Here is a 112,461-nt window from a genome sequence, read left to right as displayed (position 1 = left end):
GGGCGCGAGAGCGGCCAGCCGGGCCGCGAGGTCATCGGCCCTGAGCCGGGTCTCCCGCACGGCGTCGAGGGCGTTGCTGGCCGCAAGCAGCGCCTGCCGGGCCCGCTCCACGGCCGGCGCGAGCCGCGCCAGCTGCGTCTCCGCCTTGCCGAGCAGCGGCCCGAGCGAATCCCCGAACCGGTCCAGCTCCCCCTTGACCCGGACCAGCTCGTCCTTGGCCCCGGAGATCTCCGCCCGCGCCCGCGACGCGACCGCGGCTTCGAGGTCGTCCCGGTCCAGGTCATAGGCGTCGATGGCCTGGATGTACCGGTTGCTGACCTCGTCGATCCGCCGCCCCAGGGCCTCGAAGTCGGAGACGGCACGACGGGCGGCCGGCGTGTCGTCGACGGCGGAGATGGTCTCTATGGAGATCCGCAGATCCCGCTGGGCGGTGTCCAGCTCGTAGAAGGCGTTGGCCGCGGCGTCCTTGGCCGCCTGCGCCTCGGCCCGCTGACTGTCCGCCCGCCCCCCGAACCACCGCCGGGTTCCACCCCCGGCGAACGCCCCGGGCACCACCAGCACGGCGAGCAACGGCAGACTCACAAGGGCGAGGACGTCCCGCAGAGGGGTACGCCGGTCCCGCTCGGAAGGCGAGTACGACTGCTCGGATGCCGCCGAAGTCGCCGATGTCGCCGTCACTTCTCCCTCTCCCGTGCCGCGGTGCGCCCCTGAGTGCTGGCGGTGCTGACATTCTCCCACCAGTGAAAGACGAACACACGGGGCGGTCAGTTCGCGGTTGGCGTGATCGGTCCGCGGCACTTCCCGGCGCGGTCGGTCCGGATACGGGTTCCGAATACGGGTTTGCGGGACAGTGCCTCGGGCAATGTAGGCTGTCGACTCGTTCCGGGTGCGTAGCTCAGGGGTAGAGCGCCTGCCTTACAAGCAGGATGTCGGCGGTTCGAAACCGTCCGCGCCCACGTCATGAGAGGACCCCGGCCGATCCGGCCGGGGTCCTCTCGCGTTGTCAGCCCTCCTCGCGCGCGTGCTTGAGGCGGCTTCGGGCGTCCACGCGGTCCGTAGCCGTCACCTCTGCCCAGAAGCGGTGGCCGCTGACGAACACCGCGAGTTCGTGTTCGCGGCGGCGCAGCTTCTCCACCTCGGCCTGTTCGTCCCCGGTCCAGCCCGGGGAGGCGGGGCGCTCCACCTTGCGCCAGCCGCCGTCATCGCTGAATCCGTCCAGCGGCTCGACCGACCAGGGGAGCCGCTTCAGCAGGGCCGACAGCTCGGCCCGGACCTGATGCAGCTCCTCCTGACCGGCGAGGAGGTCACTCGGAAAGTCATAGGTCGCAGCCACGCCGCAATGCTACGCCTGTTCGATTTTAGGTGGCGAGTTGGTTCGTGGGGTTCATGCGTTCGAGTGGGGCGGAGAGCTGACGTCCGGCCGCCCTGTGCCGGCCAGCTGGTCGGCGGTTTCGTCCGCGTTGAGCAGCGGCGTCGCTCCCCGGCCGTGGCTGTTGGTGTACGTAACACCGGAGGTGACGCCACTCCCGCGTCGGCGACGTCCTATCCCCGTGCGTGACGTCCGGTGGGGTCTCGGACTGCGGGCATGGACGCTTGGAGCCGTCGCCCCTGCGGAGCGGTCGAGTGGGTTACTGGGGCAGCCGCCCGACGCCCCGGCTGCTGATCGTCAACTGGGATGACTTCGGGATGTATCCGGGGATCAACACCGGGAGCGGGTCGGCGCCTTCCCTTGATGGGTCTCCATCCGTGGGTGGAGGCCTCTCCATCAGCCCGTGGGTGGTTGAGATCCGCTTCGCACTCGGAGGAGCCTTGAGGCATGGGTTCACTTCACTCGGCACTCGTTGCTCTCACCGGCGTCTGCGTCCTGATATTTGTCGTGGCCTGGATCGCGGGTGCTGTCTACTTCGGTGTGAGGAGCCAGGCCGGAATGCGCGGCTGGATGCGCGGACTGCGTCGCACGTTGCCCCGCCGGGTTGTGCTGATCACAGTCGCCTACCTGTTTTCCACGCTGGTCAGGCACTCCGAGGATTTCTGGCGCGGTCTCCGGTACTGGCAGCCTGAGCTCGCGCTCCTGGGCGGCTTGCTTGCCGTCGCCTCCACCGCTCTGCTGCTGTGGGCCCGCTGGGTCCTGGGCACGATGTGGGCCAGTGTCCCGATGGTCCAGGAGCACCACGAGCTGCGTACGGAGGGCCCCTACCGGCTGGTGCGCCACCCCATCTACACCGGCCTGCTCGGACTGGTTGTCGGCGCCATGCTGGCCTGCGGCTTCGGCGTCTGGATAGCCGTCCTGGCGATCGTCGTTCCGTGGCTGCTGCGCCGGGTCCGGACCGAGGACGGGCTCATGGCCGCTCAGTTCGGCGCTGCGTACGTCGCCTACCGCGACCGCGTCCCGGCACTGATCCCGTGGACGCGTCCCGCCCGGGTCGGTCCCCGCCGTGGCCATGTGAGCAGCAGTGGCCCAGGACCGTATGTGCCCTAGGTGGCGGGTGCTGCCGGCCGCCACTGACAGCGTCCCCGGCCCGGAATGAGACCCTGGGCGGCACGATCGCGTTCCCGCTGGGCGGGAGGACGGAGCACGGGGCAGGATGAGCGGGCAGCAGTCGACGTTCGTGAAGGTGTGCGGGCTCACCCAGGAGCAGCAGATCGACTGGGCGGTCGAGTTGGGGTACGACGCGGTCGGGATCGTCGTGACCCCGAAGAGCAGGCGGTACTGTCCGCCCGGGCGGGCCGTGGAACTCGCCGGGTACGCCCGCGGGCGGATCCCGGTCTTCGCCGTGGCCCTGACGTACGCCGAGACGGCCGAGGTCGCCGAGCACTTCGACACCGTCCAGATCTACGAGACCGCCGCCGTCCCGAACCTCGCCCTCGCCGCCGGCACCCCGCCCGAGCGGCCGGAGGCCCTGCAGTACTTCTTCTACGACGCCAGCGCGGGCAGCGGGGTGTTCGCCGACATCCCCGCCTGGGTCGCGGACGTACCCGGGAAGGTCGTCATCGCCGGCGGCCTCGACGAACACAACGTGGCCGGTGTCATCGAGGCCTTCGGCCCCTACGGGGTGGATGTCTCCAGCAGTGTCGAGACCGCGCCGGGGGTCAAGAGCCGCGAGAAGATGGCTTCTTTCATCGCCGCGGCCCGGACCCCCGGGCGGGACGGCCACTAGCGTCCGGCTTCGCGCAACTCCCGCACGATACGGGCCGTCACCGGCACGGGTACGCCGTGACGGTCCGCCGCCCGCAGCAACGCGCCCCCGATCGCGTCGAGTTCGAGGGGGCGGCCCGCCTCCGCGTCACGTTGCATCGAGGACTTGGCGGCGGGCGGGAAGGCGTCGTACCGGGCCAGGGCCTGCGCCTGGTCGACCGGGGCGCCGCAGGCGCGGCTGACCGCGGCCGTCTCCGCGACGAGCGAGGCCAGTTCCTCCCGGTGCCGGGTGCGGGCCTCGCCGAGGGGGAGGCCGTAGCGGGTGGTGAGCAGGGCGAAGGGCGCGAGGAACGACATCTTCGCCCACAGGGCCGCGGTCTCGTCGTCCAGGACGCGGGCGACCGGGCCGGCCGCGGTGAGGGCCCCGGCCAGGGCCTCCAGGCGGGGGCGGGGGACCTTGGCGCCGGCCAGGTCGATCTCCGCGAAGGGGCTGGTGTGTTCGATCAGGCCGGGGGCCGTGCGGGTCGACTCGACGCGGATCACCGAGGGGGCCACGCGGTCGGGGGCGTAGCGGGCGCGCAGCAGGGCGGGGTGCTCCACGCCGTTGAGGAACGGTACGAGGAGGGCGTCGCCGAGGGCCGTGGGCGGGATCCGGGTGAGGGCCGCGTCCAGGGCGGTGGCCTTGACGGTGATCAGGCAGGCGTCGACCGGTTCACGGAGGGTCGTGTCGGCGTCCACGGGGGCGGTGAAGTCGCCGAACACGGTGCTGCGGACGTGGATTCCGCTGGTACGGAGGGTGTGGGCCGTCTCCTCGCCGGCCAGGCACAGCACGCGGTGCCCGGAGCGGGAGAGCAGGGCCGCGAGCAGGCCGCCCACACCACCGGGACCGAGAACGGCGACGGTGAGCCGGGGGCCCGGTGCGTTCGGAGCATGCGGGCTGTCCGGAGTGCTCGGCGTGTTCGTCATGGGGGCTGTCCTCTCGTCGGTCGGCCCCGGGAGCGGTGGCCGCCTCGGGACGATCCTCGCAGGAGGGAGGGGGCTGCGGGAGACTGGGGACATGTGCCGGAGCATCAAGACCCTGCGTCCGCCTCAGCTGGCCGAGGAGGCCACGGAGGAGGAGATCCGTGCTGCCGCGTTGCAGTACGTACGGAAGGTGTCCGGGTTCCGGGCGCCGGCCGCACACAATCGGGAGGTGTTCGAGCGGGCGGTGGACGCGGTGGCGGAGGCCACCGCCGAGCTGCTCGGGGGGCTGGAGGTGCGTGGACAGGCCGTGCGCGAAGCCGCCGGGTGAGTCCGCGTCTCTGACTACGCCGGTCGGCGTCTTCGCATCAGATACCCCGCTCCCGCCCCCGCCCCGAACAGCGCCATGACCGACACCGCCGTCGCCACCCAGGTCGCGCCCAGCCACTGGGCGCCCAGGTAGCCCAGGGCGACGCTGTAGACCGCCCAGGTCAGGCCGGCCAGGGCGGACCAGGGGAGGAAGTCGCGGACGCGGCGGTGGGTCGCCCCGGCGCCGAGGGAGACGATCGAGCGGCCGGCCGGCGCGAAGCGGGCCAGTACGACCAGCGCGCCGCCGCCCCGGGACAGCGCCTCGCCGAGACGTTCCTGCGCGCTGCTCAGCCGTCGGGAGCGGGCGATCGCGCGGTCCAGGCGGGCCCCGCCGCGCGAGGCCAGCCGGTAGGCGACCAGGTCGCCGAGGACCGACGCGGCGGCGGCGCAGAAGGTCAGCGCGAGGATGTCCGGTATGACGTGCGGGACCTGCCCGGGAGCCGCCCCGGTGCCCGCCGCGGCTGCCGTGGCCGCGGTGATGACCAGCACGCCGCTGGGCAGGATCGGCAGGAACACATCAAGCAGCACGGAGAGGGCCACCATGGCGTATATCCATGGCCCGGCCTCCAGTGACCCCATGCTTTCCCACACGACGGTTCCCCCGTGATTGTCCAGTTGCGCCCCCCGACGACAGCCATAGAGCGTACGCGGGGGGTGTGACAGGAGTTTCGCGGGGGGTTCGCGAAACAAGCAAAGGATTAAGCGGCCACGGGCGTGTCCCGCTCGGCACCCCGCGCCGCCTCCGGCTGCTCCCCGGTCCCGGTCGTGGCCGTCCGGAGGACCGCCCGTGCGATCGCGTCCGCGTCCGACAGGGTCACCGAGTCCACGCCCGGTCGGGCCCCCGCCGCGGTCACCCAGTGCACGCCCTCCGTGGGCACTCCGAAGGCGAACCGCCTCGGGTGCGGTATGCCTTGGCGGTCGATCAGCCGGTACGGGCGCGGCGTCACGTCCAGGCCGCCGGTCTCATGGCCGTCCACCGTGTGCGGGCGGCACGCGCCCTCCTGCAGCAGCCCGGCCAGCAGTTCGTCGGCGGTGCGGCGCAGGTCGGGGTCCGGGAGGCGGGCCTCTATGAGCGTGGTCACCCTGACCGCCGAGCCGGGTACCTTCGGGGAGCGCGCCACCCATGCGCCGTCACCCCGGGCCACCTCCAGACCGGGGCCCAGCACCTCCACCACGCCCGCCTCCAGCAGCGCGGCCAGCTCCTCGACGCGTCGGCGGGGCGGGCCGATGGACAGGAACGCGTTGAGCGGGGTGTACCAGCCGTCCAGGTGGGCCCTCCGGGAGGCGCCGGTCAGGCCGCCGTGGTCGACGACCAGCCGTATCTCGTTGCGCAGGTCGCGCAGCACGTCCAGGGCCGCCTTGAGCGGGCCGCGCACATTGCCGAGGGCGGCCTGGGCCGCGTCCTCGCGGAGGTGGCGCAGGAGCCAGTCGCGCCAGTCCGTCGCACCGTCGAACTCCCGCTCTCCGTACGGGTGCTGGAGGCGCTCCCAGGACCAGCGGTCCGCCTCCGGGACGCCGGCCCCGTCGAGTACGGCGGTCTCCGCGCGCCGGCCGTCGGCCGCGAGGAAGCGCTCGGTGAGGTCCGGGTCTCCGGTCAGTGCCGTGTAGTAGACCGTCTCCACCTCCTTCGCCACCAGCGGCCAGACCTCCGCGAGGAAGTCGGGGGCCTCGCCGGAGTCCGCGCGTTTGCGCAGGCCCGCGATCACCTCGGGGGTGAGCAGCAGCGGGGTGTGACGGCCGTACGGGCCCTTGGCGTTGTCGCCGCGCGCCTGGTACGGGACGCCCCGCCGGGAGCCCGCGTAGAGGCGGGGCTCGCGGCCCGAGGGCGTGTAGCGCAGGCCGCCGGCCGGTGTGCGGGTGAAACGGCCGCCCCGGCCGGTGGTCAGCAGGGCCAGGTGGTCGAAGAAGTTGAGGCCGAGGCCGCGCAGCAGCACCGGTTCGCCGGGTGCGATCGGGGCGAGGTCGACGTCGGCCGGGTTGGCGGGCGGTATGTGGCGCAGGCCGTGCCGGGCGGCGTGTGCCAGGTGGCGGCGGTCCTCGGGGGTCGCCGTCGCCGGGAGGTGGCCCTGGGCCAGCACCACCGCCGCCAGGCCGGGCAGGGTACGGCCGTCGTCGAGGGTGAGGGTCTGGCGCCCGTCGAGGCCCTCGGGGTCGTCGGAGTCGTCGGCGAGCCGTACGGCACGGGCGTGATGCGTCTCGATCCGGACCGCCTCCGGTGCCCGGGCGACCGTTCTCGCGAACACCCACTCCAGGTAGCGGCCGTAGTGGGCGCGGGTCGGGTAGTCGTCGGGGTCCAGCTCGCCGGCCGCCCACTCGTGAAGGCTGGGGCCGTGCCGGACCGGGCCCGAGCACTCCACGCTGTCGTCGGTGAACAGGGTGACCTGGCTCGCCACGGTGTTCATCAGCAGCTCCGCGGACTGCGTCGTACGCCAGACCCGGCCCGGGCCCGGCGGCGCCGGGTCGATCACATGGACCGTGAGGCGCGATCCCGGGGGCAGCAGCTCGGGTGCGGAGGCGCAGAGGCGTTCCAGGACGCTGGTGCCGCGCGGTCCGGCGCCGACCAGGGCGACGGCGACCGGGGCGGATTCCTGGGGCGAGGCGGACAAAGACATGACTCCCGGGCGTGTGGGGCGCTTGGCAGGAACACCGCCCGCACAGCGTCAGGAAGCGGACGGTCCGCCTCATCATGCCGTCGCGATTAACAGAAGCCAACGTGCGCCCCACTAGCCTCAGATGTCCCTCATGAGGTGGTGAGGGTGGACTCCTCCACGGTCTTCAGGGTTCCGTTCCGCCGGGCCCGTTCCAGCCGCAGCCGGGCCGAACGGCCGTGCAGGGTCAGCGTCATGAGCTGGTTGCCGAACCAGGGGCCGCCCCTCTTCCGCCAGGTCACCGGTGGTTGTGCACAGCGTCCGTGCCGGGTGAGCCGCCGCCCGAGGAGCCGGGCCAGGGCGCTCCAGCCGAACCGGAAGCCGGCCCGGATCGTCGGTGGCACGGAGTTGTGGACGGGCGAGCAGGTGAGTTGCAGCACACGAGAGGCGGGTGCGGTGTCGGCCGGCCACGCGGGCTCGGCGACGTAGGCGTGATGGACGTCCCCGGAGAGCACACAGATCGACGCGGGTGCCTCGGGGCCCGAGCCGGTGCGGGCGATCAGGCCGGCCAGTTCGGCGAAGGAGGCGGGGAAGGCCGCCCAGTGCTCCAGGTCGGCCCCGCGGCGCAGCCGCTCCCCGAACTCCGCCCAGCGGGTGCCTCGTTCGCCCCGGCACAGCGCCGCGTCCCAGGTTTCCAGGTCGTGTACAAGGTGCGGCAGCAGCCAGGGCAGCGAGGTGCCGACCAGGAGATGGTCGTACGACTCCCGGTCGGCCAAAGCCTGTTCGCGCAGCCACTGGGCCTCGCCGGGTTCGAGCATGGACCGGTTCCGCTCGTCCAGCACCCGCGCCGCCCGGGTGTCCACCATCAGCAGCCGCACCCGCCCGAAGTCGCGCCGGTAACTCCAGCGCACCGAGGCGGGGTCGGCGTCGGCCTTGGCGGCGAAGGCGCGCAACTCGTCGGTGCCGTCGGGGGAGTCGCGTACGGCCGTATAGAGCGGGTCGGCGGCCAGCTCGGCCGGGGAGAGGTTCCCCAGGTGCTGGTGCACCCAGTACGACATCAGCCCGCTGAGCAGCCGCTCCTGCCACCAGGGCGTGGCCCGTACGTCGGCCAGCCAGGCGGCGGAGGTGTTCCAGTCGTCTATGACGTCGTGGTCGTCGAAGATCATGTAACTGGGCACGGTGGACAGCAGCCAGCGGACCTCGGGATCCAGCCAGGACTCGTAGTAGAGGCGGGTGTACTCCTCGTAGTCCGCGACCTCGGCGCCGGGCGGGTCCGACAGGTCGCGGCGGGCGGCCAGCCAGCGCCGGGTCTCCTCCGAGGTCTCGTCGGCGTACACCTGGTCGCCCAACAGGAGCAGTACGTCCGGCCGTTCACCGCCGGCGGCGACACGCGCGGCCAGGCTGTCCAGGGCGTCGGGGCCGACCGGGTCCTGACCGTCGGCCGGGGGAGCGGCCCAGCGGCAGGAGCCGAAGGTCACCCGCAGCTCGTCGTCCTCGGCGGGGAGGCGTATCACCGACGGCGGGAATCGGGACTCCGGCAACGGCCACACCCGCGTGCCGTCCAGGAGGACGTCGTACGACGTCGAGGTCCCCGGTGTCAGCCCGCTGACCGGGACCAGGGCGTAGTGGTGGCCCGCCACCTGGAAGGTGCGTGTGGTGCCGCCGGCGCCGTCCGGGCAGCGCACCTCGGCCGTACACGGACGGCTCGTCTCGACCCAGACGGTCGCCGACGAGCCGTCGGTGTACCTCAGCAGTGGTCCCAGGCGCAGTCCGGCCACGTTCGCCCGCCCTCTTTCCCGGTCGGTTCGCCTCCGTCGCCCCGTACGGTACGGAACGACGGAGGTCAGCGGGGAGGCTCCGGCGCGGGAAAGAGCGCGGAAAGAGAGCGGAGCGTGGCCGGAATGCGGGGGAAAGCGGGACCTTCTGGCTGCCGGCCTGTCTGCCGGGTGGGTCAGCAGCCGGAGAGGTAGCTGGTGAGCGCGCTCTTCTCGGCGGAGTCGACCGAGAGGCCGTAGTAGTACTTCACCTGGACCCAGGCGCGGACGTAGGTGCAGCGGTAGGACGTGAGTGACGGCATCCAGGTGGCCGGGTCCTGGTCGCCCTTGGACTGGTTGACGTTGTCCGTGACGGCGAGGAGTTGCGGGCGGGTGACGTCGTTGGCGAAGGCCTCGCGCTGGGCGGTGGTCCACTTGCCGGCGCCGGAGTCCCAGGCCTCGGCGAGCGGGACCAGGTGGTCGATGTCGACGTCGGAGGCGGCGGTCCAGGTGGCGCCGTCGTACGGGGAGTACCAGCTGCCGCTGGTGGCGGTGCAGGCGGAGTCGGTGACGACGTTCGAACCGTCGCGCTTGAGGATCCACTCACGGGTGTTGCAGGTGCCGCTGATGGTGTCCCAGGTCGGGAACAGGTCGCGCGCGTAGCCGGTGCGGTTCTCGGTGGCCACGGTGAGCGAGGCGAGGTAGCTGCGGGCGGTGGCGCCGCTGACCGGGGTGGGAAGGGCGGCGGAGGCCGTCGGGGAGTTGAACAGTGTGGCGGAGGCTATCAGTGCGGTGAGTGCCGCGAGTATGCTGGCACGTCGACGCGCGTAGAACGTTGAGCTGCGAGCCATGCGAACTCCCTGGTGAGGGTGGGGTGTTGGAGCGCGGGCGAGGGAATGCTCGCGGCCTCGTGTTGCCGATGGGTAAGCGTGCGGTAAGAAGTTAATGGCGTGCACATGACACAACAAAGTGTGCGACATGACTCACAGGCGGGACTTTCGGCCTTGGGTTTCGGCGCGGTGGTCACGTACCGTGGACGGCGTTGAAGGGGAGTAGCTCTTCGCCGGACCGTCGACATACTGCTCAGCCCGTCTGAGCCGGCGCCCGGAGGCGGACCTCGATCGGCTCGATCGTGGGACCGCCAGCGAGACCTTCGGCCAAGCAGTGCACACCTGTGCCGTCCCTGCGGCGCGGGTGGACCATGTGTGCTGCCGTGCCGAGGTGTCGTGTGTACCGCGCGAAGTGCAGCACTCTCGGTGGGGTGGCCCCGACCGATTGAGGACCCTTGATCAGCATCACCGTCACGGCGCTCGTCTTCGGCGTCATCTTCCTCGCCGAACTGCCCGACAAGACCGCGCTCGCCGGCCTCGTCCTGGGCACGCGCTACCGGGCGTCCTACGTCTTCGCCGGCGTCGCGGCAGCCTTCCTCCTGCATGTCGTGCTCGCCGTCGCGGCCGGCAGTGTGCTGACCCTGCTGCCGCAGCAGATCGTGCACGCCCTGACCGGCGTGCTCTTCCTCGGTGGCGCGGCCGTGCTCCTGCTGAAGAAGGACGAGGAGGAAGAGGAGATCCGCAAGCCCGCCGACCAGTCCTTCTGGAAGGTCGCCGGCACCGGGTTCATGCTCATCCTGGTCGCCGAGTTCGGTGACCTCACGCAGATCATGACGGCGAACCTCGCGGCGCGGTACGACGACCCGCTCTCCGTCGGCCTCGGCGCGGTGCTCGGCCTGTGGGCGGTGGCCGGACTCGGCATCGTCGGCGGCAAGGCGCTGATGAAGAGGGTGCCGCTGCGGCTGATCACGCAGATCGCGGCCGTGCTGATGCTGGTGCTGGGCGTGTGGAGCCTGTGGGAGGCGATCGCGGGCTGAGCCGGACGCGCCCCGGTGAGCGTCGTCCATGCCGGCTGAAGACTCGGTGAACGCTCGGCGAAGGCGGTGGCGGGATGGCGTCCCCGTTTTGTACCGTGGAGAAACAAAGTGGCTCCCGTCCGTTTTCCCTGACCGGCGGGCGGGGCCGCTCTGTTCTGCTTTGCCCGGCCTGCTTAGGAGCTGCCCGATGACGGCCACCGTCCTCACCGCCCGCGCCCTCCTGCTCGACATGGACGGCACCCTCGTCAACTCCGACGCCGTCGTCGAACGCATCTGGCGGCGCTGGTCCGAGCGGCACGGGCTGGACGGCGACGAGGTCATGAAGGTCGTCCACGGCCGCCAGGGGCACGCCTCCATGGCGGTGCTGCTGCCGGACCGGCCGATGCAGCAGAACCTCGCGGACAACGCGCGGATGCTGGCCGAGGAGACCGCCGACATGGACGGCGTGGTGGAGGTCCCGGGTGCCGCGGCCTTCCTCGCCGCGCTGAGCGGGCTGCCGCACGCCCTGGTGACCTCGGCGGACGTGCCGCTGTCGACGGCACGGATGGCTGCGGCCGGGCTGCCCTTGCCGGCGGTGCGGATCACGGCGGAGTCGGTCGGCGCGAGCAAGCCCGACCCCGAGGGCTTTCTGAAGGGGGCGGCCGAGCTGGGGGTCGCTCCGGCGGACTGTGTGGTGTTCGAGGACTCGGGCGCGGGTATCGCGGCGGGGCGCGCGGCCGGGATGCGGGTGGTGGGTGTCGGGGCCCGGGCGGCCGTGCACGGGCCGGATGCGGTGGTGCGGGACCTGACGGGGGTACGGGTGGAGGCGCTGGGGGACGGTTCGCTCCGGGTGCACCTCGGCTGAGGCTGGGGGCGTAGACGCTTACCGGCGCTTGCAGGGCCTCGCCCGCGCCCACCCGTGCCGCCCCAGCGGCACGACTGCCCGCGGCTGAGAAGGAGCGGCGGCCGAAGCGCCCCGTAAGGGGCGCGAGGAACTGCGCGACCAGCCCCCACCCGGCCCGCACTCGCCCACAACCGGGACCGGCTCCTACGGTTCGGTCGTCTCCGACTCCAGCGCCGCTCGCGTAGCCGTCCCGTACACCCCTGACTCGTCGGTCAGGATCCCCCGCGCCAGTTGGTACGTCCGCACCGCGTCCTCGGTCCTGCGGTCGTAGTCACCGTCCGCCCTGCCCGAGTAGAGCCTCAGCTGCGCCAGCCGCTGCTGGAGCTCCGTCACCTCGGCGCCGCTGTCGCCGGGGCGGAGGACCGGTGCCGAGGTGGGCCGGGCGGAGGCGGCCGCCGTGCCGGTCGTCGACGCCGACCGGTTCGGCGTGGCCGAGCGGGACGCGGTGACGGACGGACTCGCGCTCGCCGTCCGTGAGGGGGAGGGCGTGGGCGACGCGCTCGCGTCGGCGGACGCGGACGGCACGGCCGACCTCGGGGCTCCCGCCGAGGCCACCGGCGCCGCCGCCGAAGGCGACCCCGTGCTCGGTGTCACGTCGGGGACGCTCTCGCGGACGTCCGCCGGCGCCGCCCCGTCCCGCGTCGGCGTCACATGGGCGAACAGTCCGCCGGCGAAACCGGCCACCACGAGGATCCCGATCACCGCCCCGGCGGCCGAGAGGACCAGGATCCACCGAGGGCGGCGTCGGCGGGGTTCGCCCTGGTCAGGGGAGGTCTCGGACGCGCCGTCGGGCTCCGGGGCGGCGCCCGCCGACTCCGGTACCGCCCGCACCGGCACGGTCGCGGGGTCGACCGCCGGCAACGGCTCGGTCTTCGCGCCGTCGGCCCCCGTACCGGCCGCGGAGAGATCGACGTACGGCCGTATCCGCAGCGGGTCGAAGTCCTCCGCGGCCGCCTGTTCGACCGTACGCGCCTCGCGCAGCGCGTCGGACGCCCGCCGGGTGCAGTCGCAGGAGGGCGTGTTGTCCGCACCCCTCGGTGTCCCGCACTCCGGGCACCGGTGGCCCCCGGTCGTATCCCTCACGGCGTTCGTCCCTCCCTTCACGAACCCTCACGAACTCCACAGATTATGCGGGGCGCCCACACGTACGTTCGCCGGATCCCCTTGTCTCAGGGGGTACGAAGGGGGCTCGACGGGCCATACCGGGTGACAGCCTCCACGATGGAAGATGGCTGAAAGCACCCGGGAGGTCTCCATGGCCCTGGACATGACGCACACCCAGGCGAAGGACGCGGAGCACGTACCCGGCAATGTGCTCGTACCGATCGGTGCGCTGCTGCTCGGCCTGCTGCTGGCCGCGCTGGACCAGACCATCGTGTCGACCGCGCTGCCGACGATCGTCAGTGACCTGGGCGGGCTTGAGCATCTGTCGTGGGTGGTCACCGCCTATCTGCTGGCCTCCACGGCCGCCACCCCGCTGTGGGGCAAGCTCGGCGACCAGTACGGGCGCAAGCGGCTCTTCCAGACGGCGATCGTGATCTTTCTCGTCGGGTCGGCCCTGTGCGGGATGGCCCAGAACATGGGCGAGCTGATCGGCTTCCGCGCGTTGCAGGGGCTGGGCGGCGGCGGGCTGTTGGTGCTGTCGATGGCGATCGTCGGGGACATCGTGCCGCCGCGCGAACGGGGGCGCTACCAGGGGCTGTTCGGAGCCGTCTTCGGCGCGACCAGCGTGCTGGGGCCGCTGCTCGGCGGGGTGCTGACCGAGCATCTGAGCTGGCGCTGGGTGTTCTACGTCAACCTGCCCGTCGGCGTGGTCGCCCTCGTCGTGATCGCCGCCGCGCTGCGCATACCGCGCAGGACCGCCCGCCACCGCATCGACTATCCCGGCACGTTCCTGATCGCCGCCGTCGCCACCTGCCTGGTGCTGGTGGCCTCGCTGGGCGGGACGACATGGCGCTGGGGGTCGCCGCAGATCATCGGGCTCGCGGTGCTCGGGGTGCTGCTGGCCTTCGCCTTCGTGGCCGTCGAGCGGCGGGCCGCCGAACCCGTGCTCCCGCTGAAGCTCTTCGGTATCCGCACTTTCTCGCTCGCCGCCGTGATCAGCTTCATCGTCGGCTTCGCGATGTTCGGCGCCATGACCTATCTGCCGACCTTCCTCCAGGTCGTGCAGGGCATCTCGCCGACCCTGTCGGGTGTGCACATGCTGCCGATGGTGATCGGCCTGCTGCTGTCCTCCACCCTCTCCGGCCAGATCGTCAGCCGCACCGGTCGCTGGAAGGTCTTCCCGATCGCCGGCACCGCCGTCACCGCCTTCGGGCTGCTGCTGCTCCACCGGCTCGACGAACACAGTTCGACGCTCGAGATGAGCAGCTACTTCTTCGTCTTCGGCCTGGGCCTCGGACTGGTCATGCAGGTGCTGGTGCTGATCGTGCAGAACTCCGTCGCCTACGAGGATCTCGGCGTCGCCACCTCCGGCGCGACCTTCTTCCGCTCCATCGGTGCCTCCTTCGGCGTGGCCATCTTCGGCTCCGTCTTCGCGAGCCGCCTCGCCGACAAGCTGGCCGGCGCCTTCCACGGCGTCCGCCTCCCGCCCGGTGTCACTCCGGGCGCCCTCAAGGCGGACCCGCGCGGCATCGCCGACCTGCCGCCCGCGCTGCGGCCTGCGGCCCTGCACGCGTACGCGTCCTCGATCACCGACGTCTTCCTGTACGCCGCTCCGGTGGCCGCTCTCGGCTTCGTCCTCGCCTGGTTCCTCAAGGAGGACCGGCTGCGCGGCTCGGTCACCGCACCGGACGCGTCGGAGACCATCCCGCCCAACCCGGTGCAGCGGTCGTCGTACGACGAGTGCTGCCGGGCCCTGTCGCTGCTCGGCACCCGCGAGGGCCGCCGGGAGGTCTACCGGAAGATCAACGAGCGGGCGGGGGTGGACCTGCTGCCCGCGGCCGGCTGGCTGCTGCTGCGGATCCGCAGGTACGGCTCGGTGGAGCCGGGTCGGCTCGCCGAGCGCGGCCCCGTCCCGATGGCCGTCGTCCTGGAGGGCGCCCGCCAGCTGGAGGAGCGGCACCTCGCCGACCGCCTGGGCCTCGGCCTGACCCTGACCGAGCAGGGCCGCGTGATCGCCGACCGGCTCGCCAGGGCCCGCGAGGAGTCGCTGGCCGACCTGCTCGGCGACTGGTGGGGCCAGGACCGGCCCACCGACCTGGACCGCCTGGTGCGGGAGCTGACCGACGAGTTGTGCGGCGCCGAACGCGAGCAGCCGCAGAAACCGGCGCCCCGGCAGATCAGTTGACGAGTTCCTTGCGGAACCAGTGCTCGGCGTAGATGTCGTCGTTGTGCGGTTCGGTCTCGGTGTAGCCGAGCCGTGCGTACAGGGCACGGGCCTCCACGAGGTCGGTGCGGGTGTCCAGGACGATCCGCCCGGCCCCGAGCGTGCGAGCCGTGTCCTCGGCGGCGGCGACCAGCAGGGCCGCGCCGCCCCGGCCGCGCAGTCCCTCGTGCACGAAGACCCGGGTGAGCTCGGCGGTCGCCGCGTCCAGGAGCCGTACGCCCGCGCTGCCGGCCGGCGCACCGTCGTACCGCGCGACCAGCAACCGCCCGGTGGGTGGGGCGAGTTCGGATCCCGGCCGGGCGGCGATCTCCCGTTCCAGCTCGGCCGGGTCGGTGCGCCGGCCCTCGTGGCGCAGGTACCAGCGGTCGCTGACCTCGGTGTAGTACGCCCGCCACAGGGCGGCGGCCACGGGCGAGCCGGGGTGTTCCGGGGCGATGGTCCAGGCGGTCATGGGCCCCAATATCAGACGGACTCGGGCTGCCTGCGCAACCGGATATGCGTGACCTCGGGGGAGTCCACCACCTGCGTCTTCCGCCACTCGATGTGCTCGTCGCCGACGTTGTCGAACAGGCGCCGGCCGCCGCACGCCAGAACGGGGACGACGTGCAGGACGAGTTCGTCGAGCCAGTCGTCGCGGATGAACTGCTGGACCAGGTCGGCGCCCCCGGCGAGCGAGACGTCCTTGTCGCCGGCCGCCTCCCGGGCCAGCTCCAGGGCGCGCTCAGGGCCCTCGGTGACGAAGTGGAAGACCGTGCCGCCCTCCTTGACGACCGACCCGCGCGGGTGGTGCGTGACGACGTACACCGGCAGGTGGAAGGGCGGCTCGTCGCCCCACGGGATCTCGCCGGTGATGTACATGCCGTGCCCCATGACCACCGCGCCCGGCCGCTCCACATGCTCGGCGAGCAGCTCGTCGTCCGGGCCACCCGCCCCGCCCGCCATCCCCTGCATCCGACGGAACGTCCGCAGCCCGTACACCCACGAGTGCAGCCGCTCCCCGCCGACGCCCAGCGGATACTCCCGTCCGGAGCGCGGACCCGCGATGTACCCGTCCAGCGACATGGCCAGCCGTGCGATGACCTCACCCATGACAATCTCCTCGGTCTCGGTGCCTTCACCCCTGCGTCGAACGGGCCCGCGCCGGATCGACACACTGCACCGGTGAATTCCCGGCGGCTGTTTGCCGGGCGCCGTGCGGGTCACCCGGAGGACGAGCCGGCCCGTCGGGCCGAGACACCGGAAGGCAACCATGTCCACAGGCTTGATCATCGCGATTGTGATCGTGGCCGCCGTGGTCGTCGTCGCGGCCGTGTTGGCGGCCGCGCGCTCCAGGAGCAGCAGCCCGCACGGCCTGAAGCGGCGCTTCGGGCCCGAGTACGAGCGGGTCGTGGCCCAGCACGGCGGCGACACAAAGGCGGCCGAGCAGGAGCTCACCGAGCGGGTGCAGCGCCACGGCGACCTGCACGAGCGGCCGCTGGAGTCGGCGGAGCGCGAACGCTACGCGGCCCGCTGGACGACCGCACAGGAACATTTCGTCGACTCGCCCCAGCAGTCAGTGACCGAGATCGACCGGCTGCTCGCCGAAGTGGCGGCCGCCCGTGGCTTCCCGGCCGGTGCCGAGTACGAGGACCAGGTCGCCGCACTGTCGGTGCACCACGCGGACCACGTGGACGGTTACCGCCGCCTCCACCGCGTCGCCCAGGAGCCCATGGGCGGGGCCTCGCAGAGCCGGGCGGGTACCGAGGAGATGCGCACGGCCATGATCGAGGCCCGCTCCCTCTTCGACGACCTGATCACCCCGTCGGCCGGCGGCGCCGGCCGCCACCGCGCCGGTGTCGGTGCCGACACCGGCGGCCATCTGCCCTGGTCCGCCGACCGGAGCCGCCCGAAGGAGAGCTGACCGACATGACCGACGCGAGGACAGGAACCGGCCGCGAGCCGGGGCGCGGCGACATATATCCCGGCGGCGAACCGACGCCGGGACGCGAGGAGCGGACGGCCGACTGGGGCGACGCCTCCGTCGGCGGGGTCACCCCCGGGCGGGAGGACGTCGCAGCGGGGCAGGGCATCGCAGCGGAGCCGGGCATCGCACCTGAGCGTCCGGACGACCGGGAGGCGCCCGGGCAGTCGGTGCTGGTGGCCGGCGACGGGCCGGGCCACGAGAGGGACGCGGGACGCGACGGCCGGCTGACGCCGGACGGCGACCGGCTGATGCCCACCGAGGAGTGCGGCCAGCTGGAGCGGCGCCTGCAGCACGCGGTCACCGGTTTCGTCGACGAGCCGCGCGCGGCCGTGGAGGAGGCCGACCGGGCCGTCGAGGAGCTCAGTGCCCGCCTCACCGACGCCGTCGAGCGCCGCCGCCGTACCCTGCGCGGCAGCTGGCAGGCCACCGAAGGGGACCACCCCGGCGCGGCCGACACGGAACAGCTCCGGCTGGCCCTGCGCGACTACCGCGAACTGGCGGACCGGCTGCTACACATCTGAGTCCGGTCCCGCCCCGGCCGCCGCCCGGCGCTCCCGCCACTCGCGTACGACCTCCTCGACGTCGTACGGCTTCTTGCCCAGCGGGGGCCCGGGCGGTGGCTTGAACATCATGTCCCGGATCTTCACGTTGACCTCTGTGATGATCTTGCGGACGATCCGCTCCGAGGCGGCCGCGTAGGCGGCCGCCAGGGCGTCCTCGGCCTCCTTGCGCAGCGCGAGGGCCGGAGGCAGCACCGCCAGGCCCTCCCGGGCCAACTTCCGCTTGATCCACCACAGTTCGTCGTACGACGTGTCCAGGTCCGCCGGCAACGGCTCGCCCGCGCCCGCGAGTTGATCGAAGTCACCGCGCCGCTGCGCATCACGGATCTGCTTGTCGACCCAGGACTCGAACGGCACCCCGGGTGGCTTTCGCTCGGTCATGACTTCATTGTGCCGGACGCCGCCCCGCCGGGCGTTTTATCATGCGCCGGAGATCCAGGAACGATTCAGGAACCGCGCAGGGGGAACGCACGTGCTCGAACTCACCATGGCCTCCGTGTCCGGGGACGCGGGCGAGACGGCCGGAATGCTCATGGCCGACGCGCCCAGCGAACCGGGCGCCGTGCTGCGAGTGGGCCGCGATGCCGCCGTCTGCCGGCTCACCACGCCCGACGACTGGCTGTTCGTCTCCCGGGTGCACCTGGAGTTCCTGTGCGGACCCGAGGGCGGCTGGCAGGTCACCTGGCTGCGCGGCTCCCAGGCCGAACCGTCCGCCGAGGTACTGCTGACCGTCGGTGAGTACGCCCAGGCCATCGGGTACGGCGGCACGGTCGCGCTGCCCCGGGGCGGCTCCGGCGAGATCGTCGTCCGGGACCGCACCGCCCCGCGCAGCGTCAACGTGGGCTTCTACCACGAGGCTTGAGCAGCACCCCTCAGTCGAGCACCCGGGCCAGGGCGAAGCCGTCGTAGCCCTTGCTGCCGACCGTCTGGATCGCCGTGCCGCTCAGCCTCGGGTGGGTGGCGATCAGCTCGATCGCGGCGCGGGTGCCCACCACGTCCGGTTCGCTGTTCCCGGCCTCGACGACCCGGCCGCCGCGCACCACGTTGTCGACGACGATCAGGCTGCCGGTGCGGGTGAGCCGCACCGCCCACTCCACGTAGTGCGGGTTGTTCGCCTTGTCGGCGTCGATGAAGACCAGGTCGAAGGGGGCCGGGTTCTCGTCGGCGAGCTTGGGCAGCGACTCCAGGGCGGGGCCGACCCGCACCTCGACGAGCTTCTCCAGGCCGGCGCGGGCGATGTTGCGGACCGCGACCTCGGCGTGTCGGGCGCTGTACTCCAGCGAGATCAGCCTGCCGTCGGCGGGCAGGGCGCGGGCCAGCCAGATGGTGCTGTAGCCGCCGAGGGTGCCGATCTCCAGGATGTTCCGGGCTTCCTGGATCTGCGCGAGGAGCTGGAGCAGCTTGCCCTGGCTGGCGGTCACGCTGACGTGCGGGAGGCCGCTGGCCTCGCTCTCGCGCAGAGCCGCCTGGAGCGCCTCGTCGTTCGGTGAGAGGTGGCTTGTGAAGTAGAAGTCGACGTCGTCCCAGAGCTGAGAGCCGCTCATGCGTCCGCTGCCTTTCGGAAATCCGGTAACCGTCCACTGACAGTTACCTGCTTAGCACTACTGAGGCGGCGCAGGGGGCGCTGGCGGCACCGGCGGTGGGGGCTGCACCGGCGGTGGCGGTACGGCGGGGCGGCGGGAGCGTCGTACGGCCGCCAGGGAGGTGACCGTCACGACCAGCAGCAGCGCGGCGCCGACCGTCAGCAGCCACAGCGGGATCCCGGCTGCCTCGCGCAGCCGGTCCTGGTAGACGATCTGCTGGAAGGGGGTGTCCGAGGATGCCCGGTGCAGCACGTGGTCGTCGGAGATCCGGGACGGGTACGGGAGCTCCTGGCCGATCGCCGTCAGGTACGGGGTGCCGGCGGCGAGCTCGCGGAGATCGCCGGTCGGACGGCTGAGGCGGCCGGCGTAGACGATCCTCGGGCGCTCGCCGCCGATCGCCGCGCGTGGCTCCATGCGGTGTGCGGCGAGCACGTACAGGCCCAGCGACTGCGGGGTGGCCGCGAGCTTGGACAGCCGCATCGGGTAGACCGGCTGGTCGCTGGCGAAGGCGAGGTGCAGCGGGTCGAGGGCGCCGTTCAGCGCGGAGCCCGCGGTCTCGGGGGCGAGCCTGACCGCGACGTACTCCCAGCGCTGCTCGACGTACGGCCGTAGCGCGGTGTCCAGGCGGGGCGGGAGGGGGAAGCCGTTGCTGCGCAGCCAGCCGTCCAGGGCGCCGGGGTCGGTGGCGGTCAGCTGGGCCACGTCGAACGGGCCGAGCCGCCGGCGGCTGACCACGCCGACGCGGGGGGCTTTCGCGGCGCCGTCGGGCGGGCCCGTGGTGGTGCTGCCGCCGGTGGTGAGGGGCCAGTCGCCGTTCTGGGGCCAGAAGTGGTACCGGGTGCGCCGCACCGGGGCGGTGAGGGTGTGCAGCTGGTCGAAGAGGGCCGGGTCGGCGAGGGCGACGGTGGCGCGGTGCGGGACGGGCATGATCCAGGCGGCACGGTCGGCGTCGCCGTCGACCGTCAGGCGCATCACGATCTGTTCGCGGGTGCCGTCCCAGCGCAGGACCGACTCCTCCCGGCCGACGGTGACCTGTCGTTGGTCGCCGGGGACGAGGGCGCCGCAGGCGAAGGCGGGACCGGAGAGCCGGCCGAGCTGGATGCCGGCGAGGATGAGGAGGACCGTGAGTAAACGTGTGCGTCGGCGGGGTCGCCGCTGGCCGATCATGAACCGATGCCCTCCGCCGTACCGTCGATCAGGACTACAGACGGTATAGCGGAGGGCAGAGTTCCGTGAGCTCTTCCGGACAGGGCGGGGTGAGGGGCGCGTCTCAGTCGGCTCCTTCTATGGAAGGGGCCGAGCCCGGCAGCGGCTTGCCCGCTGTCTCTGTCATGCGCCAGGCCGCGAAGCCGCCGATGACCGCGGCCGCCATCATGTAGTACGCGGGCATCATCATGTTGCCGGTCGCTCCGATCAGGGCCGTCACCACCAGCGGGGTCGTGCCGCCGAACAGGGACACCGAGACGTTGAAGCCGATCGACAGGGAGCCGTAGCGGACCCGGGTCGGGAAGAGGGCCGGGAGGGCCGCCGGCATCGCCGCCGTGAAGCAGACCAGGAGGAGGCCCAGGGCGCCCATGCCGAGGCCGACGGCCAGCAGGCTGCCCTGGCGGATCAGCAGCACGGCCGGGACGGAGAGGAACAGGAAGCCCGCGCAGCCCGCGGCGATCACCGGGCGGCGGCCGACGCGGTCGGTCAGCGCGCCGGCGAACGGCTGGACGATCATCATCAGGGCCATGACGGCGAGGACCACCAGCAGGCCGTGCGTCTCGTCGTACTTCAGCTCGCTCGTCAGATAGCTCGGCATGTACGACAGCAACATGTAGTCCGTGACGTTGAAGACCAGGACCAGTGCCATGCACAGGAGCAGGGCCTTCCACTGGCCGGTGATCATCTCGCGCAGCGGGACCTTCGGGCGGGACCGCTCGGACTTCTCGACCTCCGCGGCGAACGCGGGGGTCTCCTCCAGGCGCATCCGCAGGTAGAGGCCGATGATGCCCATCGGGCCCGCGATCAGGAACGGGATGCGCCAGCCCCAGGAGGTGAGGTCGCCGTCGGAGAGCAGGGCCGTCATCAGGGTGACCAGGCCCGCGCCGCCGATGTAGCCGGCCAGCGTGCCGAACTCCAGCCAGCTGCCGAAGAAGCCGCGTTTCTTGTCCGGCGCGTACTCGGCGATGAACGTGGACGCGCCCGCGTACTCGCCGCCGGTCGAGAAGCCCTGCACCAGGCGGGCGGCGAGGAGCAGGATCGGGGCGCCGACGCCGATCGTCGCGTACGAGGGGATCAGGCCGATCGCGAAGGTGCCGGCCGCCATCATGATCATGGTGACGGCGAGGACCTTCTGGCGGCCCACCCGGTCGCCGAGCGGGCCGAAGACCATGCCGCCGAGCGGGCGGACCAGGAAGGCCGCGGCGAAGGCGCCGAACGTCGACAGCAGCTGGGCGGTCGGGTTGCCGGACGGGAAGAAGACCTTGCCCAGGGTCACCGCGATGTAGCTGTAGACGCCGAAGTCGAACCACTCCATGGCGTTGCCGAGCGCGGCCGCCTTCACGGCGCGCTTGACCAGTGCCGGGTCGGTGACGGTCGGCGGTCGGGTGGCAGTGCGGGGGCCGGGGATCTTGACGGACGGGTTGACGGCTGTGGCGGTCGCCAAAACGGGGCTCGCCTACCTTTCGACGGGGACAGGGGCGCGGCCCGTGCGGCGCCGGACGGGTCGGAAAGCGACGATAGGAGAATTTGGGCCCGTTACGTCGCGTACACGCATCCGTGCATTGTGCAGCTAAATGCGGTGTGTGCAGGGACGTATGCCCGATCCCACGGTCGTATGCGGGCCGCGCACTGTGATCCTTGTCGCGCCCGATCGAGGCAACCGCGCCCCCTGCGCACTGCCGTCTTCCGGACAAAACATGGGCGGACGTCAGGTGAAGAAGAGGTTGCCTGCGTCTCTGTCCGAAGGGGGTGGGAGCCTCATAGGGTTCTCAGGGTTCTCAGGGTTGTCAGAGCGGACGAGCGGGGCGGGAGGCCGACGGGGCGTGGCGAACGTGGAGCACAGTGGGAGACCGGGGGGCGCGTTCGGGGGAGCGGGAGCGGAGCCGGGAACACGGTTCAGGATGGCCCGGCTCGGCCTGTGGGCGGTGGCCGCGATCCTCGCCGTACGGCAGATGGCCGCCGTCCTCGGCACCCCGAGCGGGGAGCGGCTGACGGATCTGGAGACCTGGGTCGGCCCTGAGGGCGTGCTGCACGTCAAGGGCTCGCTCTACGACTCGACGCGGTTCACCGGTTCGCCGTTCGGCGGGCTGGTGCTCAAGCCGCTCACCAGGGCCGCCGAGCAGGCCCTCGGCTGGGGCTGGACCTTCGGCACGCTGCTGCTGGTGGTCGCCCTCGGCCTGGTCGCCGCCCGGGCGCTGCCCCAGCCGGTGAGCCGCCGTACCGCGCTGCTGGCCGCCCCGGTCGCCATCAGCCTGCTGATGCTCTCGCTGCCGGTCCGCAACACCCTCTGGCTCGGCCAGACCAGCATCATCCCGGTGCTCCTCGTCCTGCTCGGCTGCTTCGCCGTGCGCGGGGAGCGGGCCGGCGGGCTCTGCATAGGCCTGGCCGCCGCCCTCCAGCCGGCCGTGCTGCTGTTCGCCCCGCTGCTGTGGTTCACCGGCCGTCGCCGGGCCGCGATCGCCACCGGCGTCACCTTCGCCGCGTGCACGGCGCTGGCCTGGGCGGCGATGCCGCACGACTCGTACACCTACTGGGTCCACCACATGGCCGGCGTCGGCCTCGGCGGCAAGGCCGACGCGCTCGCCAACCAGTCGCTGCACGGCGCCCTGCTGCGGTTCGGGCTGAGCGGCCCGCTGGAGATAGTCCTGTTCCTGGCCCTCGCCGCGACCGTGGCCGTGCTCGCGCTGCGCCGCGCGGTGCGCTACGCCCGGGACGGGCAGCTGCTGCTCGCGGTCGCGATCACCGGCTGCGCGGTGGTGGCGGTGTCACCGGCCGCCTGGCAGCACCAGCTGCTGTGGGTGCTGCTCGCGGTGGTCGGGCGGGCCGGGCGGCGCGCCGCCGACCGGTCCGTGTGGCCGGTAGTGGTGGTCCTGGTGATGACGTTGCCCGCCAAAGCACTGCTGCCGAACCCGTCCCTCTTCGTCCCCGTGCGTGACAACGCCGTCCTGCTGGCCGCCCTGGCCGCGGCCACGGTCGTACCCTTCCTGTCCCGTACCGCAGCGGAGTTCGCCCGGCCCATCCCGACAAACTACGCGGAGCCGGTGCCGGCCCGCTTCCGCCGGGTGCCGCTGACCCCCTCGCTGCGCCGGGTGCTGACCCGGCCGAACCTCTTCCTCGAACTGCTCGCGATGAGGCTCGTCTACTTCGCCTACCAGCAGATCCGGCTGGCCGCCGCCGGGGACGGGAACGGCACCTCCGGGCGGGCCCGGGCCGAGCACCACGGGCACCAGATCCTCGACATCGAGCGGTTCCTGCACCTCGACATCGAGCACTGGGCCAACCACGCCGTGTACGGCATCGGCTGGCTGCGGGACTTCTTCGACTTCTACTACGAGTCCTTCCACTTCGTCGTCCCGCTGACCGTCCTCGCGGTGCTCTGCGTCCGCCGCCCGGTCGACTACCGCTGGGCGCGCACCGCCCTCGGCTTCGCCACCGCCTTCGCCCTGATCGGCTTCTGGCTCTACCCGCTGGCGCCGCCGCGGTTGCTGCCGGGCCTCGGTGTCATCGACACGGTCCACGGTCCGCAGGACTTCGCCAAGCCGGACTACGGCACCCTCACCCAGCTGACCAACCAGTACGCGGCGATGCCCTCGCTGCACTTCGGCTGGTCGCTGTGGTGCGGGATCGTGATCGCCGTCGTCGCCCCGAAGTGGTGGATGAAGGCCCTCGGCCTGCTCCACCCCCTCTTCACGGTCTCGGCGATCATCGCCACCGGCAACCACTGGGTCCTGGACGCGGTGGGCGGCGCGGCGGTGGTCGGCGCGGGCTTCGGGGTGGGGTATCTGCTGCAGGGCCCGCGGGCCCGGATGGTCAAGGCGGCGGCGGTCAACGACAAGGACCGGGAGGCGGTACCGGCGCCGGGCTGACGCCCGCACCGCCCCTGCGGGCAGGCCGAGGGCCTGTCTGACGAATCCCGTCGTCGCCCGGAGGGCGGCCTCGCGGCGTCAGGTGCGTGCTCTGGGGGTCCCCCGGCCGGAGGCTGGGGGAGTGCCGGGTGTAGGCGCTCGTTTTGGACGTACTCGGGTCTGCGCCCGGTGCGGCGAGAGTGCGTGCATGGCGTCGCGAGGCAGACGGGAACTGCCAGACAGGTCCTAGAGCCGTTGGATGATCGTGCCGGTGGCCAGGCCGCCGCCCGCGCACATGGTCACCAGGGCGAACTCCTTGTCCGTGCGCTCCAGTTCGTGCAGGGCCGTGGTGATGAGGCGGGCGCCCGTGGCTCCCACCGGATGGCCCAGGGCGATCGCGCCGCCGTTGACGTTGACCTTGTCCAGGTCCTGCTCGAAGACCTGGGCCCAGCTCAGCACCACCGACGCGAACGCCTCGTTGATCTCGACCAGGTCGATGTCCCTCAGGGTCATGCCCGCCTTGCCGAGCACGGCCCGGGTCGCGTCGATCGGGCCGTCGAGGTGGAAGTGCGGGTCGGCGCCGACCAGGGCCTGGGCGACGATCCGGGCCCGGGGGCGGAGCTTCAGGGCGCGGGCCATCCGCTTCGACGCCCACATGATGGCCGCCGCGCCGTCGGAGATCTGGGACGAGTTGCCCGCGGTGTGGACCGCCGTCGGCATCACCGGCTTCAGGCCGGACAGCGCCTCCATGGACGTGTCCCGCAGGCCCTCGTCCTTGTCGACAAGACGCCACATGCCCTGACCGGCGTGCTGCTCCTCCTCCGTCGTCGGCACCTGCACGGCGAAGGTCTCCCGCTTGAAGCGCTCCTCGGCCCAGGCGTGCGCCGCCCGCTCCTGCGAGAGCAGCCCGAGCGAGTCGACGTTCTCCCTGGTCAGGCCCCGGTGGCGAGCGATGCGCTCGGCGGCCTCGAACTGGTTGGGCAGATCGACGTTCCACTCGTCGGGGAAGGGCTTGCCCGGCCCGTGCTTGGAGCCGGAGCCCAGCGGCACTCGCGACATCGCCTCGACCCCGCAGCTGATCCCGACGTCGATGACCCCGGCGGCGATCATGTTCGCGGTCATGTGCGAGGCCTGCTGCGAGGAGCCGCACTGGCAGTCGACGGTCGTGGCCGCCGTCTCGTACGGCAGCCCCACGGTCAGCCAGGCCGTACGCGCGGGGTTCATGGACTGCTCGCCGGCGTGGGTCACCGTGCCGCCGACGATCTGCTCGACGCAGTCGGCGGGGATGCCGGTGCGGCCGAGGAGTTCACGGTAGGTCTCGCCCAGGAGATAGGCGGGGTGGAGATTGGCGAGCGCGCCACCGCGCCTGCCGATGGGGGTGCGTACGGCTTCGACGATCACGGGTTCCGCGGCCATGGGGGCTCGGTCCTCTCCTCGGTCACCCGCGCGGCGCAGGGGCGTCCCGGCCCGGCCCGCCACGCAGAACTAGAACGCGTACTAGTTCTGTCTGCAGTCTGCTGACACCCCGTCCACAACCGCAAGAGGGGTGCATGCAATTGGAGTGACCGTGCCCCTTGCGACTTGTAGAACCCGTTACTACCTTCACGGCAACCGGCCATTTCTGATGGCCCGTCAGAAGGCTGTCGTAAGGCAGTCGCAAGGCATACGTATCCAGGTTCGTACACGGTGGGAGTGAGTCGCCATGCCCTGTCCCGCGCTGCCCGACGGGTTCGACCTCACCGACCCCGATCTGCTCCATCACCGCGTGCCGCTCCCGGAGTTCGCCGAGCTGCGCCGGGCCGAACCGGTCCGCTGGATCGAACAGACCCACGGCATCGCCGGCTTCGCGGACGACGGCTACTGGGCCGTCACCCGGCACGCGGACGTCAGGTACGTCTCCACGCACCCCGAGATCTTCTCGTCCTGGCTCAACACCGCGATCATCCGCTTCACCGAGCACATACCGCGGGACGCGGTCGACGCCCAGCGGCTGATCCTGCTGAACATGGACCCGCCCGAGCACACCCGGGTCCGCCAGATCATCCAGCGCGGCTTCACCCCACGCTCCATCCGCGCCCTGGAGGAGCGGCTGCGCGACCGGGCCGGGGCGATCGTCGCATCCGCCCGCGCCCACTCCGGACCCTTCGACTTCGTCACCGAGGTCGCCTGCGAGCTCCCCCTCCAGGCGATCGCCGAACTGATCGGCATCCCCCAGGACGACCGGGCCAAGATCTTCGACTGGTCCAACAAGATGATCTCCTACGACGACCCCGAGTACGCGATCACCGAGGAGGTGGGCGCCGAGTCGGCCACCGAGCTGATCGCCTACGCGATGAACATGGCCGCCGACCGCAAGCAGTGCCCGGCGCAGGACATCGTCTCCACGCTGGTGGCGGCCGAGGACGAGGGCAACCTGAACTCCGACGAGTTCGGCTTCTTCGTGCTGATGCTCGCGGTGGCCGGCAACGAGACCACCCGCAACGCCATCACCCACGGCATGCACGCCTTCCTCACCCACCCCGGGGCCTGGGACCTCTACAAGCGCGAGCGCCCGTCGACCGCCGCCGAGGAGATCGTCCGCTGGGCGACCCCGGTCAACTCCTTCCAGCGCACGGCCACCCAGGACACCGAGCTGGGCGGCAAGCTGATCCGCAAGGGCGACCGGGTCGGCGTCTTCTACGCCTCGGCCAACCACGACCCCGAGGTCTTCACCGACCCCGACACCTTCGACATCACCCGCGACCCCAACCCCCACCTCGGCTTCGGAGGCGGCGGCCCCCACTACTGCCTGGGCAAGTCGCTGGCCGTCCTGGAGATCGACCTGATCTTCAACGCGATAGCCGATGCGATGCCGAGCCTGCGCCTGGTCAGCGACCCGGACCGGCTCCGCTCCGCGTGGATCAACGGCGTGAAGCACCTCCGGGTAACCACGTCGTAGGCCCCCGACCCGGGCCGACGGCTCCCGGCGCCGCCGGCCCGCCTCGAGGGAGGCAGGAGCACCCCCTTCCCACGCCCCGTTCCTGCCTCCCCCGAGACGCCGGTACCGCACACTGCCGTCACTGCAGTCACTCCCGCCCGGACGCCACCACCGCCAGTACCCCGGGGACCGCCGCCGCGATCAGCAGGGGGATGCCGAGGTCGATGTGGAGGACCAGCCAGGCGCCCAGGACCGCGCCGACGATCAGCGCGAGGACCGCGGCCGCGCGGCGCGGGGAGCGGGGGTTGGTGGCGTCGCCGAGGCGGGACTCGGAGACGAGGCCGGTCAGGGTCGTGGTCAGGACCGTGGTCGCGGTCAGGTCGGGGACACCCAGCTTGCGGACGTTGGCGTTGCGCAGGCCCATCGCGAAGGCGGTCAGCGCGATCAGGATGTACGTGGTCGCCGTCCCGTCGGGCCGGGCGAAGGCCACCACGGCCGACACGGCCAACAGGACCGCCTCCGCCGCCAGGGTCACCCGCACCCACCGCCTGCGGGAGCCGCCGCCGAACCGGGCCGCGACCCGGCCGCCCACTGCCGCGCCCAGCAGGAAGGCGGCCAGGGAGGTCGCCGAGTGGGGGACGGAGAAGCCGGGCGCCCCGGCGGCCGCGAAGCCCAGGATCACCACGTTGCCGGTCATGTTCGCGGTGAAGACATGGCCCAGGCCGAGATAGCTGACGGCGTCGATCAGGCCGCCCATCACGGTCAGGGCCAGCAGGACGAAGACCATCCGCACACCGCGGGTCTCGGGATCGCGGGCGGGTGTCGCCGTGGGCATCGCTCCTCCGGGGGCGCGCGGGACCAGGTGGCTCGGTGGGCCCGGAGCCCGGTGGGTCCGGGTCTCCGGGATCTCTGGGGTCTCTGGGAGCTCAAGGGTCTCTGGGGCCCCAGTCCACCACGTCCGGACATACGTCGGCACCCTCGCCCGGGAGGAGGGGGCGAGGGTGCCGAGGTTCAGGGGGGAGCGGGTCGGCCGGCTCAGTACCAGCCGTTGGCCTGCCAGAAGCTCCAGGCGGCCGTCGGGCTGCCGTAGCGGGAGTTCATGTAGTCCAGACCCCACTTGATCTGGGTGGCAGGGTTGGTCTTCCAGTCGGAACCGGCGGACGCCATCTTCGAGGCCGGCAGGGCCTGGACCAGGCCGTAGGCGCCGGAGGAGCTGTTGGTGGCGCTGGGGTTCCAGCCGCTCTCATGCGAGACGATCTTGCTGAACGCGTTGAACTGCGCGGCGTCCGGGATCATCTTGTGCGCGATCGCCTGAGCGGAGGAGGTCGAGGTGGTGGCGGCCTGGGCGGGCGCCGCGCTCAGCGCCATACCGGCGGTGGCGGCGGCCACGGCGGCGGCGGTGAGGACCTTCTTCGGGGAGGCGATGCGGCGGATGATGGACACGGGCACGGAGAACCTCGTTCTTCGGGGACAGGGAGTCGCCGTGCTCCGGAACCACCCGTAGGCGGTGGCCGTGTGCGTCGGCTCCGTGGCCCGCTTGGGGCCGGTGGTGCCTGGCGACGTCGTCCAGAGAAGCAGGCCGGAAACCCGTCCGCAATCACCCCTTTTACTAGTTGTGGTCGCATAGGCGGTGTTGGCCCGTTGTGTGGCGTGGCTCTCAATGCGCAGGTCAGAGCCCTGGCGAATCGGACATTTCGGGAAAGTCTGTCTACTGCCCTGGGTCGTAGGTGACCTGCGTCATGTGGGGTGCTTCACCGGACGCGTCACCGAATGCGTACGGCACCTCACGCCCCGGGACCGTCGAATGTGACCGCGGTCTCGAAAGCGGCCCTCCTGGTCGCGCGGCGCAGCGCCCGCAGCAGCGCCGGTCCGAGGACGAGGGTGAGGACGACGGTGCACAGGGCGCGGCCCAGGTTCCAGCCCATGGCGGTGGCCAGGCTGTAGGCCAGGAACCGGGCCAGATTGGCGGCGGGCCCGGCATGCGGGTCGAAGGCGATGTTCGAGGCGTTGCCGGCCAGCAGCGGCCAGCCGGCCAGGTCCACGACCATGCCGTAGGCGAACGCGGCCAGAAAGCCATAGCCCGCCAGCAGCGCCAGCTCACCGCGCCCACGCAGCCGCCCGGTGCCCGGCAGCAGCCCGGCGCCCATCGTGAACCAGCCCATCGCCAGCATCTGGAACGGCAGCCACGGCCCCACCCCGCCCGTGAGCAGCGCCGACGCGAACATGGTGAGCGAGCCGAGGGTGAAGCCGAAGCCGGGCCCCAGCACCCGCCCGCTCAGCACCATCAGGAAGAACATCGGCTCGATCCCGGCGGTGCCCGCACCGATCGGCCGCAGCGCCGCCCCGGTCGCGGCCAGCACGCCGAGCATGGCGACGGCCTTCGGACCGAGCCCCGACTCGGAGATGGTCGCCCCGAGCACGGCGACCAGCAGGAGCAGCAGGCCCGCGAAGAGCCAGGGCGCGTCCTGGGCGTGCGAGCCGATCCGGGAGGAGGGCGGGGCGAGGAAGGGCCAGCCGATGGCGACCACGCCGACGGCACTGACGAGGAGGAGGGCGGCCAGGGAGCGGGGGCCGAGCCGCACCGGGCCGGTCATGCCAGCGCCGCCCGCACCTGGGCCACGGTCAGCCAGCGCTGTGGCGCGAGGACCTTCGTCACCTGCGGCGCGAAGGACGGCGAGGACACGACGACGTCCTCCGTCGGCCCGTCCGCGATCACCTCGCCCTCCGCGAGCAGTACGACCCGGTGGGCGATCTCGGCGGCCAGTTCCACGTCGTGCGTGGCCAGCACGATCGCGTGCCCGTCGGCGGCGAGCCCGCGCAGTATGCCGACCAGCCGGGCCTTCGCCGCGTAGTCGAGGCCCCGGGTCGGCTCGTCCAGCAGGAGCAGCGGCGGCCGGGCGGTCAGTACGACGGCCAGCGCCAGCGCCAGCCGCTGCCCCTCGGAGAGATCGCGGGGATGCGTGTCGTCGGCGACCCCGGGGAGCAGCCCGGACACCAGGTCACGGCAGGTCCCCGGGGCCGCCCCCGCGTCCCGGTCGGCGGCCGCGCACTCCGCGCCGACCGTGTCGGCGTAGAGCAGGTCACGGGGTTCCTGCGGGACCAGACCGACGAGGCGTACGAGGTCACGCGGGCGCGTGCGATGCGGCACGGCGCCGCCGACCCGGACCGTCCCCGAGCCCGGCTCGACCAGCCCGACCAGGGAGTTGAGCAGGGTGGACTTCCCGGCGCCGTTGCGGCCCATGAGAGCGACGGTCTCGCCGGCCGCGACGCTGAGATCGACGCCGCACAGCGCGTCCACCCGGCCCCGGCGGACACCGAGGGAGCGGACCTCGGCGAGGGGGGAGGCGGGGGTGGCGGCGGGCCGTCGGGTTTCGGTTCGCCCGGTGCGGGGCGCGGTGGGGGCGGCGGTGGGCCGCCGGTCCTCCGGGGCGTGCCCGGCGCGGGTAGCGGCGGGCGCGGCGGGAGCCGTGGGGCCGGCGGCGGGCCGCTGGGCTTCGGCCCACCCCGTGCGGGGCGTGGTGCGGGCGGCGGTGGGCCGCCGGTCCTCCGGGGTCCGCCCGGCGCGGGGAGCCGTGGGGGTTGCGGGCGCCGCGGGAGCCGTGGGGCCGGCGGCGGGCCGCTGGGCTTCGGCCCACCCGGCGCGGGAAGCGGCGGGCGCGGCGGCGGGCCGCTGCTCCGGGGCGTGCCCGGCGGGGGGAGCCGCGAGGGTGGCGACAGACCGTCGGACCGGGGCCCGCCCGGCGAGCCGCTCCCGCAGTCCGCCCGCCCGTCGCCGGGCGTCCCGCACGGTCATGGGCAGCGGCGACCACCCGGCCAGCCGCCCCAGCTCCACCACCGGCGGACACACCGGTGACACGGCCATCACCTCGGCGGGGGTGCCGCACACCGGCGCGGCCCCCGGCTCCGGGAGCAGCACGACCCGGTCGGCGTACTGCACCACCCGCTCCAGCCGGTGCTCGGCCAGGAACACCGTGGTCCCGAGATCGTGCACCAGCCGCTGGAGCACGGCCAGCACCTCCTCGGCGGCGGCCGGGTCAAGGGCGGAGGTCGGCTCGTCGAGAACCAGCACCCCGGGATGCGGGGTGAGCACCGACCCGATCGCGACCCGCTGCCGCTGCCCACCCGAGAGCGTGCCGATCGCCCGGTCCCGCAGCCCGTCGAGCCCGAGCAGATCGAGGGTCTCCTCCACCCGCCGCCGCATCACCGCCGGGGCGATCCCCAACGACTCCATCCCGTAGGCGAGTTCGTCCTCCACCGTGCCGGTCACGAAGTGGGCGAGCGGATCCTGCCCCACCGTGCCGACGACGTCGGCGAGTTCACGCGGCTTGTGCGTCCGCGTGTCCCGCCCCGCGACCGTGACCCGGCCGCGCAGGGTGCCGCCGGTGAAGTGCGGCACCAGCCCGCTGACGGAGTTGAGGATCGTCGACTTGCCGGTGCCGGACGGGCCCACGAGGAGGACGAGTTCACCCTCCGGCACCTCGAAGTCGATGCCCTGGACGGCCGGTCCGGCCGCGCCCTCGTACGTCACGGAGACGTCCTCGAAACGGATCACGACGGCTCCTTCGGCACATTCGGCATGGCAAGGGCGGGCAACAGACCGAGCAGCACGGCGGCCGCGGGCCACAACGGAAGCGTGGGGGCGACCAGCGGTACGACCCCGGGATGCAGGGCGTCCGGATCCCGGACCGCGGCGAACGCCAGCAGCCCGGCGACGGCCACGCCCGACCCGGACACCACCCAGGCCCGCGCGTCCCACGCGTCCGGCCGGTAACGGGTGCGCAGCGAACGGCGGCCCCCGAGCCGCAGCCCGGCCAGCGCGGCGACCACCCCGGCCAGCAGCAGGGGCAGCCCATAGGCGCCCCCCTCGGCGGTGAGCAGCCCGTACGTTCCCGCGCACACCCCGAGCAGCCCACCGAGGGTCAGCGCGGCCGTCGTACGACGGACCCGGTCCGGCACGTCGGCGCTGCGGCCGTAACCGCGCGCGTCCATCGCGGCGGCGAGGGCGACCGAGCGCTCCAACGCGCCTTCCAGGACCGGCAGTCCGACCTGGAGCAGACCCCGGACACCGGAGTCGGGGCGGCCGCGCAGCCGGCGGGCGGCGCGCAGCCGCTGGACGTCGGCGATCAGGTTCGGCGCGAAGGTGAGGGCGACGACCACGGCCACGCCCAGCTCGTACAGGGCTCCGGGCAGCGACTTGAGGAGCCGGGCCGGATCGGCGAGCGCGTTCGCGGCGCCGACACAGATCAGCAGGGTGGCGATCTTGAGGCCGTCGTAGAGGGCGAAGGCCAGCGCCTCGGCGGTGACCCGGCCACCGAGCCGGATGCCCTGCGCCCAGTGGGGGAGCGGGACTTCGGGGAGGGTGACGAGGGTGTGCGAGCCGGGGACGGGGGAGCCGAGGAGCACGGTGAAGACGAGCCGGATGAGAAGGACGGCGAGGGCGAGCTTGGCGAAGGCGGAGTAGGAACGGGACCCCTGCGTCCGGCTCCGGCAGGCGGCCACGACGTAGGCGGTGACCGCGATGAGAAGGGCGAGGAGGAGGGGGTTCGTGGTGCGCGATGCGGCGACACCGAGGGAGAGGGACCAGAGCCACCAGGCGCCGGGGTGGAGGGAGCGGCGGTCACCCATTCTTCCGCCGCCGAGCCTGCCAGAAGGCTCCCGCGGCCACCACCACGACCACCCCCGCCCCGGCCAGCAGCCCCACCGACGGCCCGCCGCCCGACGTACCGCCCGCCGCCACCTTCTCCCCGCACCCCTTCTCGGGATACCCCCCGATCGCGCACAACAAGGCGTTCGTGTCGTACCGCAACGGCTTCGCCACCGTCGCCAGCGCCTCCGCCGTCGTGGCGTCCGCCGAGACCACCGCACAGGCTGTCCGCCGCACCGGCGGCTGCTCCGCGGACGGCGCGTCCGCCGTCGTACCGAAGTCGATGACCAGCCCCACCCGCTTCTTCCCCCGGACCGCGGCCGTGTCGGCGCAGATCGTCCCGAAGGCCGCCGTCCCGCGCGGCTGCGACGCATCCCCCGAGTCCTCGCTCAGCGCGAACCGGAACCCCTCGACCGAGCCGTCGTCCGGCTGCGCCGTGGAGGGGCCCTGGGTGGCGTACGTCCACCGCGAGCCGTCCCGCTCCCAGAAGGACCAGTAGCGGTAACCGGCGGCCTCCGCCGGGGCGGCGGTCGCCAGCAAAGTCAGCGTGGCTATGAGCAGCAGCGCCGCACGGCGGACCGCGGTCACGGCTGGCGCTGCTTCCGGCGCCCGCTGAACAGGAAGCCGATGCCGATGCCGGCGACGAGCCCCGCGCCGACGATCCACCAGACGCCGGTCCCCGACGACTTCTTCTCCTCTGTGTGCCTGGCGGCAGCCTCGGGCGCCGGGCCCGTCGCGTTGAGGGCCGTCACCAGGTCCGTACCGCCGAAGTCGCGCGGGTCCGCGCCCATCGCATGCGCGGCGAAGATCAGCTCGGCGTAGGCCGCGGGCCCGCTCTGCTTCGCCCACTGCACGGCATGGGTCTCAAGCCAGGTGTAGGGCTTCTGCGCCGGCTTGGTCCAGCCCTGCGCGGCCAGGGCCACGACCGCGTCGGCGGTGTTGCCGTAGTCCGGCTGGGGCGTGGCACCGGCGAGCGTGGAGACGAGGTGCCCCTGATCGTCCATCGCCCGCGCCAGATAAGCGGCGCCGTTTCGGGCCACGTCCGCTCGCGTCAGCGCCTTGTCGGAGTCGGCGCAGACGGGATCGTCCGCCGGGGCCTTCCCAGCCGTCGTCACGAACCCCTTGCCGAGGGCGCCGAGCACCCCGGCGGCCGTCGCGTCCGCGTTGGCGGCCAGCTTCCCCTTCTTGTCCGGCTGGTACGCGAGGGCGCCGCCACCGTCCTCGTCGCAGCGGATGGACCACTTGGCGAGGAGGTCGTCCGTCGCCTTGTCCGGGCTCTCGCCGGCCGCCGTGAGCGCGCCGATCACCACGCCGGTGGAGTTCGTGTCGCTGGGCGAGCCGGGGGTGTAGCCCCAGCCGCCGTCCTTGTTCTGCTGCGACTTCAGCCAGGTCACCGCCTTGCCGACGGCGTCGTCGTGCCCGCCGACCGCCGTCAGCGCCTGGACGGCTGCCGCCGTGCTGTTCGTGTCGACCGTCAGCTTGGTGTCACAGGCCGCTGTCGGCTCGGCGCGGAACATCGCGTACGAGCCGTTCGCGCACTGCTGCCCGGCCAGCCAGTCCACCGCCTTCACGGCCGGGGTCACCCCCACCGTGTGCTGGGCGAGCAGGGCGAGCGACTGGCGCCAGACGCCGTCGAACTTGGGGTCCGTGCTGCCGAACAGGCCCGACGGGAGCACCGTCGAAGCGGACGGGGACGGGTCGTCGGCGGCCAGCGCGGTCATGGCCGGCGTGGCGGCGCCGATGACGGCGGTGGCGGCCAGCACCGCGGCGCTGCGGCGGATGACGGTCATGATCGGCGGGTGCCTCTCCCTGCGGGGGAGCCGGGCGGCACGGGTCACCCCGGCGGCTCGGCTCCGTGAACCTCGACGGTGCCGTGCGACGGCGGGTGCCGGCGCACATGAGCCGATCAACGTCCCGCACGGGGCGGTCCGGCTCACCGTCACGGTGACGGTTCACGGATAGGGTCTCCCCGGTTCGAGCGAAGCCGAGAAGTGGGGAAGGGCCAGCGCCGGGTTTGCACCGGCTTTCCCCCGTACGGGTGATGACGACCCGGCTACTTTACCGGCCGCCGGATCGAAGCTGAGGGGCGGCTGTGGATCGTAGCCGCTGGTTATGGTCATGCCATGACGGGGAGACTGCTCGGCTCGGGGCGTTCGGCCGATGTGTACGAGATCGACGAGGCGTGGGTGCTGCGCCGTGACCGGGACGGCTGGGGGGACGCGGCCGCCGAGGGCGCGGTGATGACGTACGTACGGGAGCACGGGTATCCGGTGCCCCGGGTGCGGCCCTCCGGGTCCCGTACCGACCTGGTGATGGAACGGCTGTCCGGGCCGACCATGCTGGCGGCACTCCTGGCGGGGGAGATGGGCGCGGCGGAGGGCGGTGAGTTGCTCGCCTCGCTGCTACGGCGGCTGCACACGGTGCCCGGGCGGGACCCGGCCGACCCCGGCTCTCGCGTCCTGCACCTCGACCTGCATCCCGACAACGATGGGGGTCCCCCCGGCTCGAACGAAGTTGAGAGCTGGGGGAGTTGACCACAGAGGGTCCGCGGGTCATCGACTGGTCCAACGCCGGGGACGGGCCGCCCGGCCTCGACTGGGCCATGTCCGCGGTGATCCTCGCCCAGGTCGCGGTGGGGGAGTTGCCGTTGGCCCGCGAACTGCTCACTGCCCTGCTGGCCGATCCGGGCGAACTGACGGAGAAGGGGCTGGCGGAGGCCCTGCGGCGGCGGCCGGCCAATCCGACGATGAGCCGCCGAGAGGTCGAACTGCTCGGTGCGGCGGAGAAGTTGATACGGACCCACGTGCCGTAGGGCCTGTCTGACAGTTCCCGTCTGCCTCGCGACGCCATGCACGCACTCTCGCCGCACCGGGCGCAGACCCGAGTACGTCCAGTACGAGGGCCTACGCCCGGCAACTCCCCCAGCCTCCGGCCGGGGGGACCCCCAGAACACGCACCTGACGCCGCGAGGCCGCCCTCCGGGCGACGACGGGAATTGTCAGACAGGCCCTAAGCCGCTGTCGCGACCGGGGCGATGCCCGCGGACAGGTGGCGGCCCATGCGGCGCAGGGCGTCGTCGCAGTCGGCGGGATCCTCGCCGACGGCCACCCAGAGCGCCAGCCGGTCGTCGACGGTCGCGTGCGGCCCGGCGGTGACGTGGTTGCCGGCGTGCTGGGTGAGGATCATGCGGTCGGCGCCGGGCTCGTGGGCCGCGTCGGGGGAGAGGTCCAGGTGGTCGAGGCGGCCGGTGGCGGCCGGGTAGGCGAACCGGATCGAGGCCGCCCGCTGCCGGGTGGGCGTGGTCTCCGGCACCTCGCCGGTGGCCAGCGCGGCGGCGGCCTGTGCGAGGTCCACGCCGGTGGCCCTTTTGACGAGGAGCGGGATCAGATCGCCCGGCAGACACGGGGTGACGTCGGTGACCCGGGGGCCGCGGTCGGTGAGCCGTAACCCGATGTGCAGCACACCCCGGGTGAGACCGAGGGCGTGGACGGTGCGGTCGACGGCCAGGCGCAGGAAACGGTTGTGCAGCAGGCCGTCATGGGCGTGCACGGTGTGCCGGAGCGGCTGCCGGGCGGGCGCCGGGCCCAGGGTCGTACGGGTGATGGCGACGATGCGGATCTCGCCGTCCAGGACGACGGTCTCGGCGCAGACCCGGGGCGTGCCGGGGTCGTCGACGGGGACCGTGCCGGCGGTCGGCAGGGTGCGCAGCGCGGCCGGGTCGGCACAGGCGGCGGCCGCGGCGAGGGAGGGACCGGGCAGCCCCAACTGCCCGGCGATTTTGGCGGCGGCGACCGTGTACTCGCCCGAGTGGGTCAGCACACCGCGGACCCGGTGCCGGGCCGCGAACCGCGCCACCGCCGACGCCGTCGCCCCGTCCTTGCCGGGGTCCGCCGCGAGATGGCCGGCCAGGCTCGGTCGTGCCCAGGCGGGCGGTGCGGCGTCCACCAGCACCACCGGGCGGGCCGCGGCGACACGCGTCAGCACGAACTCGTCGTACGCGCGCCGGCGACCGGCGCCGAGGAGCAGGACGGGCTGTGACATCGGTTCGCCTCACCTTCCGGGAGGAGGCGGGGCGGCTGGTCGCCCCCGACGCCGCTCCCCCACAGGCGGCACCCGGGGCGGGTCGGTGCGACCGTGGCCTGGTGACGTGATCCTTTCCGGATCCTTTCCGGCGAACCGTCATATGTCAACGATTCCCGCATAATCCGGCAGTGACCATTGTCATGTCTGGTGACGGGGCCGGAAAGGGCCGTTGGGCGAAGTGCCGTTGTCGGCGGTGGAGCGCGAGGCGGCGGGACTGGAAGGGTGGTTCGCGGGACGGCGTGCAGCGCAGCCGAGTTCAGCCGGCGAACGGCAGAACAAGGGAGCGGGAGGCCAGCAGCCACCGGCCGTCGACTCTGCGGAACGTGTCCTCGTAGTGGCCGATCTGGGCGGGCGGCCCGGCCGGGACCATGCCCCCCTGGTAACCGTCGACACGATACGTCTGGAAGTACGACGTCGCGGTCGCCGTCTCCGGACCGCTCACCGTGACCAGGATGTTGGACATGACCCGGCGGGAGAGCCGATCCGCCGGCCTGGACCCGAAGTACACGGCCAGCGCATCCCGCCCTTCCACCCGCCGACCGTCTCCCGGCGGCGGCCACTCCCACCACCCGTCCTCCGTGAACAACCCGGCGACGGAGGACGGTTCGCCGAGATCCAGCCGACGGACGAAGTCGACGACGAGACGCTCGCAGGCACGTTCGGCGAGAAGCCGCTCCAAGGAGTCCATGCGCTCCTTACTACACCGCCGCGTACGTCACCGGTTCACTCCCCGCCACCGGCTCCACGAGCCCCAGTTTCACCAGGCGCCGTAGATGCGCCTCCGCCTCCGAGACGGCGATGTTCCTCGATCCGTAGGGGATCTGCTCCCAGGGCCGGTTCCACTCCATCCGTACGGCCAACTCCCACAGGGTGAGGGGCTGCCGGAGGAGGGAGAGAAGGGCGGTGAGGCGTTCCTCGTGGTGGGCCAGAAGCTCCCGTACCCGGGCCGGTGTGTCGGTGAAGGTGTGCTGGTGGGCCGGGAGGACCTCGGCGGGGGCGAGGCGGCCGATGCGTTCCAGGGAGTCGAGGTAGTCGCCGAGGGGGTCGGTGACGGTCGCGTCGTCGGGGTCCTCGTACAGGCCGATGTGCGGGGTGATCCCGGGGAGTAGATGGTCGCCGGAGAACAGCCGCCCACGCCCGGGGAGTCGGGCCGGGTGGTCCTCCTCCAGGTGCAGGCAGACATGGCCGGGCGTGTGTCCCGGCGTCCAGACGGCACGCAGCCGGCGACCAGGCAGGTCGAGCAGCTCGCCGGGGAGGATCTCGCGGTCGGGAAGGGCGGGGGACAGACCCGGCGGGGAGTTTCGTCGCCGGGGTCCGCCCCGCAGCGGCGCCACATGTTCCTCGGGCGCACCGGCGGCCGTCAGCTTCGCCGCCATGTAGGTGAACCAGCGCTCGGGCCGGGTCTCCCGGGCCCGCCGCACGATGGCCGCGTCGGCGGCGTGCATGGCAATCCAGGCCCCGGAGGTGTCCCGCACCCGTCCCGACAACCCGTGGTGATCGGGGTGATGGTGAGTGATGACGACCCCGTGCACCTCACCGACGCCGGTACCGCACGCGTCCAGCCCCGCAACCAGCACGTCCCACGACCCGGGATCGTCCCACCCGGTATCGACCAGCACCGGCCCGCGATCCGTGTCCACGACGTACACCAGCGTGTACCCAAGGGGATTGTCCGGAATGGGAACCTCGACGGACCGCACGCCCCCGCCGTGGTCATGCGCGTTCACCACGGGCGGCACCGCCGCCGACCGCTCCGGCCTGCTCTGCCCGTCCTGTCCGTCCATCATTCAGCGCCCTCCGCCCCCGCACCGCCGCACGGCCGTCGCTCACTATAACTAGAACTGGTTTCACATCGGATGGTCCCAGGAGAAGTTCGCTTGGGGGACGGTCTGACCAGCGGGGGAGTCGTTGTTGGTCGCCGGGTCGGCAGCACGCAGCCACGGTGCTACGGGTGCTGCCCCGCGACACCCGGACGGCGTTGGCGCCGGGGTCACGCCGAGTCTGTTCCGTACACCTGGCGGGTGTTGGGGCGTGGCGCCGGGCGGTGGTGGGCCGCCGGGCCCTCGGCGAAGGCGCGCAGCAGGTTCTCCGTGGTGCGGGTCACGAAGGCGCGGGTGGCGGCGTCCATGCCGTGGTGCCGGCTGCCGTCGCCGGTGGCCGCCATCAGGGCCTCCACCCAGCGCATGGTGCCGGTCGCGAAGACACCGGCCCCGCCGGCCACGGTGTAGTACGCCGAGTCGCTGTGGCTGTGCCGACCGGTGCACACGAGGGGGGAGTGGGCCGTGATCTCCAGCGGGCCGGGAGCGGTGGCGCCGGGGACGACTCGGTCGTACTCGACGCCCACGAGATGGTCGAAGCGCTCGCCGGCGCGGACTCCGGTGCCCTCGTACAGCCAGTGGTCGGGCGCCGTGACGACATAGGGGGCGTCCACGGGGTAGCCCTCGTACAGCACGCCGGTGAGCGAGGACTCCGGGTCGGCACCCGGGGCCGCGCGGAAGTCCGTGGTGACAAGGGCGGGCCGGGAGGGGAAGCAGGGGTCGGCGGTGTAGGCGGACTTGTAGCAGACGACGGTACGGCCGGGGCCGCTGTCCGAGGCCTCCACCCGGATCCGCCGGAAGCAGGTGTTGGCGCCGAGGAAGGCGATGTTGGTGCCGGCGTCCCGGGCGGCCGTGACGTGCCGGCGCTGCTCGGGCGTCCAGTACTCGTCGTGGCCCAGACAGACGACGGCGGCGGCTCCGGCCAGCACGCCGGGGTCGGCGTGCACGTCCGTCCCGGTGGTGTAGGCGAGCGGTACGCCCAGCCGCTCGGCCAGTACGGCCGCCGCCCACTCGTACACCAGGAACTTCTCCGCGCCGTTCTGGTCGTAGGGGCGGTCGAAGGTGACGGCCAGCGAGCGGCCGGCGTAGCTGCCGTCGGCGCCGGCGTAGAGGCTGAGCCCGCCCCACCTGTTGTATGCCTGCCAGGTCGCCGGGGCGTGCAGCAGGACGGTACGGCCCGCGCCGTGCGTGGAGCGCACGATCAGCGGCACGTACCGCTGGTGGCCGCTCTCGGCCTCCAGGCGGAGCAGATAGGCGCCCTCCGGCCAGTCGGTGGTGTCCATGGTGAGCGTGCGCCGCCAGTCGGCGCGCACGGTGCGGGTACCGGGAACGATCCCGGGGGGCGGCTGGGCGCGGCCCGGTATGCGCGGCGACCACCAGACGCGGCGGGCCGGCTTCCCGCCGTACCAGCCGACGCGCAGCGCCGAGACCCGGAAGGCGGCGGCCGTGGTGGAGACGGCCAGACCGACCTCCTCGCCCGGTGTCACGCTCACCCGGTCGGTGTAGCCGGCGATCGCGTCCAGCGCGCCGAGGGAGCCGATGCGCCAGTCGTCGGTCCCCGGCCGGTCCCGCTCCGCCTCGGGCAGCCGGCTGGCGGGGCCGGTGGACCGGTGGGCCGGGGCCGTCTTGTCGCAGGCGGCCGCAGCCCCCAGCCCGACGCCCGCGCACAGCCCGAGGAACCGCCTGCGCGCGGTCCCGGACCCGGGGACCGGCACCACTGCCTGCCGCCTTGGAGCGTCCACATCGTCTCCCTGGGTCCTGCTGTCGCCACGGTCCCGGTCGCCCTGCCCGGCGGTCGGACACGCTCCGGCGACCGTACCCCCGGCGGCCCGCCCCCGCACGGCGACGACGCTGCGGGATTGACAAACGGCGTTGCCGAAACTGCAATGCCCGCCATGACCACGGACGGCGTTCTCTCGGGTGTGGGCCCCGGCTGTGCCGGATCCGCAAGGAGCGGGGGAGGTGACCCCGGCCCCTGGCCTTGCGCCGAGCAGGCGAGGTTTGCGCTCACCAAGGACTCACGGTTCTCCGTTTCTTTCAGATCATCTGATCGCCGGCCTGGCCGGCGTCGACTGACGTGCGGTGGGCGCGGACAGAGCCGTCGCCGCCGGACCTGTTCTCGCCCGGTGATCTCGCTTGAGCGGGGGATCCGCACGTTCCGGGGCCGGGCACCTCAGGCGCTCCGCGGCCGCCGGGTCGTCTTCTTCGCCGTGGCCTTCTTCGCCGGCTGCTTCTTCGCGGCCGCCTTCTTCTTCGGCATCTCGTGCACGTCTGCCTCCCCGGTCGTCTCGCCGCGGGAGGCCTTCGCCTGCTGCACGGACTCGTTCAGCGCGGCCATCAGGTCGAGCACCTTGGCCGGCTTCTGCGGCTCCGGCGCCTCCGGAAGCGGCTTGTGCTCCCGCTTCGCCTCGATGATCTCCTCCAGCGCCTCGGTGTACGTGTCCCGGAACTCGGGCCCTTCGAGGTCGTCGCGGGTCAGGGTGTCCATCAGGGCGAGCGCCCCGCGCACCTCGTCCTCGTCGACCTCCACGGACGGCGGGGTGATCTCGTCGGGGCTGCGGATCTCGTCCGGCCACAACAGCTGATGCAGAACGATCACGTCGTCCCGCACCCGGAGCATGCCGAGCCGCTCACGGCCGGACCAGGCGAACTTGACGATGCCCACCCGCGACGAGCGCCCCAGGGCCTCGACCAGCAACCGGTACGGCTTGGCCGCGACCGCCCCTTTCGGCTGGAGGTAGTGACCGGCACTGATGTAAAGGGGGTCGATGGACTCCAGCGACACGAAGCCCTCGATCTCGATCGCCTTCGCGGTCGGCAGCGGCAGGTTCCGCAGCTCCTCGTCGGTGATCGGGATGACCTGGTCCTTGGTCACCTCGTAGCCCTTGCCGATCTCCTCGGTGGAGACCTCACGCTCCTCGATCTCGCAGTACTTCCGCACCCGCACCCGGCCCATGTCCGCCAAGTGGTACTGGTGGAAGCGCACGCTGTGATCCTCCGTGGCACCGACCACGTTGCAGGGAACGGTCACCAGGCCGAAAGAGATGGCACCTGACCAGATGGTTCGGGGCATGGCAGACCTCCGCAGCAGGCCCCGAGCAGCATCAGTTGTGGGGTCTCGGAACTCGCTTCACAATCCCGGGCCCGACTGCACATCGGCCGCACATGTGAAGCGCTGATGAGACTCGCTGTCCAGCCTGCTCAATCTTTTGGATGACAGCAACCGGTACCTCACCTCCACCGTGACTGTCAGTCTCCCTTCTATCCGTTGCGCGAAACGGCATTTCGTGACCTCTCACAGAGACCCGTACCGTCCGATTCATGGAGTGGAATTTTCAGACGGCCGAAGAACTCGCGGCTGCCTTACGTGCCGGTGAAGTGACCTCGGCGGAACTGACCGACGAGGCGATCGCCCGTATCGAGCGGGACGACAAGGCGATCAACGCGATCTGTGTGCCGGACTTCGACCGTGCACGGGCCGCCGCGCGCGGTGCCGACCAGGCGCGGGCCCGCGGTGAGGACCGGCCGCTGCTCGGCATCCCGGTGACGGTCAAGGAGTCCTACAACATCGCCGGGCTGCCCACGACCTGGGGCATGCCGCAACACCGCGACTATGTGCCGACCGAGGACGCGGTACAGGTTTCGCGGCTCAGGGCCGCCGGCGCGGTGGTGCTCGGCAAGACCAATGTGCCCCTGGGGCTGCAAGACATCCAGAGCTTCAACGAGATCTACGGCACCACCAACAACCCGTGGGACCACGGCCGCACGCCGGGCGGATCCTCCGGAGGGTCAGCGGCGGCCCTGGCGTGCGGATTCGGCGCGCTGTCCATCGGCTCCGACCTCGCCGGTTCGTTGCGCACCCCCGCGCATTTCTGTGGTGTCTACGCACACAAGCCGACACTCGGGCTGGCGGCCAACCGCGGTATGGTCCCGCCGTCCGCACCGGCCTTGCCGGTCGACCTCGACCTCGCCGTCGTCGGTCCGATGGCGCGCACCGCCCGCGACCTCACGCTCCTGCTCGACGTCATGGCCGGACCGGATCCGTTGACGCTCGGCGTGGCGCACCACTTGAGGTTGCCGCCCGCGCGCCACGAACGGCTCCGCGACTTCCGGGTCTTGATCCTCGACGAACATCCGCTCATTCCGACCGGGTCGGCGGTGCGGGCGGGCGTGAACCGAGTCGCCGACGCGCTTGTCGACGGCGGCGCCCACGTCGAACGGCACAGTCCGCTGCTCCCCGATCTGACCGAGGCCGGGACGCTCTACAGCCAGTTGCTGGTTTCGGGCTCCGTCGCACGTTTTCCCGTCGAACCGTACGATGGGCTGCGGAGCCGCGCCGCCGGACTGAGCGCGGACGACCGGAGTCTCGACGCGGCACGGCTGCGCGCCATGGTGTTCAGCCACCGCGACTGGCTCCAAGCGAACAACCGCCGCGAACTGCACCGCCACGGCTGGGGGCAACTGTTCGCCGAGTTCGATGCCGTGGTGTGCCCGATCACGCCCACTCCCGCGTTCCCGCACGACCACGACCCCAATCCGATGGAGCGCCGGATCGACATCGACGGCGACGAGTACCCGTACTTCGACCAGCTCGTCTGGGCCGGTCTGGCCACCATGCCCGGCCTGCCGGCCACCGCCATACCAGCGGGGCGGTCCCCCGAGGGTCTGCCGGTGGGAGTGCAGCTCATCGGTCCGATGTTCGAGGACCGCACCCCGCTGCGGCTGGCCGAACTGCTCGAGGAGCGGATCGGCGGCTTCCAGGCACCGAATTAGGGCGCACGACCAAGCGGATCGCGGAGTCCCGCGAGGACGGCGTGCACGCGCTCAGGCACTTCGACGGCATGTACCGGGCGGCCCGTGGAGGTCATGACGGCCCGCGCGGGTAACGGCACCCCCCACCAGCCGGAAAACCGCTGGTGGGGCCTATTCGGTCCCATCCCTGGCTTAGTTCAACTAGAACTGGTATCAGTTCTGAAACATCGTCAGGAAGGGTGGCGGGGCGCCATGACCGAGTTCCTGGAACATGGGCAGCTTTTCATCGGCGGGGAGTTGACCGACCCTCTGGGCAAAGACGTCATCGAGGTGGTCTCGCCGCATACCGAGGAGGTCTTCGGGCGGGTGCCGCATGCCTCGCGCGAGGATGTGGACCGCGCGGTCGGGGTCGCGCGGCGGGCCTTCGACGAGGGCCCCTGGCCGCGTATGAGCCTTGACGAGCGGGTCGAGGTCGTCACGCGGATCAAGGACGCGATCGCCGTACGGCATGAGGAGATCGCCCGGGTGATCTCCTCCGAGAACGGTTCGCCGTACTCGTGGAGCGTTCTCGCGCAGGCGCTCGGCGCGATGATGGTGTGGGACGCGGCGATCAGGGTGGCACGCGACTTCACGTACGAGGAGACGCGCGACGGGGTGCTGGGGAAGATCCTGGTGCGGCGGGAGCCGGTCGGGGTCGTGGCGGCCGTGGTGCCGTGGAACGTGCCGCAGTTCGTCGCCGCGGCCAAGCTCGCCCCCGCGCTGCTCACCGGCTGCACGGTGGTGCTCAAACCGTCCCCGGAGTCGCCGCTGGACGCGTACATCCTGGGGGAGATCACCAAAGAGGCCGGGCTGCCGGACGGCGTCCTGTCCATCCTCCCGGCGGACCGCGAGGTGAGTGAGTACCTGGTCTCGCATCCGGGTGTCGACAAGGTCTCCTTCACCGGTTCGGTCGCGGCCGGCAAGCGGGTGATGGAGGTCGCCGCACGGAACCTCACCCGCGTCACCCTGGAACTCGGCGGCAAGTCGGCGGCGGTCGTGCTGCCGGACGCGGACGTGGCCGCCTCCGTCGCCGGGATCGTCCCCGCGGCCTGGATGAACAACGGCCAGGCGTGCGTCGCCCAGACCCGCATCCTCGTCCCGCGCTCCCGCTACGACGAGTTCGCCGACGCCTTCGCGGCCGCCGCGAGCGCCCTGAAGGTCGGCGACCCGCTCGACCCGGCCACCCAGGTGGGCCCCCTCGTCGCCCGCCGCCAGCAGCAACGGAATCTGGACTACATCCGGATCGGGCAGGAGGAGGGCGCGAAGATCCTCACGGGCGGCGGCCGTCCGGCGGGTCTGGACAAGGGCTGGTACGTCGAACCGACCCTCTTCGGCGACGTCGACAACTCCATGCGGATAGCCAGGGAGGAGATCTTCGGTCCGGTGATCTGCCTTCTCCCCTACGGCGACGAGTCCGAGGCCCTGAAGATCGCGAACGACTCGGACTACGGGCTGAGCGGAAGCGTGTGGACGGCGGACGTGGAGCACGGCATCGAGGTCGCGCGGCAGGTCCGTACGGGCACCTACTCCGTCAACACCTTCAGCCTCGACATGCTCGGGCCGTTCGGCGGCTACAAGAACTCCGGTCTGGGGCGGGAGTTCGGGCCCGAGGGCTACAGCGAGTTCCTCGAACACAAGATGATCCACCTCCCGGCCGGCTGGGAGGCGTGAGAGATGGGGGTTCCTCCCGCGCGAGCGTATTCGAGCGTGGGGGCGGGTGACCGCTGGCATGTCGAGGTCGACCGTTCGATCTGCATCGGCTCGGCGCAGTGCGTCAACCGCGCCACCGGCGCCTTCCGTCTCGACTCCGCCATGCAGTCCCACCCCGTGGACCCGGAGACGGACGCCAACGGCAGGATCCTCGACGCGGCGGAGAACTGCCCGGTGGAGGCGATCACGATCACCTTGCTGGGCAGTGGGGAACCCGTCTTCCCGCCCGAGGACTAGCCGGCGCCCGAGGACTGGCTCCCACCCGAGGACCCGAGGACCAGGACAGGGCCTAGCGAGGCTGGAGAGCGGCGAACAACCCCCTGGCGCGGGTGCCGTCCGGCTGCTGCCAGGCTCCGGTGACATGCCCGGCCGCGTCGGCGGGCGGCAGCGACCCGGGGGTCAGTACGCGCCGCAGCCGCAGCACCAGGCCCTCGTCCGCTACGGCGAACTCGGTGCTCTCGTCGGTGTCGACGGGGGCACCGAGGCCGGGGAGCGGGCCCGTTCCGGCGTACCCACGGGCGACCTCCCGGTCCGGGGTGTCGGTGATGCTCTGCGCCTGCGCCGCGGCACGCCCCTCGATCAGGGCCCCCAACCCGGCCGTCAGCACCGGGTCGTGGCAGCCGTCGTAGGCCCAGCGGGTACCGAGCACACCGTGCTCCATGGTGCCGACGAGCGCGTGCTCGGCGCCGTCCAGCGGGGTGCCGCGATAGGTGAGCGGTACGAGGTACGCGTCCGAGCCCTCGGCGACGACCATGAACTCGATCCCGACCTCGCCCTCCGGGTCGTCGAGCCGGAACCCGCCGGCCTTCACCAACTCCGGTGCTGCGGGCCCCCGGTACCAGGGGCGGGTGGGGAGCCAGGCGGCGACGAGTTCCACCTTGGTGGGCTTGAGGGTGGTGTTGTGGATGAGTGCCATGAGGGGATTCTCCAATCTCGCGCGGGGGCCTCGCCAGAGGCTTTTCGCCCCGGCGGCCGATCCGGTGACTTGGCGCCGGCCTCCGAGCTGCCGACCCTGGAGGTGACGGTGAACGTCGGCGAGGCCGCCGGCCTGGATGCGCTGATCGCCCTCTTCGTCGAGCACGACTTCGGCGCGGAGCCCGCGAGCAGCCTGCAGATGCTCTGCTCCTGCTGCAGCGAGGGCACCCACGAACAGGCGCGCAAGGTCCACGCCGGGGCCCAGCGGGTGTCCCTGGCGGCTCCGGAGACGGAGGCCCGGCGGCTGCTGGAGCGGTGGGCGGGGGAGACCGCGATCGGGCGGAGCTGGAGCGGGCTGGGGACGGTGGGGTAGGGGACCGGGGCCCGGGGCCCCTGTGGGTCCAGAGGGCGGCAGACGGTCCGAGCGGCCCGCAAATGCCGCATATCAGAAAAAGCCGAAAAAATCCACCATTGGGGTGTTGTCTTCCGCTCCGCGCGTTCTATCCTGGAATCAGCCTACGAGGCGAGTGAGGGAGTCCGAGCGGAGTAGCCGACTCAGGCGTGACGCAGATGCAGAAGCATCCGCCAGTGCCGACGTCGACGGTCGGGCTGAGAGGTCGAAAGGCAGTAGCGAGGCCGGACGACGACCCCTACCACCTGATCCGGGCAATACCGGCGAAGGGAACCCGTCTCGTAGGTCTTCGCATGCCCACACCTGCTCGATGGGGCTCGCTCATTGCCGCTCGCCCGGCTCCGTCAGATCGATCAGTCGGCACACCGTCTCGATGTCGATCTTCACCTGGGCGATGGAGGCACGGCCCGAGAGCCAGGTGATCAGGGCCGAGTGCCAGGTGTGCTCGATGACGCGGACGGCGGAGAGCTGGGCGGGGGTCGGGTCGGTCAGGCCCATCGCGTCCAGGATGATCGCCGTCGTCTGGCGGGAGACCTGGTCCACCTCGGCGGAGACGCTGCGGTCGGCGAAGGTGAGGGCGCGGACCATCGCGTCGGCCAGGTGCGGCTCGCGCTGCAGGGCCCGGAAGGCCCGCATCAGGGTCTCCGCGACCCGCTCGGACGCCGTCTCGCCCGCCGGGGGCTTCTTGCGCAGCGTGCCGTGCATGTGCTCCAGCTGGTCCTGCATGGTCGCGACCAGCAGATGGACCTTGGACGGGAAGTAGCGGTAGAGGGTGCCCAGGGCCACCTGGGAGGACTCGGCCACCTCACGCATCTGCACCGCGTCGAAACCGCCCCGGCTGGCCAGCTGGGCGCTCGCGTGCAGGATCCGGCGGCGCCGGGCCTCCTGCCGCTCGGTGAGCGGCGGGGTGGCCGATCTGGCGCCGATGTCCACCTTGGCTTCCGCAGGCATGGGTCCCGTCCGTGACATTCGGTGAGGGCAGGCTCGGGGCGAGTGATCAGACAGCATGGCAGGGGTCGCGTCGTGGCGCGAATCACCTGATCCACTGCTCACTCCGCCCCTACCTGCCGGTAGATTCAGAGCCTCTTGAACGATCAAGTCTGAAACTTGTTCTAGATTAGCGTCCCGGCGTAACCTCGCGGGAAAGTGCAGGGAGAAGGGGGCCCAGAGTGACCGCTGAGGCCAGGCGGGCGGGTGCCGACCAGGAACCCGCCGCCGACGGCGAGCGACCGCTCGACATCGCGCTCCTCACCTATAAAGGGAACCCGTTCTGCGGCGGCCAGGGCGTCTATGTACGGCACCTCTCCCGCGAGCTGGCCCGGCTCGGTCACCGTGTCGAGGTGATCGGCTCACAGCCGTACCCCGTCCTCGACGAGGGCTACTCCCGGCTCAGCCTCACCGAGCTGCCGAGCCTCGATCTGTACCGCTCCCCGGACCCCTTCCGGACGCCCGGGCGTGACGAGTACCGGGACTGGGTCGACGCGCTCGAAGTGGCCACCATGTGGACCGGCGGCTTTCCCGAACCGCTGACCTTCTCGCTCCGCGCCCGCCGCCATCTGCGCGCCCGCGCCGGGGAGTTCGACGTCGTCCATGACAACCAGACGCTGGGATACGGCCTGTTGGGGGACATCGGCGCGCCCCTCGTCACCACCATCCACCACCCCATCACCGTCGACCGGCAGTTGGAGCTGGACGCGGCCGAGGGATGGAAGCGGCGCTTCTCCGTTCGGCGCTGGTACGCCTTCACCCGGATGCAGAAGCGGGTCGCCCGCCGGCTGCCCTCCGTGCTCACCGTCTCCGGCACCTCCCGCCAGGAGATCGTCGACCATCTCGGCGTACGCGAGGACCGCGTCCATGTGGTCCACATCGGCGCCGACACCGACCTCTTCGCGCCGAGTCCCGCCGTACCGCAGGTGCCCGGCCGGATCGTCACCACCTCCAGCGCGGACGTCCCCCTGAAGGGGCTGGTCTTCCTCGTCGAGGCCCTCGCCAAGGTACGGACCGAGCACCCCGCCGCCCACCTCGTCGTCGTCGGCAAGCGGCCCGCCGAGGGGCCCGTCGCGCAGGCCATGGCGCGGTACGGCGTCAGCGGCGCCGTCGAGTTCGTGAAGGGCATCTCCGACGCCGAACTCGTCGACCTGGTCCGTTCCGCCGAGGTCGCCTGCGTACCGTCGCTCTACGAGGGCTTCTCGCTGCCCGCCGCCGAGGCGATGGCGACCGGCACCCCGCTGCTCGCGACGACGGGCGGCGCGATTCCCGAGGTCGCCGGACGGGACGGCGAGACCTGCCTGGCCGTGCCGCCGGGCGACGCCGACGCGCTGGCCGCCGGCCTGAGCCGACTCCTGGGCGACCCCGAGCTGCGGCTACGGCTCGGCCGGGCCGGCCGAGAGCGCGTACTACGGCACTTCACCTGGGCCCGCGCCGCGGAGGGCACGGTGACCCGGTACCGCGAGGCGATCGCCACCTCCACGAGCCGACCGGAGCCCCGCCCCACGACCACGGCACCCGGCCGCTCCAAGACCGTCGCGGCCGACCGTTCCACGGCCACGAGGGCCGATGGTTCCGCGACAGCGGCAGCTGCTCGTCCCGCGACCTCGGCCGTCGATCGCCCCGCGACCCCGTGTCCCGGCCGCTCCGCCGACTCCGAGGTCGTGTCACCAGACTTTGTCTCTTCAGAGGTTGTCAATTCCGAAGGCAGGGCCACGTGCTGACCGTCGACTTCTCCCGGTTCCCGCTCGCCCCGGGCGATCGCGTACTGGACCTCGGCTGCGGGGCCGGCCGCCACGCCTTCGAGTGCTACCGGCGTGGCGCCCAGGTCGTGGCCCTGGACCAGAACGGTGAGGAGATCCGCGAGGTCGCCAAGTGGTTCGCGGCGATGGAGGAGGCCGGTGAGGCCCCGGCCGGGGCGACCGCCACCGCCATGGAGGGCGACGCGCTGGCCCTTCCCTTCCCCGACGAGTCCTTCGACGTCGTCATCATCTCCGAGGTCATGGAGCACATCCCCGACGACAAGGGCGTGCTCGCCGAGATGGTGCGCGTACTAAGGCCCGGTGGGCGGATAGCCGTCACCGTGCCGCGCTACGGCCCCGAGAAGGTCTGCTGGACCCTCTCCGACGCCTATCACGAGGTCGAGGGCGGGCACATCCGCATCTACAAGGCCGACGAGCTGATCGGGAAGATCAGGGAAGCCGGTCTGCGGCCGTACGGCACGCATCACGCGCACGCGCTGCACTCGCCGTACTGGTGGCTGAAGTGCGCGTTCGGCGTCGACAACGACAAGGCGCTGCCGGTACGGGCGTACCACAAGCTGCTCGTCTGGGACATCATGAAGAAGCCGCTGGCCACGCGCGTCGCCGAGCAGGCGCTGAACCCGGTCATGGGCAAGAGCTTCGTCGTCTACGCCACCAAGCCGCACCTGCCCCGGACCGGGGACGACACGATCATCGAGGTGGCCGTCAAGTGACCACCCCCCGGACAGAACACCTCGTCCTGCCCGGGGTCCTCACCGCCGAGCAGGCCGCCGCGACCGTCCGCGGCATCCTCGCCGTACAGCGGGAGGACGGTGCGATCCCGTGGTTCCGGGGTCACCACCTCGACCCCTGGGACCACACCGAGGCCGCGATGGCGCTGGACGCGGCCGGGGAGCACACCGCCGCCGAGCGGGCCTACAACTGGCTCGCCGAGCACCAGAACGAGGACGGCTCCTGGTACGCGGCCTACGCCGACGGCACGCACGACGACGTCACCGACCGCGCCCGCGAGTCCAACTTCGTCGCCTACATAGCCGTAGGCGTCTGGCACCACTACCTCTCCACCGGCGACGACACCTTCCTCGACCGGATGTGGCCCGCCGTGTACGCGGCCGTCGAGTGGGTGCTGCGGTTGCAGCAGCCGGGCGGCGAGATCGGCTGGCGGCGCGAGGACGACGGAACGGCCACCGACGACGCGCTGCTGACCGGGAGTTCGTCGATCCACCACGCGCTGCGCTGCGCGCTCGCCATCGCCGAGCAGCGGGAAGAGCCGCAACCCGACTGGGAGTTGGCGGTGGGTGCGCTGCGCCATGCGATACGACGCCACCCGGAGCGGTTCCTCGACAAGGACCGCTACTCGATGGACTGGTACTACCCGGTGCTGGGCGGGGCGTTGACGGGTGCGGAGGCGGGTGCGCGGATCGAGAAGGACTGGGAGCGGTTCGTCGTGCCCGGGTTCGGGGTGCGGTGTGTCGTACCCAACCCGTGGGTGACGGGCGGGGAGTCGGCCGAACTCGCCCTCGCGCTGTGGGCGGTGGGGGAGTCCGACCGGGCGTTGGAGGTCCTTCAGTCCATCCAGCATCTGCGGGACGCGGAGTCGGGGCTGTACTGGACCGGTTACGTCTTCGAGGACGACGCGATCTGGCCGCGGGAGCTGACCACGTGGACGGCGGGGTCGCTGCTGCTGGCGGTGGCCGCGCTGGGTGGGCATGACGCCACCTGTGCGGTGTTCGGTGGAGAGCAGCTTCCTTCTGGGCTTGAGGTGGACTGCTGCGCCTGAAGGGACCCTGCCGGTTAGCGCCCCGTCCGGGGCGCTAACCGGCAGGTGTTCTCAGTGGCGGTGCATCCGGTTGGCGATCGCGTGGCCGATGAACAGGTAGACGACGGCCGCCAGGCCGTACCCTGCCACCACCCTCGCCCACGCGTCGTTGAAGGTGAACAGGTCGTGTGACCAGCCGGCCAGCCAGCTGGCCGCGTTGTGGACGAACTGGACCAGGCTGTTCGCCCGGTTCGCGTCCAGCAGGTACATCAGTATCCAGAGGCCCAGTATGAGGGCCATGATGTCGGCGACGACCGCGACGACCGTGCCGGCCTGATTGGCACCATGACGGGATTCAGGGGACATACCCTGCGGGTTGCCGCCGATCGGTCCTTGAAACCTGAACGGGGTTCCCCCGAGTGGCGCAGCGCCGCCATCTGGGTGACGCTGCCGGAGGAAGCACCCGCTCGGGGAGGACATCGAGACACACGGGAGGACCCCGTGCCCGTACCGATACGGCGCCTTGTCGTCGCGCTGACCCTCTGCTGCGCACTCGTCGCCGGTGTGACCGCATGCAGCAGCACTCAGAGCAAGTCCACCGACACCGGCAGGGCCGCGGTGCCCGTGGCCGACACGCCCAGTCCGAGTACGTCCGCCGAACGGCAGAAGTTCGCGAAGACGCGGTTCGTCACCAACGCGTCCCTCGCGGCCGGTGCCACCTACCAGTGGATCGTGAAGCCCTGGAAGGCCGGCAAGTTCAAGAAGGGCGCCCACGGCCGCACCTTCGCCCTGACCAAGGCCGGTCTCGCGGGCACCTTCGCCTACAACCGGCTCCAGGCCGCCAAACGGAACGCCCAGGGCGACCCGCTGCTGTCCAAGGCCGTCGCGCCCCTCTCGTCCGGCATCGACGCGCTCAAGGACCTGCCGTCCAAGCTCCGCAAGGGCGACGGCAACGCGGCCGCTTCGTTCAACGACGTCATCAACAACGTGAAGGACGCGGGGAAGAGCGCAGGGGCCCCGGTCACCAACCAGGTGCCCACGACGTCTCAACTCACCCACTGAGAGACGTGGTTCGGGTTCGGCGCCGGAGTGTCTGAGTGCCGTTCGCCCGGTGTCCGGCTCGCCCGGCCGGAGCCCGGCCGAAGACCCCGGCGCCGATTTCCCTGCCGCGCCCCGCTCGGCCTCGGCTCCCGCGGCATGGCCACCGGTATCGGGCTCAAGGGCCGGCTCGGACTCGGCGGCGGGGGAGCGACCCAGGGCATGACCCGGGAACGCGTAACCGCCGGGCCCGGGGAGTGACCCTGGACCCGTTCGCCGTCTTCTGCTGACGATCTAGGAGTTGAGCTCCGCGAGCACCCGCAGGGTATGCGGGTCGGGCGCCAGCGCCAGCAGATCGGTCACCGGGCCCTTGCGCCACAACTCCAGCCGCTCGGCGATGCGTGCGCGCGGGCCGACCAGCGAGATCTCGTCGGCGAACGCGTCCGGCACGGCTTCGACCGCCTCCTGGCGGCGGCCCTCCAGGAACAGCCGCCGAATCCGCCGCGCCTCCTCCTCGTACCCCATGCGTGCCATGAGATCGGCGTGGAAGTTGCGGGCCGCGTGCCCCATCCCGCCGATGTAGAAGCCGAGCATGGCCTTCACGGGCAGCAGCCCGGCGGCGACGTCGTCGCAGACCCTCACCTGGGCCATGGGCGCGACCAGGAAGCCCTCCGGCAGCTCGGCCACCGCGGGCCCGTACACCTCGGGCCGGCTCGGCGCCCAGTACAGCGGCAGCCACCCGTCGGCGATCCGGACCGTCTGGGCGACGTTCTTCGGCCCCTCGGCCCCGAGCAGGATCGGCAGATCGGGCCGGAGGGGGTGGGTGATCGGCTTCAGCGGCTTGCCGAGCCCGGTGGCGTCAGAGCCGCGATACGGATGGGAGTGGAAGCGCCCCTCTGCCTCCACCGGCCCCTCCCGCCGGAGCACCTGCCGTACGACGTCCACGTACTCCCTGGTCGCCGTCAGCGGTGACTTCGGGAACGGGCGGCCGTACCAGCCCTCCACGACCTGTGGCCCGGACAGGCCGAGCCCCAGCATCACGCGGCCCCCCGACAGATGGTCCAGGGTCAGCGCGTGCATCGCGGTGGTGGTCGGCGAACGGGCCGCCATCTGGGCAACGGCCGTACCCAACCTGATCGTTGACGTCTGCGCGGCGATCCAGGTGAGCGGCGTGAAGGCGTCCGAGCCCCAGGACTCCGCCGTCCACACCGAGTGGTACCCGAGCCGCTCCGCCTCCTGCGCCAGCGGCACATGGTCCGGAGAGGGCCCGCGCCCCCAGTATCCGAGTGCCAACCCGAGCCGCATGCAGGCCTCCTGACGAAGCGTCAGACAATCGAGTGGACGGACGACTCTACGACAACGGCCCCTCACCCGAAAGGGCAAGGGGCCGTACGCGGTCTTCGATGGTTCGGCTCAGCCGCGCTGGATCCCAGAGGTGTCCTGCAGCACGCCACGGCGGCCGTCCTGCGTCTGCGCGACCAGGACGGGGCCGCGCTGCTCGACCGCCAAGTACCAGGTGCCGGGGGCCAGTTCGGCGATCGGCGCGGCCGAGCCGTCCTCCGCGAACAGCGGCCGCGCCACCGGGACGGCGAACCAGAACGGCGAGAAGTCGGGAGCGGCGGCGGCCGGCGGCTGCTGTGCGGCGGCCGGGGGCTGCTGCTGACCGAACGGCTGACCGGGCTGCGGCTGGGCACCGTACGGCTGCTGCGGGGCGGCGGCACCGGGGTAGCCGTAGCCACCGGCGGGCTGGGCGCCGTAGGGCTGGGGGGCCTGGGGCTTGGGGGCCGGTACCAGGGCCGCCTGGAGGGCCGGGGCCAGCGGGGTGGCGATCGCGGCCGCGGCCAGCACCAGGGCTGCGATCAGACCGAGGATCAGACCGGAACCGGCGCCGATGTCGAGGCTGTTGAAGTTGTCGAACGCGCCCAGCGGGTCGATGGTCGACCAGAACGCGGTCCACACGGCGAACACGGTGAGACCGACGCCGATCTGGCCCAGGTCGAGTCCGACGAACTTCAGCGGCTGCGGCAACGCGCGGGCGAGGACGATCAGGACCGCGCCGGCGACACCGCCGACGTACATGCTCATCACCAGGCCGAGATTGTCCCAGGCGTTCGGGGAACCGGCCTTGTCGAACGTGTCGAGGAACGACGCGATCAACAGCAACACCGCTGCTCCGATCACCACGCCGTCGCCTCTAGTGAGGGAGCGGATATTCACTTCAGGTCCTTCGTAGGTCGTCTCGTCGGCGGAGGAGGCGTCGCGGGGATGTGCCCCTCATCGTAGGAATCGATCGTAGGAATCGTAGGAGGGACACTATCGTTCGAACGATCAGGGTGTCCGCCCGGATCCGGCCGCCGGTGCCTACCCGCCCAGGAAACTCACGATTCCCTCAGAGATTCCCTGCGCCGCCTTCTGTCGCCAGGCCCCGCTCGTCAGCAGTGCCGCGTCCTTGCTATCGCGCATGTTGCCGCACTCGATGAACACCTTGGGAACCGTTGACAGATTGAGACCGCCGAGATCCTTACGTACGTCGAGACCGGTGCCGTTGCCGACGTAGTTTGACGGAGAACTGCCCGTCACCTTCGCGAAGTCGCTCTCGACGCGCTCACCGAGGGTGCGCGAGGGGCCGACGATCGGGCGGGTGTCCGCGCCGCCGGAGTGCACGGCAGCCGGGAGGATCACATGGAAGCCGCGGTCGCCCTCGGGTGCCCCGTCGGCGTGGATGGAGATGGCCGCGTCCGCGTGCGCGTCGTTCCCGATCTGCGCGCGCTGGGTCACACACGGCCCCCACGCGGGCCGGTCCCCGTCATGGGTCAGCCTCACGGTGGCCCCCTGCCGCTCCAGCAGGGTCCGCAGCCGATGCGCGACGTCGAGCGTGAACCGGGCTTCCGTGTAACCGGCGTTGGTGGAGGTCCCCGTCGTGTCGCACTCCTTCCAGTTCGTCCCGATATCTACCTGTTGGTTGATCTCGGACGCGTGCTGGAAGTTCCCCGGGTTGTGCCCCGGGTCGATGACGACGACCTTGCCCTTGAGGGAGGGGGCCGCACTGGGGCTCGGCGCCTTGGCGTCATCACTGGGTGACACGGGCGACGCGGGCGCCGACCTGGACGTCCCCGCGCCCACCTGCCCTCCACCACTCCCACCGGGCTTCCCCACCCCCTCGTACACCACCCACCCGAGCAGCGCACCGGGCACGAGTGCGGCGAGAGCGACGGTCATGGGCGCCCGCCGGGAGCGCCGCTGTTGCGGGGAATCGAATTCCGGGCCTGTGTACGACACGTCAGCGACTCTAACCGCGCGCTCAGATCCCCGCCCCCGTACGCCGCAGGACGCGCAGCGAGTCCTGGGCCGCGATCTCCGTGAACGCGCCCGAATCCAGGGCGCGGAGGTAGACGCGGTAAGGGGCCTGGCCGGTGAACTCGTCCTTCGGGTCCGGGAAGACGTCGTGGATCAGGAGGAGCCCGCCTTGGGCCACATGGGGGGCCCAGCCCTCGTAGTCGGCGGTGGCGTGCTCGTCGGTGTGGCCGCCGTCGATGAAGACGAATCCGAGGGGCGAGTTCCAGAACGCGGCGACCTGCGGGGAACGGCCGACGACGGCGACGACATGGTCTTCGAGCCCGGCCCGGTGCAGCGTCCGCCGGAAGGTGGGCAGCGTGTCCATCAACCCGAGCTCCGGGTCGACCGTCTCCGGGTCGTGGTAGTCCCAGCCCGGCTGCTGCTCCTCACTGCCCCGGTGATGGTCGACGGTGACAGCGGTGACACCGGTGGTGCGGGCCGCGTCGGCGAGGAGGAGGGTGGAGCGGCCGCAGTACGTCCCGACCTCGAGGAGGGGGAGACCCAGGGTTCCGGCTTCGACGGCGGCCGCGTGGAGCGCCAGCCCCTCGTGCAGGGGCATGAACCCCTTGGCCGCCTCGAACGCGGCGAGGATCTCGGGCTTGGGTGCGGCCGAGGCCATGGGGGTCCTTTCGGTCGTACGACATTCCGGCCGCCCATGCTGCCGCACCCCCTGCCGGAGCCCGGACAGGGGGTGCGAATGAAAATGCCCTCGTTTGAAAATGCCCTCGTTTGAAAGGGGCGCGGGGCTGTGTCAATGGCGGCTAGGCCCGCGGGGGCGCGACCAGCCCCCACGCACCCGCAGCCGACAACGGACCCGCTACGCCGACACCGTCTCCCCAGGCAACGAAAGGTCCAGGTCAACCGCCCGCTCGTCCCCCGCATGCGACGCCGAAGAAGCCAACGGCCCGTGCCCCACCGCCTTCGCGGCCAGCACATACGCCCCCTCGGCCGGCACCGCCAAGGCGTACGTACCGTCGTCACCGGAGAGCGTGGCGCCCGCCTGCCGCCCCCGCCGGTCGATCAGCGTGACCTTGGCGCGGGCCACCGGAACACCCGCGGCGTCGAGCACGCGTCCGCGGAAGCCCCGCAGTACTTCCTCGGCATTGGCCAGCGCAGCGTCCTCGTCGCTGCTCGCCCGCAGCCGCGTGTGCTGGGCGGCCTCCGCCGCCGGCAGGCTCCGCTTCGGCAGCAGCAGGGCGAGGACCAGGCCCACGGCCACCGCACCCGTCGCGATCAGGAAGGAGACCCGGAAGCCGTGCATGGTCGGGATGGCGACGCCGCCCACGTTGTTCGCCGTGTTGGCCAGCACCATGCCGATGACGGCGCTGGACACGGACGTACCGATGGACCGCATCAGGGTGTTGAGACCGTTCGCCGCGCCCGTCTCGGACGCCGGGACCGCGCCGACGATCAGGGCCGGGAGGGAGGAGTACGCGAGGCCGATGCCCGCGCCCAGGATCACCGCGATGACCAGGCTCTGCCAGGCCGCGCTCATCAGGCCCAGCCCGCCGCCGTAGCCGATGCCGATGATCAGCATGCCGAGGATCAGGGTGGTCCTGGGGCCGTACTTGGCGGACAGTCGGGCGTAGACGGGGGCCGTGAACATCATTGTCAGGCCCAGCGGGGCGACCAGCAGACCGGCGGTGACCATCGACTGGCCGAGGCCGTAGCCGGTGGCCTTCGGGAGCTGGAGCAGCTGGGGCAGGACCAGCGAGACGACGTAGAAGCTGACACCGACCATGATCGAGGCGAGGTTGGTGAAGAGCACCGCCGGGCGGGCCGTGGTGCGCAGGTCGACCAGGGGGGCCTTGACCCGCAGCTCCATCACGCCCCACAGGAGGAGGACGACGGCGGAGGCGGCGAAGAGGCCCAGCGTGGTGCCGGAGGTCCAGCCCCAGTCGCTTCCCTTGGTGATCGGGAGGAGGAAGAGGACCAGGCCCACGGAGAGACCGATCGCGCCCAGGACGTCGAACGTGCCCTCGGCGCGTGCCGGGGACTCCGGTACGGCGAGGAGGGTGAGGACGATGGCTATGACACCCAGGCCGGCGGCGCCGTAGAACAGGGCGTGCCAGTCGGCGTGCTGCGCGACCAGGGCCGCGGCGGGCAGCGCGAGACCGCCGCCGACACCGATGGAGGAGCTCATCAGGGCCATCGCCGAGGCGAGCTTCTCGCGCGGCAGCATGTCGCGCATCAGGCCGATGCCCAGCGGGATCGCGCCCATGGCGAAGCCCTGGAGGGTACGGCCCGCGATCATCGTGAGCAGCTCGCTGGTGAGTGCGCTGATCAGCGCGCCCACCACCATCACGGAGAGGCTGAATATCAGCATCCGCCGCTTGCCGTACAGGTCGCCGAGGCGGCCCATGATCGGAGTGGCCACGGCGCCGGACAGGAGCGTCGAGGTCAGGACCCAGGTGGCGTTGCTGGGTTCGGTGCCCAGCAGCTGCGGCAGGTCCTTGATAACCGGAACGAGCAGGGTCTGCATCACCGCGACCACGATGCCCGCGAAGGCGAGGACCGGGACCACGGCCCCGCTCGCGCCCCGGGCGGGCTGGTCGGCCGTCGTGTGCGTCATTGAGTGAGGCCTCCGGGCCAAGAGAGTGACGGGAAGTGAGGGAGCCGCATCGGATAAGTGCCGGGTAAACCTCGTATGCACAGGCAACTATTCCGTTGCTTCGAGCTTCTAATGAATCCTTGACCGCCCCATGGGTTTCTGATCTACCGTCAGACCCTGGTCAATTTATGGAACGTGTTCTAATCTCACGCGCCATGAGTGCCGCGATGAGTGCCGTGAGGGCTACGAGGGCGTATGTCGCCGGGGTCGGAATGACCAGGTTCGAGAAGCCCGAGACGCGTGACTGGCAGTACTGGGACATGGTCCGGGAGGCGGGCGGCTCCGCCCTCGCCGACGCGGGGATCTCGTACGGCGATGTGGAACAGGTTCCTGTCGGCTACTGCTTCCAGCCCTCCACCGCCGGCCAGCGCGCAGCCTATGAGCTGGGTCTTACCGGCGTCCCCGTCTACAACGTCAACAACAACTGCGCCACCGGCGCAACCACCCTGATGCTGGCCCGGCAGCTCGTCGAGGGCGGGGCGGCCGACTGCGTACTCGCCCTCGGCTTCGAGAAGATGAAGAAGGGCGCGCTCGGCGGCGGAGCCGACGGAAACGACTTCTCGACCTCACCCGTCGCCCGGCACTACGGCGTCATGGCGGCCCGGCACGGCTTCGAGACGACCCCGCCCACCGCGCAGATCTTCGGCGACGCCGCCCGCGAGCACATGGAGCGGTACGGCACCACCGAGGCGCAACTCGCCGCCGTGGCCGCCAAGAACCACCGGCACTCCGCGCACAACCCGTACGCCCAGTTCCAGGACGTGTATGACGTCGCCGGCATCCTCGCCGCGCGCACCGTCCACCGCCCGCTCACCAAACTCCAGTGCTCGCCCACCTCCGACGGCGCGGCGGCGGCCGTGGTCGTCTCGGAACGGTTCGCCGAACGGCGTGGGCTCACCGGTCTCGTCGAGATCGTCGCGCAGGCGATGACGACGGACACCGAGGAGTCCTTCGCGTCGGGCTCGTGCATCGACGTCGTCGGCCGGCCGATGTCACGGGCGGCGGCCCGCCAGGTGTACGACCGCTCCGGCCTCGGCATCGAGGACGTCGACGTCATGGAACTGCACGACTGTTTCTCGATCAACGAGCTGCTGACGTACGAGGCTCTCGGCATGTGCCCGGTGGGCGAGTCGGGGAAGCTGGTCGAGTCCGGGGCGACGACGTACGGCGGACGCTGGGTGGTCAACCCCTCCGGTGGGCTCATCTCCAAGGGGCACCCGCTGGGCGCGACCGGCCTCGCGCAGACCGCCGAACTGGTCTGGCAGCTGCGGGGGACGGCAGGAGAGCGGCAGGTGGCGGGGGCGCGGGTGGGGCTCGCGCACAACATCGGGCTGGGCGGGGCGGCGGTGGTGACCCTGCTGCGCAGGGCGGTGTGACGGCGGAGCCGGTGACGTGGGCCGCACGACCGAGGACCGGGTGGGCCGAAAAGCCGATCCAAGGACCGTAACCGGCTTGAGAGCATGACAGTCAGGCCTGAAGCCGCGGACACCCCACGAGCATCCCGCCGTACCGCGCCTCCACCTGGCTGGTGGTGGCGCTGGCGTGCGCGGGGCAGTTCTTGGTCGTGCTCGACGTGTCCGTGGTGAACGTGGCGCTGCCGTCGATGCGCGCGGACCTGGGGCTGAGCCCGTCCGGCCTGCTGGGGGTACCCCCTCTGGGGGGCGGTGGTGAACGCGTACGCCATCGCCTTCGCCGGGTTCATGCTGCTCGGCGGGCGCGCCGGTGACCTGTACGGCCGTAAGCGGATGTTCCCCGATCGAGGCGGGCCTCGCCCTGCTGCCCAGCTCGGTCGCGGTGCTCGTCGGCTCCAAGCCGGCGCCCCGGCTGATGCGCCGGGCGGGAGATCGGAGGGTGGCGGTGACTGGCACGCTGGTCGCGGTGACCGGGTTCGGCCGGCAGTCGACGATGGGCCCGCACGGGGCCTATACGACGGCGATCATGTTCCCCGGGATCCTGATGATGCTCGGCGCGGGCCTGGCCGCGACCCCGCTGGCCGCGCTGGCCACGTCCGGGGCGGCGCCGACGGAGGCCGGGCTGCTCTCGGGACTCATCAACACCTCGCGCACGATGGGCGGTTCGCTGGGGCTCGCGGTGATGTCGACGATCGCGGCGGCCAGGACCGGCACGGGTGGCGGGGCCGCGGCCCTGACCGAGGGGTAGGCGCTGGCCTTCCGTACCAGTACCGGCCTGCTGCTGGCCGGGGCGGTGCTGATGCTGCTGTGGCCTGCCGGGAGGAATTTCGCCGACTCCTGCTGGATGAGGCAACGGTCCGGGCGGCTCGCGGACTCCTCTTTACATCTAGGAGGTGCCCATGGGGGAACGGGAGAACGCTCGGAACGAGGAGTTCCAGAGCTTCATGATCGGCCGCTGGCCGCGGCTGATGCGTACGGCATTTCTCCTCACGGGGGAGCAGCACGCCGCTGAGGACCTGGTGCAGTCGACGCTCGAACAGGTCTTCGTGGCCTGGCGGAAGGTCGGCTCGGCCGATGATCCGGAGGCGTATGTACGGCGCGTGATGATCAACGCGCACGCACGCAGGCACAGAAGGAAACTCAAGGAGTTCCTCGCGCCCAGGGACGACTCGGGCCTGGTGCGCGAGGTGCCCGACACAGGGGACCGGATCGCCCAGGCCGACGACCGCAGCGCCCTGCTCAAGGCACTCGCCCAACTGCCGCCGCGGCAGCGGGAGGCGGTGGTGCTGCGCTACTGGGAGGACCTGACGGAGACCCAGGCGGCGGAGGCGATGGGCTGCTCGGTCGGCACGGTCAAGAGCAACGCGGCCAAGGGGATCGCGAAACTCCGTGCCATACGGGGACTGGCCGAGATGGTGACGCAGGGAGGGCGTGGCTGATGAACGCGAACCGGGAGAACCACGGCATGACACAGACGGAGACGGACATCGCCCTCCTCCTCGCGGTCGCGGCGGACGAGGTCGAGATCGGCATAGCCCCGGTGGAGGCGGTGATGCGCGGCGGCCGACGGCGCCGGGCCCGGCGCTGGGCGATGGCGACGGCCACGGCGGTGGCGGTACTGGCGGGATCGACGGGGGCGACACTGGCGGTGACCGGGCTGCCGGGCGACGGACACGGGGACCGGCGGACGAACGTGGCGAAGCCGCCGGCGTCGGCGGAGGCACGGCATGTGTACGACCCTCAGGGGACCGAGCTGTCTCGGGGGACCTACCAGGGCAAGGAGTGGAGCGTCGCTGTCCAGGTGTGGGGAGCACCGCGCAACGAGACCGAGGCGAACCGGCAGTTCGACGTCATGGCCGAACTGGGCCTGAAGCCGGCCGGGGTCCGCAAGCCTGCCGATCTGATCGGCAAGATCTCCTACTTCGCGACCCGGGGCTGGGGCGAGGAGCACTTCCAGCAGGTCATGTTCAACACCGTCCGCACGCTGGAGTCCTACTCCGGCACGGACATGGAGGCCATCGCCACCCGATTCTCGTCCGCCTCCGGGAGTTCGGGGCGGCTGGTGATCGGTGCGGTCGCCAAGACGGCTCAGGAGGTCACCTGCCGTTGGAAGGACGGCACGACCAGCGTGGCCCACCCCGCCGTGGGCTTCTCGGCGCACGACGACGGAAACGTGATCCGCGCGGTCGACGGCTTCCCGACGGCGAACTGGTTCGTCTGCGTGGCCCCGCAGGGCACGGTCTACAAGTCGGCGGAGGTGACGAGGTAACTGAGCGGGCCTAGCCGCCGGGCGCTCACAGCCACCCCTGCTGCCGCGCCTCCCGCACCGCCTCCGCGCGGTTGCGGGTGCCGGTCTTGCCGATCGCTGCGGAGAGGTAGTTGCGGACCGTCGACTCCGACAGATGCAGCTTCGCCGCGATGTCGGCGACGGTCGCGCCGTCCACCGACGCCTTCAGCACATCGCACTCGCGGGCGGTGAGCGGATTCGGCCCGGCGCTGAGCGCGGCCGCGGCGAGCGCCGGGTCGACCACGGTCTCCCCGGTGAGCACCCGCCGGACCGCCCGGGCCAGGTCCTCGACCGGACCGTCCTTGACGAGGAAGCCGGCCGCCCCGGCCTCCATGGCCCGGCGCAGATAGCCGGGCCGCCCGAAGGTGGTCAGGATCAGCACCCGGCAGTCGGGCGCCTGCTCGTGCAGCTCCGCCGCCGCGTCCAGGCCGCTGCGGCCCGGCAGTTCGATGTCGAGGAGGGCCACGTCGGGCCGGTGGGTCAGCGCCGCGTCCACGATCGCGTCGCCCGTCGCGACCTGGGCGACGACCTCGATGTCCGGCTCCATCCCGAGCAGTAAGGCGAGGGCCCCGCGCATCATGCCCTGGTCCTCGGCGAGCAGCACCCTGATGGACTTGGCGGGCCGGTGGTCCCGGGGCATCTCGTTCGCAGGCTCGTACACAGCCCAAGCCTAGCCCCGGGTCCGGCCATTAAAGAGTGGTCCTTTTCCGCGTCGCAGGTCTTGACGCCGGATGACCGTGCTCAAACAATCACCTCTGCAATTCCCTGAATTCCCGCTGAATGGTCGGTATTTCGACCGCGGAATAGGTTCGGTATTTCGGTCGAACGACGTTCGGTATACCGGCCAAGAACCCGCACCGCCCTACGAGGAACCGAAGAAGAGGTGCACCGTGTTCTCAGTGTCCCTACGAGCCATGCGCTCCTGTCCGCCCCGAGTGAAGAGAGCCGCGCTGTCCGTGCTCGCGGCCTTCGTGACCGTCGCCGCGCTCGTCGTCGGGGCCGGCACCCCGCAGGCCGCCGCCGCGAGTTCGCTGCCCTGTGACGTCTACGCCACCGCCGGCACGCCGTGCGTCGCCGCGCACAGCATGGTCCGGGCGCTGTACTCGTCGTACAGCGGATCCCTCTACCAGGTGCAGCGTGCCTCCGACAGCGCCACGGCGAACATCGGTCTGCTGTCCACCGGCGGATACGCCAACGCGGCCGCGCAGGACTCCTTCTGCGCCGGTACGACCTGCATCATCACCAAGATCTACGACCAGTCCAGCAAGCACAACGACCTCACCGTCGAGGGCGCGGGCGGGGCCGGCGCGGCCGACGTCGGGGCGCCGGCGGACGCGCTGCCGGTGACCGTCGGCGGGCACCAGGTCTATGGCCTGGAGATCTCGGCAGGCATGGGCTACCGGGACAACTCCACCTCCGGTGTCGCCACCAACGGTGCCGCCGAGGGGATGTACATGGTCACCTCCGGCACCCATGTCAACGGCGCCTGCTGCTTCGACTACGGCAACGCCGAGACCAACAACAAGGACACCGGCAACGGCCACATGGACGCCATCAACTTCGGCACCGAGTGCTGGTTCGCGCCCTGCTACGGCTCGGGCCCCTGGGTGCAGGCGGACCTGGAGAACGGCCTGTTCCAGTCCAACCTCGGTTACAGCACAAACTCCTCCAACACGGGCACGGGAGCGACACCTTTCGTCACCGCGCTGCTGAAGAACAACGGGCAGAACCATTTCGCACTGAAATGGGGGAACGCACAATCCGGCGGTCTCACCACCACGTATTCCGGCGGTGAGCCCACCACCAGCGGTTACTCGCCCATGCACCAGGAGGGCGCGATCGTCCTCGGCACCGGCGGTGACAACAGCAACGGCTCCATCGGCTCGTTCTTCGAGGGCGTGATGACCTCGGGCATACCGACCGATGCCGCCGACGACGCCGTCCAGTCCAACATCGTCTCCGTCGGCTACGGCGGTGCGACCGGCTCCACCGGCACGCTCAACCCCGCCTCGGAGATCTCCCTGAAGGCCACGACGTCCTGCTGCACCACCGACTATGTCCGTCACCAGGCCAACGCGGCCGTGCTCTCCGCCATCACCTCCGGCAGCTCCGCCCTGGACAAGAGCGACGCCACCTGGATCGTCCGCCGAGGACTGGCCAGTAGCTCCTGTGTCTCCTTCGAGTCGAGGAACTACCCGGGCGACTATCTGCGGCACTACAACTTCAAGCTCCTGAGGCAGCCGATGGACGGCACCGCCACGTTCAGAGCCGACGCCACGTTCTGCCCGGAGACCGGCAAGAGCGGCACGGGCACCTCGTTCGCCTCGTACAACTACCCGACGCGATATCTGCGCCACTACAACTACAACGTGTACATAGCGAGCGACGGCGGCTCCAACGCCTGGGACAGCGCCACGTCCTGGGCCGACGACGTGAGCTGGGTCGTCAGCTCGCCCTGGGCGCCGTAGTCGCCGCCACCACAGTGGTCAGCAACTCCTCGGACTCGGTGGGGAGTTCCGCGGTGACGGTGAAGCCGCCGCGTGGCGACGGGCCGGCCCTGAGAGAGCCGCCCGCCGCCGCGAGGCGCTCGGTCAGCCCCTTCAGACCGGTGCCGCCGACGCCCTCCCGGCGGGGCTCGGCGGCGCTCGCGCCGGTGCCGTCGTCGGTGACCGTCAACCGGACCTGCTCGGCACCGCTGCCGACGGTGATCTCGCAGCGGGTGGCGTCGCTGTGCCGGACCACGTTGGTGACCGCCTCGCGCACCACCCAGCCCAGCAGCGTCTCGGTCTGCGGGGCGAGCGGCGTCCCGCTCTGCCGGACCACCGGCTCGACGCCCGCCGCCGTGAGGGCCGAGCGGGCCCGGTCGAGTTCGGTCGCGAGGCTGCCCTCGCGGTAGCCGGTGACCGCCTCGCGGATCTCGGTGAGTGCCTGCCTGCCGACCGACTCGATGTCGGAGATCTGGGAGAGGGCCGCGTCCATATTGCGGGGGGCGAGGCGCCGGGCCGCCTCCGACTTGACGACGATCACCGAGAGGGTGTGGCCGAGCAGGTCGTGCAGATCCCGGGAGAAGCGCAGCCGCTCCTTCTCGACCGCTTGCCGGGCCAGCTCCTCGCGGGCGGCGCGCAGCTCCCGTACTGCCTCGGAGAGGGAGAGGATCGCCGCGGTCACCATGGTGGACAGGAAGGTGCCGTAGGCGACGTTGATCGCGTCCCAGCCCGCCCGGAACACGGAGACCGCTGCCGCGAGGGCGGTCAGCGAGAAGCCGACCCGGCCGAGACGCGGGCCGCGCAGGCAGGCCCCGGTGGCGAGGCCGAGCAGCGGGAAGAAGTACAGCCAGCTGCCGCCGTAGCCGGCGGCGAGACCGCAGGTGATCAGGCACATGGCGCCGAGCGCCACCCGCGTCGACACCGCCTCGCGCTTCTCCCTCACGAAGGAGCGGAACACGACGTAGATGTAGAGGGAGTTGAAGGCGAACAGGCCCAGGCCGCCGATCCAGGGGTTGGGGGTCTTGCCCTGGAGGAGGTTGGAGAAGGAACCCAGCCCCATCAGCAGCCACGGCAGCAGGGAGAAGCCGGTCGGCGGCGGACCCGGGTGCTCGGGCCACTCGCCCTTGCGGCGCGCCTCCTTCTGCGCGGCCCTGAACTCCGCCATGTCGGCCGTCCACCCGGCCCGCGCCGCCCGCCGTCGGCGTATCCGGCAGGTGATCCCTCGCATCCAGGACATCTCTCTCGCTCCCCCGATCACGCGGTCCGCCCGGTCCGGCGGTACGCCATCACAGCGTACGAACCGAACGCGAGCAGCCAAGCCGTCAGGACGACGATCGCGCCGAGTGCCGGGGTGTGCCCGTCGGCGACGGAGGTCCCGAGTTCGGCGAAGCGGTTGGTCGGGGTGTACTCCGAGACGGCGCGCAGCCAGCCGGGGAACAGGCTGATCGGGAACCAGAGGCCGCCGATCACGGCGAGCCCCAGGTTGCAGGCCATGTTCGCCACGCCGGTGGTCTGGGAGGTCAGGCCGTAGCCGTTGGCGAGGCCGAGCAGGGTGAAGGGGATCGAGCCCAGCCACAGCAGCAGCGCGATCGCCGCCCACTGCCAGGCGTCCAGCCGTACCCCGTTGACCAGGCCGCCCGCCGCGAGCACCGCGAGGATCGCGGGCAGTACGGTCACCGAGCCGGTCAGCGCCCGGCCGAGGACGACCTGGCGCGGGGTCATCGGGGTCACCCGGAGCTGCCGCAGCCAGCCGATCGCCCGGTCCTCGGCGACCCCGCCGCCGGTGTTGAGGGCCGAGCCGACCGCGCCGTAGGCGGCCATGCCGACCATGGCCTGGGTCCGGTAGCCGCTGTCGTCGCCGCCGAGGTTGGTGAACAGCAGGTACATCATCACGGGCAGCGCGACCCCGCCGATGACGAAGCCGACGTCGCGCAGGGTCCGGCGTACTTCGAGGCGCAGGTAGTCGAGCATCAGACGGTCTCCGTCTCGGGGGCGGTGCGGGCGGGGGAGGTGTCGTTCGGGGTCGCCGGGGTGGCTTCGGGGTGCGGGGGGCCGGACATCACGCCGTCTCCGGTTCGCGGGCGGGACGTCAGGGCCAGAAACGCGTCGTCGAGGGAGGCGGGGGTGACCTCGAGGCCGCGGATCGCGTTCCGGGCGGCGAGTGCGATCACGGTCGCGTCCGAGTCGTCGGTGCGCAGCAGCGCGCGGTCGCCGCGCACCTCGAGGGACCGTACGCCGGGCAGTCGGGAAAGGCCCTCGGTGGAGCGGCCCGCCAGGTCGAAGGAGACGAGGCTGCCGCCGGCCGCCCGCTTGAGCTGCTCGCCGGTGCCGTCCGCGACGATCCGGCCGCGGTCGATGACGAGGATGCGGTCGGCGTGCGTGTCCGCCTCCTCCAGGTAGTGCGTGGAGAAAAGGACGGTGTGCCCGCGCCGGGCGAAGGCCCGCATCGAGTGCCAGAACGCGTGCCGTGCCTCCACGTCCAGGGCGGCGGTCGGCTCGTCCAGGACGATCAGCGAGGGGTTCCCGGCCAGTGCCACGGCGAACCGCACGCGCTGGGTCTGCCCGCCCGACAGGCGGTCCACCCGCCGGCCGGCCAGCTCACCGATACCGGCCAGTTCCAGGGCCTGCGTGACGGGCATCGGCATCGGATAGCGCCGGGCCACGAAGGCGACCAGCTCGCCGACGGTGACCCGGGGTACCGCCCGTGCCTCCTGGAGCATCGCTCCGACCAGCCCGTTCCGTACGGCCTTCGCCGGCTGCAGGCCGAACAGTTCGACCGTGCCGGCGTCGGGCGTGTTCAGCCCGAGCAGCAGTGAGATCGTCGTCGACTTGCCCGCGCCGTTGCGGCCGAGCAGTGCGACCGTCTCACCGCGCCCGATCTCCAGGTCCACCCCGTCCACGGCGCGCACCGCGCCGAAGGTCTTGACCGCCCCCGCGAAGGACACGGCACGCTCTGCCCGGCCCGCTGTCCCACCTGTCTGTGTCATGACTACGACGCTACGAACCCGAGCCCCCGGCGCGGCAGATGCGCCTGTACGGACTCGGGCAGGACAAATGTCACCGGTCGGTGAATCGACAGCAGACCTGACACAGTGTCAGGAGCCTTCACAACTGCCGGGTGCTGGGCTATACAAGGGGCGCCGGACTGGAACGCGTTCTAGGTCGGCCCGTGACGACCTCGGTGCGGCCGACGGTGCGGACGGCCGTGCCGGGGTCTTGAGACACCTCAGGAGCCGTATGCCCATCGACGCAGCCAAGGCCCTCGCCGCCGAACCCCGGTCCGGGGAGATCCGCTGGGACCGCCGGGACGTCCAGCTCTACCACCTCGGCATCGGCGCGGGCCGCCCCGCGACCGATCCCGACGAGCTGCGCTACACCCTGGAGACCCGGCTGCATGTGCTGCCCAGCTTCGCCACCGTCGCGGGCGCCGGCTCGCCCGGGGTGATCGGCGGACTGTCCATGCCCGGCGTCGACGTCGACCTCGCCAAGGTGCTGCACGGCGGCCAGTCCCTCACCCTGTACCGCCCCATCCCGGCCGAGGGCACGGCCACCGCCACCGGCCGGATCGCCGCCGTGTACGACAAGGGCAAGGCGGCCGTCCTGGTGATGCGCACCGAGGTCGCGGACGCCGACGGCCCGCTGTGGACCAACGACGCACAGATCTTCGTACGAGGGGAGGGCGGCTGGGGCGGCGACCGCGGCCCCTCCACCCGGCTTGCCCCGCCCGACGGCGAGCCGGACCGGACCGTCGAGCGCCGGATCCGTGAGGACCAGGCCCTGCTCTACCGCCTCTCCGGCGACTACAACCCGTTGCACGCCGACCCGGAGTTCGCCAAGCTCGCCGGCTTCGACCGGCCCATCCTGCACGGGCTGTGCACCTATGGCATGACGCTCAAGGCGGTCGTGGACACCCTGCTCGGCGGGGACGTGAGCAGGGTGCGCTCGTACACCACCCGGTTCGCGGGCGTGGTGTACCCGGGGGAGACGCTCCGGATCCGCATGTGGCACACATCGGAGTCCACCCGGGTCGCCGTGAGCGCTGCCGAGCGGGAGGACGCGCCCGTCCTCGCCGACACGATCGTCGAACACTCCTGATCAAGCTTGAGCCAGCTTGGTCCCGTACGCAGTTGAGGGGAGAGCCGCACCATGCGCGCAGCCGTACTGCAGGAGACAGGCCAGGAGAAGCTGGAGGTCCTCGACGACGTCGAGGCGGTCGGGTTCGGCCCCGGCAGGGTGAGGATACGGGTGCGCGCCACCGGGCTGTGCCACTCGGACCTGTCGGCGATGAACGGGGTGCTGCCGCAGCCGGCCCCGTTCGTGCCGGGCCACGAGGGCGCGGGCGAGGTCCTGGAGGTGGGGGAGGGCGTCACCCGGGTGAAACCGGGCGACCGGGTGGTCGTCTGCTGGCTGCCGGCCTGCGGCGAGTGCCCCGCCTGCCAACGCGGACAGACGGAGCTGTGCCTGGCCGGGTTCATGAACGCCGGCACCCCCAACTTCAAGCGCCACGGCGGGGATGTCTTCGGCTTCGCGGGCACCGGCACCTTCGCCGAGGAGGTCGTGGTCGACGCCGGGTGCGCGGTGCCGATCCCGGACGACGTGCCCTTCGACATCGCCGCGCTGATCGGCTGCGGGGTGACCACCGGGCTCGGCGCGGCCCTCAACACGGCCGACGTGGAGGCCGGTTCGTCGGTCGCCGTGATCGGGTGCGGAGGGGTCGGGATCTCGGCGATCCAGGGGGCACGGCTCAAGGGGGCGGCCGAGATCGTCGCCGTCGACCCGGTCGCGTCCCGGCGCGAGTCCGCGCTCAGGTTCGGGGCGACGAAGGCGGTCCCGCCCGACGAACTGCCCGGCGCCAAACAGGAGGTCACCGGCGGCGAGGGCTTCGACTACGTCTTCGAGGTCGTCGGCAGGTCCGCCACCGCCCGCACGGCGTACGAGAACACCCGGCGCGGCGGCACCCTCGTGGTCGTCGGCGCCGGCGCCATGGACGACTTCCTCCAGCTCAACATGTTCGAGCTGTTCTTCGACGAGAAGCGGATCCTGCCGTCCATGTACGGCGGCGGGGACGTGGTCCGCTCCTACGAGCGCACGATCGCCCTCTGGCGGGCCGGCCGCGTCGACCTGGAGGGCCTGATCACCCACCGGGTGCCGCTGGCGGAGATCAACGAGGCCCTGGACCAGATGCGCACCGGCACCGCGCTGCGCACCTGCATAGAGCTCTGAGGGGCCGCCGTATGTCCGAGAGGTCAGTGTCGGAGACGTCAGGGTCGGAGAAACCGCTGTCGGAGAAACCGCTGTCGGAGAGGCCGCTGTCGGATAAGCCGCTCGAAGGGCTCAGTGCGATCGTCACCGGCGCGGGCCGGGGGCTCGGCCGGGCCGAGGCACTCGAACTGGCCCGGCTGGGCGCGGCCGTCGTCGTCAACGACTTCGGTCAGCCGGGCCGGGACGGTTCGGGCAAGGCCTCCACCGGTCCCGCCGAACAGGTCGCCGAGGAGATCCGCGCGGAGGGCGGCCAGGCGGTCGCTCACAGCGGGGATGTCGCCGACTTCTCACAAGCGCGAGACCTTCTCACGCTCGCGACGACCCATTACGGCAAGTTGGACATCCTCGTCAACAACGCCGGCATCCTGCGTGACCGCATGGTCTTCTCCATGACCGAGGACGAGTGGGACTCGGTGATCCGGGTCCACCTCAAGGGCCACTTCAACACCATCCACTTCGCGGCCGCGCACTGGCGGGAGAGGTCCAAGGCGGCGGGAGGCCGGAAGGTCTACGGCCGGATCGTCAACACCTCCTCCGAGGCCTTCCTCGCCGGTTCCGCGGGCCAGCCCAACTACGCGGCCGCGAAAGGCGGCATCGTCGGCCTGACCACCTCCACCGCCCTCGCCCTCGCCAAGTACGGCGTGACCGCCAACGTGATCTGCCCGCGCGCCCGCACCCGGATGACCGAGGACGTCTTCGCCGGGTTCGAGCGGCCCACCGAGGGCCTGGACCCGCTCGCCCCCGAACATGTCGCCCCGCTCGTCGGCTACTTGGCGTCCCCGGCTGCCGAGCGGATCAACGGTCAACTGCTGGTCGTCCACGGAGGCATGGTCGCGATCGTCGAACGGCCGCGGGTCCAGGCGAAGTTCGACAGCAAGCAGGACACCTTCAGCTACGACGAACTCGACGCCCTGCTCACCCCGCACTACGCGGACCGGCCGCCGGGGGAGACCTTCGCGGCGGCGGAGGTGCTGGGGCTGAAGCGGCAGTAGGACGACACACAACACGCCACAAACGACAGCGGCCCCACATCGAAGGCGACAAACGACAGCGGCCCCGCCCCGGAAGGGCGGAGCCGCTGTCGTACGTACCGTCAGGCCGCCGACTCGACCGGCTCCGGCTTGCGGTGCCGGCCGCTCGGGGCCGACTCGCTGTCCTGGGCCGAGACCTCACCACGGTGTTTGCCGTGGCCATCCGTCTCCTGAAGGCCGGCGGACAGCTGCTCGTACGTGCTGGCGTCGCTCATCGGAAGAATTCACCCCGTCAACATGATCTTTCTAACAGCGCGGCGAGTGTAACCGGCCCACCACGGGGCGAATCCAGGCGGCCACGCCGACCGCTGCCACTTCGTTACAAGCCACCTCTACTTCGTTACAGCCGCCCCAGCGGAGCCTGTTGCAAGGGCACCGGCCGGGCCACGACAGGCTCCGGAGGGTCCGGTACCGCCGACTCCCCGGGCGTACCCGACGTACCCGACGCCCCGGCAGCCGTGCCGTCCCGAACCGGATCCCCCGGGCCCGCGTCCCCCGGCCCCCCGCGCTCCCCCGAACCCCCCGTCGAACCCCCCGTCTCCCCCCAGGACACCGCGACCGCCGCCACACCGCACGGGACCTCCCCCGTGGCGTACGGCAGCCGCAGCACCCCGTCCCGCGTCCACAACCCGGCGCCGGCCAACCACCCTTGCGGCGCCGGGAGATGGCACACCCCGCGTTCCCTCGGCCGCCAGGCGCCCACCCAGCTGCCGAGCGGACCGTCGATCCGCAGCGCCACCCCGCAGCTCTCCGGCATCAGCACCAGCCCCGGCTGGATCGCGAACGGCGTCACCACGCACTCCGCCGGCCGCAGGCTCTCCGGGAAACGCACCGGCAGCGTGCTGCCGAGGACACCCCAGCCCAACCGTTCCTGCCCGGGGGAGGGCGCGTCCGAGCCGACCAGGATCAGCCCGCTGTCCGGGTCGGCGAGCAGCAGCCGGTCGTCGCTGTCCGCCGCGATCTGCAGCAGCGGCGACACCTCGCCGCCCCGCCCCAGGTCGACCACGACCGCCTTGGTCCGCCCGCCCAGCTCCCGGTCCACGGCCAGCATCCGCCCGTCCCGGTCCAGCCAGATCCCGCCCGAACAGCGCCCCGGGACCACCGCGAGCCGCTCCGGCCCGAACGCCCCGCCCGCCACCAGCCACACGGTGGAGGAGCGCGGCTCCACGGCGAGCGCGTACGCCCGCACACCTCCCGGCGCGGGCGGCAGCAGTCGTAGCGAAGCACCCGGATCCGGGCACTCCACGGCGCCCAGCGGTAGCTCGCCGGTGCCGGGTCCGGTCGGATAGAGCAGGGCGAAGTGGTGGCGGCCGTCCACCAGCCGGTGGATGAGCACCCGCCCATCACCCATCGGCTGCACCTCCGTGCCCGGCTCCTCGGGCTGGTTGCCGGGCAGCGGCACGGCGTACGGCTCGGGGCCGTCCAGCGTCCACCGCTCCGGGAACCAGGAACCCTCCCGCTGGGCCAGCCGGGCCGCGTACGCCCCGTCCGCCGTGATGGTGCAGCCCGCTCTCGGCGCGCTGTCGTCCTCGTCCGCAGCCGAGGGTTCGATCGCACAGATCGTCATCGCTCGGTCACCTCCAGCCACGAAGCTAGTTTTCGCACGCACAGACGGGGGACCGGCTGCCCACGTCTTCACACATACGGGTGCACACTCGGCGATTCGCCTGAGGAAACGGGGACGGGTGTGCTGCGCGCAGCCTCCCGTGGGCGAGCAGGTACAGCCCCGCGGAACAGGCAGGTAGCCTTTCCTCGTGCCCCGTCTTTCAGAAGTCATCGCCGCGCTGGAGAGCCTGTGGCCCGCCGAGCGGGCCGAGTCCTGGGACGCGGTGGGCACCGTCGTGGGCGACCCCGGGCAGGAGGTCACCCGGGTCCTCTTCGCTGTCGACCCCGTGCAGGACATCGTCGACGAGGCGGTGAAGCTGGGCGCCGACCTGCTGGTCACCCATCACCCCCTCTATCTGCGCGGTACGACGACGGTCGCGGCGACCCACTTCAAGGGCCGGGTGGTCCACACCCTCATCAAGAACGACATCGCGCTGCACGTCGCCCACACCAACGCCGACACCGCCGACCCGGGCGTCTCCGACGCGCTCGCGGGGGCTCTGGACCTGAGGGTGGTACGACCCCTCGTCCCGGACCCCACCGACCCGGAGGGCCGCCGGGGCCTGGGCCGCGTCTGCGAACTGGACCACCCGGTGACCGTCCGCGACCTCGCCGAACGGGCTGCCGCCCGGCTGCCCGCCACCGCGCAGGGCATCCGCGTCGCCGGCGACCCCGAAGCCCTCGTCCGTACGATCGCCGTCAGCGGCGGCAGCGGCGACAGCCTCTTCGACGTCGTGCGCGCCGCCGGGGTGGACGCCTTCCTCACGGCGGACCTGCGCCACCACCCGGCCTCCGAAGCCGTGGCCCACAGTCCCCTCGCGCTGCTCGACGCGGCGCACTGGGCCACCGAATGGCCCTGGTGCGAGCTGGCCGCAGCCCAGCTCGACCAAATCTCCGACCGCCACGGCTGGGACCTTCGCGTGCACGTCTCCAAGACGGTCACCGACCCCTGGACCAGCCACTCACCGTCCCTTGGAGCCCCCAACTGAACGCCGCGCCCGCCGACCAGATCCGACTCCTCGACGTCCAGGCCCTGGACGTCCGCCTCCAGCAGCTGGCGCACAAGCGGAAGTCGCTGCCCGAACACGCCGAGATCGAGTCGCTGACGAAGGACCTCACCCAGCTGCGCGACCTGCTCGTGGCCGCGCAGACCGAGGAGAGCGACACCGCCCGCGAGCAGACCAAGGCCGAGCAGGACGTGGACCAGGTGCGCCAGCGCGCCGCCCGCGACCAGCAGCGCCTGGACTCCGGCGCGGTCACCTCCCCGAAGGACCTGGAGAACCTCCAGAAGGAGATCGTCTCCCTCGCCAAGCGCCAGGGCGACCTGGAGGACGTCGTCCTGGAGGTCATGGAACGCCGCGAGTCCGCGCAGGAGCGGGTCGCCGAACTGACCGAGCGGGTCGGTGCCGTCCAGGGCCGGATCGACGAGGCCACCGCCCGCCGGAACGCCGCCTCCGGGGAACTCGAGGCCGAGGCGGCCACGGTCACCAAGGAGCGCGAGGTCATCGCGGGCTCGGTCCCGGCGGACCTGCTGAAGCTCTACGACAAGCTGCGCGAGCAGCAGGGCGGCATCGGCGCGGCCAAGCTGTACGCCCGCAGCTGCCAGGGCTGCCGCCAGGAGCTCGCCATCACCGAGCTGAACGAGATCCGCGCCGCCGCGCCCGACACGGTGGTGCGCTGCGAGAACTGCCGCCGCATCCTGGTCCGCACGGCCGAGTCCGGCCTGTAGTCCGGACAGTAGTAAGGGGCTTACGTGGCAAGGGAGTTCATCGTCGAGGCGGACGGCGGCTCCCGGGGCAACCCGGGCCCCGCCGGCTACGGCGCGGTGGTCATCGACGCGGCGACCGGCGAGACGCTGGCGGAGGTCGCCGAGTACCTCGGCGTCACCACCAACAACGTCGCCGAGTACCGCGGCCTCGTCGCGGGCCTGCGCGCGGCGCACGACCTGGATCCGACCGCCGTCATCCACGTCCGCATGGACTCCAAGCTGGTCGTCGAGCAGATGACGGGCCGCTGGAAGATCAAGCACCCCAGCATGAAGCCGCTGGCGGCGGAGGCGGCACGGGTGTTCCCGGCGGGGCAGGTGACGTACGAGTGGATCCCACGGGAGCAGAACAAGCACGCCGACCGCCTGGCGAACGAGGCGATGGACGCGGGGAAGCGGGGCGGACAGTGGTCGGCTTCGGCGTCCACGGCGGAGCTTGACGTCAGGTCCGCGGCGGCTGCGGTGCCCCGTAAGGGGCGCGGGGCTGAGACATATGCGGCTCCGCCGCGTGGGCGCGACCAGCCCCCACCGGCTCGCACTGTGACGACTACCGAAGCCGTAGCCCCCGACACCCGCGCCGCGCGCAACGTAGCGGCGGCTCCTCAGCCAGCCTCCGGCTGGGCGTCGCCAGACATGGGCGCCCCCGCCACTCTCGTCCTCCTGCGCCACGGCGAGACCCCCCTCACCCCCCAGAAACGCTTCTCCGGCAGCGGCGGCACCGACCCCGCCCTCTCCGACGCCGGCCAGGAGCAGGCGCGGCGCGCCGCCGAGGCCCTCGCCCGGCGCGGCACGATCGAGGCGATCCTCGCCTCCCCGCTCACCCGCACCCGCCAGACCGCCGCCGCCGTGGCCGACCGCCTCGGTCTCGACGTCACGATCGAGGAGGGGCTCAAGGAGACGGGCTTCGGCGCCTGGGAGGGCCTCACCTTCGGCGAGGTCCGCGAGCGCTACCCGGACGACCTGAACGCCTGGCTCGCCGACCCGGAGGCCCACCCCACCGGCGGCGGCGAGAGCTTCGCCGAGACGGCGACGCGCGTCGCGGCCACCCGGGACAAGCTGGTCGCGGCCTACGCGGGCCGCACGGTCCTCCTGGTCACCCACGTCACGCCGATCAAGACGTTCGTGCGGCTCGCCCTCGGCGCCCCGGCGGAGTCCCTGTTCCGCATGGAACTGTCGGCGGCCTCCCTGTCGGCGGTGGCGTACTACGCGGACGGCAACGCGAGCGTACGGCTCTTCAACGACACGTCCCACCTGCGTCCCTGAGGGCCGCCGCCGCCCGCGCCAGCGACTCGACGCGGGCCCAGTCCCGGGCGGCCACGGCGTCCGCCGGGATCATCCAAGTGCCGCCCACGCAGCCGACGTTGGGGAGGGCGAGGTACTCCGGGGCGTTGTCCGCGCCTATCCCTCCGGTCGGGCAGAAGCGGGCCTGCGGGAGGGGGCCGGCGAGCGACCTCAGATACGCCGTGCCGCCGGCGGCCTGCGCCGGGAAGAACTTCATCTCCCGCACCCCGCGTTCGAGCAGCGCGACCACCTCCGAGGCGGTCGCCACGCCCGGCAGGAACGGCACCCCGGACGCCACCATCGCCCCCAGCAGCCCGTCCGTCCACCCCGGGCTCACCAGAAACCGCGCCCCGGCCGCCACGCACTCCGTGACCTGCCCGGGCGTCAGTACGGTCCCCGCCCCGACCACCGCGTCCGGCACCGTATCGGCGATCGCCCGGATCGCGTCGAGCGCGGCCGGGCTCCGCAGGGTCACCTCGATCGCGGGCAGCCCCCCGGCCACCAGCGCCCGCGCGAGCGGCACGGCATCGCCGGCGTCCTCGATCACGACGACGGGAACGACAGGGGCGAGGTCCAGCACGGAGGTGGGCATGGAGGTGGGCATGGCCGACATCCTGCCGGGGTGATGCGCACCGCGCAAAGAGTGTTGCGCATGCTGCAATGCACAGTGTCGCGCCTAGCGAACCTCCTCCACCAGCACGTCCAGCGCCCACGCCTGCCCAGCCTTCCCCGGCGCCACGGCCTCCACCTCGTACCCCAGGTCCCGCAAGGCCTCCACCAGCTCGCCCGGGCCACCCGGCGCGATCCCGGCGGCCAGCAGGCTCCGTACGATCCGCCCCTTCGTCGCCTTGTTGAAGTGGCTCACCACCTTGCGCGTCGGCGCATGCAGCACCCGCACGGTCGCCGTCCGCGAGGCCACCTCCCCCTTCGGCTTCCACGCGGCCGCGTACGCCGCCGACCGCAGATCCAGCACCAGCCCCGCCCCGGCCGCCTCCGGCAGCACCGCCGCCATCGGCTTCCGCCAGTGCGTCCCCAGCGCGCCGAGCCCAGGCAGCCTCACCCCCATCGAGCAGCGGTACGACGGGATCCGGTCCGTCACCCGGACCGCGCCCCACAGCCCCGAGAACACCAGCAGCGACCGCGCGGCCCGCCTCTTCGCGGCCGCGTCCAGAGAGGCCAGGCCGAGAGCGTCGTACAGCACCCCCGTGTAGATCTCCCCGGCCGGCCGCGCGCCCGCCGTCCGCAGCCCCGCGTTCTTGGCGACCTCACCGCGCAGCCCCTCGCTCAGCCCGAGGACCTCGCGCGCCTTCTCCTCGTCGCCGGCGCACAGGTCGACCAGCTCGGCGAGCACGGTCTCGCGCGCGTCCGCGAGCCCCGGCAGGGACAGCGACTCCGGCTTCAGCGGGGCACCACGGCCTGAGGACGCCTTGCCTTCCGAGGGCGGCAGCAGGACCAGCACACGTACTCCTCTTCACCATCAAGTCCACCATCGATTTCGTCATCGACGCTTGGCGCCAGCGTAAAGCGCCACAACGGCGCGATGTGACTACGCTCGTCGTATGCCCAGCCGCCACATCCGTGTCAAGGGCGCCCCCGAGGCCCCCCTCCGGGCCGCGCTCGCCGCGCTCCGGTCCGACCTCGGCGTACCGGACGCCTTCCGGCCCGAGGTGACCGCGGAGGCCGAGGGCGCCGCCAGATACCCGGCCGTGCCCGCCCACGACGCGACCGACCTCCCCTTCTTCACGATCGACCCGCCCACCGCCAACGACCTCGACCAGGCGATGCACCTCGCCCGGCACCACGGCGGCTACCGCGTCCGGTACGCCATCGCCGACGTCGCCGCCTTCGTCGTGCCCGGCGGCGCGCTGGACTCCGAGGCGCACCACCGCGTGAACACGCTCTACTTCCCGGACGAGCGGGTCCCGCTGCACCCCGCCGTACTGAGCGAGGGCGCGGCCAGCCTGCTCCCCGGCCAGACCTGCCCGGCCGTCCTGTGGACCATCGACCTGGACGAAGACGGCCGGATGCTGACCGCCGACGTCCGCCGGTCCCTCGTCCGCAGCCGGGCCAAGCTGGACTACGCGGACGTGCAGCAGCACATCGACGACGGGACCGCCGAGGAACCCCTCGCCCTGCTCAAGGAGATCGGCGAGGCACGCGAGCGGCTGGAGGTGGAGCGCGGCGGCATCTCGCTCAACGTGCCGGAGCAGGAGATCGTCGAGTACGACCACACCTACCAGCTCAGCTACCGGGCCCCGCTGGCCGCCGAGGCCTGGAACGCCCAGATCTCCCTGCTCACCGGCATGGCCGCCGCCGACCTGATGCTGGCCCACGGCACCGGCGTACTGCGCACCCTGCCCACCGCCCCCGACGGCGCGGTGGCGCGACTGCGCCGAACCGCGACCGCCCTGCACATCGACTGGCCGCACCATGTCTCGTACGCCGCGCTGATCCGCTCCCTGAACCCCCGCCGCCCCCGCCACGCGGCCTTCCTCCAGGAGTGCACCACGCTGCTGCGCGGCGCCGGCTACACCGTCTTCCGGGACGGCGTGCTGCCCGCGGTCACCACCCACGCGGCCGTGGCCGCCCCCTACGCCCACTGCACCGCGCCCCTGCGCCGCCTGGCCGACCGCTACGCCTCGGAGCTGTGCCTGGCGGCGGCGGCCGGCGAGACCCCGCCCGACTGGGTGCTGATGGCGTTGCACCTGCTCCCCAAGGAGATGGCCGAGGGCTCGCGGCGCGCGGGCACGGTGGAGCGGGAGTGCGTCGACATCGTCGAGGCGGCCCTGCTCAAGGACCGGGTCGGGGAGGTCTTCGACGGCTACGTGGTGGAGGTCGAGGAGCGTCAACCGACCGTGGGACGCGTGCAGCTGCAGTCGCCCGCCGTCATAGGCCGGATCGAGGACGGCGAGCGTCTTCCGCTGGGCGAACGGCTGAGGGTCCGGCTGACCCAGGCCGACCCGGGGACGACGAAGGTGCGGTTCGCTCGCGCTTGAGCAGTCGTACGAGACCGGTGGCGTCGTCGGCGTGGAACCGCACGACGCTCACCTCGCGTCGGCGACCCAGCAGCGTGAAGTGGGTGACGTGCGCGGCCGGTTCGAGGGTCACCGGGCGCGGATGGGAGCGGCGTTCGACACGCTGGAGCGGATGGGGCATGGAACCGGTGCCTGAAGGCGTTGCACCCTCAGCGCACAGGGGGGTGCCGAAGGTGGCGGAACAAGCACGGTGGACGAGGGCTCGGCTGGGCAGCTGCGGGCCGCCGCTGGACCTGCTGACGGCGCATTTCGAACGCCACATCTACGCCCCGCACGCACACGCCGAGTTCACCATCGGGGTGTGCGTGGGTGGCTCCGAGGTGATCGACTACCGGGGCGGCCGCGTCTACAACGGTCCCGGCTCGATCGTCGTCCTGGCGCCGGGCGAAATGCACACGGGACGCCCGGCCACCACGACCGACGGCTACGCCTACCGTGCCCTGTACGCGGACTCGTCCCTGTTGGCGGAGGGCACCCTGGGTTTCGGCACACCGCACTTCCGCGACCCGGTACTGGACGACCCGGAACTGGCCGCCGCCTTGCGCCAGGCCCACACCGACCTGGCTGCCTCCCCCGACCCACTGGAAGCGGAATCCCGCCTCCCCTGGCTGCTGACGGCCCTGTCCCGCCGCCACTCCACGGCCCGCCCGGCGAGGGACCACGTCCCCGGTGCTCAGCGAATATCCCTCCAGGTCCGAGACCGACTGGCCGACGAACTCACGGCCCCACCCTCACTCTCCGCCCTGGCCGCCGACCTGGGTCTCTCCCGCTACCAGCTCCTCAGGGCCTTCCGTACGACGATGGGCGTCCCGCCGTACGCCTGGCTGGCCCAGTACCGGGTGACCCGGGCCCGCGCCCTCCTGGACTCGGGCCTGCGCCCGGCGGAGGTGGCGACACTGGTGGGCTTCGCCGACCAGGCTCACCTCACCCGCTGGTTCCGCCGGGTGCTGGGGGTGACCCCGGCGGCGTACCGCAACAGCGTTCAAGACGCGGCACGGTCATGACACCGATGCTGTGCGCATGACTGCACGAGGCTGGCTTCTCTTCTCCCTCATGGGAGTGATCTGGGGCATCCCCTATCTGATGATCAAGGTGGCGGTGGACGAGGTGTCCCCGTCGACGGTGGTCTTCGCCCGCTGCGGCGTGGGCGCCCTACTGCTGCTCCCCCTGGCGATCCGCCAGGGTCACCTCCTGGGTGTGCTCCGCACCCACTGGCGCCCGATGCTGGCCTTCGCGTGCATAGAGATCATGGGCCCGTGGTTCACGCTGACCGACGCGGAACGCCACCTGTCCAGTTCGACGGCCGGCCTGCTGATCGCGGGCGTACCGATCGTGGGCGTGGTGGCGGCGAGGTACTTCGGCGGGGAGCGGGAGCACCTGGGCGCACGGCGGGTGGCGGGCCTCCTGATCGGCCTGGCCGGCGTGGGCGTCCTCACGATCCCCCACCTGACCGGCGGCGACGCCCGTTCCCTCGGCGAGGTCCTGCTGACGGTGATCGGCTACGCGACAGCACCCTTGATAGCGGCCCGCCGCTTGAAAGACGTCCCGACCCTGCAGCTCATAGCCCCGTGCCTGACCCTGGCGACCCTGGTCTACGCCCCCGCGGCGGCGGCCACCTGGCCCACGTCGATGCCGTCGACGAACGTCCTGCTCTCCCTCCTGGCCCTGGGCGTCCTCTGCACGGCGGTGGCGTTCGTAGCGTTCCTGGAGCTGATCAAGGAGATAGGCCCGACCCGCTCCACGGTGATCACGTACGTCAATCCGGCGGTGGCGGTGGCGGCCGGGGCCCTGTTCCTGAGCGAGCGCTTCACTCCGGGCATCGCGGTCTCGTTCGCGTTGATCCTGGCGGGGTCGGTGCTGGCGACGATGGCCTCGGCACCGAAGGGGTCCACACGCCCGGTAACATGGTCGACACGGCAGACGAGCCGGGCGGACGGCCGCGTGGAGTCCCCTTAGGGGGCTTCCCGAGGAACGTCCGGGCTCCACAGGGCAGGGTGGTGGCTAACGGCCACCCGGGGTGACCCGCGGGACAGTGCCACAGAAAGCAAACCGCCGGGGACCTCGGTCCTCGGTAAGGGTGAAACGGTGGTGTAAGAGACCACCAGTGCCCAGGGTGACCTGGGCAGCTAGGTAAACCCCACCCGGAGCAAGGTCAAGAGGGGACACCCCGGTGTCCCTGCGTGGACGCCCGAGGGCTGCCCGCCCGAGTCCACGGGTAGACCGCACGAGGCCGGTGGCAACACCGGCCCTAGATGGATGGCCGTCACCCCGGCTCCCGCGAGGGACCGGGGAACAGAACCCGGCGTACAGCCCGACTCGTCTGCCGCTCTTCATTTTCGCAGGTCAGAGATCATGTTTACTGGCTAAACAAACTCTCGAAGTCGAACCCGGGCCGAATTCGCCACATCGGGTAGGACGTCCGTCGCAGCGGACGGCCACGGCCACCGCCGGCAGCTGATGGGGTGCGGTCACGGGAGCCCCGGGGCTCCAAGACGGTCGATCCGCCGTCGGGTCGAGTGTCGGTGAGCTCAGGCCTCGGCGGAGGACTCGGCCAGGACCTCTGATGCGACGCCGCCCACAACGTCGCTCGCCCGCTTCTCCGGGACGCCTGCCGCGATCAGGGTGGCCATGGCGATCCGCGTTCCGTCGTCCTCCCATGCGCCTGTGTTGACGCTCTCCAGCAGGGAGACGGTCAGAGCTTCCAACCCGGCGCTGAGCACCGCCGGCGGCAGGTGATCGTGGAACACACCGTCCCGTTGCCCTCGTTCCAGTACGGCCGTGACTGCCTGGCGGGCCGGCGCCAGCACCTCGGACACCCGCTCCGTTCCCAGGTCCCGCCGCGCCAGCGCCAGCAGCAGGCGGTAACGGTCTCCCACGGGCCACATGGAAAGGACGAACCGCGCGAGCGCACGCTCGGGCGCATCCGTCGAGTCCGACCTCTCCGGCACATTGCCCCGCACAGCCGCGGACGCCTCATCGGACAGAGCGTCCAGGAGGGCTGCGCGCCCCGGAAAGTGACCGAAGAGCGTCCGGCGCACCACACCGGCGGCCTGCGCGATCTCCTCCAGGGTAACGTCCGGGTTCCGGCCGAGCTCCCGCCGCGCCACCTCCAGGATGCGTGCCCGGTTGGAACGCGAATTGCGCCTCAAGGGCTCGCGGGCCACTGGCTTGGACACGGAATCAACCTCAACGGATCAATACGGCATTCGGACGGCACGCCCATTCTGGCACGCAGTGGCCGTCCCGTCCCCGACCCGATCTTCCTCTGTCTGGGCCGTCAGTTCCGTGGCGCGGCAGGCGGACCCTGTTTTCAGGAGAGGGTGTTCGGCTGAGAGGACTCCGCCGGTGACAGTGGCACCCCGAAGCCGGGCCATGGGTCACGTCGGCCTCGTACGGGTCCAAAGATCAGGAGTGCAGGAGAGCGGGCAGCAGCGCGTCGTCGACGAGTCGCTTGAGGTAGTCGGTATCGGTGACCCGGCCCTCGAAGACGGCCGGCTCGTGGCCGCGGCCAGTCGCATGGACGGGAGGAAGTCCGCGGCTGTCGGCCTCCCGGGCAGTTCGCCGCGTGCGACCGCTCGCTCGATGAAGCCGTTCACGTAGGAAGCCTCGGGCTCGATCAGCGCAGCGGCTTCAGCGCTGGGGTGCCGGCTGCGTCCCGGTCTCGGCGTCCTGGGAGGTGCGGAGCCGTTCTTCGAGGTTCTTGCCTTCGATGTCGAGGGCGGGGAAGGACCGTTGCCCGGCCTCGCGGAGACGAGGCCGGGCAGGATCCGCGGTGATCCGTAGCGGGTCACTGAGTGGAGTCGACGTACTCCTCGTCCCGGTCGGCCTCCGCCGCCACGGGCTCCTCGTGGCGGTGCCGGCCGGCGGCCCGACGGGTGGGCAGGACCAGCAGGACGACAACGGTTCCGGCGGCCATGATGATGCCGCCGACGAGGCTGGTGTGGGCGACGGCGTGGGCGAAGGACTCGTGGACCGCGGCGACCAGGGTCTGGGCCTGCTGGGCCCCGCCGTGGGGGTTCTTCGCGACCTGCTCGGCGACCGCCAGGCCGCCGCCCACCGAGTCCTTGGCGGTGTCCATCGCGGCGGCCGGGAGGTGGCCGCCTATCAGGTCGGTCAGCTTGTCCTTGTAGGACGTGGAGAGGAGCGAACCGAGGATGGCGATGCCCAGGGAGGCGCCCAGCTCAAGCGCGGTGTCGTTGGCACCGCCGCCGACGCCCAGCTCCGACTCGGGGAAGGAGCCCATGATGGTGTCGGTGGCCGGTGACAGGCTCAGGCCGATCGCGAAGCCGAGCATCAGCAGCGGCGCCAGGAAGTCGGTGTACGTCGAGCCCGACTCGATCCGCGTGAGCAGGAACACGCCCGCGGTGCCGATCAGCATGCCGGTGCCCACCATCAGCTTCACCCCCAGCTTCGGAGCGACTCGCCCGGTCACCGCGGCGCCGACGAAGACGGCTCCGGCCAGCGGCAGCAGTCGTACGCCGGTCTCCAGCGCGTTGTAGCCGAGGACGAACTGCAGGAACTGGGTGGCGTAGTAGATCGCGCCGAAGGTGCCGAAGAAGAAGAACAGCACCGCGAGCATGGAGCCGCTGAAGGGGCGCTCGGTGAACTTGCGCACGTTCAGCATGGGGTGGGGGTGGCGAAGCTCCCAGGCGACGAAGGCCGGCAGGCCGACACCGGCGACCACGGCCGCGGTGATGGGGCCGACGCCCCAGCCGAAGTGCGGGCCCTCGATGGTCGCGTAGACCAGGGAGGCGACGGTGACGATGGAGAGCAGACCGCCGACGTAGTCGATGCCGCCCATCTTCTCCGCCTTCGACGGCGGCACCAGGAGCAGTGCGCCGACGACGCCGACGACGGCGATGGGGACGTTCATCAGGAAGGTCGAGCCCCAGGCGTGGCTCTCCAGCAGCCAGCCGGCGGCCAGCGGGCCGGCCGCGATGGCGAGTCCGGAGGTGGCGCTCCAGGCCGTGATGGCCTTGGCGCGCTCCGCGCTCGGGAAGATCGCGACGAGCAGGGACAGCGTGGCCGGCATGACGACGGCGGCGCCGACGCCCATGATCGCGCGGGCGGTGATGACGAGGTCGGTCTGGTGGACCAGGCCGCCCATCACCGAGCCGCCCGTGAAGATCAGCAGGCCGAGGACCAGCGCTCCGCGGCGGCTGTACTTGTCGCCGATCGAGCCCAGCACGAGCATCAGCGCGGCATACGGGACCGTGTAGCCGTCGATGACCCACTGCAGGTCACTGCTGGACAGGCCCAGGTCCTTGGTCATGTCCGGTGCGGCCACGATCAGGGACGAGTTCGCCATGACCACGATCAGCAGGCTCAGGCACAGCACCAGCAGAGCCCACCAACGCCGTGGATAGGGACCCGTCATCTTCTCGGCGGGCGTGTTGACAAAGAGCGGCATCGAAAGCTCCTCAGGGCGAAGCGGCAAGTTCAAGGGGTGGTGGGTCGGCAGGAACCGTGTGGGTGCGACCACAGCGCCGCGGGCTTTAATTTGCCCAATGATGTGCAGATTAGTTTATTGCCCATCGATGTGCAAGTATCGATTCACCCTCCCACCCGTCGACCGGAGGTCCGACATGACCGATCCACGCATCACCGGTGGGCGCCGCCAGACACAGCTGACCAGCGGCGAGACAGGAACTCGGCCGCGATCCCGACAGCAGCCTCAGCCACATCGCCGAGGCCGCCGGCGTGGTGCGTCGTACCGTCTACGACCATTTCGCCGGACGGGCCGCGCTGGTCGAGGGGCTCGTCGCGGAGGCCGCGGAGACGCTACGACGAGCGCTGGCGGCCGTGACGATCCCGGACCCTGACGCCATCACCGCCATGGCACGCTTCGTCCTGGCCCTGTGGCCTGTCGGGGACCGCTATCGCACGCTGCTGAGATTGGCGCCCCAGGACCTGGGGGCGGAACGCGTGAACGAAGTCCTCGCCCCCGCCCGCGACATGGCGGCCGCGATCATCGAGCAGGGGCAGCGCCAGGGCGTCTTCCAGACCAGCGTCCCGCCCGGGCCGCTCAGCCGGGCACTCGAAGGGCACTTGCTGGCGCTCCTGGAGTGCGTGAACGCCGGGACCTGGCGCGACGACGGCACGCGCGCGGCGACCGCCGCCCTGATCGCGGTGGGGGCGGACGGCGACCTCGCCGTCACACAGGTCCGTCGACTCAGCCGTCCCGAGCGCGTCGGCGCGTAGGCGCTCCGCTCAGGTGGGGTGCATTACCCGCGGGTCCGTCGTGGCTGGTCGCGCAGTTCCCCGCGCCCCTTCGGGGTGCTGCCGAATGAAAGGTCAGACTGCCGCTTGCCGGCGACGTGACCGTGAGTACCGCCGTCTCGGCGGCCACCGGCAACCGCATCGCCTTCAACGACCTCCGCGTCGCTCAGGGCGAGATTCCCGCCCCTGTGCAGGATCTGCTGGAGAACGCCTTCGACAAGCCCCTCCCCGTGAAGAACGTCCCCGAGGGTTTGCGCCTGCGGACGATCAACGCCACGGACCGCGGAATCAGCGCCCGCCTTACCGGCCACACGGTCACGTTCCGCCCCGGCTCGTCCGCGGCCTGACGTCCCTGAGATCTCTGACAGCCACGGGGACGCACGCGAAGGCGCTCGGAGCGGGGGCAAGCTCCGAGGGCCGCCTGCGGGGGCGTCAGTCGCGTCCCACCGGCGACGGAGCGAGCCGGGGGAAGAGCCCTTCCGCGCTGCCGCGCCACACCGACTCCCGCTGATCGCGCGTCAGGACGTCGCTGCCGGCCAGAGCTTGGGCCAGGCCGTGGAGGGCCCAGTCGGGTGTGTACGGGTAGTCGCTTCCGTAGAGGATGTGGTCCGCGTCCGTCAGGGTCAGCAGTGCGGGCAGTTGGCGCGGCAGGGGGAGGCCGGCCACGTCGTAGTACAGCCCACGAAGGGCGCCGAGGACATCGACGGGCGGATCCTGGGTGGCGACCGCGAACGCGCCGATGCGGTCGGCGAGGACCGGGAGCGCGGCGCCGGCGTGCGGGACGACGAAGCGTATGGCGGGATACCGGTCGAGAACGCCGTTCAGGACCAGGTTGGCCACGGCACGGGTGGTCTCGAACGGGAACTCCAGCATCGGGCGCGGGCGCCCCAGGCTGGTCGCCTCCCAGCACGGCGGCGAGGTCGGGTGCAGGAAGACGACCGCGCAGTAGCGGTCGAGTTCGGCCATGAGCGGCTCGTAGTACGGGTCGCCGAGGTGGCGGCCGGCGTACGAGGTCAACAGGGTGATGCCGTCGGCGCCCAGATCCTCGATCGCGTACCGGGTCTCGGCGAGCGCGTCGGACAGGTCCGGCAGCGGGAGGGAGGCCAGCAGCCCGAAGCGGCCGGGGTGGTCTCGGACGACGGCCGCGCCCTCGTCGTTGACCGCGCGGGCCAGTTCCCGGGCGGCGGTGTCGTCCCCGTAGTGCACACCGGGTGAGGACACCGACAGCAGGGCGGCGGCGATACCTGTCCGGTCCATCATGGCCAGCGCCGCTTCCGGGCTCCAGTCGGGAACGGCGGGCATGCCGTCGGGCTGTCCGTGGCCCGCCGCCTCCATCGCGGCGCGCAGCCGTGGGGTGAGGAAATGGGCGTGCACGTCGATGGCTCCGCGGAGCGGCGGCCCTGCGGGTTCGGTGTCGGCCGGTTGTGTCATGCGGGGTTCCTCCGGGCCCGGCGTTCGGCGCCCAGGCGGGCGTAGTGGTCGATGAGGTCCGGGTCGTCCACGGCTCCGGGGTTGACCACCTGGTCGGCCGGGGCGCCCTGGAGCAGGCGTTTGACGGGGACTTCGAGCTTCTTGCCGGTGCGGGTGTGCGGGATGGCGGGCACGGCGATGATCTCGTCGGGGACGTGGCGGGGTGAGGCGCCGGTGCGGATGGCGTCGCGGATCCTGCCGGTGAGGGCGTCGTCGAGGACCGCGCCGTCGGCGAGGACCACGAACAGGGGCATCCAGTAGCCGCCGTCGGGTTCCTCGGCGCCGATGACGAGGGCTTCGGTGATCTCGGGGAGGCGTTCGACCACGTCGTGGATGTCGGCGCTGCCGAGCCGTACGCCGTTGCGGTTGAGGGTGGAGTCGGAGCGGCCGTGCACGATCACCGAGCCGTGGGAGGTGAGGGTGATCCAGTCGCCGTGTCGCCATACGCCGGGGTAGGTGGAGAAGTACGCGTCGTGGTAGCGGCTGCCGTCGGGGTCGTTCCAGAAGTACAGCGGCATGGACGGCATGGGTCGGGTGACGACGAGTTCACCGACCTGGTCGACGACCGGGTTGCCGTCGGAGTCGTACGCGGCCAGGGCGACGCCCAGGTTGGGCGCGGACAGCTCCCCGGCCCAGACGGGGGTGGTGCCGGCGCTGCCGGCGAAGCCGCCGACGATGTCCGTGCCGCCGCTGGTGGACGCGAGCTGGACGTGCGTGCCGACGTGGTCGCGGACCCAGGGGTAGGCGGAGGCGGGGAGGGCGGAGCCGGTGCAGCCGACGGCGCGGATCGACGAGAGGTCGTGGACGGATGGGTCGATGCCGAACTTGGCCATGCCGAGCAGGTATTGGGGGCTGGTGCCGAAGACGGTGACGCGGTGGCGGGCGGCCAGCTCCCACAGCACGTCCGGGCGCGCGAAGGGCGCCGGACTGCCGTCGTACGTACACGTGGTCGCGCCGGTCAGCAGCGTGGAGACCACCAGGTTCCACATCATCCAGTGGGTGGTGGTGTACCAGAGCAGGCGGTCGCCGGGGCCGAGGTCGGACTGCAGGCCGAGGGTCTTGAGGTGTTCCAGCAGGACGCCGCCGTGGCCGTGCACGATGCCTTTGGGCAGGCCGGTGGTGCCGGAGGAGAACACGACCCAGAGCGGGTGGTCGAACGGCACCGGCGTGCAGTGCAGCTGCTCGGCGCGGGTGGCCGCGTCCTCCCACGGCATGACCAGGGAGGGGTAGGCCCCCGAGGGCCAGGGCAGGCCGACACGGTTGATGAGCACGGTGGCCTTCAACGTCGGCAGCGCGCGGGCCAGGTCGAGGGCCGCCTCGCGGCGGTCGTGCGTGGTGCCGTTGAACAGGTAGCCGTCCGCGGCGATCAGTACGGTGGGCTCCAGCTGGGCGAAGCGGTCGGCGGCGGCCCGCGGCGCGTAGTCCTGGCCGCACACCGACCACACTGCGCCGAGGCTGGCGGCGGCGAGGAAGGCGACGATCGCGTGCGGGGTGTTGGGCAGGTAGCCGACGACCCGGTCGCCCCGGCCGACGCCCAGGTCGCGCAGGGTGGCGGCGACGGACGCCACCTGGGTGCGCAGCCCGTCCCCGGTCACCTCGTAGCCGGATCCGGTCTCGTCCAGCGCGACGATCGCCGGCGCGTCGGCGGGCAGGTGACGCAGGGCGTGGTGGGCGTAGTTGAGAGTGGCGCCGGTGAACCAGCGGGCGCCGGGCATCGTCTCCTCGGCCAGCACCCGCTCGTACGGGGTGGCCGCCTCGATCTCGAAGTACTCCCACACGGCGCCCCAGAAGCCCTCGAGGTCGGTGACCGACCAGTCGTGCAGGGTGGCGTAGTCGGTGTGGTCGTACGACGCGTCCACAGCGCGATGGCGGCTGAGCCAGCGGCCGAAGTCGGCGATGCGGGAGTCCGCCGCCGAGGCGGGGTCGGGCTTCCAGAACGGCTCGGCCCGCGAGGTGCCGTACGGGGTGGTCATCGGATGGTGCTCCTCAACTGTGCGGCCGGGGCCGTCTGTTCGGTCAGTGGGACGGGGCGCCGTGCCGTGCACAGCAGGGGGGCCCAGGAGGGTGAGCCCGGGAGGCGGCTCGCGTCGCCGCCCGCCGGGACGGCGTCCAGGACGACGTGGTCGGGTCGCAGCAGGACGGCGTCGGCGCGGCCGGCGCGCAGCCAGGCGGCCAGGGTGCCGTCGTCGGCGACGGCCGTGTCCCCCGGCCGTGCGCTTTCGCCGGTCAGGTGGAGGACGCGGGCGCCCAGGGCGTCGGCGAGGGCCCGCAGCGAGGGGGTCGGCGGTACGGCGGTCAGGACGGCGAAGGAGTCACCGAGCGCCTCGTCGAGACGCACTCGCCAACCGTCGACCATGACCCAGGGCTGCGGACACAGGGTGCCGGCCAGGCGGTTGCCGCCCGGTCGGCCCCGGTGCACCAGTGGGCCCGGGGTCAGGGCGGGGCTGAGGGCGTGCTCGGCGAGGTACGAGGAGAGACCGGGGATGCGGTAGGTGGCGCCCAGCACTCCGCGGCGCAGCGCGGCGGTCCGGTCCTGGCCGCCGGTCATGGCCCAGCCCATCGCGACCGCGAGGCGGATCATCTGCCGGGCGTGCGGCTTGCGCTCGCTCTGGTAGCTGTCCAACAGCCTGTCATCGGCACCGCCTTGAAGGACCCGGGCGAGCTTCCAGGTGAGGTTGTGCGCGTCGCGCATGCCCGAGCACAGCCCCTGCCCGATGAAGGGAGGGGTGAGGTGGGCGGCGTCGCCGAGCAGGAAGACCCGGCCCTGGCGCCACCGGTCGGCGACAAGGGCCCGAAAGGTGTACTGCGTCTGCCGGATCACCGCGAAGTCGCCGGTGTCGTCGCCGAGCGGCACCTCCATCCACGGGGCCAGCAGCTCGCGCAGGCGTTCCCGCCCGTCCGGCCCGTCGAGGGTCTCGCCCTCGGGCAGCCGGAACTCCCAGCGGTAGCGGTCCTCGCCGACGCGCATGAACGTCCCGGGCCGGTCGGGATCGCAGATCTGTTCCACGCCCTCCCAGGTGCGCACCGGTCGGCTGGTGCGCACGTCGAGGACAGTCCAGCGCTCCTCGAAGTGCAGGTCCTCCCATACCGCGCCGATGGCGTCGCGGGTGAGACCGCCCGCGCCGTCGCAGCCGAGCACCGCCTCCGCCCACAGATGCTCCGTCTCCTCCTCGCCCTCCTGGTGCAGCGTGACCCGCACCCGGCCGGGGTCGTCACCGTCCACGTCCTGGTCGACGGCCAGGACCTCGACACCGCCGCGCAGCTCGCACTCCGGGTACCGGGCCAGGGCGTCGCGCAGCAGCCGTTCCAGCACGGGCTGGTCGAACAGCGTGGTCTGCGGGAAGCCGTGGTGTCCGTGCGGGTCGTCCCGCCGGAACTCGGCCATCACCCGGTGCCGGGCATCCAGCAGCCGCAGGCCGTTGGCGGGGCGGCCGATGGCGGCGAACTCATCGTGGACGCCGACCGCCTGCAGGATCCGGCGCACCTCGTCGTCCATGGCCACCGCGCGGGGCATGGGGTAGACGTCCCGATGGCGTTCCAGCAGGACCGTGCGCACACCCCGCCGGGCGAGCAGGATCGCCGCCGTGACGCCTACCGGGCCCGCCCCGACGATCACCACGGGTGCGGTGCCGGGGGCGGCGTGAGTCGTGCTCATGCGTGCCTCACCTCGCGTCCGCGACCGCGGTGCGCTGCTCGGGGAAGCCCGAGGGGTCGAGCAGGTCGACCACCTTGCCCCCGCCGGGCGCGTCCGCGCCACGTACGTCGGCGCCGGTGGCGCGGGCCAGCCGGTCCAGGTCGGCCTGCTCGGCCGTGCGGAACGCCGGACCGATGAACCGGGACGTACGGCCGCGCCGGATCACCATGCAGGCCGGACCGGCGAAGGTGCCGCGCAGCCAGAGGCTGTCGGGTGTGCGCGCCGCGATCGAGAAGCCGAAGTCGCGGGCGAACACCTCGGCACGGTCCAGGTCCGGCTTCTCGAACTCCAGCCAGGCCAGATCGGCCACCTTGATCACGGGATTCCTGGAGCGCCCGGAGTGCTCGCCGCGCAGGGCACCCTGCTCACTGTGCAGGTCCTGATGGGCCGTTTTGAGATCGGTCGTGCTGCTCAGGGGGTCCGGCATGATGCCCTCCGTCGACTGATGCGGGGGTTCAGATGAGGGGAGTGACCGTCTGGTCGACGCCTGCCAGGACCTGTCCGAGCGCCTCGTAGCCGACGGTGCCGACGACGACGCCGTGCCGGGCGCCCGTGTTGGCGTCGCGCCAGATCCGCTGGAGCACGTTGGTCTCCGCGAAGCTCGCCGCGCCGTGGGCGGACATGAGGATGTCGAGGGCCCGGCCGACGTTTTCGGCCACGTACCCCACGTCCGCGCGCACGCGCGCCCTGACGAACATGTCGAGGTGTTCGGCGCGCTCTGCGGCCCGGTCGATGTCGTCGGCGGCACGGTAGGCGTGCAGGTGGGCGGTGTCGATCCGCATCGCCGCCTCGGCGAGCTGGAGCTGGAAGGCGGTCGAGTCCGCCTGCCGGCCGAAGAAGGTGTACGGGATCGCCTTGGACGCCGATTTCTCCCGCACCAGGCTCAACGCGGCCCGGGCCAGGCCGAGCTGCGGGCCGACAAGGACGAGCGCCAGCACGGAGCCGAGGTTCGACCGGTACAGGGCGCCACCTGGGTGGTGGTCGACGTTCCAGCCCGTCAGCCCCTGCGTCACCGACATCACCCGGTGCTCGGGCACGAAAACGTCCTCGGCCACGACGCAGTTGCTGCCGCTGCCCCGCATGCCCGTGGTGAACCAGGTGTCCTCCACCGTGAGATCACCGCGCGGTATGAGCGCCATGCCCTGATCGACGGTCTCCCCCGACGCATCGGTGATCGGGATCCCCACCCCGGCCCACGTCGCGTGCCAGGACCCCGAGGCGTAGTACCAGCGGCCGGTGATCCGCCAGCCGCCGGGGACCTTGCGGCTCTGTCCGGTCGGTGCCAGGACACCCGAGACGCGGGCCTCGGGGTCCGCACCGAAGATCTCCTCCTGTGCCTGCGCAGGGAAGAGCCCGACGGTGTAGGCGCCGGCGTTGAAGAGGGTGGTCACCCAGGCCGCGCCGCCGTCCGCCTCGGCGACCGCGGAGCAGACGTCCAGCCAGGTGCGGATCGGTGCCTCGTGTCCGCCGAAGCGCTTGGGCGCCCCGAGCCTGAACGCGCCCGCCTCGCCGAGGGCCGAGACGACCTCGTCGGCGAGGCGCCGGTCGGTGTCGCCCTGCGCGGCGTGCTTGCCGATCAAGGACTTCAACGCTGCGACCGACGCGACGAGTTCCTCGCTCGTCGGCGTCGGTGAGGGGGAGTCAGACGTGATCATGTGCGGCTCCATGCGGGTGGTGGGTGGTGGGTGGTCAGCGGGCGCAGGCGGCGATGGACTCGCTGAGCGACCATCGGGCCTGTGCGGGGGCTGGTACGGCCAGGGCGGAGTGCGTCCCGAAGGTGCGGTTGCCGTAGATGAGGGGTGGTTCGTCGGTGCGGTGGGCGTGGGTGATCAGGCCGAAGAGCAGGAGGTGGTCGCCGCCGCGCACGGTCTGTGCCACGTCGCAGACGAGCCAGCCCGCCGAGCCGACGAGCCAGGGCAGCCCCTGGTCGAGGCACCAGGGGGCGGTGGCGAAACGGTCGGCGCCCCGGCGGGCGAAGACCAGCGCCAGGTCCTCCTGGGACCGGCTCAGGACGTTCACCCCGAACCGGCCGGTCCGCCGGATCTTCGCCAGCAGGGTTGACGACTCGTCAAGGGCGACGCTGACCAGCGGCGGACGCAGGGACAGCGAGGCGAAGGCAGTGACGGTCGCCCCGTGCGGCACGCCGTCGTCGGTGGTGGTGACGACGGTGACCGGTGCGCAGACCGCGGCCATGAGATCCCTGAAGCGGCTCTCGCTCACCGCGGTCCCGTCGGCCGCGGTCCCGTCGGCGTCCCTGGGGTCCGGTCCGGTGGCGTCGGCTTGTGGCATGGCGTCCCCAATCAGCGACACTGCTGTTTGAGGAGATCGTCATCTTTGATCTGATCCGCGTCAAGGGTTTGGCCCCGGTTATTTGATTCATCTATCAGAACTGCGGATATTGCTAGGATCAAGGCATGTCGACATCAGCCCCGCCCAGCAACCGATTCGAACGACGCCGCGCCGCCACCCGGCAGGCACTCGTCCGGGCGGCCCGGCAGATCCTGGCCGAGTCCGGGGACGCCGGCGTGAGCATCCAGGCGATCGCGGAGCGCGCCGACGTCGGCTTCGGCTCCTTCTACAACCACTTCGAGTCCAAGACGGAGCTGTTCGACGCGGCGGTGACCGACGCCCTCGACGAGTACGGCGAGGCCGTCGACCAACTCCTGCACGGGATCGACGACCCCGCCGAACTCGTCGCCACGGGCCTGCGGCTCAGTATCAAGATGGCCGAGTCCCACCCCGAGATCATGGAGATCCTGCGTCACCGGGGACTCGGACAACTGCACTCCGACCGTGGCCTGGCCCCGCGTGCCCTCCGTGACCTGGAGCGCGGCGCGGCCTCGGGCCGCTTCGCCCTCCCCGACGTCGCCGTCGCGCTGTCCGCGCTGGGCGGCAGCCTGATGGCGCTGCTGGAGCTGCGATTCGCCAGGCCCGACATCGACGGCGACAAGGCGGCCGAGAACATGGCGGAGATGGCCCTGCGCATGCTGGGCGTTCCCTTCGACGAAGCGGGTAAGGTCGCCCGGCGGCCGCTGCCGGACCTCGACTGATGGGGCTCGCGCACCGGCGTTCATCGGCGGTCCCCAGTCCGGGCGAGGATGAGGTCCGCGGTGGATCAGCGGTTCCGCACCCGGCGAGGACCAGGTTCGTGGCGAGCCTTGTGTGAGTGGCCACGGCTCGCGGATCTGGCGGATCTGGCGGATCGCCAGGGTCGACACGGTGGGCCAGGCCGAAGGATGCGCCGGGCGCCGGGCGCCGTGCGCTGTGACGAAGTGCCGTGTGTGGCGCTGACACCGGAGCGATGACATCCGCTGACGCCCTCTACGGCCGGGCTGGCATGTCCGCCGCATGATCGAGGAAGCCGGACTCGGCCACGTCCTCTCGGTGCCGAAGCCACAGCGAGTCAAGTCGCCGACGGGCTGCCGGCGCATGGACCAGCTCATCAACGATGACTCCGAGGACTGCCCAGGAACGCCTCTCCTGCGGTGACTGAGCTGGACGCCAACCCGATGCTCGATTGCGTCCGGTATCGACGCGGCTCCCTGCCCCGCACGGGTGCGTCGGCCGGCCCTCGGAGCGTCCGCGCGTTCCGAGGGCTCCGTCGCCGTGGAGGTCAGGCTGCGGACGAGCCGGGCTTGAAGGTGACCGTGTGGCCGGAGAGGTGGGCGACGATTCCCTTGTCCGTGGTGCTGATCGTCTGCAGGTGCAGGCCTTCGGGGATGTTCTTCAACGGGAGCGGCTCCTCGAATTTCTGGTTCAGCAGGTTCTCCACGGGGGTGGGGAGTGCGCCTTGGCTGCCGCGGAAGTCCGAGAAGGCGATGCTGTTGTTCGCCGTGGCCGCGACGCGCATGCTGAGGGAGACCTGGATGCCCATGGGCAGTCCCACCGACACGTTGATCCGGCCCGCTCCGGTGCCCTGGCTGATCTGCACCCCCAGGGCGTCGGACAGGTCACTGTAGGACAGGAGCGCGGTCGCGTCGGCCGTGTCTGCCTGGGCCTCGGACTTGTCGCCGGAGGACTTCACATCATCGAGGTTGACGTCGAGTTCGGTGATGGGCACGGGACGCGAGCCGTCGGCGGGTATCCCGTGCGCGGCAATGTGTACGTGGTCCAGAGTGCCGTTGATCGCCTGTGTCACCACCGGGAAGCCGGAGATGGTGACCGACGGTTCCTTCGGGGTGTCCATGCCGCTCTTGAAGCCGTCGGCGATTTTGGACTCCATGTGCCATGCGACACCTCGGTCGATCCCGACGGCGACGAGGGGCAGCGCGATCAGGAAAGCGGCGGCGATCTTGACGGGGCGCCGACGTGCCCAGGACATACGGGGCCGACCCGTGCCGTCACCGTCCCGGGGCCCGCGCACGAGTCCGTTGGTATGGCCGGGCCGGGCCTTCGGGTCCTGGTCGGACTTGGGTCGGTACACGCTCGTTCTCCTTCGTCGAGGGCTGTGGCTGCCCGGGGGAAACGCGAATCACTGTGGGGTGCCCGGGGTGCCGCGGAGGTGGTGAACCCGCGCGGCGGCGAGGTCGCTGTCCGCCCCCGCCGTGAGCAGTCCTGCGGTCGCGGTGCTCGTGCCGCCGTCGGTCCGGATCCTGGCGTTGACCCTCGCCGGCAGTGCCAGGGTGTGCGCCTCCAGGGCCCTGTCGAGCGGGGCGGGTGGCAAGGTTGCGGATGGCGCCCTGCCGCTGACCACGGGGGGAGGATCTGAGTGACCGTGTCGGTCGGGCTGGTCTCTCCAGTGGCGGTGGCCCCGCCCATGGACGTCGGCCATGCCGCGCGGAAGCCACGCGCAGCCATGGCCGGTGACGCCCGTCAGATACCTGCCGAGTTGCCGGCGGGGGTGGCCGGGGTCTCGTCATGGCTTTCCGGCTGGGGGCCGGGGGCGGGGTGCCGCGTGTCGTGCGCGTGCTGGAGCCGTTCGCCCTCGATGTCGAGGTTGGGCAGCCGACGGTCCAGCCACTTCGGTATCCACCAGGCGGTGTGCCGGGTGAGCGCGAGGACGGCCGGGACGAAGGTCATCCGGATGAAGAACGCGTCGAGCAGGACGCCGGCGGCGAGCGCGAACGCGATCTGCTTGAGCATCGTGCTGTCGGAGCTGATGAAGGCGGCGAAGACCGAGATCATGATCAGGGCGGCGGCGGTGACGACCCGGCCGCTGTACCGTCCGCCGCTGAGGACCGCCCCGAGCGGGTTCCTGGCGTGGACGTAGTTTTCGCGCATCCGGGAGACCAGGAAGACCTCGTAGTCCATCGCGAGGCCGAACAGCACGGCCAGCAGGATGATCGGCAGGAAGCTGCTGACCGGGCCGGTGGCGTCCAGGCCGACCATGCTGAGGAGGTGGCCCTGCTGGAAGACGGTTACGACCGTGCCGAGCGTCGCGGCCATGGAGAACACGAAGCCGATGGCGGCCTTGAACGGAACGACCAGCGAGCGGAACACCAGAAGCAGCAGGAGCAGCGACAGGCCGATCACGACGGCGCCGAACGGAAGCAGTGCCGCGTTCAGTTTCGACGCGACGTCGATGCCCACGGCGGTGCTGCCGGAGACCTGGTAGGTGGCACCGGTCTCGCTTTCGAGTTTCGCCCGGTTGTCGCGGATGTCGTTGACGAGGGTCTCGGTGGTCTTGGCACTGGGCGCGCTTTTCGGGATGACCTGGATGAGCGCGGTCTGCGTGGCCTTGTTGGTCATGGGCTTGCCGACCGCGGCCACGTCAGACAGGTTGTCGATGGAATAGGCGATCTTCTTGACGGCCGTGGCGGGGTCGCTGCTGTTCTTGGTGTCGGCCAGTACGAGCAAGGGGCCGTTGAGGCCGGGGCCGAGCTTGTCGCTGATCTGGTCGTACGCGATGCGCTGCGGGGCCGTCGAGGCCGCGGTGCCGTTGTCGGGCAGTGCGAGGCGCATGTCGTGGGCGGGCCAGGCGAGCGCGCCGAGGGCCGCGACCACGGCCACCAGGGTCAGCAGCGGTTGGCGGGTGACCAGACGGAACCAGCGCTCAGCCATGTTGACGGCCTTGCCCTCGGCGGCACTCGGCTTGGAGTGCTTGGAATGCTTGGCGGCGTGCTCGGCGGCGCCCGCCTCGGCAGGCTCGACGGTGCCTCCGACGGCATGTTCGCGGCGCGCCGCGCGCGAGCCAGGCTTGGGGATCAGCCGCGTGCCCGCGAAGCCCAGGATCGCGGGCAGCAAGGTGGTCGCGATCAGCACGGCGACCAATACCGCTCCGGCGGCGCACAGGCCCATGGTGCTCAGGTAGGGGATGCCCACCACGGTCAGACCGACCATCGCGATGATCACGGTCACTCCCGCGAACACCACCGCGCTGCCCGCCGTGCCCACCGCCAGGGCGGCGGACTCCTCGGGATCCATGTCGTGCGCGAGTTGGTGACGGTGCCTGCTGACGATGAACAGGGCGTAGTCGATGCCGACCGCGAGGCCGATCATCAGCGCCAGGCTCTGCGCGGTCGAGGAGATCGAGAAGACCCCGGTGAGCGAGAGCATGCCGAAGGTCGTCGTGGCGACGCCGAGGAGCGCGGTGGCGATCGGGATCCCGGCGGTGAGCAGGGAGGTGAAGGCCAGGGTGAGGATGATCAGCGCGATACCGACGCCGATGATGTCGCTCGTGTGGTCCTGCGACGGCGCGTTGCCGAATGCGGACCCGCCGACGTGGGTCTGCATCCCGTGCCGGTCGGCGACGGCGTGGGCGGCGCTGGACTCAAGCTTGTCCAGCGCGTCCGAATCCAGGTCGCTCTGCGCGACCTTGTACAGGACCTGGGCCACGGCGGTGCTGCCGTCGGCTGACACCGTGCGGGACTGGAAGGGGCTGATGACCTTGATGACCTGCGGGGCGGACCGGGCGGCGTCCACGGCCGACTCGATCGCTGCGTGGTCGGCGGAATCGGTCACCTTGTGGCCCTTGGGCGCGGTGAACACGACTTGCGCGCTGGTGCCGGAGTAGGACGGGAAGTCGGTCTTCATCCGGTCCAGGGCCTGCTGGGACTCGGAACCCGGGATGGTGAAGCTGTTGTCGAGCTTGTCGGAGCCGCCGAAGACGATCATGCAGGACAGCGCCGCCGCGACCACAGCCAGCCAGGCCGCCAGTATGGATCGTCGATGGCGAAAGGCGAAGCGGCCGAGGCCGTGGAGGAACGTGGGCATAGGGGTTCCCTTGATCCTTGAGGGGAGTCCAAAGAACTGGCAGTCCTGCCACTTTAGCAAAGTGGCAGGACTGCCGAAATCGTTCCTCGGGTTGAGATACTGCGGGCGTGGAAACCTCAGCAGAACCAGGACGCAGGGAACAGAACAAGCGGCGCACCCATGACGCGCTGATCGAGGCGGCCTCGCGGTTGTTCCAGGAGAAGGGCTACGAGGCGACGACGGTGCGCGACATCGCCGCTGCCGCGGGGGTGGGCGAGCGCACCTTCTTCCGCTACTTCCCCTCCAAGGACAGCCTCATCCACCAGCGCATGCTGGAGCTCACCCCGGTCCTGGCCGACGAGATCAGGGCGCGCCCGGCACAGGAGCCGCCCCTGATGGCCCTGCGCAACGCACTCCAGGATCTGGGCCGCCATGACGAGATGGCGTTGGCCGTCTTCCTGACCGGGCGCCAGCAGCTCCCGAGCATCCCCGCCGGCCGGGGCGAGCGCCACCTCCTGTTCGAAGCGGAACAGGCCTTCGCGGACGCCTTCCTGGACCGCACGGCCGCACAGGGCGCGGACCCGGCGACCCTGGAAAGCCAGCTGCGAGCGACTGTCCTCGCCCGCGCCGGAGTGGGAGTTCTGCGCGCCGTCCAACTCGTCTACACCCGGCTGCCCGAGACCGTACGCAGCGGCATCGACCTGTCGGACTTCACCGACAAGGCTTTCGCCATGCTCTCGGAACCAGGCACCGCAGTCGGTGACTGAGTAGGTCGGGGACTGGCGCGGTGGCCCATGAGGCCCCGTTTCCGGCTCCCGCCCGTCAGATGAAGTGCATGAGCTTCTCGCGCACACTGTCAGGCCCCGGGTTTCGTGGAGAGTCGGTCAGCCGATTGTCTGGAGTGACGCTCCGGAGCGCTTCCCTGCCGCCTGGTCCACGGCCAGACGCGTTCGATGAGGCGCTGAGGCGCTCGACCCCACGGTTGCGTTCCAGGTCGCGACGGATGGTGTCCTCGCCGCGGGGCGTGGGGTGACGGCGACGAGTTCCTGCAGGAGGCGGTAGAGGAGCAGGCCGCGGAAGCGGTCGCGCCGCTCACGGTACGCGCCGTCGCTGCTGCGGGCCTCGTCGAGGGCGAGGACTTCGGAGCGCGGTATGCGCAGGGTTGTACTGCCGGCGGTGACGGTGAAGCCCGGTTCGTCGCCCTCGTAGGTCTGGTGGCGGGGACCGCGGGTAGCGCCTCCGGTCTGCGTCATCCGTCGGTGGCCGCGGCCGCGGAAATGGAGCCGCGGAGGCGATCTCGTCGAAGTAGTCCTCGACGACACGCTGGAGGCAGCGCAGCTGCCTCCCCAGGAGCACCTCGCCCGGGGCATCGGGCCGCGCCTCGAACCACTTCTTGGCCCGTGGGCTGGTCCACAACAGGACCACACGGTCGCCGACCGCGGGATCGCTGACGCCACGTCGTCCCACGGGATCGCTGACGCCACGTCGTCCCACGTACCGGGGATCGGGCTCGTCCTGTACGTCGATACGGTTGATGGCCGGCGATTCGTTGCCGAGACCGCCGTCGCATGACCTGGTGCTCGTCCGAGACCTGGAGCGGTTCCGAAACGGCGAGCCGTGACGCCATGCGGACCAACCTCACCGTCGCCGGCCTCGGCCACCACGGTTTCGACGGCGACACGCCGCGCTGACCGTCAGTCGCCGTCGCGCAGCCGACCGAGCCCCTCGAGGACGAGTTCCAGGCCGAAGGGGAACTCGTCCTCCAGCGGCACCGGAAGCCAGTCGGCCACCGCCGCGGTGGCGGGATACAGCGACGGGTCCGCGGCCCGGAAGACGGCGGACGCCCGGGCGTCGTCGCCGGGCCGCTCCGCGCCGTGATGCCCTCGGAGCTGTATTGCGAAGCCGAGCATGCAGCGGGACAGCATGGCGTACGCGTCGGCCGCCACCCGCGGCGGGAATCCGTCTGCGAGCAGGACGGCGACGCAGCGCTCCCGTACGGCCATCGCGTTCGGGCCGACGGGGATCCGCTCGACGAGCAGAGGCGCCACGTTCCCGTGCCGGCCCAGGGCGTCGAACATGGCCTGCGCCACCGTGCGGCACCCGGGCGGACACCGGTCGGCAAGCGTCCGCGCCGGCCGGCCGTACCACGCGGTACGGCGTTCTGGCTGGTGGCCCTGGCCTTCGCCGTGACGATGCTGGGCACCACCCTGCCGACCCCGCTGTACGTGCTCTGCCAGCACCGCCTGGGCTTCTCGACCCTCATGAGCACAGTGATCTTCGCCGCGTACGCGGTGGGGGTCCAAGTGGGGCGGTCGGGGCTTCTGATGCGCCCACCTCGTCGTCGGCTACGGCATGACACACCCGCGACGAGAAGGCCACCGGTCAGGGGGGACACTCGATGAGCTGTTCGGACCAGATCGTCTTGTCGTTCTGGCCATGGCGGCAGCCCCATCGCGCGCCGAGTTGGGCGACGAGGAACAGGCCGCGTCCTCCCTCGTCGGTAGTGCGGGCACGTCGGAGGCGGGGCTGGGTGCTGCTGGCGTCGGTGACCTCGCAGACCAGAACGTCGTGGCGAATCAGCCGCAGCTCCACCGGCGCACGACCGTAGCGCATGGCGTTCGTCACCAGTTCGCTGACGATGAGTTCGGTGGTGAAGAGGAGGTCGTCCAGGCCCCACATGGTGAGTTGGCGGGTTGCCCATCCTCGGGCCTCGGAGACGGCGGCCGGATCGGGTGGGATCTGCCAGTGTGCGGTGTCCTCCGCCGGGACGGTGCGGGTGCGGGCCAGCAGCAGGGTCGCGTCGTCGCGCGGCGCCTGCTCTGCCAGGTCGGCGAGGACAGCCCGGCCGGTTTCGTCCAGAGCGCGATCCGGACGGCAGGACGCGGCGAGCGCATCCGTCAGGTACCGGAGTCCTTGGTCGATGTCGTGGTCGCGCCGTTCGACCACGCCGTCGGTGCAGAGTGCGAGGACGCTGCCCGGCTCGATGTCGATCGTGGTGGTCTCGTAGGGCATGTCGCTGATGGAGAGTGGTGGCCCCGGTGCGATCCCGACGGTCTCTGCGGTCCCGTCGGGCCGGACCAGGACGGGTGGCGGGTGCCCGGCACTGGCGATGGCGCAGCGCCGGGTGACGGGGTCGTAGACCGCGTACAGGCATGTGGCGCCGACGACGTCGTGGTGGTCGGGTGGGGCCTCGGCCATGAGGCGCTGGACCTGGTCCGCGATCCGGGTGAGCATTTCGTCCGGTTCGAGTTCGAGGTCGGCGAGGGTCTGGATGGCGGTGCGCAGGCGGCCCATGGTGGCGGTCGCGGGCATGCCGTGGCCGACCACGTCTCCGGAGACAAGGGCCAGGCGAAGAGAGGGCAGAGCGATGGCGTCGTACCAGTCGCCGCGGATGTCCGCTCCGCCGCCTGCGGGCAGGTAGACGGCGGCGGTCTCGGCTGCCGGAGTGTCGGTCGTGGCCGGAGGAAGAAGGCTCTGCTGCAGCGCCACTGCCGCCCGGTGCTCGCGCGTGTAACGGCGGGCGTTGTCGATGGCGAGCGCGCCCGTCCAGGCGATCTGGGTGAGGAGATCCGCCTCGTCCTCGGTGAACGGGTCGGGTCGGCCGGTACGCCAGACCGATATGGCGCCGAGCGTGAGGCCGCGGGCGTACAGCGGTGCCACCATCACCGAATGGGCATCCTCCGGGACGAGATAGTCGACCAGCTGCGGGTCGCCGATCAGGGCAACGACGTCGGCACGGTCATGGGTGACTGCCTCGCCGGTCTGCAAGTTGATGGGGTGGTCCACCACGTAGGGGACGGGGTCGCCGTGCCGGATGCCGGCCGGCCAGACCGCCGTGGCCGGCGCATGGGCCGCGTGGCACAGACAGACACCTCCATCGCCCAGCTGCTTCGGGGGTTCGTCCCCGTCGAACACGCACTGCGAGAGGTCGACTGCGACGAGATCCCCGAAGGCGGGCACGAGTACGTCCGCCAGATCCTGCGCGGTGCGCAGGACATCCAGGGATCCTCCCACCTTCTCGGCCACCTTGCCGGCGAGGTCCAGATGACGGCGAGCGCGCATATGGTCGGTGTTGTCGATGTACAGGGCCACGACCCCCGTGGGGCGTCCTCGCGCGTCCTCCAGCCGGAAGGCGGACAGCGACAGCGCCTGCTGCCGCGCCGGATCGTGCCGCCAGCTCACTTCTTGGTTCCTGCGGATCAGCGGGACGCCCGTCTCGAGCACCTGGCGCAGTATTGCCTCGAGGTTCTCGGCGTCTTCGGCACGCAGCACGTCGCACAGCCGAGTGCCGGGCCGTACTTGATGGCCGTCGAGGGTGCCCAGCACGGCGTTCGTCTGCACAGTGGCGAGATCCGTGTCGTGCAGAGCGATCGTGATCCCGTCCTGTGAGGACAGTGCGCGCAGGAGTGCTGTGCCCTGCTGGTGGTCGGAGACGTGGTGTGCGGGTGCCGCCAGGACAAGGAACTCCGTGGAGCCTTCCACCGCAGAGGTCCGGAAGGCGACATCGATGGTGTCGCCGGACCGATGCCGCAGCCGTACCCGGCCGGATGCCGGCATCTCCGTGGACCTGTGCAGTTCGTCCGTGGGGTCGGCCACCAGGTCCTGCACGGGACGGCCGCAGACATCCTCGGCCGCGAACCCCGTCAGGTCCTTCGCCGCCCCGGTCCACCGGAGCACCGCGCCTCGATGGTCGACCACGGCGGCTGCCACGCCATCGCAGGCGTGCAACCTGTTGGGACGAGAACTGGACACGCGCATCATTGCTTGTGGATCACGTGCCGAGTCTGCGTGATCAAGATCGTTCATGCTGATTTGCCCACTTCCTTGTAGAAGGGCGGGGTGACGGGGGACGGGCGTCCGGTCCCGACCGGCTCACCTCTGGTTGCGCTCAGTGCCCTGCGTGCTGCAGTGGACTGCCGGCGCTCGGGCCTCCCTGAGCAACGACTGCGGAGGGCAGGTCCTGTTCGGCCCAGACGATCTTGCCGTCTCCTGCGCAGCGGGAGCCCCACCTGCGGGACAGCTGAGCGATGAGGAAGAGGCCGCGGCCGTTCTCGTCGAGGGTGCGCGGATGCCGCGGGCGTGGGTGGCTGGTGCTGGTGTCGGAGACTTCGCAGGTCAAAACCTGGTGCTGGATGAGCCGTAGGCGGATCGGCCCGCGGCCGTGGCGGATGGCGTTGGTGACGAGTTCACTGACGATCAGTTCCACGGTGGTCATGAGATGTCCCACCCCCCATTCGCTGAGCTGACGCGCGGCCAGGTGCCGAGCGGTGTGCACGGCGGCCGGCTCGTTGTGCAGATCCCAGGACGCGACCCGGGCCGGTTGGAGTGCGCGGGTTCGCGCAAGGAGCAAGGTGACGTCGTCGGAGTGTGCCTGGGCCGGCACGGTCTCCATGACTTCCGAGCACAGGTCTTCCAGGGACCGATCTGATTCTGATAGTGAAAGGGCGGCGTCCAGGCGGTGCAGGCCGACGTCGATGTCGTCGTCGCGGGACTCGACCAGGCCGTCGGTGTAGAACGCGAGCACACTTCCCTCGGGGAGTTCCACTTCCACGGACTCGAAGGCGGACAGACCGAGGCCGAGGCCGAGTGGGGCGCCGGCGGGCAGGTCGGGGAAGGTGACCTGGCCCTGCGGGTCGATGATCGCGGGCGGGGGGTGCCCGGCCCGCGCCATCGTGCACTGCCGGGTGATCGGGTCATAGACGGCGTACAGACAGGTGGCGCTCACCGCCGTGGCATCCTCGTCGGAACCGTCGGCGTCTTCGTCGTTCATCCGCCGGACGGTGTTGTCGAGGTGCGCCAGCAGTCCGTCTGGGGGCAGGTCAAGGTCCGCGAGCGTGCGCACGGCGGTGCGCAGCCTGCCCATGGTCACCGCGGCGTTGATGCCGTGTCCGACCACATCGCCGACGACAAGGCCCACCCGGGCGCCGGACAGCTCGATCACGTCGAACCAGTCACCCCCCACGCCGTGGTCCATGTCGGCCGGCACGTAGCGCGAGGCCACCTCGACGGCGGCGCCGCCTCGCACACGGTGGGGCAGCAGGTCGCGTTGGAGCGTGAGGGCGGCGGTGCGTTCGCGCGCGTACCGCAGGGCGTTGTCCAGGCTGAGCGCGGCCCGGGTGACGAGCTCCTCGGCGAGGAGCAGGTCGTCCTCCTGGAACGGCGTCGGCTCCTCGGAGCGGCCGAACACCGCCAGTCCCAGCACGCTGCGCCGCGCACGGATGGGCACGACCATCAACGAGTGGATGCCGCTGTCACGGACCTTCTGCGCCCGCACCGGATCGTTCTCGACCCAGGGGCCGGCATGGGTGTTCAGCACGGGTTCCAGGTAGGACCTGCCCGTCCGCAGTGCGGTGGCGAACGGCGAGGTCGGGACGAGGTGGATCACCTCCTCGCGCACCCACGGCAACTCCAGGACGCCCAGGTCGACGGAGGCCAGACCCGCCCGGCGCAGCAGCGGGGTGCGGCCGCCTGCCGTGCCGGTCTGTGCCGAGGGTTCCACGCCGAACGGAACCGACTCCGCCAGGTCGACGAGGGCGTGGTCGGCCAGCAGGGGCACGGTGAGGTCGGCCAGTTCCTGCCCGGTCCGCATGACGTCGAGGGTGCTGCCGATGCGCGTGCTGGCTTCGCTGAGGATGGCAAGACGCTCACGCGCCCGCCGGTTGCCGGTGACATCCACGGTCATGCAGCACACGCCCAGCGGGGTGCCGTCCGCGCCCTGGAGGCAGAAGAACGAGGACGAGAACGCATGTTCACGAGGCCTGTCCGCCGGTGGCCACGCCCGGAACTCGTGCACCATGGTGCTGCCGCTCTCCAGCACTTGCAGCATCACCACCTCGAGCGCTTCGGCCTCGACCGCGGGCAGCGAGTCCTTCAGACGGCGTCCGAACCGTTGATGACGAGGCACGCCGTCGTACCGCTCCGTGGCGTCGTTCGCCCAGACACAGCGCAGCTGCGGGTCACAAACGGCGATGCCGATCGGTGCGTGGGCGAGGAGCGACTCCCGCACCGGTCCGTTGACCGCCCCCGAGGACAGTGTGCCGATGTCGGTCACGGACACCAGCCACCGGGTGTCGGCGTCCTGCCCCCACAGCAACGAGACCCGCAGCGTCATGGTGAGCGTGTGTCCGTCGCGGTGGCGCACCTTCACGGTGCCGGACCAGCCACCCTCGGCACGGCACTGCTCGGCGACTGCACTAGCCCTCAGGGCGTCCTCGGAGGGCGGCAGCACGTGTGCGGCGGAGCGGCCCACCACCTCCGCGGCCGAGTACCCGACAAGCTGCTGAGCGGCCTGCGTCCACCCGACCACCGTCCCTTCCGCATCGATCATGGCTATCGCCGCGTCGGGTGTCTCGCTTTGGTTCACCGGCTCAGCGAGTGCCGTTTCTTCGGTATTCATAGCGGTTCATCCCTTCCGGTGGCGTAGGCGCCGGAGTGTTGGCCTTGTGCGGTGCGCCGGTCCGCAGGACGGCAGATCCAGCCAGGACCCACGACGGCCGACACGATCGGTGTCTGGCGGTAGCCGTGGTGGCAGGCGCCGGTGACGAACCAGGGCTCAAGGGGTGCTCTTTGTGAGGTCAGCCACCCCGTGCGCCCTATGCAGCGCCCGGCATATTCGGACTATTCCGTCAAGCGTGATGAAAGTATCACCAAAGGGGAAGAAAAAGTCAAGTTCGCCAATGTTGATCGATTGATCAGGGCGATTCGCGTCGCTGGGGGGGTGCGGCTCAGGCGCACGCGTAGCCGAGTCGCACCCCGAGATCATGCGGATCCTGTGCCACAGCGAGCTCGGCCGCATATGCGCCGGCCGCGGACTGGCTCCGCGCGCAAGAAGCGCGACGTGGAGCAGGGCATCGCCTCGGGCCGCTTCTCCGTCGCCGACCCGGTCATCGCCCTGACCGCGCTGAACGGCAGCCTGCTGGCGCTCTTGGAGCTGTGGTCGAACAAGCCCGAGGTCGACAGCGATCGAGCCGCAGGCGCAATGGCCGAGATGCTCCTGCACATGCTCGGCCTCTCCCCCGATGAGGCCCGCGATGTCGCCCGGCGTTCCCTTCCCCCTGCGGCGTGAGGAGACAGCAGCGGCGCGGCGCGGGGCGGAGTCCGAAGCTGCATGGGATGGCGGGGATGGCGGATGCGCTGGACGGGCAGGTGGCGGGGGCCGCGGAGCATGGCGTTCTGCCGGTGGGGGCGGAGGGTCTGGGACACGCGGCCGAGCGGCCGTGCTTCGCTCGTTGCGGCCCGTGGGTCGCGGGCTGGGTCTTTGCTTCGTCGTCCTGCTTTCAGGCCGGCCTTGCTCTTCAGGACTCCGTCGAGCCAGGACTGCCACGCCGCCGGCTGGCCCACCGGCCTGCTCTCCGGCACGGTGGGCAGGCAGCAGTGGCGCGTCATGGCCCCATCTGAGCGTCGCCCACGCCGAGGCGGGCATCTGGCCGATCGTCGGCGGCTTCGCAGCGGGCCTGCGTGGCCCCGCCTATCATGCAGAGAGGCGTACCGTGCAGAGAAGCGCACGCCTCCGCGAAGCGAGTGCGGCAGATGGTCAATGGCGAGGACCTGCAAGCCGCCGCCGTCCAGGAGCTGCTGGATCAGATAGTGGCCCGGACGGTGGCCGCTACGGGTGCGCACGCGGGAGCGTTCTTCCTGCTCGAGCCCGGCGGCGAAGTCCTGGTCCTGGACGCGAGCCTCGGGATGCCCACGGGGTTCGTCAGCCTGCTGCGACGTATACGGGTGGCTGCCATAACCGAGAGCCCGCTTGCCGAAGCGATACTCGAGCGGCATCTGGTGTGGGTCGGTTCCGGCGAAGAATTCGCCGGCCGATATCCCCGCCTGGCCCTGACCTTTCCCTTCCTGGGCGCCGTCGCGGCGACTCCGATCGTGGCAGGCTCCCGCGTGTGGGGCGCCATGCTGCTGGTGTTCTCTCCGAAGTCGCCGGCCCCGGACGCGCGCGCACGGGGCCGGTTCACCACCGCGGCCCGCTGCATTGCCGTGCTCCTGCGGGACGCCGCCGAGGCCGGGCACTGCGTGCAGCCCGGGCTCACGGCGCGTCTGCTGCCGCCGACGCCCGCGCATCCCTCGTCACCGGCTCACCCTCAGGCCGCGGCGGACTTCATAGCCGCTCTTCCCGAAGGGGCGTGCCGGCTCGACGTGCGGGGACGGATCACCTTCGCCGACCGCACTGCGGCCCACCTGCTGGGCGTGAGCATCCCGCACCTGCTGGGTGCACGCGTGTGGAAAGCCGTACCGTGGCTGGCTCCCGCGCCGTACCGACTGCGGTACCAGGTTGCCCTCGCGAGCCAGCTCCCGACCTCCTACACGGTGAAGCAGCCCCGTACCGGCAGAGAACTGCTCCTTCAGCTCTACCCGGACCGCACCGGTGTGAGCCTGCGCATCTCCGCTCCTGTCGGCGCTGCCCACAGCCGGGACGAACTGGCCCTCGGTACCGGTGCGGCGCCCGGCCCCGCCGACCTGGACGCCCACTACCACATCATGCAGCTCTCCGGCGGCCTGGCCGCGGCGGCGTCCGTCGACGAGGTCGTGGAGCAGGTGGCCGGTCACCTTCTGGTCGCCCTGCGCGCGCACGGCTTCGCGTTGCTGGTCGCGGAGGCCGGCCGGGTGCGGGTCGTCGGCCATCACGGCGTCAGCCCGGAGCTGGTCGAGCTCCTCGACCACGCCCCCCTCACTTCCGACCTCCCGCTCCCCGGGCTGACCACCGGCGCACCGGCCTGGGGGCTGACCGAGGGGGTGCCGTCCTTCTTCGCCGACCCGGACGAGCTGCGTGCGGCGTATCCCGAGAGTGCCTCCATCGACGCCGGTGTGAGCGCATGGGCATGGCTGCCCCTGATGGCCTCCGGACAGTACTTCGGGGTCTGCGTGGTCGGCTACCGGCAGCCCCGCTCCTTCTCGTTGCAGGAGCGTGCCACCCTCACCGCCATCGGTGCCCTGATCTCCCAGGCGCTGGACCGCGCCCGGCAGTACGACGCCAAACACCAGCTGGCGGAAGGCCTCCAGGCCGGCCTGCTGCCCCGTACGCTGCCGACGATGCACGGTCTGGACGTGGCCGCCCGATATCTGCCCGCCAGCCACGGCATGGAGGTGGGCGGCGACTTCTACGACCTCATCCGCCTGTCGGACACCGAGGCCGCCGCCGTCATCGCGGACGTGCAGGGCCACGGTGTCGGCGCCGCCGGCCTGATGGGCGAGTTGCGCACCGCGGTCCACGCCTACGCCGTCGCCAGCGCCACCTCAGGCGAAGTCCTCGCCCGTACCAACCACTTGTTCAACGAACTCGACCCCGGCCGGCTCGCCAGCTGCCTGTACGCGCACATCGATCCCGTCCGCCACAGCGCCCAACTGGCCACTGCCGGTCACTGCCCGCCCCTGCTGCGCCAACCCGACCTGCACACCGACATCCTGGCGGCACCGCCAGGCCCTCTGCTCGGCGTCGACCCCGCCGCGGAGTACCCCACCGCCGACATCCCTCTGTCTCCCGGGACACTTCTGCTCCTCTACACCGACGGACTCATCGAAACCCCCGGCACCGATCCCGAAACCGCCCTCACCGACCTCGCGGCCGTCCTCTCCAAAGCCACCGGGCCGCTGGACGACATCGTCGACACACTCCTTGCCCACGCCCAGCCATCAGGCGACCGTGCCGACGACACAGCCCTCCTGCTGCTGAAGGTCTATTGAGGCGTGCGCCGGCTCTGCCGCGACGGCCAGAAGGGCCGCTGTGTCGCGCGCCGGTGCTCCCTGAAGCACCAGCGGCGAGAGCCGGGAGCCTGTCTCCACCACGCGCCCCCGACGCGTACTCGCACGGCGTGGAGCGCCGAGTGCCGATCGGCAGGGCGGACAGCGGACGGGCAGGCGGACATCGCCGGAGGGCGACAGCCGGACCCGTGCCTTTGCAGGGGATCAGGCGCGGTTGAGCCCGTGGTCGGGGCCGAGAACGGCGACTGCCTTCTTGAACTCTTCGCCGACATCGTCGAGACGATCCCCTTCTGCGGGGTCGGCTGCTGCACTGATCGCCGCTATCGGACTGCGTCGGATGCCAACAGAGGCGTGGCCACGGCGAACGCGTCCGCGAACGTGACTCCGCGGTTGAAGGCGAGTCGGCAGGAGCGGATCTCCGGGAACTCGGCGAAGAATTGCCGGACCTCTTCCGCCTGCTCCGCACTGGCCGGCTCCAGGAGCCGGTACATCCCCTCGTCCGGGACGTTGGCGAGCAGCCGCATGGTCGGTGTAGACGAAGGCGTCCTCGACGCGCACCCCGACCAGGACGGTGCAGCCGAGGATCTTGCTCAACTCGGCCAGGATCTGGTGATCGAGAGACAACGCGGCCAGCTTGTTCACGCGCGCGGAGAGGATGAACGTCGGCAGACCAAGAAGGGTGCTGCCAGAGTGAGTTGGCGAGGCGCTGCCGCTGTCGGAGAGCCCGCCGGTGGCATGCGGGCCGCCGTTTCCGACGGCCTGCGCCATGGTCACTGCACCGGCACCGCGAACGCCGCCCGTTGTGGGCTGGAGTATTCGGCACGGCGCGTATTTTCCGTGGCTGCGGGTTTGCGACCATGAAATATAGGGCGAATAATGCTCCTTATGTGGGTTTGTCTAGGCGCACCTTGATCTTGATGCCGAGGCCATCGGATGTTGACCGCGGCCCTCGGGCCGTGACGCCCACCGGCTGTAAGCGTCCTGCGAAAGAACCGCCGGGGCGAACACGATCGGCCACGCGGGCGCTCAGCCGGGTGGCTCGGGTGAGGCAAGGGGTCCGCTGTGCAGCCGGGTTACCTGACCGAAAGGGCCTGACGGGCCTGATGACTGCGGCGGAGACGAATGACCGCGTCGATGGTCGCTGTGGGGCCGGAGACAGGACGGAAGGAGTCTGCCCATGCGGATCGTCGTGGACCTGAATCGCTGCCAGGGATACGCACAGTGCGTGTTTCTGGCCCACGAGGTCTTCAGACTGAGTGGTGACGAGACGCTCACCTACGAGCCGAATCCGGATGACGAGCAGCGCCTGCAGGTTCAGCGGGCCGCTGCGGCCTGCCCGGTGCAAGCGATCGTGATCGACCGGCTGGAAGGCGCGGAGCGGAGCGTGACGCCATGACCGTGCCCGCAATAGTCGCGGATATGGTGCGCGACTTCAGGACCAACGGCCGGATCGTCATCGTCGGCGCCTCCCTGGCGGGACTGCGGGCCGCTGAAGCCTTGCGTGAGGGAGGCTTCAGCGGGCCTCTGACCATCATCGGGGACGAGCCACATGAGCCCTACGACCGTCCTGCACTGTCCAAGCAGGTACTCAAAGGGTGGGTGCCGGCCGACCACACCAAGCTGCCCCGCTTGCGAGAAGTGGATGCGCAGTGGCGGCTGGGGGTGGCAGCCACCGGGCTGGACCGGGCAACCAAGCAGGTACGTCTGGCCGACGGCGAGCAGGTCCCGTACGACCGGGTGCTGATCGCCACGGGCACCCGCGCGCGCCAGTGGCCCAACCCGGCCGAAGCCGCCCTGGAGGGCGTGTACACGCTGCGCTCGTGTGATGATGCTGCGCGACTGCAACAGGCGCTGGCCGCGCGGCCGTCACGGGTCCTGATGATCGGTGCCGGGTTCATCGGCTCGGAGATGGCCTCTGTCTGCCGGGAACTCGATCTCCCGGTGACCGTCGCCGAGCGGGGCTCGGCGCCGCTGGTCGGCGCGCTCGGCGGGGTGATCGGCGAGATCGCGGCGCAGATGCAGCGCGACCATGGCGTGGACCTGCGCTGCGGGGTGGGCGTGTCGTCGCTGGAGGGCGACGCCGACGGGCACGTGCGGCGTGCTCGGTTCTCCGACGGGACCACCGTTGAAGCCGACGTGGTGGTGGCCTCGCTGGGGTCGATCCGCAATGTGGAGTGGCTGGAGGGCTCCGGGCTGGCGGCCGGTTTCTGGGGCGTCGGCTGCGACGCCGGCGGTCGGGCCTTCGACATCAACGGCGTGGTGACCGACAGCGTCTATGCGGCGGGGGACGTGGCGCGCTCACCCCACGTGCTGTACGAGTATCAGTTCCTCGCGATGGAGCACTGGGACAACGCCGTCCTCGGTGCCCAAGTCACGGCGCACAATATGGTGAACCTCGAGCCCCACTACCGCCCGCACCTGTTGCTGCCCGGCTTCTGGTCCGGCCAGTTCGGCGTCAATATCAAGTCCGTCGGCGTGCCGTCCTTCGGCGACGAGATCGTCTTCACGCAAGGATCGGTCGAGGAGCGCCGCTTCGCCGCCGCCTACGGCCGCCGAGGTCGCATCGTCGGCGCCGTCACCTTCAATCACGGCAAGTGGCTGGAGTACTACGGGCGGCTGATCGAGGAATCGGGTCCGTTCCCGCCCCCGCCACCGGGCTGGGACCGGCCCGACGACACCAAGCCGATACCCGCCCAGTTCCCGGAGCTGGGCGTCCCGACGGCGATACCCGAAGTCGTCCTGACCGGCCACGATCCGAGCGAGCGCAGTGCCGTGTTCCGGCCCCGACGCTGAAGCACCCGTTGCGACGAAGCGACCCACCGGACCGCGCACCCAGGAAGAAGAACACCATCATGGCCGAGGAAACGCCCTGGCAGCAGTCGCTCCGCTACGCCAACCGCGCCAACCCGTACCCCTTCTACGAAGAGCTGCGCAAGACCCCGGTGGCGCGCCAGCCGGACGGCTCGTACGTCGTCAGCACCTATCGGGAGGTCGTCCAGTTGCTGCACGACCTGCGCGTCACCTCGGATCCGAGGAAACGCCCCGAGCAGGATCAGCTCTTCAACCCCTTCGAGGGATCGATCATCAACGTGGACCCGCCCCAGCACGATGTGGATCGCCGCCGGATGATGCGGCACTTCGGCCCGCCCGAGTGCCCCCACATGATCGCTGACTTCGAGCCCGAGATCCGCCGCCTCACCGCCGAGCTGCTGGACCAGATGAAGGGCAAGGCCCGGATCGACCTCGTCGACGAGCTCGCCTTCCCGCTGCCCGCGACCATGATCTGCAAGGTCCTGGGCGTGCCGCTGGAGGCCATACCGCGTTTCCACGACTGGATCGAGACCGCCCTGGACGGGATCGATTTCGGCCCGGAGGCGAACGACCCGGAACAGCAGCGCCGGGCGCAGGGCGCCCCCGGTGCGGCTAAGGAGCTCCGGCAGTTCCTGGCCGACCTGCTTCACCAGTACACCGAGCAGCCCGGCCCGGGCATGTACTCGGCGATGGTCAACGACGACGGCCCCGAGGGGCGCTTGTCCCAGGACGTGATCATCAGCGATGCCCTGCTGCTGCTCTTCGCCGGGCACGAGACCTCGGTCAACCTGATCGCCCACGGCGTTCTCACCATGCTGCGCCACCCCCACGTCTACGAGCAGCTGCGCCACCAGCCGGAGCTGCTCGTGCCCGGGATCGAGGAGTTCCTGCGCCTGGAGTCGTCAGTCCAGATCTGGCACACCCGGGCAGCGCTCGAGGACATCGACATCGCCGGCACCACCATTCCGAAGGGCGCGCCCATCTTCATCGCCTACGGCTCGGCGAACCGCGACCCCGAACGATTCGAGAACCCCGACGAGCCACACATCGAACGCCCCGACAACCAGCACGTCGGCTTCAGCCAGAGCATCCACTACTGCTTCGGCGCGCCGCTCGCGCGGCTCGAGGTCCAGATCGCGCTCGGCGAGTTCCTCCGCCGCGTGCAGAACCCGCGGCTCGTCGAGGATCCGCCGCCGTATCGCCGTAACCAGATCTTCCGCGGCCCACGCCACGTCCTGCTCGACATCGACGGAATCCGCGACTGACCAGCTCGCGCAAAGGAATCGCCATGAGGGCTTTTCAACTGGTCGAGTGGCAACAACCACCCGAGCTGCGCGAGGTGCCGGTGCCCGAGCCCGGGGCGGGGCAGGTCCTGGTGAAGGTCGCGGGCGCCGGTGCCTGCCACTCCGATCTGCACATCATGCAGGCACCCGCACCTGGAGACAACACGAGGCTGCCCTTCACACTCGGCCATGAGAATGCGGGGTGGGTGGAGACGTTGGGACCGGGCGCCACCGGCTTTGCGCCCGGAGACCCGGTGATCGTCTACGGTCCCTGGGGCTGCGGACTGTGCGCCAACTGCCGGGAGGGACGGGAGAACTACTGCCAGAAGACCGCCGGTCTGGGCGGGGGCCTGGCCGGCCACGACGGCGGAATGGCCGAGTACCTGCTGGTCCCAGCGTCGCGATTCCTGATCCCGCTGGGCAGCCTCGATCCCCGAGAGGCGGCCCCGCTCAGCGACGCGGGGCTGACCAGCTATCACGCCGTCAAGCGGTCGCTGCATCTGCTGGGGCCGGGCTCGACCGCGGTGGTGATCGGGGCGGGTGGTCTGGGCCAGATGGCCGTCCAGATTCTGCGAGCGCTCAGCGCGGCGACCACCGTCGTCGCCGTGGACACCGACGCCGGCAAGCTGGAGACCGCCAAGCGCCTGGGTGCTGACGAGGCACTGCTTTCGGGCGACCAGGCGGTGACGCGCATCAAGGACATGACGCGGGGCCAGGGCGCTCAGCTCGTGCTGGACATGGTCGGCGTGGACCCGACTCTGCGGATGGCCGCTCAGGTGGCCCGGGTGCTTGGCCACCTGACCATCGTCGGTCTCGGCGGCGGTGCTCTCCCCGTCGACTTCTCGAGCCCCCAGCACGAATGCTCGGTCGCTTCCCCCTACTGGGGCTTCATCCCCGAACTCATCGAAGTGATCACTCTTGCCCAGCAGCAGAAGATCAAGATGCTGGTCGAGTACTTCCCCCTGGAACGCGCCGGCGATGCCTACCAGCTCCTGCACGACGGCAAGATCCAAGGACGCGCCGTCATCACCCCCCACGCGTGAGTACCCAGAGAGGTTGCCCACGAGCACGATCAGTGCGTTGCTCCCGGCCGCCGAGATCAACACCAAACGGCTGCTGACCGTGCTGCCGGCGGTCGCGATGACCGCCGTGTCCATGGTGCT

The 112,461-nt window shown here is 71.3% G+C and carries 102 protein-coding genes, 1 tRNA gene, 1 other RNA gene and 5 pseudogenes (1 of these 109 only partly in view); 49 read left to right on the top strand and 60 right to left on the bottom strand.

Annotated features, from left to right (window positions below):
* Window positions 1-678 carry the start of a hypothetical protein gene (locus ABTY98_RS00545; protein ID WP_502994103.1) on the bottom strand. It extends 714 nt beyond the left edge of the window, so 678 of the gene's 1,392 nt are visible here — the first part of the coding sequence; it begins with the start codon at window positions 676-678; its stop codon lies beyond the left edge, outside the window.
* Between the two features lie 206 nt (window positions 679-884).
* Here ABTY98_RS00545 and ABTY98_RS00540 point away from each other — a divergent pair.
* Window positions 885-956, top strand: a tRNA-Val gene (locus ABTY98_RS00540).
* A gap of 47 nt (window positions 957-1,003) precedes the next feature.
* On the opposite strand, the gene ABTY98_RS00535 is transcribed toward ABTY98_RS00540, so the two are convergent.
* Window positions 1,004-1,333 carry a DUF8825 domain-containing protein gene (locus ABTY98_RS00535; RefSeq protein ID WP_352218640.1) on the bottom strand — a complete coding sequence of 110 codons (330 nt, stop codon included), beginning with the start codon at window positions 1,331-1,333 and terminating at the stop codon, window positions 1,004-1,006.
* Between the two features lie 483 nt (window positions 1,334-1,816).
* Between ABTY98_RS00535 and ABTY98_RS00530 the strand changes: the two genes are divergently transcribed.
* Window positions 1,817-2,479, top strand: a complete 663-nt coding sequence (locus ABTY98_RS00530; protein ID WP_352218639.1) for a methyltransferase family protein — start codon at window positions 1,817-1,819, stop codon at window positions 2,477-2,479.
* A gap of 106 nt (window positions 2,480-2,585) precedes the next feature.
* Window positions 2,586-3,158, top strand: a complete 573-nt coding sequence (gene trpF / locus ABTY98_RS00525; protein WP_352218638.1) for a phosphoribosylanthranilate isomerase — start codon at window positions 2,586-2,588, stop codon at window positions 3,156-3,158.
* Here trpF and ABTY98_RS00520 read toward each other — a convergent pair.
* Entirely contained in the window at window positions 3,155-4,102 is a 948-nt protein-coding gene (locus ABTY98_RS00520; RefSeq protein ID WP_352218637.1) for a ketopantoate reductase family protein, read from the bottom strand. The two genes, trpF and ABTY98_RS00520, sit on opposite strands and share 4 nt — an antisense overlap.
* A gap of 91 nt (window positions 4,103-4,193) precedes the next feature.
* Here ABTY98_RS00520 and ABTY98_RS00515 point away from each other — a divergent pair, with 91 nt between their 5' ends.
* The gene (locus ABTY98_RS00515) at window positions 4,194-4,427 is read left to right on the top strand and encodes a DUF2277 domain-containing protein (RefSeq protein ID WP_352218636.1); all 234 of its coding nucleotides are present in this window, start codon (window positions 4,194-4,196) and stop codon (window positions 4,425-4,427) included.
* 14 nt (window positions 4,428-4,441) lie between these two features.
* Here ABTY98_RS00515 and ABTY98_RS00510 read toward each other — a convergent pair whose 3' ends face one another.
* From ABTY98_RS00510 to ABTY98_RS00495, 4 genes are all read right to left on the bottom strand, one after another.
* The gene (locus tag ABTY98_RS00510) at window positions 4,442-5,008 is read right to left on the bottom strand and encodes a DedA family protein (RefSeq protein ID WP_502994102.1); all 567 of its coding nucleotides are present in this window, start codon (window positions 5,006-5,008) and stop codon (window positions 4,442-4,444) included.
* A gap of 155 nt (window positions 5,009-5,163) precedes the next feature.
* The gene (locus ABTY98_RS00505; protein WP_352218634.1) at window positions 5,164-7,077 is read right to left on the bottom strand and encodes an FAD/NAD(P)-binding protein; all 1,914 of its coding nucleotides are present in this window, start codon (window positions 7,075-7,077) and stop codon (window positions 5,164-5,166) included.
* A gap of 128 nt (window positions 7,078-7,205) precedes the next feature.
* Window positions 7,206-8,831: an alkaline phosphatase D family protein gene (locus ABTY98_RS00500; RefSeq protein ID WP_352218633.1), complete on the bottom strand. Its 1,626-nt coding sequence runs from the start codon at window positions 8,829-8,831 to the stop codon at window positions 7,206-7,208.
* A gap of 173 nt (window positions 8,832-9,004) precedes the next feature.
* Window positions 9,005-9,658: an HNH endonuclease family protein gene (locus ABTY98_RS00495; RefSeq protein WP_352218632.1), complete on the bottom strand. Its 654-nt coding sequence runs from the start codon at window positions 9,656-9,658 to the stop codon at window positions 9,005-9,007.
* A 434-nt stretch (window positions 9,659-10,092) separates the two neighbouring features.
* Between ABTY98_RS00495 and ABTY98_RS00490 the strand changes: the two genes are divergently transcribed.
* Window positions 10,093-10,674, top strand: coding sequence for a TMEM165/GDT1 family protein (locus ABTY98_RS00490; protein ID WP_352218631.1), 582 nt, complete (start codon window positions 10,093-10,095; stop codon window positions 10,672-10,674).
* 187 nt (window positions 10,675-10,861) lie between these two features.
* Complete coding sequence (locus ABTY98_RS00485) at window positions 10,862-11,518, top strand: HAD-IA family hydrolase (RefSeq protein WP_352218630.1); 657 nt, start codon at window positions 10,862-10,864, stop codon at window positions 11,516-11,518.
* A gap of 183 nt (window positions 11,519-11,701) precedes the next feature.
* Here ABTY98_RS00485 and ABTY98_RS00480 read toward each other — a convergent pair whose 3' ends face one another.
* The gene (locus tag ABTY98_RS00480; RefSeq protein WP_352218629.1) at window positions 11,702-12,640 is read right to left on the bottom strand and encodes a peptidoglycan-binding domain-containing protein; all 939 of its coding nucleotides are present in this window, start codon (window positions 12,638-12,640) and stop codon (window positions 11,702-11,704) included.
* Between the two features lie 172 nt (window positions 12,641-12,812).
* On the opposite strand from ABTY98_RS00480, the gene ABTY98_RS00475 reads away from it, so the two are divergent.
* On the top strand, window positions 12,813-14,846 hold the full coding sequence (locus tag ABTY98_RS00475; RefSeq protein WP_352218882.1) for a DHA2 family efflux MFS transporter permease subunit: 2,034 nt from the start codon (window positions 12,813-12,815) through the stop codon (window positions 14,844-14,846).
* Here ABTY98_RS00475 and ABTY98_RS00470 read toward each other — a convergent pair.
* Window positions 14,839-15,336 (bottom strand): GNAT family N-acetyltransferase, encoded by a 498-nt coding sequence (locus tag ABTY98_RS00470; protein ID WP_352218628.1) that lies wholly within the window; start codon window positions 15,334-15,336, stop codon window positions 14,839-14,841. The genes ABTY98_RS00475 and ABTY98_RS00470 overlap by 8 nt on opposite strands.
* A gap of 11 nt (window positions 15,337-15,347) precedes the next feature.
* Entirely contained in the window at window positions 15,348-15,974 is a 627-nt protein-coding gene (locus ABTY98_RS00465) for a dihydrofolate reductase family protein (RefSeq protein WP_352218627.1), read from the bottom strand.
* Window positions 15,975-16,134: 160 nt separating this feature from the next.
* Here ABTY98_RS00465 and ABTY98_RS00460 point away from each other — a divergent pair, with 160 nt between their 5' ends.
* Window positions 16,135-16,785 carry a hypothetical protein gene (locus ABTY98_RS00460; RefSeq protein ID WP_352218626.1) on the top strand — a complete coding sequence of 217 codons (651 nt, stop codon included), beginning with the start codon at window positions 16,135-16,137 and terminating at the stop codon, window positions 16,783-16,785.
* A gap of 5 nt (window positions 16,786-16,790) precedes the next feature.
* Window positions 16,791-17,369, top strand: coding sequence for a hypothetical protein (locus ABTY98_RS00455; RefSeq protein ID WP_352218625.1), 579 nt, complete (start codon window positions 16,791-16,793; stop codon window positions 17,367-17,369).
* Here ABTY98_RS00455 and ABTY98_RS00450 read toward each other — a convergent pair.
* Window positions 17,358-17,789, bottom strand: coding sequence for a DnaJ family domain-containing protein (locus ABTY98_RS00450; RefSeq protein ID WP_352218624.1), 432 nt, complete (start codon window positions 17,787-17,789; stop codon window positions 17,358-17,360). The genes ABTY98_RS00455 and ABTY98_RS00450 overlap by 12 nt on opposite strands.
* A gap of 91 nt (window positions 17,790-17,880) precedes the next feature.
* Between ABTY98_RS00450 and ABTY98_RS00445 the strand changes: the two genes are divergently transcribed.
* On the top strand, window positions 17,881-18,270 hold the full coding sequence (locus tag ABTY98_RS00445; protein ID WP_352218623.1) for a hypothetical protein: 390 nt from the start codon (window positions 17,881-17,883) through the stop codon (window positions 18,268-18,270).
* A 10-nt stretch (window positions 18,271-18,280) separates the two neighbouring features.
* Here ABTY98_RS00445 and ABTY98_RS00440 read toward each other — a convergent pair whose 3' ends face one another.
* From ABTY98_RS00440 to proP, 3 genes are all read right to left on the bottom strand, one after another.
* On the bottom strand, window positions 18,281-18,952 hold the full coding sequence (locus ABTY98_RS00440; RefSeq protein WP_352218622.1) for an O-methyltransferase: 672 nt from the start codon (window positions 18,950-18,952) through the stop codon (window positions 18,281-18,283).
* Window positions 18,953-19,009: 57 nt separating this feature from the next.
* Window positions 19,010-20,158 carry a DUF2330 domain-containing protein gene (locus ABTY98_RS00435; protein WP_352218621.1) on the bottom strand — a complete coding sequence of 383 codons (1,149 nt, stop codon included), beginning with the start codon at window positions 20,156-20,158 and terminating at the stop codon, window positions 19,010-19,012.
* A gap of 103 nt (window positions 20,159-20,261) precedes the next feature.
* Window positions 20,262-21,641 (bottom strand): glycine betaine/L-proline transporter ProP, encoded by a 1,380-nt coding sequence (gene proP, locus ABTY98_RS00430; protein ID WP_502994100.1) that lies wholly within the window; start codon window positions 21,639-21,641, stop codon window positions 20,262-20,264.
* 379 nt (window positions 21,642-22,020) lie between these two features.
* Here proP and ABTY98_RS00425 point away from each other — a divergent pair, with 379 nt between their 5' ends.
* On the top strand, window positions 22,021-24,063 hold the full coding sequence (locus ABTY98_RS00425; RefSeq protein WP_352218620.1) for a bifunctional glycosyltransferase 87/phosphatase PAP2 family protein: 2,043 nt from the start codon (window positions 22,021-22,023) through the stop codon (window positions 24,061-24,063).
* Between the two features lie 225 nt (window positions 24,064-24,288).
* Here ABTY98_RS00425 and ABTY98_RS00420 read toward each other — a convergent pair whose 3' ends face one another.
* Window positions 24,289-25,458 carry a steroid 3-ketoacyl-CoA thiolase gene (locus ABTY98_RS00420; protein WP_352218619.1) on the bottom strand — a complete coding sequence of 390 codons (1,170 nt, stop codon included), beginning with the start codon at window positions 25,456-25,458 and terminating at the stop codon, window positions 24,289-24,291.
* Between the two features lie 286 nt (window positions 25,459-25,744).
* Here ABTY98_RS00420 and ABTY98_RS00415 point away from each other — a divergent pair, with 286 nt between their 5' ends.
* Window positions 25,745-26,980, top strand: a complete 1,236-nt coding sequence (locus ABTY98_RS00415; RefSeq protein ID WP_352218618.1) for a cytochrome P450 — start codon at window positions 25,745-25,747, stop codon at window positions 26,978-26,980.
* 127 nt (window positions 26,981-27,107) lie between these two features.
* On the opposite strand, the gene ABTY98_RS00410 is transcribed toward ABTY98_RS00415, so the two are convergent.
* From ABTY98_RS00410 to ABTY98_RS00380, 7 genes are all read right to left on the bottom strand, one after another.
* Window positions 27,108-27,794 (bottom strand): YoaK family protein, encoded by a 687-nt coding sequence (locus ABTY98_RS00410; protein WP_352218617.1) that lies wholly within the window; start codon window positions 27,792-27,794, stop codon window positions 27,108-27,110.
* A gap of 200 nt (window positions 27,795-27,994) precedes the next feature.
* Complete coding sequence (locus tag ABTY98_RS00405) at window positions 27,995-28,408, bottom strand: aggregation-promoting factor C-terminal-like domain-containing protein (protein WP_352218616.1); 414 nt, start codon at window positions 28,406-28,408, stop codon at window positions 27,995-27,997.
* A gap of 335 nt (window positions 28,409-28,743) precedes the next feature.
* Complete coding sequence (locus ABTY98_RS00400; RefSeq protein WP_352218615.1) at window positions 28,744-29,553, bottom strand: ECF transporter S component; 810 nt, start codon at window positions 29,551-29,553, stop codon at window positions 28,744-28,746.
* Entirely contained in the window at window positions 29,550-31,511 is a 1,962-nt protein-coding gene (locus ABTY98_RS00395) for an ABC transporter ATP-binding protein (RefSeq protein ID WP_352218614.1), read from the bottom strand. The genes ABTY98_RS00400 and ABTY98_RS00395 overlap by 4 nt, the downstream gene beginning before the upstream one ends.
* On the bottom strand, window positions 31,508-32,584 hold the full coding sequence (locus ABTY98_RS00390) for an energy-coupling factor transporter transmembrane component T (protein ID WP_352218613.1): 1,077 nt from the start codon (window positions 32,582-32,584) through the stop codon (window positions 31,508-31,510). Before ABTY98_RS00390 ends, ABTY98_RS00395 begins: the two co-directional genes overlap by 4 nt.
* Window positions 32,577-33,191, bottom strand: coding sequence for an SCO2322 family protein (locus ABTY98_RS00385; protein WP_352218612.1), 615 nt, complete (start codon window positions 33,189-33,191; stop codon window positions 32,577-32,579). Before ABTY98_RS00385 ends, ABTY98_RS00390 begins: the two co-directional genes overlap by 8 nt.
* Window positions 33,188-34,393: an SCO2321 family membrane protein gene (locus ABTY98_RS00380; RefSeq protein ID WP_352218611.1), complete on the bottom strand. Its 1,206-nt coding sequence runs from the start codon at window positions 34,391-34,393 to the stop codon at window positions 33,188-33,190. The genes ABTY98_RS00385 and ABTY98_RS00380 overlap by 4 nt, the downstream gene beginning before the upstream one ends.
* A gap of 333 nt (window positions 34,394-34,726) precedes the next feature.
* On the opposite strand from ABTY98_RS00380, the pseudogene ABTY98_RS00375 reads away from it, so the two are divergent.
* Window positions 34,727-35,415 (top strand): annotated as a pseudogene (locus ABTY98_RS00375) (phosphotransferase).
* A 197-nt stretch (window positions 35,416-35,612) separates the two neighbouring features.
* On the opposite strand, the gene ABTY98_RS00370 reads toward ABTY98_RS00375, so the two are convergent.
* From ABTY98_RS00370 to ku, 5 genes are all read right to left on the bottom strand, one after another.
* Entirely contained in the window at window positions 35,613-36,644 is a 1,032-nt protein-coding gene (locus ABTY98_RS00370) for an ATP-grasp domain-containing protein (RefSeq protein ID WP_352218610.1), read from the bottom strand.
* Window positions 36,645-36,942: 298 nt separating this feature from the next.
* The gene (locus tag ABTY98_RS00365; RefSeq protein WP_352218609.1) at window positions 36,943-37,374 is read right to left on the bottom strand and encodes a nuclear transport factor 2 family protein; all 432 of its coding nucleotides are present in this window, start codon (window positions 37,372-37,374) and stop codon (window positions 36,943-36,945) included.
* A 10-nt stretch (window positions 37,375-37,384) separates the two neighbouring features.
* Window positions 37,385-38,416, bottom strand: coding sequence for a Strvi_7410 family MBL fold metallo-hydrolase (locus ABTY98_RS00360; protein WP_352218880.1), 1,032 nt, complete (start codon window positions 38,414-38,416; stop codon window positions 37,385-37,387).
* A 260-nt stretch (window positions 38,417-38,676) separates the two neighbouring features.
* On the bottom strand, window positions 38,677-40,245 hold the full coding sequence (locus ABTY98_RS00355) for a N,N-dimethylformamidase beta subunit family domain-containing protein (RefSeq protein WP_352218608.1): 1,569 nt from the start codon (window positions 40,243-40,245) through the stop codon (window positions 38,677-38,679).
* A gap of 431 nt (window positions 40,246-40,676) precedes the next feature.
* Window positions 40,677-41,576: a non-homologous end joining protein Ku gene (gene ku / locus ABTY98_RS00350; protein ID WP_352218607.1), complete on the bottom strand. Its 900-nt coding sequence runs from the start codon at window positions 41,574-41,576 to the stop codon at window positions 40,677-40,679.
* Between the two features lie 248 nt (window positions 41,577-41,824).
* Here ku and ABTY98_RS00345 point away from each other — a divergent pair, with 248 nt between their 5' ends.
* The 3 genes from ABTY98_RS00345 to ABTY98_RS00335 all read left to right on the top strand — a co-directional run bounded on the left by ABTY98_RS00345 (window position 41,825) and on the right by ABTY98_RS00335 (window position 45,241).
* Window positions 41,825-43,276 (top strand): amidase, encoded by a 1,452-nt coding sequence (locus ABTY98_RS00345; RefSeq protein WP_352218606.1) that lies wholly within the window; start codon window positions 41,825-41,827, stop codon window positions 43,274-43,276.
* Between the two features lie 231 nt (window positions 43,277-43,507).
* Window positions 43,508-44,965, top strand: coding sequence for an aldehyde dehydrogenase (locus ABTY98_RS00340; protein ID WP_352218605.1), 1,458 nt, complete (start codon window positions 43,508-43,510; stop codon window positions 44,963-44,965).
* Between the two features lie 3 nt (window positions 44,966-44,968).
* Window positions 44,969-45,241, top strand: coding sequence for a ferredoxin (locus tag ABTY98_RS00335; protein WP_352218604.1), 273 nt, complete (start codon window positions 44,969-44,971; stop codon window positions 45,239-45,241).
* A 52-nt stretch (window positions 45,242-45,293) separates the two neighbouring features.
* On the opposite strand, the gene ABTY98_RS00330 is transcribed toward ABTY98_RS00335, so the two are convergent.
* Complete coding sequence (locus tag ABTY98_RS00330) at window positions 45,294-45,920, bottom strand: maltokinase N-terminal cap-like domain-containing protein (protein WP_352218603.1); 627 nt, start codon at window positions 45,918-45,920, stop codon at window positions 45,294-45,296.
* 69 nt (window positions 45,921-45,989) lie between these two features.
* Between ABTY98_RS00330 and ABTY98_RS00325 the strand changes: the two genes are divergently transcribed.
* The gene (locus ABTY98_RS00325) at window positions 45,990-46,292 is read left to right on the top strand and encodes a hypothetical protein (RefSeq protein WP_352218602.1); all 303 of its coding nucleotides are present in this window, start codon (window positions 45,990-45,992) and stop codon (window positions 46,290-46,292) included.
* Between the two features lie 360 nt (window positions 46,293-46,652).
* On the opposite strand, the gene ABTY98_RS00320 is transcribed toward ABTY98_RS00325, so the two are convergent.
* Complete coding sequence (locus ABTY98_RS00320) at window positions 46,653-47,282, bottom strand: TetR family transcriptional regulator (RefSeq protein WP_352218601.1); 630 nt, start codon at window positions 47,280-47,282, stop codon at window positions 46,653-46,655.
* A gap of 218 nt (window positions 47,283-47,500) precedes the next feature.
* Here ABTY98_RS00320 and ABTY98_RS00315 point away from each other — a divergent pair, with 218 nt between their 5' ends.
* From ABTY98_RS00315 to ABTY98_RS00305, 3 genes are read left to right on the top strand one after another with little or no spacing between them, the layout of a single operon-like run.
* On the top strand, window positions 47,501-49,042 hold the full coding sequence (locus ABTY98_RS00315) for a glycosyltransferase family 4 protein (protein WP_352218600.1): 1,542 nt from the start codon (window positions 47,501-47,503) through the stop codon (window positions 49,040-49,042).
* On the top strand, window positions 49,036-49,794 hold the full coding sequence (locus ABTY98_RS00310) for a class I SAM-dependent methyltransferase (RefSeq protein ID WP_352218599.1): 759 nt from the start codon (window positions 49,036-49,038) through the stop codon (window positions 49,792-49,794). The genes ABTY98_RS00315 and ABTY98_RS00310 overlap by 7 nt, the downstream gene beginning before the upstream one ends.
* Window positions 49,791-50,861 (top strand): prenyltransferase/squalene oxidase repeat-containing protein, encoded by a 1,071-nt coding sequence (locus tag ABTY98_RS00305; protein ID WP_352218598.1) that lies wholly within the window; start codon window positions 49,791-49,793, stop codon window positions 50,859-50,861. Before ABTY98_RS00310 ends, ABTY98_RS00305 begins: the two co-directional genes overlap by 4 nt.
* Before the next feature lie 51 nt (window positions 50,862-50,912).
* Here the strand turns inward: ABTY98_RS00305 and ABTY98_RS00300 are convergent, their stop codons facing one another.
* Window positions 50,913-51,206: a hypothetical protein gene (locus ABTY98_RS00300; RefSeq protein WP_352218597.1), complete on the bottom strand. Its 294-nt coding sequence runs from the start codon at window positions 51,204-51,206 to the stop codon at window positions 50,913-50,915.
* Window positions 51,207-51,341: 135 nt separating this feature from the next.
* Between ABTY98_RS00300 and ABTY98_RS00295 the strand changes: the two genes are divergently transcribed.
* Entirely contained in the window at window positions 51,342-51,902 is a 561-nt protein-coding gene (locus ABTY98_RS00295; protein ID WP_352218596.1) for a hypothetical protein, read from the top strand.
* Between the two features lie 270 nt (window positions 51,903-52,172).
* Here ABTY98_RS00295 and ABTY98_RS00290 read toward each other — a convergent pair whose 3' ends face one another.
* The 5 genes from ABTY98_RS00290 to ABTY98_RS00270 form a co-directional block, all read right to left on the bottom strand.
* Window positions 52,173-53,183: an LLM class F420-dependent oxidoreductase gene (locus ABTY98_RS00290; RefSeq protein WP_352218595.1), complete on the bottom strand. Its 1,011-nt coding sequence runs from the start codon at window positions 53,181-53,183 to the stop codon at window positions 52,173-52,175.
* Window positions 53,184-53,291: 108 nt separating this feature from the next.
* Entirely contained in the window at window positions 53,292-54,095 is an 804-nt protein-coding gene (locus ABTY98_RS00285; protein ID WP_352218594.1) for a hypothetical protein, read from the bottom strand.
* A gap of 144 nt (window positions 54,096-54,239) precedes the next feature.
* Window positions 54,240-55,157, bottom strand: coding sequence for an N-acetylmuramoyl-L-alanine amidase (locus tag ABTY98_RS00280; RefSeq protein ID WP_352218593.1), 918 nt, complete (start codon window positions 55,155-55,157; stop codon window positions 54,240-54,242).
* A gap of 22 nt (window positions 55,158-55,179) precedes the next feature.
* Window positions 55,180-55,833: a class I SAM-dependent methyltransferase gene (locus ABTY98_RS00275; protein ID WP_352218592.1), complete on the bottom strand. Its 654-nt coding sequence runs from the start codon at window positions 55,831-55,833 to the stop codon at window positions 55,180-55,182.
* 198 nt (window positions 55,834-56,031) lie between these two features.
* Entirely contained in the window at window positions 56,032-57,786 is a 1,755-nt protein-coding gene (locus tag ABTY98_RS00270; protein WP_352218591.1) for an MFS transporter, read from the bottom strand.
* A gap of 167 nt (window positions 57,787-57,953) precedes the next feature.
* Here ABTY98_RS00270 and ABTY98_RS00265 point away from each other — a divergent pair, with 167 nt between their 5' ends.
* The 4 genes and pseudogenes from ABTY98_RS00265 (at window position 57,954) to ABTY98_RS00250 (ending at window position 61,506) form a co-directional block, all read left to right on the top strand.
* Window positions 57,954-59,201: a lipid-transfer protein gene (locus ABTY98_RS00265; RefSeq protein WP_502994099.1), complete on the top strand. Its 1,248-nt coding sequence runs from the start codon at window positions 57,954-57,956 to the stop codon at window positions 59,199-59,201.
* An 84-nt stretch (window positions 59,202-59,285) separates the two neighbouring features.
* Window positions 59,286-60,249 (top strand): annotated as a pseudogene (locus ABTY98_RS00260) (MFS transporter).
* The gene (locus ABTY98_RS00255) at window positions 60,137-60,676 is read left to right on the top strand and encodes a SigE family RNA polymerase sigma factor (protein ID WP_352218590.1); all 540 of its coding nucleotides are present in this window, start codon (window positions 60,137-60,139) and stop codon (window positions 60,674-60,676) included. Before ABTY98_RS00260 ends, ABTY98_RS00255 begins: the two are co-directional and overlap by 113 nt.
* Window positions 60,676-61,506 (top strand): hypothetical protein, encoded by an 831-nt coding sequence (locus ABTY98_RS00250; protein WP_352218589.1) that lies wholly within the window; start codon window positions 60,676-60,678, stop codon window positions 61,504-61,506. The genes ABTY98_RS00255 and ABTY98_RS00250 overlap by 1 nt, the downstream gene beginning before the upstream one ends.
* Before the next feature lie 25 nt (window positions 61,507-61,531).
* Here ABTY98_RS00250 and ABTY98_RS00245 read toward each other — a convergent pair whose 3' ends face one another.
* Complete coding sequence (locus ABTY98_RS00245) at window positions 61,532-62,164, bottom strand: response regulator (protein ID WP_352218878.1); 633 nt, start codon at window positions 62,162-62,164, stop codon at window positions 61,532-61,534.
* A 274-nt stretch (window positions 62,165-62,438) separates the two neighbouring features.
* Between ABTY98_RS00245 and ABTY98_RS00240 the strand changes: the two genes are divergently transcribed.
* Window positions 62,439-63,992, top strand: a complete 1,554-nt coding sequence (locus tag ABTY98_RS00240) for an alpha-L-arabinofuranosidase B (protein WP_352218877.1) — start codon at window positions 62,439-62,441, stop codon at window positions 63,990-63,992.
* On the opposite strand, the gene ABTY98_RS00235 is transcribed toward ABTY98_RS00240, so the two are convergent.
* From ABTY98_RS00235 to ABTY98_RS00225, 3 genes are read right to left on the bottom strand one after another with little or no spacing between them, the layout of a single operon-like run.
* Window positions 63,970-65,247, bottom strand: coding sequence for a sensor histidine kinase (locus ABTY98_RS00235; protein ID WP_352218588.1), 1,278 nt, complete (start codon window positions 65,245-65,247; stop codon window positions 63,970-63,972). The two genes, ABTY98_RS00240 and ABTY98_RS00235, sit on opposite strands and share 23 nt — an antisense overlap.
* A gap of 17 nt (window positions 65,248-65,264) precedes the next feature.
* The gene (locus ABTY98_RS00230) at window positions 65,265-65,981 is read right to left on the bottom strand and encodes an ABC transporter permease (protein WP_352218587.1); all 717 of its coding nucleotides are present in this window, start codon (window positions 65,979-65,981) and stop codon (window positions 65,265-65,267) included.
* On the bottom strand, window positions 65,981-66,997 hold the full coding sequence (locus tag ABTY98_RS00225) for an ABC transporter ATP-binding protein (RefSeq protein ID WP_352218586.1): 1,017 nt from the start codon (window positions 66,995-66,997) through the stop codon (window positions 65,981-65,983). The genes ABTY98_RS00230 and ABTY98_RS00225 overlap by 1 nt, the downstream gene beginning before the upstream one ends.
* 250 nt (window positions 66,998-67,247) lie before the next feature.
* Here ABTY98_RS00225 and chsH3 point away from each other — a divergent pair, with 250 nt between their 5' ends.
* Genes chsH3 through ABTY98_RS00210 form a run of 3 tightly spaced genes read left to right on the top strand, consistent with a single transcriptional unit; the run spans window position 67,248 to window position 70,264 of the window.
* Window positions 67,248-68,105 (top strand): enoyl-CoA hydratase ChsH3, encoded by an 858-nt coding sequence (gene chsH3, locus ABTY98_RS00220; RefSeq protein ID WP_352218585.1) that lies wholly within the window; start codon window positions 67,248-67,250, stop codon window positions 68,103-68,105.
* A 51-nt stretch (window positions 68,106-68,156) separates the two neighbouring features.
* Window positions 68,157-69,233, top strand: a complete 1,077-nt coding sequence (locus ABTY98_RS00215; protein WP_352218584.1) for a Zn-dependent alcohol dehydrogenase — start codon at window positions 68,157-68,159, stop codon at window positions 69,231-69,233.
* 11 nt (window positions 69,234-69,244) lie between these two features.
* Entirely contained in the window at window positions 69,245-70,264 is a 1,020-nt protein-coding gene (locus tag ABTY98_RS00210; protein WP_352218583.1) for a 3-oxoacyl-ACP reductase, read from the top strand.
* Window positions 70,265-70,365: 101 nt separating this feature from the next.
* Here the strand turns inward: ABTY98_RS00210 and ABTY98_RS00205 are convergent, their stop codons facing one another.
* Both ABTY98_RS00205 and ABTY98_RS00200 read right to left on the bottom strand, forming a co-directional pair.
* The gene (locus ABTY98_RS00205) at window positions 70,366-70,518 is read right to left on the bottom strand and encodes a hypothetical protein (RefSeq protein ID WP_352218582.1); all 153 of its coding nucleotides are present in this window, start codon (window positions 70,516-70,518) and stop codon (window positions 70,366-70,368) included.
* A gap of 125 nt (window positions 70,519-70,643) precedes the next feature.
* Window positions 70,644-71,870 carry a hypothetical protein gene (locus ABTY98_RS00200; RefSeq protein WP_352218581.1) on the bottom strand — a complete coding sequence of 409 codons (1,227 nt, stop codon included), beginning with the start codon at window positions 71,868-71,870 and terminating at the stop codon, window positions 70,644-70,646.
* 187 nt (window positions 71,871-72,057) lie between these two features.
* Here ABTY98_RS00200 and ABTY98_RS00195 point away from each other — a divergent pair, with 187 nt between their 5' ends.
* The 3 genes from ABTY98_RS00195 to ABTY98_RS00185 are packed head-to-tail and all read left to right on the top strand — an operon-like array spanning window position 72,058 to window position 74,936.
* Window positions 72,058-72,897 (top strand): Nif3-like dinuclear metal center hexameric protein, encoded by an 840-nt coding sequence (locus ABTY98_RS00195; RefSeq protein ID WP_352218580.1) that lies wholly within the window; start codon window positions 72,058-72,060, stop codon window positions 72,895-72,897.
* Window positions 72,894-73,637 (top strand): zinc ribbon domain-containing protein, encoded by a 744-nt coding sequence (locus ABTY98_RS00190; RefSeq protein WP_352218876.1) that lies wholly within the window; start codon window positions 72,894-72,896, stop codon window positions 73,635-73,637. The genes ABTY98_RS00195 and ABTY98_RS00190 overlap by 4 nt, the downstream gene beginning before the upstream one ends.
* Before the next feature lie 24 nt (window positions 73,638-73,661).
* Entirely contained in the window at window positions 73,662-74,936 is a 1,275-nt protein-coding gene (locus ABTY98_RS00185; protein ID WP_352218579.1) for a bifunctional RNase H/acid phosphatase, read from the top strand.
* Here ABTY98_RS00185 and eda read toward each other — a convergent pair.
* Both eda and yaaA read right to left on the bottom strand, forming a co-directional pair.
* On the bottom strand, window positions 74,908-75,558 hold the full coding sequence (gene eda / locus ABTY98_RS00180; RefSeq protein ID WP_352218578.1) for a bifunctional 4-hydroxy-2-oxoglutarate aldolase/2-dehydro-3-deoxy-phosphogluconate aldolase: 651 nt from the start codon (window positions 75,556-75,558) through the stop codon (window positions 74,908-74,910). The two genes, ABTY98_RS00185 and eda, sit on opposite strands and share 29 nt — an antisense overlap.
* Before the next feature lie 72 nt (window positions 75,559-75,630).
* Entirely contained in the window at window positions 75,631-76,413 is a 783-nt protein-coding gene (gene yaaA / locus ABTY98_RS00175; RefSeq protein WP_352218577.1) for a peroxide stress protein YaaA, read from the bottom strand.
* Window positions 76,414-76,513: 100 nt separating this feature from the next.
* On the opposite strand from yaaA, the gene ABTY98_RS00170 reads away from it, so the two are divergent.
* From ABTY98_RS00170 to rnpB, 5 genes and pseudogenes are all read left to right on the top strand, one after another.
* On the top strand, window positions 76,514-77,950 hold the full coding sequence (locus ABTY98_RS00170) for an RNB domain-containing ribonuclease (protein WP_352218576.1): 1,437 nt from the start codon (window positions 76,514-76,516) through the stop codon (window positions 77,948-77,950).
* A 31-nt stretch (window positions 77,951-77,981) separates the two neighbouring features.
* Entirely contained in the window at window positions 77,982-78,125 is a 144-nt protein-coding gene (locus ABTY98_RS00165; protein WP_352218575.1) for a hypothetical protein, read from the top strand.
* The gene (locus tag ABTY98_RS00160; protein WP_352218574.1) at window positions 78,109-78,993 is read left to right on the top strand and encodes an AraC family transcriptional regulator; all 885 of its coding nucleotides are present in this window, start codon (window positions 78,109-78,111) and stop codon (window positions 78,991-78,993) included. The genes ABTY98_RS00165 and ABTY98_RS00160 overlap by 17 nt, the downstream gene beginning before the upstream one ends.
* 16 nt (window positions 78,994-79,009) lie before the next feature.
* Window positions 79,010-79,795: pseudogene (locus ABTY98_RS00155) on the top strand (DMT family transporter); the annotation flags it as partial.
* Window positions 79,796-79,910: 115 nt separating this feature from the next.
* Window positions 79,911-80,312, top strand: an RNA gene (gene rnpB, locus ABTY98_RS00150) — RNase P RNA component class A.
* Between the two features lie 205 nt (window positions 80,313-80,517).
* On the opposite strand, the gene ABTY98_RS00145 is transcribed toward rnpB, so the two are convergent.
* Window positions 80,518-81,165: a TetR/AcrR family transcriptional regulator gene (locus tag ABTY98_RS00145; protein WP_352218573.1), complete on the bottom strand. Its 648-nt coding sequence runs from the start codon at window positions 81,163-81,165 to the stop codon at window positions 80,518-80,520.
* Window positions 81,166-81,776: 611 nt separating this feature from the next.
* Window positions 81,777-83,399 (bottom strand): MFS transporter, encoded by a 1,623-nt coding sequence (locus ABTY98_RS00140; RefSeq protein WP_352218572.1) that lies wholly within the window; start codon window positions 83,397-83,399, stop codon window positions 81,777-81,779.
* Between the two features lie 290 nt (window positions 83,400-83,689).
* Between ABTY98_RS00140 and ABTY98_RS00135 the strand changes: the two genes are divergently transcribed.
* Together ABTY98_RS00135 and ABTY98_RS00130 are read left to right on the top strand one after the other, a co-directional pair.
* Window positions 83,690-84,190 carry a TetR/AcrR family transcriptional regulator gene (locus ABTY98_RS00135; protein ID WP_352218571.1) on the top strand — a complete coding sequence of 167 codons (501 nt, stop codon included), beginning with the start codon at window positions 83,690-83,692 and terminating at the stop codon, window positions 84,188-84,190.
* Window positions 84,191-84,306: 116 nt separating this feature from the next.
* Entirely contained in the window at window positions 84,307-84,555 is a 249-nt protein-coding gene (locus tag ABTY98_RS00130; protein ID WP_352218570.1) for a hypothetical protein, read from the top strand.
* 85 nt (window positions 84,556-84,640) lie between these two features.
* On the opposite strand, the gene ABTY98_RS00125 is transcribed toward ABTY98_RS00130, so the two are convergent.
* The 6 genes and pseudogenes from ABTY98_RS00125 to ABTY98_RS00100 form a co-directional block, all read right to left on the bottom strand.
* The gene (locus ABTY98_RS00125) at window positions 84,641-85,639 is read right to left on the bottom strand and encodes an amidohydrolase family protein (protein ID WP_352218569.1); all 999 of its coding nucleotides are present in this window, start codon (window positions 85,637-85,639) and stop codon (window positions 84,641-84,643) included.
* The gene (locus ABTY98_RS00120; protein WP_352218568.1) at window positions 85,636-87,651 is read right to left on the bottom strand and encodes an acetoacetate--CoA ligase; all 2,016 of its coding nucleotides are present in this window, start codon (window positions 87,649-87,651) and stop codon (window positions 85,636-85,638) included. The genes ABTY98_RS00125 and ABTY98_RS00120 overlap by 4 nt, the downstream gene beginning before the upstream one ends.
* Complete coding sequence (gene mhpA / locus ABTY98_RS00115; RefSeq protein ID WP_352218567.1) at window positions 87,648-89,333, bottom strand: bifunctional 3-(3-hydroxy-phenyl)propionate/3-hydroxycinnamic acid hydroxylase MhpA; 1,686 nt, start codon at window positions 89,331-89,333, stop codon at window positions 87,648-87,650. The genes ABTY98_RS00120 and mhpA overlap by 4 nt, the downstream gene beginning before the upstream one ends.
* Before the next feature lie 40 nt (window positions 89,334-89,373).
* Window positions 89,374-89,799, bottom strand: a pseudogene (locus ABTY98_RS00110) (VOC family protein); the annotation flags it as partial.
* 28 nt (window positions 89,800-89,827) lie between these two features.
* Complete coding sequence (locus tag ABTY98_RS00105; RefSeq protein WP_352218566.1) at window positions 89,828-91,027, bottom strand: acyl-CoA dehydrogenase family protein; 1,200 nt, start codon at window positions 91,025-91,027, stop codon at window positions 89,828-89,830.
* A gap of 34 nt (window positions 91,028-91,061) precedes the next feature.
* Complete coding sequence (locus tag ABTY98_RS00100; RefSeq protein ID WP_352218565.1) at window positions 91,062-91,661, bottom strand: flavin reductase family protein; 600 nt, start codon at window positions 91,659-91,661, stop codon at window positions 91,062-91,064.
* A 125-nt stretch (window positions 91,662-91,786) separates the two neighbouring features.
* On the opposite strand from ABTY98_RS00100, the gene ABTY98_RS00095 reads away from it, so the two are divergent.
* Entirely contained in the window at window positions 91,787-92,422 is a 636-nt protein-coding gene (locus ABTY98_RS00095; RefSeq protein WP_352218564.1) for a TetR/AcrR family transcriptional regulator, read from the top strand.
* Window positions 92,423-92,985: 563 nt separating this feature from the next.
* Here the strand turns inward: ABTY98_RS00095 and ABTY98_RS00090 are convergent.
* The 3 genes from ABTY98_RS00090 to ABTY98_RS00080 form a co-directional block, all read right to left on the bottom strand.
* On the bottom strand, window positions 92,986-93,795 hold the full coding sequence (locus ABTY98_RS00090) for an LmeA family phospholipid-binding protein (RefSeq protein WP_352218563.1): 810 nt from the start codon (window positions 93,793-93,795) through the stop codon (window positions 92,986-92,988).
* Between the two features lie 48 nt (window positions 93,796-93,843).
* Entirely contained in the window at window positions 93,844-94,035 is a 192-nt protein-coding gene (locus ABTY98_RS00085; RefSeq protein WP_352218562.1) for a hypothetical protein, read from the bottom strand.
* Window positions 94,036-94,184: 149 nt separating this feature from the next.
* On the bottom strand, window positions 94,185-96,524 hold the full coding sequence (locus ABTY98_RS00080) for an MMPL family transporter (protein WP_352218561.1): 2,340 nt from the start codon (window positions 96,522-96,524) through the stop codon (window positions 94,185-94,187).
* Between the two features lie 107 nt (window positions 96,525-96,631).
* Between ABTY98_RS00080 and ABTY98_RS00075 the strand changes: the two genes are divergently transcribed.
* On the top strand, window positions 96,632-97,270 hold the full coding sequence (locus tag ABTY98_RS00075) for a TetR/AcrR family transcriptional regulator (protein WP_352218560.1): 639 nt from the start codon (window positions 96,632-96,634) through the stop codon (window positions 97,268-97,270).
* A 117-nt stretch (window positions 97,271-97,387) separates the two neighbouring features.
* Here the strand turns inward: ABTY98_RS00075 and ABTY98_RS00070 are convergent, their stop codons facing one another.
* The gene (locus tag ABTY98_RS00070; protein WP_352218559.1) at window positions 97,388-97,756 is read right to left on the bottom strand and encodes a hypothetical protein; all 369 of its coding nucleotides are present in this window, start codon (window positions 97,754-97,756) and stop codon (window positions 97,388-97,390) included.
* A gap of 49 nt (window positions 97,757-97,805) precedes the next feature.
* Window positions 97,806-97,970 (bottom strand): annotated as a pseudogene (locus tag ABTY98_RS42215) (hypothetical protein); the annotation flags it as partial.
* Between the two features lie 101 nt (window positions 97,971-98,071).
* Between ABTY98_RS42215 and ABTY98_RS00065 the strand changes: the two are divergent.
* Window positions 98,072-98,194: a hypothetical protein gene (locus tag ABTY98_RS00065; RefSeq protein WP_352218558.1), complete on the top strand. Its 123-nt coding sequence runs from the start codon at window positions 98,072-98,074 to the stop codon at window positions 98,192-98,194.
* 3 nt (window positions 98,195-98,197) lie between these two features.
* Here the strand turns inward: ABTY98_RS00065 and ABTY98_RS00060 are convergent, their stop codons facing one another.
* The 3 genes from ABTY98_RS00060 to ABTY98_RS00045 form a co-directional block, all read right to left on the bottom strand.
* Window positions 98,198-98,593: a TetR/AcrR family transcriptional regulator C-terminal domain-containing protein gene (locus ABTY98_RS00060; RefSeq protein WP_502994098.1), complete on the bottom strand. Its 396-nt coding sequence runs from the start codon at window positions 98,591-98,593 to the stop codon at window positions 98,198-98,200.
* A gap of 292 nt (window positions 98,594-98,885) precedes the next feature.
* On the bottom strand, window positions 98,886-101,264 hold the full coding sequence (locus tag ABTY98_RS00050; protein ID WP_502994097.1) for an ATP-binding SpoIIE family protein phosphatase: 2,379 nt from the start codon (window positions 101,262-101,264) through the stop codon (window positions 98,886-98,888).
* A gap of 127 nt (window positions 101,265-101,391) precedes the next feature.
* Window positions 101,392-103,899: a SpoIIE family protein phosphatase gene (locus tag ABTY98_RS00045; RefSeq protein ID WP_352218556.1), complete on the bottom strand. Its 2,508-nt coding sequence runs from the start codon at window positions 103,897-103,899 to the stop codon at window positions 101,392-101,394.
* Window positions 103,900-104,340: 441 nt separating this feature from the next.
* On the opposite strand from ABTY98_RS00045, the gene ABTY98_RS42210 reads away from it, so the two are divergent.
* Both ABTY98_RS42210 and ABTY98_RS00035 read left to right on the top strand, forming a co-directional pair.
* The gene (locus ABTY98_RS42210) at window positions 104,341-104,568 is read left to right on the top strand and encodes a hypothetical protein (RefSeq protein ID WP_502994096.1); all 228 of its coding nucleotides are present in this window, start codon (window positions 104,341-104,343) and stop codon (window positions 104,566-104,568) included.
* A 464-nt stretch (window positions 104,569-105,032) separates the two neighbouring features.
* Window positions 105,033-107,186 carry a SpoIIE family protein phosphatase gene (locus ABTY98_RS00035; RefSeq protein ID WP_352218554.1) on the top strand — a complete coding sequence of 718 codons (2,154 nt, stop codon included), beginning with the start codon at window positions 105,033-105,035 and terminating at the stop codon, window positions 107,184-107,186.
* Between the two features lie 338 nt (window positions 107,187-107,524).
* Here ABTY98_RS00035 and ABTY98_RS00030 read toward each other — a convergent pair whose 3' ends face one another.
* A complete protein-coding gene (locus ABTY98_RS00030) occupies window positions 107,525-107,728 on the bottom strand; it encodes a hypothetical protein (protein ID WP_352218553.1) in 204 nt (67 codons plus the stop codon).
* Between ABTY98_RS00030 and ABTY98_RS00025 the strand changes: the two genes are divergently transcribed.
* The 5 genes from ABTY98_RS00025 (at window position 107,727) to ABTY98_RS00005 (ending at window position 112,341) form a co-directional block, all read left to right on the top strand.
* Window positions 107,727-108,065, top strand: a complete 339-nt coding sequence (locus ABTY98_RS00025; protein ID WP_352218552.1) for a hypothetical protein — start codon at window positions 107,727-107,729, stop codon at window positions 108,063-108,065. The genes ABTY98_RS00030 and ABTY98_RS00025 overlap by 2 nt on opposite strands.
* Window positions 108,066-108,381: 316 nt before the next feature.
* On the top strand, window positions 108,382-108,600 hold the full coding sequence (locus ABTY98_RS00020) for a ferredoxin (protein WP_352218551.1): 219 nt from the start codon (window positions 108,382-108,384) through the stop codon (window positions 108,598-108,600).
* Entirely contained in the window at window positions 108,597-109,997 is a 1,401-nt protein-coding gene (locus ABTY98_RS00015) for an NAD(P)/FAD-dependent oxidoreductase (protein ID WP_352218550.1), read from the top strand. The genes ABTY98_RS00020 and ABTY98_RS00015 overlap by 4 nt, the downstream gene beginning before the upstream one ends.
* A 59-nt stretch (window positions 109,998-110,056) precedes the next feature.
* Entirely contained in the window at window positions 110,057-111,280 is a 1,224-nt protein-coding gene (locus ABTY98_RS00010) for a cytochrome P450 (protein WP_352218549.1), read from the top strand.
* A gap of 23 nt (window positions 111,281-111,303) precedes the next feature.
* The gene (locus ABTY98_RS00005) at window positions 111,304-112,341 is read left to right on the top strand and encodes an NAD(P)-dependent alcohol dehydrogenase (protein ID WP_352218548.1); all 1,038 of its coding nucleotides are present in this window, start codon (window positions 111,304-111,306) and stop codon (window positions 112,339-112,341) included.
* The last annotated feature ends 120 nt before the right edge of the window (window positions 112,342-112,461 follow it).

It is taken from the genome of Streptomyces sp. NPDC096040 (genome assembly GCF_040303265.1).
In the GTDB taxonomy this organism is placed as follows: domain Bacteria; phylum Actinomycetota; class Actinomycetes; order Streptomycetales; family Streptomycetaceae; genus Streptomyces.
Note: the sequence above shows the minus strand (reverse complement) of the source record. Positions and strands in the feature narration are given on the sequence as shown.

Coding starts and splice junctions, on each gene's coding strand:
- ABTY98_RS00530 (WP_352218639.1), top strand. CDS start 1,817: ATGGGTTCACTTCACTCGGCACTCGTTGCTCTCACCGGCGTCTGCGTC.
- trpF (WP_352218638.1), top strand. CDS start 2,586: ATGAGCGGGCAGCAGTCGACGTTCGTGAAGGTGTGCGGGCTCACCCAG.
- ABTY98_RS00520 (WP_352218637.1), bottom strand. CDS start 4,102: ATGACGAACACGCCGAGCACTCCGGACAGCCCGCATGCTCCGAACGCA.
- ABTY98_RS00515 (WP_352218636.1), top strand. CDS start 4,194: ATGTGCCGGAGCATCAAGACCCTGCGTCCGCCTCAGCTGGCCGAGGAG.
- ABTY98_RS00510 (WP_502994102.1), bottom strand. CDS start 5,008: ATGGTGGCCCTCTCCGTGCTGCTTGATGTGTTCCTGCCGATCCTGCCC.
- ABTY98_RS00505 (WP_352218634.1), bottom strand. CDS start 7,077: ATGTCTTTGTCCGCCTCGCCCCAGGAATCCGCCCCGGTCGCCGTCGCC.
- ABTY98_RS00495 (WP_352218632.1), bottom strand. CDS start 9,658: ATGGCTCGCAGCTCAACGTTCTACGCGCGTCGACGTGCCAGCATACTC.
- ABTY98_RS00485 (WP_352218630.1), top strand. CDS start 10,862: ATGACGGCCACCGTCCTCACCGCCCGCGCCCTCCTGCTCGACATGGAC.
- ABTY98_RS00475 (WP_352218882.1), top strand. CDS start 12,813: ATGGCCCTGGACATGACGCACACCCAGGCGAAGGACGCGGAGCACGTA.
- ABTY98_RS00470 (WP_352218628.1), bottom strand. CDS start 15,336: ATGACCGCCTGGACCATCGCCCCGGAACACCCCGGCTCGCCCGTGGCC.
- ABTY98_RS00465 (WP_352218627.1), bottom strand. CDS start 15,974: ATGGGTGAGGTCATCGCACGGCTGGCCATGTCGCTGGACGGGTACATC.
- ABTY98_RS00460 (WP_352218626.1), top strand. CDS start 16,135: ATGTCCACAGGCTTGATCATCGCGATTGTGATCGTGGCCGCCGTGGTC.
- ABTY98_RS00455 (WP_352218625.1), top strand. CDS start 16,791: ATGACCGACGCGAGGACAGGAACCGGCCGCGAGCCGGGGCGCGGCGAC.
- ABTY98_RS00450 (WP_352218624.1), bottom strand. CDS start 17,789: ATGACCGAGCGAAAGCCACCCGGGGTGCCGTTCGAGTCCTGGGTCGAC.
- ABTY98_RS00440 (WP_352218622.1), bottom strand. CDS start 18,952: ATGAGCGGCTCTCAGCTCTGGGACGACGTCGACTTCTACTTCACAAGC.
- ABTY98_RS00435 (WP_352218621.1), bottom strand. CDS start 20,158: ATGATCGGCCAGCGGCGACCCCGCCGACGCACACGTTTACTCACGGTC.
- ABTY98_RS00420 (WP_352218619.1), bottom strand. CDS start 25,458: ATGGCCGCGGAACCCGTGATCGTCGAAGCCGTACGCACCCCCATCGGC.
- ABTY98_RS00415 (WP_352218618.1), top strand. CDS start 25,745: ATGCCCTGTCCCGCGCTGCCCGACGGGTTCGACCTCACCGACCCCGAT.
- ABTY98_RS00410 (WP_352218617.1), bottom strand. CDS start 27,794: ATGCCCACGGCGACACCCGCCCGCGATCCCGAGACCCGCGGTGTGCGG.
- ABTY98_RS00400 (WP_352218615.1), bottom strand. CDS start 29,553: ATGACCGGCCCGGTGCGGCTCGGCCCCCGCTCCCTGGCCGCCCTCCTC.
- ABTY98_RS00390 (WP_352218613.1), bottom strand. CDS start 32,584: ATGGGTGACCGCCGCTCCCTCCACCCCGGCGCCTGGTGGCTCTGGTCC.
- ABTY98_RS00380 (WP_352218611.1), bottom strand. CDS start 34,393: ATGACCGTCATCCGCCGCAGCGCCGCGGTGCTGGCCGCCACCGCCGTC.
- ABTY98_RS00370 (WP_352218610.1), bottom strand. CDS start 36,644: ATGTCACAGCCCGTCCTGCTCCTCGGCGCCGGTCGCCGGCGCGCGTAC.
- ABTY98_RS00365 (WP_352218609.1), bottom strand. CDS start 37,374: ATGGACTCCTTGGAGCGGCTTCTCGCCGAACGTGCCTGCGAGCGTCTC.
- ku (WP_352218607.1), bottom strand. CDS start 41,576: ATGCCCCGAACCATCTGGTCAGGTGCCATCTCTTTCGGCCTGGTGACC.
- ABTY98_RS00345 (WP_352218606.1), top strand. CDS start 41,825: ATGGAGTGGAATTTTCAGACGGCCGAAGAACTCGCGGCTGCCTTACGT.
- ABTY98_RS00340 (WP_352218605.1), top strand. CDS start 43,508: ATGACCGAGTTCCTGGAACATGGGCAGCTTTTCATCGGCGGGGAGTTG.
- ABTY98_RS00335 (WP_352218604.1), top strand. CDS start 44,969: ATGGGGGTTCCTCCCGCGCGAGCGTATTCGAGCGTGGGGGCGGGTGAC.
- ABTY98_RS00330 (WP_352218603.1), bottom strand. CDS start 45,920: ATGGCACTCATCCACAACACCACCCTCAAGCCCACCAAGGTGGAACTC.
- ABTY98_RS00320 (WP_352218601.1), bottom strand. CDS start 47,282: ATGCCTGCGGAAGCCAAGGTGGACATCGGCGCCAGATCGGCCACCCCG.
- ABTY98_RS00300 (WP_352218597.1), bottom strand. CDS start 51,206: ATGTCCCCTGAATCCCGTCATGGTGCCAATCAGGCCGGCACGGTCGTC.
- ABTY98_RS00290 (WP_352218595.1), bottom strand. CDS start 53,183: ATGCGGCTCGGGTTGGCACTCGGATACTGGGGGCGCGGGCCCTCTCCG.
- ABTY98_RS00275 (WP_352218592.1), bottom strand. CDS start 55,833: ATGGCCTCGGCCGCACCCAAGCCCGAGATCCTCGCCGCGTTCGAGGCG.
- ABTY98_RS00270 (WP_352218591.1), bottom strand. CDS start 57,786: ATGACGCACACGACGGCCGACCAGCCCGCCCGGGGCGCGAGCGGGGCC.
- ABTY98_RS00265 (WP_502994099.1), top strand. CDS start 57,954: ATGGAACGTGTTCTAATCTCACGCGCCATGAGTGCCGCGATGAGTGCC.
- ABTY98_RS00255 (WP_352218590.1), top strand. CDS start 60,137: ATGGGGGAACGGGAGAACGCTCGGAACGAGGAGTTCCAGAGCTTCATG.
- ABTY98_RS00250 (WP_352218589.1), top strand. CDS start 60,676: ATGAACGCGAACCGGGAGAACCACGGCATGACACAGACGGAGACGGAC.
- ABTY98_RS00245 (WP_352218878.1), bottom strand. CDS start 62,164: ATGCCCCGGGACCACCGGCCCGCCAAGTCCATCAGGGTGCTGCTCGCC.
- ABTY98_RS00240 (WP_352218877.1), top strand. CDS start 62,439: ATGCGCTCCTGTCCGCCCCGAGTGAAGAGAGCCGCGCTGTCCGTGCTC.
- ABTY98_RS00235 (WP_352218588.1), bottom strand. CDS start 65,247: ATGTCCTGGATGCGAGGGATCACCTGCCGGATACGCCGACGGCGGGCG.
- ABTY98_RS00230 (WP_352218587.1), bottom strand. CDS start 65,981: ATGCTCGACTACCTGCGCCTCGAAGTACGCCGGACCCTGCGCGACGTC.
- ABTY98_RS00225 (WP_352218586.1), bottom strand. CDS start 66,997: ATGACACAGACAGGTGGGACAGCGGGCCGGGCAGAGCGTGCCGTGTCC.
- chsH3 (WP_352218585.1), top strand. CDS start 67,248: ATGCCCATCGACGCAGCCAAGGCCCTCGCCGCCGAACCCCGGTCCGGG.
- ABTY98_RS00215 (WP_352218584.1), top strand. CDS start 68,157: ATGCGCGCAGCCGTACTGCAGGAGACAGGCCAGGAGAAGCTGGAGGTC.
- ABTY98_RS00210 (WP_352218583.1), top strand. CDS start 69,245: ATGTCCGAGAGGTCAGTGTCGGAGACGTCAGGGTCGGAGAAACCGCTG.
- ABTY98_RS00205 (WP_352218582.1), bottom strand. CDS start 70,518: ATGAGCGACGCCAGCACGTACGAGCAGCTGTCCGCCGGCCTTCAGGAG.
- ABTY98_RS00200 (WP_352218581.1), bottom strand. CDS start 71,870: ATGACGATCTGTGCGATCGAACCCTCGGCTGCGGACGAGGACGACAGC.
- eda (WP_352218578.1), bottom strand. CDS start 75,558: ATGCCCACCTCCATGCCCACCTCCGTGCTGGACCTCGCCCCTGTCGTT.
- ABTY98_RS00170 (WP_352218576.1), top strand. CDS start 76,514: ATGCCCAGCCGCCACATCCGTGTCAAGGGCGCCCCCGAGGCCCCCCTC.
- ABTY98_RS00160 (WP_352218574.1), top strand. CDS start 78,109: ATGGAACCGGTGCCTGAAGGCGTTGCACCCTCAGCGCACAGGGGGGTG.
- ABTY98_RS00140 (WP_352218572.1), bottom strand. CDS start 83,399: ATGCCGCTCTTTGTCAACACGCCCGCCGAGAAGATGACGGGTCCCTAT.
- ABTY98_RS00125 (WP_352218569.1), bottom strand. CDS start 85,639: ATGACACAACCGGCCGACACCGAACCCGCAGGGCCGCCGCTCCGCGGA.
- ABTY98_RS00120 (WP_352218568.1), bottom strand. CDS start 87,651: ATGACCACCCCGTACGGCACCTCGCGGGCCGAGCCGTTCTGGAAGCCC.
- mhpA (WP_352218567.1), bottom strand. CDS start 89,333: ATGAGCACGACTCACGCCGCCCCCGGCACCGCACCCGTGGTGATCGTC.
- ABTY98_RS00105 (WP_352218566.1), bottom strand. CDS start 91,027: ATGATCACGTCTGACTCCCCCTCACCGACGCCGACGAGCGAGGAACTC.
- ABTY98_RS00100 (WP_352218565.1), bottom strand. CDS start 91,661: ATGCCACAAGCCGACGCCACCGGACCGGACCCCAGGGACGCCGACGGG.
- ABTY98_RS00095 (WP_352218564.1), top strand. CDS start 91,787: ATGTCGACATCAGCCCCGCCCAGCAACCGATTCGAACGACGCCGCGCC.
- ABTY98_RS00080 (WP_352218561.1), bottom strand. CDS start 96,524: ATGCCCACGTTCCTCCACGGCCTCGGCCGCTTCGCCTTTCGCCATCGA.
- ABTY98_RS00070 (WP_352218559.1), bottom strand. CDS start 97,756: ATGACGCAGACCGGAGGCGCTACCCGCGGTCCCCGCCACCAGACCTAC.
- ABTY98_RS00065 (WP_352218558.1), top strand. CDS start 98,072: ATGACCTGGTGCTCGTCCGAGACCTGGAGCGGTTCCGAAACGGCGAGC.
- ABTY98_RS00050 (WP_502994097.1), bottom strand. CDS start 101,264: ATGATGCGCGTGTCCAGTTCTCGTCCCAACAGGTTGCACGCCTGCGAT.
- ABTY98_RS00045 (WP_352218556.1), bottom strand. CDS start 103,899: ATGAATACCGAAGAAACGGCACTCGCTGAGCCGGTGAACCAAAGCGAG.
- ABTY98_RS00035 (WP_352218554.1), top strand. CDS start 105,033: ATGGTCAATGGCGAGGACCTGCAAGCCGCCGCCGTCCAGGAGCTGCTG.
- ABTY98_RS00025 (WP_352218552.1), top strand. CDS start 107,727: ATGGTCGGTGTAGACGAAGGCGTCCTCGACGCGCACCCCGACCAGGAC.
- ABTY98_RS00030 (WP_352218553.1), bottom strand. CDS start 107,728: ATGCGGCTGCTCGCCAACGTCCCGGACGAGGGGATGTACCGGCTCCTG.
- ABTY98_RS00020 (WP_352218551.1), top strand. CDS start 108,382: ATGCGGATCGTCGTGGACCTGAATCGCTGCCAGGGATACGCACAGTGC.
- ABTY98_RS00015 (WP_352218550.1), top strand. CDS start 108,597: ATGACCGTGCCCGCAATAGTCGCGGATATGGTGCGCGACTTCAGGACC.
- ABTY98_RS00010 (WP_352218549.1), top strand. CDS start 110,057: ATGGCCGAGGAAACGCCCTGGCAGCAGTCGCTCCGCTACGCCAACCGC.
- ABTY98_RS00005 (WP_352218548.1), top strand. CDS start 111,304: ATGAGGGCTTTTCAACTGGTCGAGTGGCAACAACCACCCGAGCTGCGC.